The sequence below is a fragment of the Variovorax sp. CCNWLW235 genome (assembly GCF_037204085.1).
In the GTDB taxonomy this organism is placed as follows: Bacteria; Pseudomonadota; Gammaproteobacteria; order Burkholderiales; family Burkholderiaceae_C; genus Variovorax.
Genome location: NZ_JBBCBW010000011.1, coordinates 1 through 111,400 on the forward strand (window position 1 = coordinate 1; position 111,400 = coordinate 111,400).

108 protein-coding genes, 1 tRNA gene and 2 riboswitches (1 of these 111 cut by a window edge) are annotated in these 111,400 nt (G+C 66.3%); of the genes, 63 read left to right on the forward strand and 46 right to left on the reverse strand.

The annotated features are described in order from the left end of the window. Window positions 1-245 precede the first annotated feature (245 nt). The 4 genes from V9L21_RS14125 to V9L21_RS14140 all read right to left on the reverse strand — a co-directional run bounded on the left by V9L21_RS14125 (window position 246) and on the right by V9L21_RS14140 (window position 4,393). The gene (locus V9L21_RS14125) at window positions 246-1,016 is read right to left on the reverse strand and encodes an SDR family oxidoreductase (RefSeq protein WP_337312820.1); all 771 of its coding nucleotides are present in this window, start codon (window positions 1,014-1,016) and stop codon (window positions 246-248) included. Window positions 1,017-1,083: 67 nt separating this feature from the next. Further along, on the reverse strand, window positions 1,084-1,995 hold the full coding sequence (locus V9L21_RS14130) for a pseudouridine synthase (protein ID WP_337312822.1): 912 nt from the start codon (window positions 1,993-1,995) through the stop codon (window positions 1,084-1,086). Continuing rightward, window positions 1,992-3,305 (reverse strand): leucine-rich repeat-containing protein kinase family protein, encoded by a 1,314-nt coding sequence (locus tag V9L21_RS14135; protein WP_337312824.1) that lies wholly within the window; start codon window positions 3,303-3,305, stop codon window positions 1,992-1,994. Before V9L21_RS14135 ends, V9L21_RS14130 begins: the two co-directional genes overlap by 4 nt. A gap of 17 nt (window positions 3,306-3,322) precedes the next feature. Continuing rightward, entirely contained in the window at window positions 3,323-4,393 is a 1,071-nt protein-coding gene (locus V9L21_RS14140) for an MBL fold metallo-hydrolase (protein ID WP_337312826.1), read from the reverse strand. 122 nt (window positions 4,394-4,515) lie between these two features. Between V9L21_RS14140 and V9L21_RS14145 the strand changes: the two genes are divergently transcribed. The 8 genes from V9L21_RS14145 to iaaH all read left to right on the forward strand — a co-directional run bounded on the left by V9L21_RS14145 (window position 4,516) and on the right by iaaH (window position 13,738). Further along, window positions 4,516-4,914 carry a MerR family transcriptional regulator gene (locus tag V9L21_RS14145; RefSeq protein ID WP_157616072.1) on the forward strand — a complete coding sequence of 133 codons (399 nt, stop codon included), beginning with the start codon at window positions 4,516-4,518 and terminating at the stop codon, window positions 4,912-4,914. A gap of 53 nt (window positions 4,915-4,967) precedes the next feature. Then, entirely contained in the window at window positions 4,968-5,747 is a 780-nt protein-coding gene (gene can / locus V9L21_RS14150) for a carbonate dehydratase (RefSeq protein ID WP_337312828.1), read from the forward strand. 4 nt (window positions 5,748-5,751) lie between these two features. After that, window positions 5,752-7,572, forward strand: a complete 1,821-nt coding sequence (aceK, locus tag V9L21_RS14155; RefSeq protein ID WP_337312831.1) for a bifunctional isocitrate dehydrogenase kinase/phosphatase — start codon at window positions 5,752-5,754, stop codon at window positions 7,570-7,572. Between the two features lie 50 nt (window positions 7,573-7,622). Beyond that, window positions 7,623-8,807: an acetyl-CoA C-acyltransferase gene (locus V9L21_RS14160; protein ID WP_281146562.1), complete on the forward strand. Its 1,185-nt coding sequence runs from the start codon at window positions 7,623-7,625 to the stop codon at window positions 8,805-8,807. An 83-nt stretch (window positions 8,808-8,890) separates the two neighbouring features. Further along, entirely contained in the window at window positions 8,891-10,141 is a 1,251-nt protein-coding gene (locus V9L21_RS14165; protein WP_337312833.1) for a glutamate carboxypeptidase, read from the forward strand. A 33-nt stretch (window positions 10,142-10,174) separates the two neighbouring features. Then, window positions 10,175-11,305, forward strand: a complete 1,131-nt coding sequence (locus tag V9L21_RS14170) for an acyl-CoA dehydrogenase family protein (RefSeq protein ID WP_337312835.1) — start codon at window positions 10,175-10,177, stop codon at window positions 11,303-11,305. Then, entirely contained in the window at window positions 11,302-12,141 is an 840-nt protein-coding gene (locus tag V9L21_RS14175) for a metallophosphoesterase (protein WP_337312837.1), read from the forward strand. Before V9L21_RS14170 ends, V9L21_RS14175 begins: the two co-directional genes overlap by 4 nt. 88 nt (window positions 12,142-12,229) lie before the next feature. Continuing rightward, window positions 12,230-13,738, forward strand: a complete 1,509-nt coding sequence (gene iaaH / locus V9L21_RS14180; RefSeq protein ID WP_337312839.1) for an indoleacetamide hydrolase — start codon at window positions 12,230-12,232, stop codon at window positions 13,736-13,738. Between the two features lie 16 nt (window positions 13,739-13,754). Here the strand turns inward: iaaH and V9L21_RS14185 are convergent, their stop codons facing one another. Next, complete coding sequence (locus V9L21_RS14185) at window positions 13,755-14,489, reverse strand: helix-turn-helix transcriptional regulator (RefSeq protein WP_337312841.1); 735 nt, start codon at window positions 14,487-14,489, stop codon at window positions 13,755-13,757. A 134-nt stretch (window positions 14,490-14,623) separates the two neighbouring features. Here V9L21_RS14185 and V9L21_RS14190 point away from each other — a divergent pair, with 134 nt between their 5' ends. The 4 genes from V9L21_RS14190 (at window position 14,624) to V9L21_RS14205 (ending at window position 18,334) form a co-directional block, all read left to right on the forward strand. Continuing rightward, window positions 14,624-15,052, forward strand: coding sequence for a YchJ family protein (locus V9L21_RS14190; protein WP_281146568.1), 429 nt, complete (start codon window positions 14,624-14,626; stop codon window positions 15,050-15,052). A gap of 26 nt (window positions 15,053-15,078) precedes the next feature. Continuing rightward, window positions 15,079-15,184, forward strand: a riboswitch (TPP riboswitch). A 91-nt stretch (window positions 15,185-15,275) separates the two neighbouring features. Continuing rightward, window positions 15,276-17,162, forward strand: coding sequence for a phosphomethylpyrimidine synthase ThiC (thiC, locus tag V9L21_RS14195; protein WP_337312844.1), 1,887 nt, complete (start codon window positions 15,276-15,278; stop codon window positions 17,160-17,162). A gap of 56 nt (window positions 17,163-17,218) precedes the next feature. Continuing rightward, window positions 17,219-17,911: an HAD family hydrolase gene (locus V9L21_RS14200; RefSeq protein ID WP_337312846.1), complete on the forward strand. Its 693-nt coding sequence runs from the start codon at window positions 17,219-17,221 to the stop codon at window positions 17,909-17,911. A 96-nt stretch (window positions 17,912-18,007) separates the two neighbouring features. Next, a complete protein-coding gene (locus V9L21_RS14205; RefSeq protein WP_126748240.1) occupies window positions 18,008-18,334 on the forward strand; it encodes a thioredoxin family protein in 327 nt (108 codons plus the stop codon). A 342-nt stretch (window positions 18,335-18,676) separates the two neighbouring features. Here V9L21_RS14205 and V9L21_RS14210 read toward each other — a convergent pair whose 3' ends face one another. Further along, window positions 18,677-19,705 carry an AraC family transcriptional regulator gene (locus V9L21_RS14210; RefSeq protein ID WP_337312849.1) on the reverse strand — a complete coding sequence of 343 codons (1,029 nt, stop codon included), beginning with the start codon at window positions 19,703-19,705 and terminating at the stop codon, window positions 18,677-18,679. A 140-nt stretch (window positions 19,706-19,845) separates the two neighbouring features. Here V9L21_RS14210 and V9L21_RS14215 point away from each other — a divergent pair, with 140 nt between their 5' ends. The 6 genes from V9L21_RS14215 to V9L21_RS14240 all read left to right on the forward strand — a co-directional run bounded on the left by V9L21_RS14215 (window position 19,846) and on the right by V9L21_RS14240 (window position 28,281). Then, window positions 19,846-21,018 (forward strand): isovaleryl-CoA dehydrogenase, encoded by a 1,173-nt coding sequence (locus V9L21_RS14215; protein ID WP_157616060.1) that lies wholly within the window; start codon window positions 19,846-19,848, stop codon window positions 21,016-21,018. A 159-nt stretch (window positions 21,019-21,177) separates the two neighbouring features. Continuing rightward, window positions 21,178-22,848 (forward strand): AMP-binding protein, encoded by a 1,671-nt coding sequence (locus V9L21_RS14220; protein ID WP_337312852.1) that lies wholly within the window; start codon window positions 21,178-21,180, stop codon window positions 22,846-22,848. Next, entirely contained in the window at window positions 22,845-24,470 is a 1,626-nt protein-coding gene (locus V9L21_RS14225; protein WP_337312854.1) for a carboxyl transferase domain-containing protein, read from the forward strand. The genes V9L21_RS14220 and V9L21_RS14225 overlap by 4 nt, the downstream gene beginning before the upstream one ends. A gap of 345 nt (window positions 24,471-24,815) precedes the next feature. Then, the gene (locus V9L21_RS14230) at window positions 24,816-25,604 is read left to right on the forward strand and encodes an enoyl-CoA hydratase/isomerase family protein (RefSeq protein ID WP_337312856.1); all 789 of its coding nucleotides are present in this window, start codon (window positions 24,816-24,818) and stop codon (window positions 25,602-25,604) included. A 9-nt stretch (window positions 25,605-25,613) separates the two neighbouring features. Next, window positions 25,614-26,285 (forward strand): DUF4126 domain-containing protein, encoded by a 672-nt coding sequence (locus V9L21_RS14235; protein ID WP_337312858.1) that lies wholly within the window; start codon window positions 25,614-25,616, stop codon window positions 26,283-26,285. Next, window positions 26,278-28,281, forward strand: a complete 2,004-nt coding sequence (locus tag V9L21_RS14240) for an acetyl/propionyl/methylcrotonyl-CoA carboxylase subunit alpha (protein WP_337312860.1) — start codon at window positions 26,278-26,280, stop codon at window positions 28,279-28,281. The genes V9L21_RS14235 and V9L21_RS14240 overlap by 8 nt, the downstream gene beginning before the upstream one ends. Window position 28,282: 1 nt before the next feature. Here V9L21_RS14240 and V9L21_RS14245 read toward each other — a convergent pair whose 3' ends face one another. Next, entirely contained in the window at window positions 28,283-28,597 is a 315-nt protein-coding gene (locus V9L21_RS14245; RefSeq protein WP_126748232.1) for an EthD family reductase, read from the reverse strand. Between the two features lie 160 nt (window positions 28,598-28,757). On the opposite strand from V9L21_RS14245, the gene V9L21_RS14250 reads away from it, so the two are divergent. From V9L21_RS14250 to V9L21_RS14310, 13 genes are all read left to right on the forward strand, one after another. Next, a complete protein-coding gene (locus tag V9L21_RS14250; RefSeq protein ID WP_337312863.1) occupies window positions 28,758-29,678 on the forward strand; it encodes a 2-hydroxyacid dehydrogenase in 921 nt (306 codons plus the stop codon). 106 nt (window positions 29,679-29,784) lie between these two features. After that, the gene (locus V9L21_RS14255; RefSeq protein WP_337312865.1) at window positions 29,785-30,522 is read left to right on the forward strand and encodes an IclR family transcriptional regulator; all 738 of its coding nucleotides are present in this window, start codon (window positions 29,785-29,787) and stop codon (window positions 30,520-30,522) included. 7 nt (window positions 30,523-30,529) lie between these two features. Continuing rightward, window positions 30,530-30,913 (forward strand): cupin domain-containing protein, encoded by a 384-nt coding sequence (locus tag V9L21_RS14260; RefSeq protein WP_028259574.1) that lies wholly within the window; start codon window positions 30,530-30,532, stop codon window positions 30,911-30,913. 26 nt (window positions 30,914-30,939) lie between these two features. Next, window positions 30,940-31,953 (forward strand): Bug family tripartite tricarboxylate transporter substrate binding protein, encoded by a 1,014-nt coding sequence (locus V9L21_RS14265; RefSeq protein ID WP_337312867.1) that lies wholly within the window; start codon window positions 30,940-30,942, stop codon window positions 31,951-31,953. Continuing rightward, window positions 31,950-33,185 (forward strand): CaiB/BaiF CoA transferase family protein, encoded by a 1,236-nt coding sequence (locus tag V9L21_RS14270; RefSeq protein ID WP_337312869.1) that lies wholly within the window; start codon window positions 31,950-31,952, stop codon window positions 33,183-33,185. The genes V9L21_RS14265 and V9L21_RS14270 overlap by 4 nt, the downstream gene beginning before the upstream one ends. Then, the gene (locus tag V9L21_RS14275; protein WP_337312871.1) at window positions 33,182-34,351 is read left to right on the forward strand and encodes an acyl-CoA dehydrogenase family protein; all 1,170 of its coding nucleotides are present in this window, start codon (window positions 33,182-33,184) and stop codon (window positions 34,349-34,351) included. Before V9L21_RS14270 ends, V9L21_RS14275 begins: the two co-directional genes overlap by 4 nt. 13 nt (window positions 34,352-34,364) lie before the next feature. Beyond that, window positions 34,365-34,658, forward strand: coding sequence for an acylphosphatase (locus V9L21_RS14280; protein ID WP_337312873.1), 294 nt, complete (start codon window positions 34,365-34,367; stop codon window positions 34,656-34,658). A gap of 139 nt (window positions 34,659-34,797) precedes the next feature. Beyond that, the gene (locus V9L21_RS14285) at window positions 34,798-35,718 is read left to right on the forward strand and encodes a hydroxymethylglutaryl-CoA lyase (protein WP_337312875.1); all 921 of its coding nucleotides are present in this window, start codon (window positions 34,798-34,800) and stop codon (window positions 35,716-35,718) included. A 31-nt stretch (window positions 35,719-35,749) separates the two neighbouring features. Beyond that, window positions 35,750-36,238: a YbaK/EbsC family protein gene (locus tag V9L21_RS14290; protein ID WP_337312877.1), complete on the forward strand. Its 489-nt coding sequence runs from the start codon at window positions 35,750-35,752 to the stop codon at window positions 36,236-36,238. Further along, complete coding sequence (locus tag V9L21_RS14295; protein WP_337312879.1) at window positions 36,235-36,501, forward strand: DUF1289 domain-containing protein; 267 nt, start codon at window positions 36,235-36,237, stop codon at window positions 36,499-36,501. Before V9L21_RS14290 ends, V9L21_RS14295 begins: the two co-directional genes overlap by 4 nt. Next, window positions 36,498-37,142 (forward strand): 2-hydroxychromene-2-carboxylate isomerase, encoded by a 645-nt coding sequence (locus V9L21_RS14300; RefSeq protein ID WP_337312881.1) that lies wholly within the window; start codon window positions 36,498-36,500, stop codon window positions 37,140-37,142. The genes V9L21_RS14295 and V9L21_RS14300 overlap by 4 nt, the downstream gene beginning before the upstream one ends. Before the next feature lie 169 nt (window positions 37,143-37,311). Then, complete coding sequence (locus V9L21_RS14305; RefSeq protein WP_337312883.1) at window positions 37,312-39,006, forward strand: MFS transporter; 1,695 nt, start codon at window positions 37,312-37,314, stop codon at window positions 39,004-39,006. Between the two features lie 119 nt (window positions 39,007-39,125). Further along, on the forward strand, window positions 39,126-39,299 hold the full coding sequence (locus V9L21_RS14310; RefSeq protein ID WP_337312885.1) for a hypothetical protein: 174 nt from the start codon (window positions 39,126-39,128) through the stop codon (window positions 39,297-39,299). A 4-nt stretch (window positions 39,300-39,303) separates the two neighbouring features. Here V9L21_RS14310 and V9L21_RS14315 read toward each other — a convergent pair whose 3' ends face one another. Together V9L21_RS14315 and V9L21_RS14320 are read right to left on the reverse strand one after the other, a co-directional pair. Next, the gene (locus V9L21_RS14315; protein ID WP_443304884.1) at window positions 39,304-40,425 is read right to left on the reverse strand and encodes an ABC transporter substrate-binding protein; all 1,122 of its coding nucleotides are present in this window, start codon (window positions 40,423-40,425) and stop codon (window positions 39,304-39,306) included. A gap of 157 nt (window positions 40,426-40,582) precedes the next feature. Next, window positions 40,583-41,689 carry an ABC transporter substrate-binding protein gene (locus tag V9L21_RS14320; protein ID WP_337312887.1) on the reverse strand — a complete coding sequence of 369 codons (1,107 nt, stop codon included), beginning with the start codon at window positions 41,687-41,689 and terminating at the stop codon, window positions 40,583-40,585. A gap of 174 nt (window positions 41,690-41,863) precedes the next feature. Between V9L21_RS14320 and uvrA the strand changes: the two genes are divergently transcribed. The 4 genes from uvrA (at window position 41,864) to V9L21_RS14340 (ending at window position 51,031) form a co-directional block, all read left to right on the forward strand. Further along, window positions 41,864-47,680 (forward strand): excinuclease ABC subunit UvrA, encoded by a 5,817-nt coding sequence (gene uvrA / locus V9L21_RS14325; RefSeq protein WP_337312889.1) that lies wholly within the window; start codon window positions 41,864-41,866, stop codon window positions 47,678-47,680. Between the two features lie 169 nt (window positions 47,681-47,849). Then, window positions 47,850-48,899 (forward strand): ornithine cyclodeaminase, encoded by a 1,050-nt coding sequence (locus V9L21_RS14330; RefSeq protein WP_337312891.1) that lies wholly within the window; start codon window positions 47,850-47,852, stop codon window positions 48,897-48,899. A gap of 7 nt (window positions 48,900-48,906) precedes the next feature. Next, on the forward strand, window positions 48,907-49,953 hold the full coding sequence (locus tag V9L21_RS14335) for a histone deacetylase family protein (RefSeq protein ID WP_337312893.1): 1,047 nt from the start codon (window positions 48,907-48,909) through the stop codon (window positions 49,951-49,953). A gap of 97 nt (window positions 49,954-50,050) precedes the next feature. Then, complete coding sequence (locus V9L21_RS14340; RefSeq protein WP_337312895.1) at window positions 50,051-51,031, forward strand: Bug family tripartite tricarboxylate transporter substrate binding protein; 981 nt, start codon at window positions 50,051-50,053, stop codon at window positions 51,029-51,031. Here the strand turns inward: V9L21_RS14340 and V9L21_RS14345 are convergent. Next, window positions 50,985-51,587: a TetR/AcrR family transcriptional regulator gene (locus V9L21_RS14345; protein ID WP_337312897.1), complete on the reverse strand. Its 603-nt coding sequence runs from the start codon at window positions 51,585-51,587 to the stop codon at window positions 50,985-50,987. The genes V9L21_RS14340 and V9L21_RS14345 overlap by 47 nt on opposite strands. Window positions 51,588-51,675: 88 nt before the next feature. Here V9L21_RS14345 and V9L21_RS14350 point away from each other — a divergent pair, with 88 nt between their 5' ends. Next, complete coding sequence (locus tag V9L21_RS14350; protein WP_337312899.1) at window positions 51,676-52,944, forward strand: MFS transporter; 1,269 nt, start codon at window positions 51,676-51,678, stop codon at window positions 52,942-52,944. Here the strand turns inward: V9L21_RS14350 and V9L21_RS14355 are convergent. Next, the gene (locus V9L21_RS14355) at window positions 52,934-53,782 is read right to left on the reverse strand and encodes an HAD-IIB family hydrolase (RefSeq protein WP_337312901.1); all 849 of its coding nucleotides are present in this window, start codon (window positions 53,780-53,782) and stop codon (window positions 52,934-52,936) included. The genes V9L21_RS14350 and V9L21_RS14355 overlap by 11 nt on opposite strands. A gap of 93 nt (window positions 53,783-53,875) precedes the next feature. Between V9L21_RS14355 and V9L21_RS14360 the strand changes: the two genes are divergently transcribed. The 5 genes from V9L21_RS14360 (at window position 53,876) to V9L21_RS14380 (ending at window position 58,702) form a co-directional block, all read left to right on the forward strand. Beyond that, the gene (locus V9L21_RS14360) at window positions 53,876-54,871 is read left to right on the forward strand and encodes an ABC transporter ATP-binding protein (RefSeq protein ID WP_337312903.1); all 996 of its coding nucleotides are present in this window, start codon (window positions 53,876-53,878) and stop codon (window positions 54,869-54,871) included. Beyond that, a complete protein-coding gene (locus V9L21_RS14365; RefSeq protein WP_337312904.1) occupies window positions 54,868-55,710 on the forward strand; it encodes an ABC transporter permease in 843 nt (280 codons plus the stop codon). The genes V9L21_RS14360 and V9L21_RS14365 overlap by 4 nt, the downstream gene beginning before the upstream one ends. 94 nt (window positions 55,711-55,804) lie before the next feature. After that, window positions 55,805-56,860: a hypothetical protein gene (locus V9L21_RS14370; RefSeq protein WP_337312906.1), complete on the forward strand. Its 1,056-nt coding sequence runs from the start codon at window positions 55,805-55,807 to the stop codon at window positions 56,858-56,860. Continuing rightward, window positions 56,853-57,893, forward strand: a complete 1,041-nt coding sequence (locus tag V9L21_RS14375; RefSeq protein ID WP_337312907.1) for a DNA methyltransferase — start codon at window positions 56,853-56,855, stop codon at window positions 57,891-57,893. The genes V9L21_RS14370 and V9L21_RS14375 overlap by 8 nt, the downstream gene beginning before the upstream one ends. 5 nt (window positions 57,894-57,898) lie before the next feature. Continuing rightward, complete coding sequence (locus tag V9L21_RS14380) at window positions 57,899-58,702, forward strand: ABC transporter permease (RefSeq protein WP_337312909.1); 804 nt, start codon at window positions 57,899-57,901, stop codon at window positions 58,700-58,702. A 12-nt stretch (window positions 58,703-58,714) separates the two neighbouring features. Here V9L21_RS14380 and V9L21_RS14385 read toward each other — a convergent pair whose 3' ends face one another. The 4 genes from V9L21_RS14385 to V9L21_RS14400 form a co-directional block, all read right to left on the reverse strand. Further along, window positions 58,715-60,343 (reverse strand): peptide chain release factor 3, encoded by a 1,629-nt coding sequence (locus tag V9L21_RS14385; RefSeq protein WP_258502458.1) that lies wholly within the window; start codon window positions 60,341-60,343, stop codon window positions 58,715-58,717. Between the two features lie 87 nt (window positions 60,344-60,430). Continuing rightward, the gene (phaP, locus tag V9L21_RS14390; protein ID WP_157616035.1) at window positions 60,431-60,943 is read right to left on the reverse strand and encodes a TIGR01841 family phasin; all 513 of its coding nucleotides are present in this window, start codon (window positions 60,941-60,943) and stop codon (window positions 60,431-60,433) included. A gap of 142 nt (window positions 60,944-61,085) precedes the next feature. Beyond that, a complete protein-coding gene (locus V9L21_RS14395; protein WP_337312913.1) occupies window positions 61,086-61,724 on the reverse strand; it encodes a hypothetical protein in 639 nt (212 codons plus the stop codon). Window positions 61,725-61,869: 145 nt separating this feature from the next. Continuing rightward, window positions 61,870-63,942 (reverse strand): hypothetical protein, encoded by a 2,073-nt coding sequence (locus V9L21_RS14400; RefSeq protein ID WP_337312915.1) that lies wholly within the window; start codon window positions 63,940-63,942, stop codon window positions 61,870-61,872. A gap of 160 nt (window positions 63,943-64,102) precedes the next feature. Then, window positions 64,103-64,171: riboswitch (S-adenosyl-L-homocysteine riboswitch) on the forward strand. A gap of 66 nt (window positions 64,172-64,237) precedes the next feature. Between V9L21_RS14400 and ahcY the strand changes: the two genes are divergently transcribed. From ahcY to V9L21_RS14420, 4 genes are all read left to right on the forward strand, one after another. Continuing rightward, window positions 64,238-65,677, forward strand: coding sequence for an adenosylhomocysteinase (gene ahcY, locus V9L21_RS14405; protein WP_337312917.1), 1,440 nt, complete (start codon window positions 64,238-64,240; stop codon window positions 65,675-65,677). Then, complete coding sequence (locus V9L21_RS14410) at window positions 65,678-66,466, forward strand: TlyA family RNA methyltransferase (protein ID WP_337312919.1); 789 nt, start codon at window positions 65,678-65,680, stop codon at window positions 66,464-66,466. A gap of 10 nt (window positions 66,467-66,476) precedes the next feature. Then, window positions 66,477-67,301, forward strand: coding sequence for a methylenetetrahydrofolate reductase [NAD(P)H] (gene metF, locus V9L21_RS14415; RefSeq protein ID WP_157616032.1), 825 nt, complete (start codon window positions 66,477-66,479; stop codon window positions 67,299-67,301). Window positions 67,302-67,387: 86 nt separating this feature from the next. Beyond that, on the forward strand, window positions 67,388-67,984 hold the full coding sequence (locus V9L21_RS14420) for a septal ring lytic transglycosylase RlpA family protein (RefSeq protein ID WP_337313055.1): 597 nt from the start codon (window positions 67,388-67,390) through the stop codon (window positions 67,982-67,984). A gap of 30 nt (window positions 67,985-68,014) precedes the next feature. Here V9L21_RS14420 and V9L21_RS14425 read toward each other — a convergent pair whose 3' ends face one another. Next, window positions 68,015-68,965, reverse strand: a complete 951-nt coding sequence (locus V9L21_RS14425) for a 23S rRNA (adenine(2030)-N(6))-methyltransferase RlmJ (RefSeq protein WP_337312922.1) — start codon at window positions 68,963-68,965, stop codon at window positions 68,015-68,017. Between the two features lie 222 nt (window positions 68,966-69,187). Here V9L21_RS14425 and rplM point away from each other — a divergent pair, with 222 nt between their 5' ends. The 3 genes from rplM to erpA all read left to right on the forward strand — a co-directional run bounded on the left by rplM (window position 69,188) and on the right by erpA (window position 70,568). Then, window positions 69,188-69,619, forward strand: coding sequence for a 50S ribosomal protein L13 (rplM, locus tag V9L21_RS14430; RefSeq protein WP_028259766.1), 432 nt, complete (start codon window positions 69,188-69,190; stop codon window positions 69,617-69,619). A gap of 12 nt (window positions 69,620-69,631) precedes the next feature. Further along, a complete protein-coding gene (gene rpsI / locus V9L21_RS14435; RefSeq protein ID WP_126749434.1) occupies window positions 69,632-70,024 on the forward strand; it encodes a 30S ribosomal protein S9 in 393 nt (130 codons plus the stop codon). 178 nt (window positions 70,025-70,202) lie between these two features. Continuing rightward, window positions 70,203-70,568, forward strand: coding sequence for an iron-sulfur cluster insertion protein ErpA (gene erpA / locus V9L21_RS14440; protein ID WP_126749433.1), 366 nt, complete (start codon window positions 70,203-70,205; stop codon window positions 70,566-70,568). Window positions 70,569-70,668: 100 nt separating this feature from the next. Here the strand turns inward: erpA and V9L21_RS14445 are convergent, their stop codons facing one another. Both V9L21_RS14445 and V9L21_RS14450 read right to left on the reverse strand, forming a co-directional pair. After that, window positions 70,669-71,796: an anhydro-N-acetylmuramic acid kinase gene (locus V9L21_RS14445; RefSeq protein ID WP_337312924.1), complete on the reverse strand. Its 1,128-nt coding sequence runs from the start codon at window positions 71,794-71,796 to the stop codon at window positions 70,669-70,671. A gap of 56 nt (window positions 71,797-71,852) precedes the next feature. Further along, complete coding sequence (locus tag V9L21_RS14450) at window positions 71,853-73,193, reverse strand: peptidoglycan DD-metalloendopeptidase family protein (RefSeq protein WP_337312926.1); 1,341 nt, start codon at window positions 73,191-73,193, stop codon at window positions 71,853-71,855. A 157-nt stretch (window positions 73,194-73,350) separates the two neighbouring features. Between V9L21_RS14450 and tyrS the strand changes: the two genes are divergently transcribed. Next, window positions 73,351-74,583 carry a tyrosine--tRNA ligase gene (gene tyrS / locus V9L21_RS14455; RefSeq protein WP_337312928.1) on the forward strand — a complete coding sequence of 411 codons (1,233 nt, stop codon included), beginning with the start codon at window positions 73,351-73,353 and terminating at the stop codon, window positions 74,581-74,583. Window positions 74,584-74,622: 39 nt separating this feature from the next. Here tyrS and V9L21_RS14460 read toward each other — a convergent pair whose 3' ends face one another. Both V9L21_RS14460 and V9L21_RS14465 read right to left on the reverse strand, forming a co-directional pair. Next, on the reverse strand, window positions 74,623-75,234 hold the full coding sequence (locus tag V9L21_RS14460) for an OmpA family protein (RefSeq protein WP_443304920.1): 612 nt from the start codon (window positions 75,232-75,234) through the stop codon (window positions 74,623-74,625). A 2-nt stretch (window positions 75,235-75,236) separates the two neighbouring features. Further along, entirely contained in the window at window positions 75,237-75,731 is a 495-nt protein-coding gene (locus tag V9L21_RS14465) for a FecR family protein (RefSeq protein ID WP_337312932.1), read from the reverse strand. A 143-nt stretch (window positions 75,732-75,874) separates the two neighbouring features. On the opposite strand from V9L21_RS14465, the gene V9L21_RS14470 reads away from it, so the two are divergent. Both V9L21_RS14470 and dtd read left to right on the forward strand, forming a co-directional pair. Continuing rightward, window positions 75,875-76,786 carry a cation diffusion facilitator family transporter gene (locus tag V9L21_RS14470; RefSeq protein WP_337312934.1) on the forward strand — a complete coding sequence of 304 codons (912 nt, stop codon included), beginning with the start codon at window positions 75,875-75,877 and terminating at the stop codon, window positions 76,784-76,786. After that, complete coding sequence (gene dtd / locus V9L21_RS14475) at window positions 76,783-77,226, forward strand: D-aminoacyl-tRNA deacylase (RefSeq protein ID WP_337312936.1); 444 nt, start codon at window positions 76,783-76,785, stop codon at window positions 77,224-77,226. The genes V9L21_RS14470 and dtd overlap by 4 nt, the downstream gene beginning before the upstream one ends. A 10-nt stretch (window positions 77,227-77,236) precedes the next feature. Here dtd and V9L21_RS14480 read toward each other — a convergent pair whose 3' ends face one another. Genes V9L21_RS14480 through V9L21_RS14490 form a run of 3 tightly spaced genes read right to left on the reverse strand, consistent with a single transcriptional unit; the run spans window position 77,237 to window position 79,252 of the window. Continuing rightward, complete coding sequence (locus tag V9L21_RS14480) at window positions 77,237-77,836, reverse strand: class I SAM-dependent methyltransferase (RefSeq protein ID WP_337312938.1); 600 nt, start codon at window positions 77,834-77,836, stop codon at window positions 77,237-77,239. A 2-nt stretch (window positions 77,837-77,838) separates the two neighbouring features. Further along, complete coding sequence (gene ybeY / locus V9L21_RS14485; RefSeq protein WP_337312941.1) at window positions 77,839-78,300, reverse strand: rRNA maturation RNase YbeY; 462 nt, start codon at window positions 78,298-78,300, stop codon at window positions 77,839-77,841. A 1-nt stretch (window position 78,301) separates the two neighbouring features. Then, window positions 78,302-79,252: a PhoH family protein gene (locus V9L21_RS14490; RefSeq protein WP_337312943.1), complete on the reverse strand. Its 951-nt coding sequence runs from the start codon at window positions 79,250-79,252 to the stop codon at window positions 78,302-78,304. A gap of 20 nt (window positions 79,253-79,272) precedes the next feature. Between V9L21_RS14490 and ruvA the strand changes: the two genes are divergently transcribed. Continuing rightward, window positions 79,273-79,845: a Holliday junction branch migration protein RuvA gene (gene ruvA, locus V9L21_RS14495; RefSeq protein ID WP_126749423.1), complete on the forward strand. Its 573-nt coding sequence runs from the start codon at window positions 79,273-79,275 to the stop codon at window positions 79,843-79,845. A gap of 16 nt (window positions 79,846-79,861) precedes the next feature. Here ruvA and V9L21_RS14500 read toward each other — a convergent pair whose 3' ends face one another. From V9L21_RS14500 to V9L21_RS14530, 7 genes are read right to left on the reverse strand one after another with little or no spacing between them, the layout of a single operon-like run. Next, window positions 79,862-80,476, reverse strand: coding sequence for a YdeI/OmpD-associated family protein (locus V9L21_RS14500; RefSeq protein WP_443304896.1), 615 nt, complete (start codon window positions 80,474-80,476; stop codon window positions 79,862-79,864). Further along, window positions 80,473-81,426 carry a phosphatidate cytidylyltransferase gene (locus V9L21_RS14505; protein ID WP_337312946.1) on the reverse strand — a complete coding sequence of 318 codons (954 nt, stop codon included), beginning with the start codon at window positions 81,424-81,426 and terminating at the stop codon, window positions 80,473-80,475. The genes V9L21_RS14500 and V9L21_RS14505 overlap by 4 nt, the downstream gene beginning before the upstream one ends. Then, on the reverse strand, window positions 81,423-82,097 hold the full coding sequence (locus tag V9L21_RS14510) for a lysophospholipid acyltransferase family protein (protein ID WP_443304922.1): 675 nt from the start codon (window positions 82,095-82,097) through the stop codon (window positions 81,423-81,425). Before V9L21_RS14510 ends, V9L21_RS14505 begins: the two co-directional genes overlap by 4 nt. A gap of 47 nt (window positions 82,098-82,144) precedes the next feature. Beyond that, window positions 82,145-82,585: a hypothetical protein gene (locus V9L21_RS14515; protein WP_337312949.1), complete on the reverse strand. Its 441-nt coding sequence runs from the start codon at window positions 82,583-82,585 to the stop codon at window positions 82,145-82,147. After that, window positions 82,578-83,927: a phosphatase PAP2/dual specificity phosphatase family protein gene (locus tag V9L21_RS14520; RefSeq protein WP_337312951.1), complete on the reverse strand. Its 1,350-nt coding sequence runs from the start codon at window positions 83,925-83,927 to the stop codon at window positions 82,578-82,580. The genes V9L21_RS14515 and V9L21_RS14520 overlap by 8 nt, the downstream gene beginning before the upstream one ends. A 19-nt stretch (window positions 83,928-83,946) precedes the next feature. Then, a complete protein-coding gene (locus V9L21_RS14525) occupies window positions 83,947-85,722 on the reverse strand; it encodes a bifunctional alpha/beta hydrolase/class I SAM-dependent methyltransferase (protein WP_337312953.1) in 1,776 nt (591 codons plus the stop codon). A gap of 40 nt (window positions 85,723-85,762) precedes the next feature. Further along, the gene (locus tag V9L21_RS14530; protein ID WP_337312955.1) at window positions 85,763-86,365 is read right to left on the reverse strand and encodes a CDP-alcohol phosphatidyltransferase family protein; all 603 of its coding nucleotides are present in this window, start codon (window positions 86,363-86,365) and stop codon (window positions 85,763-85,765) included. A 178-nt stretch (window positions 86,366-86,543) separates the two neighbouring features. Here V9L21_RS14530 and ruvB point away from each other — a divergent pair, with 178 nt between their 5' ends. From ruvB to V9L21_RS14545, 3 genes are all read left to right on the forward strand, one after another. Continuing rightward, window positions 86,544-87,608 (forward strand): Holliday junction branch migration DNA helicase RuvB, encoded by a 1,065-nt coding sequence (gene ruvB, locus V9L21_RS14535; RefSeq protein WP_337312958.1) that lies wholly within the window; start codon window positions 86,544-86,546, stop codon window positions 87,606-87,608. A gap of 10 nt (window positions 87,609-87,618) precedes the next feature. Next, window positions 87,619-88,599 carry a CDF family Co(II)/Ni(II) efflux transporter DmeF gene (dmeF, locus tag V9L21_RS14540; protein ID WP_337312961.1) on the forward strand — a complete coding sequence of 327 codons (981 nt, stop codon included), beginning with the start codon at window positions 87,619-87,621 and terminating at the stop codon, window positions 88,597-88,599. Between the two features lie 97 nt (window positions 88,600-88,696). Then, window positions 88,697-89,569 (forward strand): UDP-2,3-diacylglucosamine diphosphatase, encoded by an 873-nt coding sequence (locus V9L21_RS14545; RefSeq protein WP_337312963.1) that lies wholly within the window; start codon window positions 88,697-88,699, stop codon window positions 89,567-89,569. Between the two features lie 11 nt (window positions 89,570-89,580). On the opposite strand, the gene V9L21_RS14550 is transcribed toward V9L21_RS14545, so the two are convergent. The 4 genes from V9L21_RS14550 to V9L21_RS14565 form a co-directional block, all read right to left on the reverse strand. After that, window positions 89,581-89,829, reverse strand: coding sequence for a hypothetical protein (locus V9L21_RS14550; protein ID WP_337312965.1), 249 nt, complete (start codon window positions 89,827-89,829; stop codon window positions 89,581-89,583). 178 nt (window positions 89,830-90,007) lie between these two features. Then, window positions 90,008-91,291 (reverse strand): cytochrome c, encoded by a 1,284-nt coding sequence (locus V9L21_RS14555; protein ID WP_337313059.1) that lies wholly within the window; start codon window positions 91,289-91,291, stop codon window positions 90,008-90,010. 16 nt (window positions 91,292-91,307) lie between these two features. Beyond that, window positions 91,308-92,015, reverse strand: coding sequence for a c-type cytochrome (locus V9L21_RS14560; RefSeq protein WP_443304901.1), 708 nt, complete (start codon window positions 92,013-92,015; stop codon window positions 91,308-91,310). Further along, window positions 92,015-92,203, reverse strand: coding sequence for a DUF2970 domain-containing protein (locus V9L21_RS14565; protein ID WP_258502426.1), 189 nt, complete (start codon window positions 92,201-92,203; stop codon window positions 92,015-92,017). The genes V9L21_RS14560 and V9L21_RS14565 overlap by 1 nt, the downstream gene beginning before the upstream one ends. Before the next feature lie 96 nt (window positions 92,204-92,299). Between V9L21_RS14565 and V9L21_RS14570 the strand changes: the two genes are divergently transcribed. After that, on the forward strand, window positions 92,300-93,751 hold the full coding sequence (locus V9L21_RS14570) for an aminotransferase-like domain-containing protein (RefSeq protein ID WP_337312967.1): 1,452 nt from the start codon (window positions 92,300-92,302) through the stop codon (window positions 93,749-93,751). Further along, window positions 93,748-94,407, forward strand: coding sequence for a DNA oxidative demethylase AlkB (gene alkB / locus V9L21_RS14575; RefSeq protein WP_337312969.1), 660 nt, complete (start codon window positions 93,748-93,750; stop codon window positions 94,405-94,407). The genes V9L21_RS14570 and alkB overlap by 4 nt, the downstream gene beginning before the upstream one ends. 249 nt (window positions 94,408-94,656) lie before the next feature. Here the strand turns inward: alkB and V9L21_RS14580 are convergent. Continuing rightward, window positions 94,657-94,733, reverse strand: a tRNA-Met gene (locus V9L21_RS14580). A 149-nt stretch (window positions 94,734-94,882) separates the two neighbouring features. Between V9L21_RS14580 and V9L21_RS14585 the strand changes: the two genes are divergently transcribed. Both V9L21_RS14585 and V9L21_RS14590 read left to right on the forward strand, forming a co-directional pair. Further along, window positions 94,883-95,548: a sigma-70 family RNA polymerase sigma factor gene (locus V9L21_RS14585; protein WP_337312971.1), complete on the forward strand. Its 666-nt coding sequence runs from the start codon at window positions 94,883-94,885 to the stop codon at window positions 95,546-95,548. Then, the gene (locus tag V9L21_RS14590; RefSeq protein ID WP_337312973.1) at window positions 95,545-96,873 is read left to right on the forward strand and encodes a hypothetical protein; all 1,329 of its coding nucleotides are present in this window, start codon (window positions 95,545-95,547) and stop codon (window positions 96,871-96,873) included. The genes V9L21_RS14585 and V9L21_RS14590 overlap by 4 nt, the downstream gene beginning before the upstream one ends. A gap of 25 nt (window positions 96,874-96,898) precedes the next feature. Here V9L21_RS14590 and V9L21_RS14595 read toward each other — a convergent pair whose 3' ends face one another. After that, on the reverse strand, window positions 96,899-97,678 hold the full coding sequence (locus V9L21_RS14595; protein WP_337312975.1) for an enoyl-CoA hydratase: 780 nt from the start codon (window positions 97,676-97,678) through the stop codon (window positions 96,899-96,901). Between the two features lie 132 nt (window positions 97,679-97,810). On the opposite strand from V9L21_RS14595, the gene V9L21_RS14600 reads away from it, so the two are divergent. Further along, window positions 97,811-98,437, forward strand: coding sequence for a DUF2325 domain-containing protein (locus tag V9L21_RS14600; RefSeq protein WP_337312976.1), 627 nt, complete (start codon window positions 97,811-97,813; stop codon window positions 98,435-98,437). Between the two features lie 18 nt (window positions 98,438-98,455). Here V9L21_RS14600 and V9L21_RS14605 read toward each other — a convergent pair whose 3' ends face one another. Genes V9L21_RS14605 through V9L21_RS14615 form a run of 3 tightly spaced genes read right to left on the reverse strand, consistent with a single transcriptional unit; the run spans window position 98,456 to window position 102,203 of the window. Next, complete coding sequence (locus V9L21_RS14605) at window positions 98,456-100,312, reverse strand: M61 family metallopeptidase (protein ID WP_337312978.1); 1,857 nt, start codon at window positions 100,310-100,312, stop codon at window positions 98,456-98,458. Then, on the reverse strand, window positions 100,312-101,034 hold the full coding sequence (locus tag V9L21_RS14610) for a DsbC family protein (RefSeq protein ID WP_337312980.1): 723 nt from the start codon (window positions 101,032-101,034) through the stop codon (window positions 100,312-100,314). Before V9L21_RS14610 ends, V9L21_RS14605 begins: the two co-directional genes overlap by 1 nt. 20 nt (window positions 101,035-101,054) lie before the next feature. After that, window positions 101,055-102,203: an FAD-dependent monooxygenase gene (locus V9L21_RS14615; protein WP_337312983.1), complete on the reverse strand. Its 1,149-nt coding sequence runs from the start codon at window positions 102,201-102,203 to the stop codon at window positions 101,055-101,057. An 89-nt stretch (window positions 102,204-102,292) separates the two neighbouring features. On the opposite strand from V9L21_RS14615, the gene V9L21_RS14620 reads away from it, so the two are divergent. Then, window positions 102,293-103,174, forward strand: coding sequence for an MOSC domain-containing protein (locus tag V9L21_RS14620; protein WP_337312985.1), 882 nt, complete (start codon window positions 102,293-102,295; stop codon window positions 103,172-103,174). Window positions 103,175-103,186: 12 nt separating this feature from the next. Here V9L21_RS14620 and rbsD read toward each other — a convergent pair whose 3' ends face one another. From rbsD to V9L21_RS14650, 6 genes are read right to left on the reverse strand one after another with little or no spacing between them, the layout of a single operon-like run. Further along, entirely contained in the window at window positions 103,187-103,579 is a 393-nt protein-coding gene (gene rbsD, locus V9L21_RS14625; RefSeq protein WP_337312987.1) for a D-ribose pyranase, read from the reverse strand. Next, the gene (gene rbsK, locus V9L21_RS14630; RefSeq protein ID WP_337312989.1) at window positions 103,576-104,544 is read right to left on the reverse strand and encodes a ribokinase; all 969 of its coding nucleotides are present in this window, start codon (window positions 104,542-104,544) and stop codon (window positions 103,576-103,578) included. The genes rbsD and rbsK overlap by 4 nt, the downstream gene beginning before the upstream one ends. Then, entirely contained in the window at window positions 104,541-105,632 is a 1,092-nt protein-coding gene (locus tag V9L21_RS14635; RefSeq protein WP_337312991.1) for a LacI family DNA-binding transcriptional regulator, read from the reverse strand. Before V9L21_RS14635 ends, rbsK begins: the two co-directional genes overlap by 4 nt. Before the next feature lie 28 nt (window positions 105,633-105,660). Then, entirely contained in the window at window positions 105,661-106,644 is a 984-nt protein-coding gene (locus tag V9L21_RS14640; protein WP_337312993.1) for an ABC transporter permease, read from the reverse strand. Beyond that, the gene (locus V9L21_RS14645; protein ID WP_337312995.1) at window positions 106,641-108,260 is read right to left on the reverse strand and encodes a sugar ABC transporter ATP-binding protein; all 1,620 of its coding nucleotides are present in this window, start codon (window positions 108,258-108,260) and stop codon (window positions 106,641-106,643) included. Before V9L21_RS14645 ends, V9L21_RS14640 begins: the two co-directional genes overlap by 4 nt. Before the next feature lie 43 nt (window positions 108,261-108,303). Next, window positions 108,304-109,260 (reverse strand): sugar ABC transporter substrate-binding protein, encoded by a 957-nt coding sequence (locus tag V9L21_RS14650; protein WP_337312997.1) that lies wholly within the window; start codon window positions 109,258-109,260, stop codon window positions 108,304-108,306. Window positions 109,261-109,453: 193 nt separating this feature from the next. Here V9L21_RS14650 and ychF point away from each other — a divergent pair, with 193 nt between their 5' ends. After that, window positions 109,454-110,545, forward strand: a complete 1,092-nt coding sequence (gene ychF, locus V9L21_RS14655) for a redox-regulated ATPase YchF (protein ID WP_157615968.1) — start codon at window positions 109,454-109,456, stop codon at window positions 110,543-110,545. A 10-nt stretch (window positions 110,546-110,555) separates the two neighbouring features. Beyond that, a complete protein-coding gene (locus V9L21_RS14660) occupies window positions 110,556-111,230 on the forward strand; it encodes a glutathione S-transferase (protein ID WP_337312998.1) in 675 nt (224 codons plus the stop codon). Between the two features lie 16 nt (window positions 111,231-111,246). Here V9L21_RS14660 and V9L21_RS14665 read toward each other — a convergent pair whose 3' ends face one another. Beyond that, window positions 111,247-111,400: the 3' portion of a YqaA family protein gene (locus V9L21_RS14665; RefSeq protein ID WP_157615964.1), read on the reverse strand. 317 nt of this gene lie beyond the right edge of the window; only the last 154 of its 471 coding nucleotides appear in the window; its start codon lies off the right edge, out of view — the gene reads right to left on this strand; the stop codon is at window positions 111,247-111,249.

Below are 111,400 nucleotides of genomic sequence, written 5' to 3' on the forward strand. Positions count from 1 at the left end.
CGAGGAGCGCAGATGGAGGCGGGATCAGGGCCGCAGCTGTTTGAGCGAAGCGAGTTCTGCGGACCCCCGCCGGAGTCGAGCACCGCAGGTTGCCCGCAGCGCAGCGAAGGGACGCAGACAGTAGGGGTCGCCTTTCTTTGCTTACTTTCTTTGGCGAAGCAAAGAAAGTGAGTCGCCCGCCGGGGCGACACCCGGCCTCGGAACCAAAACAAAGCCCCGCCTCGGAAGCAAACCAAGCAAACGATTCAACGCGCGTGCGTAACCCCCCCATCCACCACCAACGTAGACCCCATCACATAGTCCCCCGCCCGCGAAGCCAAATAAATAGCCGCCCCAGCCATATCCTCAGGCACTCCAATCCGCCCCGCAGGAATTCGCTCCTTCACCTCATCCCCATGATCACGCGCCAGCTTGTTCATGTCCGAAGCAAACGCCCCAGGCGCAATCGCACTCACCACAATCCGCTCTTGCGCCAGCCGCAGCGCCATGCGCCGGGTCAGCTGAATCAGCCCGGCCTTGCTCGCCGCATACGAATACGTTTCCTGCGGGTTCACCGAAATCCCGTCGATGGACGCAATGTTGATCACCTTGGCAAGGTGATCGGTCGCTGCCTTCTTGAGCATCGGCGTCAGTGCCTTGGTCAAGAAGAAGGGCGTCTTCAGGTTCAGGTCCACCACCTTGTCCCAGCCGCTCTCCGGAAACTCGTCATACGGCGCGCCCCACGCCGCGCCGGCGTTGTTCACCAGGATGTCGAGCGAGTCTTCGTGCCTGGCATAAGCATCGACCAGCGCCTGCGCGCCTTCCAGCGTCGACACGTCGGCCGGCAGAGATACGCAATGGCCGAAGGCCGAAAGCTCATTGGCGGTCTGGTCGCACGCGGCGGCCTTGCGGGCCGAGATGTACACGCGCGCGCCCTGGGCCAGAAAGCCCTCGGCGATCATGCGGCCGATGCCGCGCGAGCCGCCGGTGATCAAGGCGCTGCGGCCCTTCAGCGAGAAGAGTTGGGTGGTGTCCATGGTGCGGGTGTCTCCTGAATGAAAGATTTCAGGAAACGAGCTTAGTGCGCTGCGTGCGCGCAGCGCGTCACCTTGGCGGCAGCGCCAGGCTCCGGGGGCTCGTGAAGCTGCGCAGCTCGCCGCTCACGGGGTCCTGAAACGCCACCGACTTGGCCAGCAACTGCAAGGGCTTGTCGAAGTCGTCGCTGTCAGGGGGCAGCAGGGTGGGGTAGATCGGGTCGTTGACGATCGGCATGCCGAGCGCCATGCAGTGCACTCGCAACTGATGCTTGCGGCCGGTCACCGGCGAAAGCTTCAGTAGCGCGTAGCCGTCGGCCGCTTGCCCCACGGCGATGCGCGTTTCCGAATTGGGCTCGCCGGCTTCTTCCTTCACGCGCATGAAATGCTCGTCGTCGACCAGCCGGCTGCGGTAAGTGCCGGGCACCGACGACACGCCGGGTAGCCACGGCACCACGGCTTCGTAGTGCTTGGCGATGCGCCGCTCGGGGAACATGGCCTGGTACGCGCCGCGCGTTTCGGGGCGTACCGAAAACAGCACCAGCCCGGCCGTGCTGCGGTCGATGCGGTGCAGCGGCACCAAGTCGTCGAGCTTCAGCTTGCGCTTGAGCCTCACCAGCAGGCTTTCCTGCAGATACTTGCCGGTGGGCGTTACGGGCAGGAAGGGCGGTTTGTCGACCACCACGAGCTGGTCGTCCTGGAACAGCACCTGCTCGTCGAACGGAATGCGCACCTCGGCGTCGAGCGTGCGGTAGTAGTACACGCGCAGCGGTGCCTGGTATCGGCGCTGGGCAGTCACAGGCGCCCCGTGCTCGTCGATCACGTCACCGGCCTCGATGCGGGCCATCCACGCCTCGCGCGAGATCGCCGGAAAGCGTTCGATCAAGAACTCGACGATGGTGGGCCAGTGACCTTGCGGCAAGCCGACGCAGCTCGGGCCGACCCCGTCGCGCGTGGGCAGCGGCAAGCGTGCCCCTGTCATTGCGAGAGCTCGCCTTGGAGCAGCAGGGCCGATGCCTCGGCAAACGACGGTCGCGCGGCAATGTCGGGTTGCATGCAGCGGTCTTTCAACACGGCCATGGCGTCTGGCGGCGCATCGCTGCAGCGGTCGAGCAGCTCTTCCAGCAGGCAGCCGAAGGCGCGCGTCTCCATCCGTTGCAACGCCCCGATTTGCGTAGGAGCGAGCGCGCCGGTCATCCAGGCCGCGCCAAAGTCGCCGAGCAACCCGCCGCCCTGCGCGTTCCACAGGATGTTGTGCGCATAGAGGTCGCCGTGAAGAATGCCGCGCGCATGCAGATGCCGCATGGCGGACGCGATGTCGCGCGCAATGCGCAACGCCACGCCGGAAGTCCATTGCGCGTCGGCCGCGTAGACGTCGCGCGTGCACGACGCCAGGCTTGGCGGTCCCGCGAGCGTGCGAAAAGATGGGTCAACCAGCGCCATGACCAGGCCTTCGGTGCCTTCCGGATGCCCGTCGATCCGGCTTTGCGCGGCAATCAATGTCGGGTGCGCGCCGGCTGCGATGCTCGCGGCCATTTCGCTGTGCGGCCAGCCATCGCTCGTCACTGCGCCCTTGAACAGCTTGACGGCCACGGGCTGCGAGGCTGCGCCGAGAGTCGCCCGGTAGATCACCCCCGAGGCACCTTCGCCGAGCTTTTCACCGAGCGCCAGCTCGCGCCAGTCGACGTGCGGTACCGATTGCGCGGCAATGGCCGCGTCTTCGGCTTGCGCATCGAAAGGATTGCCCGCGCCGGCAAGCCACGAAAGTCGCGGCAGCGAGAGCAGCCACTGGGGCAGCGTCTCGAAGCGGTTGGCCGAGATGCGCAGCAGCTCGATCTGGTCGCAGGCCGCCAGCGATTCCGGCAGCGCGCGCAGCTGATTGCCGGCGAGCATGAGCTTCTGCATTCGCGTGCATTGGCCAATGGCCTCGGGCAATGTCTCGACCTGGTTGTCCGTCAGGATCAGCCAGCGCAAAGAAGGCAATTGCAGCGCGGCAGCGGGCACGGCGCGGATGCGGTTGGCCTTGAAGCCGACCATCTCCAGGCCTTGGCATTGCCCGATGGATTCGGGCAGCTGCGTGAAGCGGTTGTCGGAGCAGAACAGCACGCGAAGGCGGTGCAGCCGGTCCAGATCGTCGGGCAGCGCATCGAGCGCGTTGCCCGAAAGGTTCAAGACCTCGAGCGAATCCGCCAGGTCATAAATTTCGCGCGGAAACTCCGTGAGTCCGCACGAGAGATCGATTCGTTTGGCACCAGCCAGCCGGCCGGCGCGCAGCTCAGCCAGCGTGTCCATCCGGCGAGTCTAAATCCCTACGCGGCGGCGCTGCGGGCTCCGAAGCGGTAGATGCCGTCCGGCCCCAGTTCGCGCCTGAGCTGGCCCGAGAACCACAGCAGGTGCAGGTGCGCCACGGTCTCGCCCATGGCAAAGGTCATCTGGTGCAGGTCGAGTTCGCGCTTGAACAGGATGGGCAGGCCCTCGGCCGCGGTCAGCGGGCGCGCGGTGCAGGCTTCGAACAGTTCGGCCAGGCGGTCGCGGTGGTGCTCCTGCAGCTGGTCGACGCGGCGGTGAATGCCGGTGAACGGCTTGCCGTGCGATGGCAGGCCCAGCGTGTCGGCGGGCAGCGCCTTGAACTTGTCGATGCTGTCCAGGAAGAGCCGCAGCGAGTTGGCCTCGGGCTCGCCCGAGTGCACGCTCACGTTGGTCGAGATGCGCGGCAGCATCATGTCGCCGCCCAGCAGTAGCTTCAGTTCGTCGCAGTACAGCGCAATGTGCTCGGGCGCATGGCCGTAGCCGCTGATGCAGCGCCAGGCGTGGCCGTTGATGGTGACCGTGTCGCCGTCCATCATGCGCGTGAAGCGCTCGGGCACCGAAGGCACCATGTTGGCGTAGTAGTTGGTACGGGCGCGAATCTTGGCCACTGCCTCCGCGTCGGTCAGCCCGTGCGACGCAAAGAAGCTCGCGGCTTGGTCGCCGCCGGCCAGCGTGTCGCCGGCGGAGGTCAGCACGCGGGCCACGTGGTAGTCGGTCGAGCTGATCCACAGCGGCGCGTTCCAGCGCTTGCACAGCCAGTCGGCCAGGCCGATGTGGTCGGGATGCATGTGCGTGACGATCACGCGCAGGATCGGCAGGCCCTGCAGCTGCGTTTCGAACACCTGCTCCCATTGCTTGCGGGCTTCGTCGTGGGCAATGCAGCAGTCGACCACCGTCCAGCCCTCGACGCCGTCGAGGCTGTCGCGCAGCAGCCAGAGGTTGATGTGGTCGAGCGCAAACGGCAGCCGCATGCGGATCCATCGCACGCCCGGCGCGACTTCCAGTGCTTCGCCGGGCGCGGGCAGGGTGTCGCCCAGTGGGTAGTGGAGTTCGCGTTCGAGGAGGTTCATGTAAGATTGACGTTTACGTAAACGTCATGGGTTAAGGGCATCATTGTAGGGAGACCGGGACAAACCTGCTGTCGCCACCGCAACGTCCCTCCAGGCGGCTCTTCGACCGATTCCAGACATACATGTCCGCGCAAACCTTCACCATCAGCCAACTCGCGAAGGAGTTCGACCTGACGACGCGCGCCATTCGCTTCTATGAAGACATGGGGCTGCTGACGCCGGAGCGGGCCGGCATGCAGCGCGTCTACAGCGCGCGCGACCGGGCGCGCCTTACGCTCACGCTGCGCGCCAAGCGCCTGGGCCTGAGCCTGACGGAGGCGAAGGAAATCCTCGACATGTACGACAGCCCGCGCGACACCGTGGCGCAACTGCAGAAGTTTCTCGGCGTGCTGGGCGCGCACCGCGCCCAACTGGAAGAGCAGCTTGCCGAGCTGCAGGCCAACCTGGCCGAAGTGCGCGAGCACGAGAAAAAAGGCCGCGCGGCACTGGCCAAGGCCCAGCGGTCGGCCAAGGCGGCCTGACAGGGTACCCCAGACACACCGCATCCGAATCACGACTCATCGACAATCACACCATGTCCGACACTCTTGATGACCTCTTTGCCCACAACCGTGCCTGGTCCGCACAAATGGAACGCGACCGGCCTGGTTTCTTCACCAGCCTGGTAAAGCAGCAGACGCCGCGCTACATGTGGATCGGCTGTTCCGACAGCCGCGTGCCCGCCAACCAGATCACCGGGCTGGAGCCGGGCGAGGTGTTCGTGCACCGCAACGTTGCCAACATCGTGGTGCATTCCGACCTGAACGCGCTCTCGGCGATTCAATTCGCAGTCGAGCACCTGAAGGTCGAGCACATCATGGTGGTGGGCCACTACGGCTGCGCGGGCGTCAAGGCGGCGCTCAGCGGCAAGCGCATCGGCCTGGCCGACAACTGGATCCGCCACATCCAGGACGTGCGCGACCGCCACGCCGTGATGCTCGACAGCCTGCCTGAAGACGTGCGCGTCGATGCGCTGTGCGAGCTCAACGTGGCCGAGCAGGTGGTCAACGTGGCCGTCAGCACCGTCATGGTCGACGCCTGGGGACGCGGCCAGAAGGTCAAGATCCACGGCTGGACCTTCGGCGTGCACGACGGCCTGCTCCAGGACCTGGGCCTGAACGTCGACGGCGCCAAGCCGCTCGACGCGGTGTACAAGGCGGCGGTGCAACGCATTCGCTACAAGTGGAGCAAGCCGCTGGGCGCGTCGCCTTCCGGCCAGGCGGGCGCCGATGGAATCACTGCCGAAGCCGTTCCGGCCATCCCGACCGTAGACGCTGTACAGCCCGCTGCAGGCAACGAAACGAAAACCGGCTGAGCCCATGTTCCCGCAGCGCCTCGATTCGCCGCTGGCTTACGACATCGCCAAGGCGATGATCGATGGGTTCAACCGCCATTACAGCCTCTTCCGTGCCGAATCGGCGCGCGCCAAGCACCGCTTCGAAACGGCCGACTGGCATGGCCAGCAGCGCGCGCAGCGCGAGCGCATCGAGTTCTATGACCTGCGGGTGAACGAGGCCGTGGCCCGGCTCGAAAAGGAATTCAAGGCCGGCGACCAGCCGATGGAGGTGTGGCACCAGGTCAAGCTGCACTTCATCGGCCTGCTGGTGGACCACCACCAGCCCGAGCTGGCCGAAAGCTTCTTCAACTCGGTCACGACCAAGATCCTGCACCGCGCCTACTTCCAGAACGACTTCATTTTCGTTCGGCCGGCCATCAGCACCGAATACATCGAGCCACGCGGCGCGCCCACGTACAGGCCCTACTACCCCTCGCACGAGACGCTGGCCGACACCATCGAGCAGATGCTGGACGACTACGGCCTGCAGGGCAGCTTTGCCAACAAGCGCCGCGATTCCGAGCGCGTGGCGCACGCCATCATGGGGCGCTTTCACCAGGTAAAGCTGCGCGCCAATTTTCAGATCCAGGTGCTGTCGGGGCTGTTCTACCGCAACAAGGGCGCCTACGTGGTCGGCAAGATCATGAACGGTTTTGTCGAGCTGCCGTTCTCGCTGCCCATATTGCACGACAGGCATGGCAAGTTCTATGTGGATGCGGCGCTCTTCGGCGAAGACGACCTGCAGATGCTCTTCAGCTTTGCGCGCGCCTACTTCATGGTCGACATGGAAGTGCCCTCGGCCTGCGTGCAGTTCCTGCGCTCGCTCATGCCGCGCAAGCCGCGCGCCGAAATCTACAACGCGCTGGGCCTCGCAAAGCAGGGCAAGACGCTGTTCTACCGCGACTTTCTTTCGCACCTCAACTATTCGAGCGACCGCTTCCGCATCGCGCCGGGCATCAAGGGCATGGTCATGCTGGTGTTCGACCTGCCTTCGTTCCCGTTTGTCTTCAAGGTCATCAAGGACTTCTACCCGCCGCAGAAAGACACAACGCGGGAGCAGATCAAGGGCAAGTACCTGCTGGTGAAGCAGCACGACCGCGTCGGCCGCATGGCCGACACGCTGGAGTACAGCGACGTGGGTTTTCCGCTCGACCGCTTCGAGCCCGAACTGATCGAGGAGATCCAGAAGTTCGCGCCAAGCCAGCTCGAAATTGCCGACCGCGACGGCAACGGGGAGATGGAGCTGGTGCTCAAGCACGTCTACATCGAGCGCCGCATGATCCCGCTCAACATCTTTCTGCAGGAAGCCTTCGACACGCTGGCCAACCCCGAAAGCCCTGCGCATGCCAAGCGTGCACAGGAGCAGTTGGAGCACGCGGTCGTCGAATACGGCAACGCCATCAAGGACATGGTGGCCGCCAACATCTTCCCCGGCGACATGCTGTGGAAGAACTTCGGCGTCACGCGCGGAGGCAAGGTCGTGTTCTACGACTACGACGAAATCGAATACATCACCGACTGCCAGTTCCGCAAGGTGCCCGCCGCGCGCAACGAGGAAGACGAGATGAGCGGCGAGGTCTGGTACTCAGTGGGCCCGAAGGACGTGTTTCCCGAAACCTTCGGCCCCTTCCTGCTGGGCAACGACGCGGTGCGCGAAGCCTTCATGGCGCACCACGCCGACCTGCTCGACGCCGCCTTCTGGCAGCACCACAAGGAACGCATCCAGGCCGGGCAGATGCTCGATGTGTTCCCGTACGAAGAAGCGCAGCGCTTTCCGCACGACGGACACGCGACGCATTTTTGATTGAGACCCGGTCCACCGCGACACCTTTCAACTTTCCGAAGGAGATCACCATGTCCGAATCCATCGTCATCGTCGGCGCCGCCCGCACCCCCATGGGGAGCTTCCAGGGCGACTTTTCTTCCCTTTCCGCGCACGACCTCGGCGGCGCCGCCATCAAGGCCGCCGTGGAGCGCGCCGGCATTGCACCTGACAGCGTCGGCGAAGTGCTGTTCGGCAACTGCCTCATGGCGGGCCAGGGCCAGGCGCCGGCGCGCCAGGCGGCCTACAAGGGCGGCCTGCCCGACAGCGCGGGCGCGGTCACGCTCAGCAAGATGTGCGGCTCGGCCATGAAGGCCGCCATGCTCGCGCATGATTTGCTGCTGGCCGGCACGCACGAGGTAATGGTTGCTGGCGGCATGGAAAGCATGACCAACGCGCCTTACCTCATGCTCAAGGGCCGCGGCGGCTACCGCATGGGCCACGACAAGATCTATGACCACATGATGCTCGACGGCCTGGAAGACGCCTACCAGCCGGGCCGCTCGATGGGCACCTTCGGCGAAGACTGCGCCGCCAAGTACAAGTTCACGCGCGAGCAGCAAGACGCCTTTGCCATTGCCAGCGTGCAGCGCGCCAAGGCGGCCACGGAGTCCGGCGCGTTCAAGGATGAGATCACGCCCGTCACCGTGAAGGGCCGCGGCGGCGACACCGTTATTTCCATCGACGAAGGCCCGGGCAAGGTCAAGCTCGACAAGATCGCCACGCTCAAGCCCGCGTTCAAGAAAGAGAACGGCACCATCACCGCCGCATCGAGCTCGTCGATCAACGACGGCGCCGCGGCGTTGGTGATGATGACCGAATCGCATGCGAAGAAGATCGGCGCCAAGCCCATCGCGCGCATCGTCGGCCATGCCACGCATGCGCAGCAGCCCGAGTGGTTTTCCACCGCGCCGGTCGGCGCCGTCGCCAAGCTGTTCAAGAAGACCGGCTGGAGCGTGAAAGACGTCGACCTGTGGGAAGTGAACGAGGCGTTCGCCGTGGTGCCCATGGCGCTGATGCACGAGCTCGACGTGTCGCACGAGATCGTCAACGTGAACGGCGGCGCCTGCGCGCTGGGCCACCCCATCGGCGCCAGCGGCGCGCGCATCATGGTCACACTCATTCATGCGCTGAAGGCACGCGGCAAGAAGCGCGGCGTGGCCACGCTGTGCATCGGCGGTGGTGAAGGCACCGCCGTGGCACTCGAATTGCTCTGATAAAAACGACCGCCACAAGCGCTCCTTGCCGGGGCGCTTCGTGGTTTTTCTTCAAAAATATCGCAGACGCCAGGAGGTTCTTCATGCGCCCATCCATCCAACGTACCGTCATGACGGCCTTGCTCGCCGGCGCCTTTCTTGCGCCCGCCGCCGGCTGGGCGCAGAAACGCGACAACGTGCTCTTCCAGGCCGCGACCGATGCGCAGCCCGCCGTCCTCAAGACGCTGGAGCAGCTCGTCAACATCGAAACCGGCACGGGCGATGCCGAAGGCATTGCGGCCGCTGGCAACTACCTCGAGGCCGAACTCAAGAACCTCGGCTTCACCGTCACGCGCAGCAAATCGGCCGGGCTCGTGGTGGGCGACAACATCGTCGGCAAGATCAAGGGCCGTGGCGGCAAGAACCTGCTGCTGATGTCGCACATGGACACCGTGTACCTCAAGGGCACGCTTGCTAAGGCGCCTTTCCGCATCGAAGGCACCAAGGCCTACGGGCCCGGCATTGCCGACGACAAGGGCGGCAACGCCGTCATCCTGCACACGCTGAAGCTGCTCAAGGACTACGGCGTGCGCGACTACGGCACCATCACCGTGCTCTTCAACACCGACGAGGAAAAAGGCTCCTTCGGCTCGCGCGACCTGATCCAGGAAGAAGCCAAGCAGGCCGACTACGTGCTTTCCTTCGAACCCACGTCGGCCGGCGACGAAAAGCTTTCGCTCGGTACCTCGGGCATTGCCTACGTGCAGGTCAACATCACCGGCAAGGCCTCGCACGCCGGCGCCGCGCCCGACCTCGGCGTGAACGCGCTCGTGGAAGCATCCGACCTGGTGCTGCGCACCATGAGCATCGACGACAAGGCCAAGCACCTGCGCTTCAACTGGACCATTGCCAAGGCCGGCAGCGTGTCGAACATCATTCCCGCCAGCGCCACGCTGAATGCCGACGTGCGCTACGCGCAGAACGAAGACTTCGAAGCTGCCATGAAGACGCTGGAAGAAAAGGCGCAGCAGAAAAAGCTGCCGGAATCCGACGTCAAGGTGCTGATCACGCGCGGCCGCCCGGCCTTCAATGCAGGCGAAGGCGGCAAGAAGCTGGTCGAGAAGGCCGTCGCTTTCTACAAGGAAGCGGGCGGCACGCTGGGCGTTGAAGAACGCACTGGCGGCGGCACCGATGCAGCCTACGCAGCGCTCTCGGGCAAGCCGGTGATCGAAAGCCTGGGCCTGCCGGGCTTCGGCTATCACAGCGACAAGGCTGAATACGTGGACATCAGCGCGATTCCACGGCGCCTGTACATGGCGGCGCGGCTCATCATGGACTTGGGCGCCGGCAAGTAAGCACGCAAGAATAAAAAGGACAGGAGACACACCATGCTGCTCAGTGCCGACCAGGAAGCCATCCGCGATGCGGTACGCGATTTTTCACAAGCCGAACTCTGGCCCAACGCCCCGAAGTGGGACCGCGAGCACAGCTTCCCGAAGGAAGCGCACCAGGGCCTTGCGGCACTGGGCGCCTACGGCATCTGCGTGCCCGAGGAACACGGCGGCGCGGGGCTCGACTACCTGACGCTCGCGCTGGTGCTCGAAGAAATTGCGGCCGGCGACGGCGGCACCAGCACGGCCATCAGCGTGACCAACTGCCCGGTCAACGCCATCCTCATGCGCTACGGCAACGCGCAGCAGAAGAAGCAGTGGCTCGAACCGCTGGCGCAAGGGCAAATGCTCGGTGCCTTCTGCCTGACCGAGCCACAGGCCGGCAGCGATGCGTCGAGCCTGCGCACCACGGCGCGCAGAGACGCAGACGGCTACGTGATCGACGGCGTGAAGCAGTTCATCACCAGCGGCAAGAACGGGCAGGTCGCCATCGTCATCGCGGTGACCGACAAGGGCGCCGGCAAGCGCGGCATGAGCGCGTTCATCGTGCCCACCGATGCGCCCGGTTACAGCGTGGCGCGTCTCGAAGACAAGCTCGGCCAGCACAGTAGCGATACCGCGCAGATCAATTTCGACGGCTGCCGCATCCCGGCGGAAAACCTCATCGGTGCCGAGGGCGAGGGCTACAAGATCGCGCTGGGCGCGCTCGAAGGTGGTCGCATCGGCATTGCGGCGCAGAGCGTGGGCATGGCGCGCAGCGCGTTCGACGTGGCGCTGGCCTACGCCAAGGAGCGCCAAGCCTTCGGCGGTTCGATCTTCGAGCAGCAGGCCGTGGGTTTTCGCCTGGCCGAATGCGCCACGCAGCTCGAAGCCGCCCGCCAATTGATCTGGCACGCCGCGAGCCTGCGCGACGCCGGCCGACCGTGCCTGAAGGAAGCCGCCATGGCCAAGCTCTTCGCGAGCGAAATGGCCGAGCGTGTGTGCAGCGCCGCCATACAGACGCTGGGCGGCTACGGCTACGTGAACGACTTCCCGCTCGAGCGCATTTACCGCGACGTGCGGGTGTGCCAGATCTACGAAGGCACGTCCGACATCCAGAAGCTGCTGATTCAACGCGCGCTGGCGTGAGCTCCGGTACGCGCCGCCGGCTGCCGGTGCTCCGGATCGCGGCAGCGGTCCTGCTGCTGGCGCTGGCCGTATGGACAGTTGCCGTCGAGCCGCGCTGGGTCGCGGCACGCGTCGAGCCGTTGAGTTCGGCGCAATGGCGAGCGCCCGCCGGGCTCAAGGTGGCCGTGGCGGGCGATTGGCATCTCACCACGCGCTCGGCATGGCGCATTACCAGCGTGGAGCGCGCCGCGCGCATCGTCGAGCAGATCAACGCCGCGCAGCCCGACGTGATCCTGCTGCCCGGCGACTTTCTTGCGGGTTCGGGCGGCGACGAAGACCTGTCCATCGAAGAGATGGCTGCCGTGCTGGGACGCCTGAAAGCGCCGCAGGGCGTGTACGCGGTGCTCGGCAATCACGACTGGTGGCACGACGGAGAACGCACCGCGCGCGCCTTGTCCGCCGAGGGCATCCGCGTGCTCGAGAACGCCTCGGTGCGCCTGCCGGGCCATGACATCTGGGTGGTCGGCATCGGCGACGACTCGACCGGCCACTCGCAGCCGGACAAGGCGTTGGCCGGCGTGCCGAAGGGCGCCGCCACGTTGGTCATGATGCACGACCCCTTCAGCTTTGCGACGATGCCGCTCACCCGTGGGCTGGTGGTGGCGGCGCACACGCACGGCGGGCAGGTCAGCGTGCCGGGCTACGGCGCACTGGTGGTGCCGGGGCGTGCGCCGCGCGAATGGGCCTATGGCTGGATCGCGCACAAGGACAAGCGCATGTACGTGACCAGCGGGCTGGGCGTGAGCATTCTCCCGGTGCGTTTCAACATGCGGCCCGAGTGGGTGATGTTCCAGTAGGGCCTGGATGCGGTGTCATCGGTTTTGATGACAGACAGGACGGCGCCCTTGGCGCAGCATGGCGGTCTCTTCGTCGAAGGTTCTTGCCATGTCCAATTCCAAATCCTTCTTCTTCGCCGCGGCCCTGCTGTGCCTCGGTGCATCCGCCCAGGCGCAGCCCGCCGCCGCTGACATCGGCACGCTGACCGCGAGCGATGCCGTGCAGCAGCTCTGCGCCGGTACCGTCACCAGCGAGCAGCTCGTGACGGCCTACGTTGCGCAGGCCAGGCAAAAGGCAAACCTCAACGCCTTCATCACGCTCGACGAGGCCGGCGCACTGAAGGCCGCGCGCGCCGCCGATGCCGCGCGCAAGCGCGGTGGCGCCTGCAAGCCGCTGGCCGGCCTGCCGGTGGTCATCAAAGACAACATCCAGGTGCAGGGGCTGCCCGCCACGGCGGGCTCGCCGGCGCTCAAGGGCTTTGTGTCCGCGGCCGATGCCCCGGTGGTCGCGAAGCTGCGCGCGGCCGGCGCCGTCATTCTTGGCAAGACGAACATGCACGAACTGGCCTTCGGCGTGACGGGCTACAACCCCGCATTCCAGACCGGCGCCGAGGTGGGCGTGCGCAATGCCTACGACGCCAGCCGCGTGGCGGGCGGTTCGTCGTCGGGCAACGGGTCGGCGCTCGGCGCGCGCATGGCGCCGGCGGCACTGGGCACCGACACGGGCGGTTCGGTGCGCATTCCATGCGCGTTCAATGGCTGCGCTTCGCTGCGTCCCAGCATGGGCCGCTATTCGCAGAGGGGCATCGCGCCGATCTCGCACACCCGCGACACCGCCGGGCCGATGGCGCAGTCGATAGCCGACGTTGCGCTGCTCGACCGCGTGATTGCAGGCGGCGCCCCGCTGAAGCCCGCCGACCTGAAGCGCGTGCGGCTCGGCGTGGTGCCGGCTTTCTACGCCAACCTCGACGCGGACACGCGCGCCGCGACCGATGCAGCGCTGGCCAAGCTGCGCGCGGCGGGCGTCACGCTGGTCGACGTGGAGATGCCCAAGCTCATGGAACTCAATGGCGCCATCGGCTTTCCGGTCGCGCTCTACGAGGCGCACGACGACATGGTCGCGTACCTCGCGAAATACCGCACCGGCATCGACATCGCGCAACTGACGGCCGGCGTTGTGAGTCCGGACGTCAAGGGCACCTTCGAAGTCTTCGTGGTCCCACGCAAGCTGCCCGCGCCGAATGGCACGGTCGACGCCAAGCCGGCCTACGACAACGCAATGCACGTCGCGCGGCCCGCATTGCAGAAGCTCTACCGCGACACCTTCGCGCAGCACCGCCTCGACGCGTTGGTGTTCGCTACCGTGCCGCGCGTGGCTCCGCTGGCTGCACCCGAAGCCAGCAGCCCCGAGAACTTCGGCGTGCTGATCCAGAACACCGACCCCGGCAGCAACGCCGGGATTCCGGGCGTGCAGCTGCCCTCGGGTCTTGGCACGACCAGCGGCCTGCCCGTTGGGTTGGAACTCGACGGGCCCGCCGGCAGTGATCGAAAGTTGCTCGCCGTGGGCCTTGCGGTGGAAAACGTGCTGGGCCGCCTGCCGGCCCCGAAGCCGAAGTAAAACGCTTTCCGCCGTATCAGCGCTGGGCCCAACCGGCCAGTGCCGAGCGGCGCTCGATGCCGAGCTTGTCGAAGATGCGCCGCAGGTAGGTGCGCACCGTCGGCACGCTCACCGCCATCCGGCGCGCGATCTCCTTGTCGGTCAGGCCTTCGCAGACAGCCTGCGCGACCTCCTGCTCTCGCGCGCTCAGGGCACTCCAAGGCGGTTCGGCGGGTATTTGCACGGCAGCCGCTTTACGCTGAGCACGCTGCAGCGCACCGATGAAAGCCGGCTCGATCAGGTCGAGCAGCGCCTTTTCATGATCGCCGAAGTCACCGCGGCCCTTGCACCGCCAGATGCGCAGGTCGCCCAAGGCCCGGTTGCCCTCGAACGCATGCAGGTTCATGCCCCAGTGCAGACCGTCGCGCGAAAGAAAGTCGGTGAAGAATTCTGTGCGCATCAGTTCACGCTGGGGCATCACGTCGGTCACGCGCGTGGCGCGGCGATGCGACTGCAGCACGAAGGTGATCGGGTCGTGGTGCTGGTGCCATTCGCCGTAGCGGTCGAGGTTGGCAGGGTCCATGTTCAGGGCCACGCGGCCGTCGAATCGGCCGCTCTCGGCATTCCAGACGAAGGAGGCGAACTGGTCCGCATGCAGCAGGTCGAGCAGCGCCCGGCCGAGTCGCTCGCGAATGTCGCCTTCGCCTCGGTCTTCCGCCAGCAGCGTGAAAACGCCGCGCAGCGCCTGCTGTTCGGAGCCTGTCAGGTACATCGCCGCCTCGCTCTTTTCGTGTGCAGAAACAAGGCTAACGTCTAGCAAGCACTGAGCCAAGGGTGGATCTCCGGAGACGCTCCGGGGTTGCCCCATCGGGGGCAGGGCCGCGAGGTGTTCCAATAGAGGCCTTCATGAGCGCCACTGTTCCCACCACCGGACCCTGCCCCTGCGGCCGCACGGACCGTCGAGACAAGCCCATCGGCTATGCCCTGTGCTGCGGCCGCTACCTCGAGGATTTCGAGGGCACGCCCGCGCCGGACGCCGAATCGCTGATGCGTTCGCGCTATACAGCCTTTGTGCTGGAGCGCGGGCCTTACCTGCTTGCCACCTGGCATGCGTCGAAGCGGCCGGCCTCGATCGAGTTCGAGCCGGGCGTGAAATGGCTGGGCCTGGACATCCGCTCGCGATCGGTGCTCGACGCCGACCATGCCGAGGTCGAATTCGTCGCCCGGCAGCGCAGCAGCACCGGCACTGCCACGCGGCTGCACGAGCGCAGCCGCTTCGTGCGCGAGGGCGATCGCTGGTTCTACCTCGAAGGCGATCTGCAGACTCCTGGTTGACTCGGCGGGCCGAGGCTCGCACAATCGGCCTCGCTCCGGGGTGCACGCATGTGGCGTGCTGAGATGGCAAAGCTGCCGACCCGCGAACTTGATCCGGGTCATACCGGCGTAAGAAGAGCTGCACTCCCTGACTCCGGTCCCGCCACCCACCCAACCACGGTGGCGGCCCAAAGTCCACCGAGCGATTGCGGAGCACCCTTTCCCTCAACAAGGAGTGCCCCGCATGAATGCCCCCGACAAGTTCACCTCCCTGCTTTCGCTCACGCGCGAGCCCTTTCCCGCTTCGCACAAGTGCCTGATTCCGGGCAGCCGGCCCGACCTGAACGTGCCGGTGCGCGACGTGCTGCTGACCAACGGCGAGACCGTGTCGCTCTACGACACCTCGGGGCCCTACACCGACGCCAAGGTAGAGATCGACGTGCGCCGGGGCCTGCCCGATGTGCGCGGCGCCTGGATCGTCGAGCGCAACGACACCGAAAGCTACGAAGGCCGCTCGCACCAGGCGCTCGACGAGGGCCTCAAGCACGCGCACGACCACGATGCCCAGCGCCTGGCCGAACTGCGCGCCGGCGCCTCGGCATTGCAGCGCACGCCGCGCCGCGCCAAGTCGGGTGCCAATGTCACGCAGATGCACTATGCCCGCCGCGGCATCGTCACGCCCGAGATGGAGTACGTGGCCCTGCGCGAGAACGGCAAGCGCGAGTGGATGGCCGAATACCTGGCCAACGAGGAGCGCGCCAAGCGCGTGGCCGGCAACCCGATGGGCGCCAGCATTCCGCGCATCATCACGCCGGAGTTCGTGCGCGACGAGGTGGCACGTGGCCGCGCGATCATTCCGGCCAACATCAACCATCCCGAAGTGGAGCCGATGGCCATCGGCCGCAACTTCAAGGTGAAGATCAACGCCAACATCGGCAATTCGGCAGTCACCTCGAGCATCGAGGAAGAAGTGGAAAAGCTCGTGTGGGCAATCCGCTGGGGCGCCGACAACGTGATGGATCTTTCCACCGGCAAGAACATCCACACCACGCGCGACTGGATCGTGCGCAACTCGCCGGTGCCCATTGGCACGGTGCCGATCTACCAGGCGCTTGAGAAGGTGGGCGGCGTGGCCGAAGACCTGACCTGGGAGATCTTCCGCGACACGCTGATCGAGCAGGCCGAGCAGGGCATCGACTACTTCACCATCCACGCCGGCGTGCGCCTGCCATTCATCCACCTGACGGCCGACCGCATGACGGGCATCGTCTCGCGCGGCGGCTCGATCATGGCCAAGTGGTGCATCGCGCACCACAAGGAGAGCTTTCTCTACGAGCGCTTCGAGGACATCTGCGACATCATGAAGGCCTACGACGTGAGCTTTTCGCTTGGCGACGGACTGCGCCCGGGCTCGGGTGCGGATGCGAACGACGAGGCGCAGTTTGCCGAGCTGCGCACACTGGGCGAGTTGACGCAGATCGCATGGAAGCACGACGTGCAGACCATGATCGAAGGGCCGGGCCACGTGCCGATGCACATGATCCAGGCCAACATGGACGAGCAGCTCAAGCACTGCCACGAGGCGCCGTTCTACACGCTCGGCCCGTTGACGATCGACATCGCGCCGGGCTACGACCACATCTCCAGCGCCATCGGCGCCGCGATGATCGGCTGGGCCGGCACCGCGATGCTGTGCTACGTGACGCCGAAGGAGCACCTGGGCCTGCCCGACCGCGACGACGTGAAGCAGGGGATCATTGCGTACAAGATCGCCGCGCATGCGGCGGACGTGGCCAAGGGGCACCCTGGGGCGCGTTCGCGCGACGATGCGCTCAGCAAGGCGCGCTTCGAATTCCGTTGGCAGGACCAGTTCAACCTGGGGCTCGACCCCGACACGGCACGTGAATTCCACGACGAGACGCTGCCCAAGGATTCGAGCAAGGTGGCGCATTTCTGTTCGATGTGCGGGCCGAAGTTCTGCTCGATGAAGATCACGCAGGAAGTGCGCGAATACGCCGCCAAAAAGGGCGTGGCCGAGGCCGAAGCCATGGCCGAGGGCATGGAGGAAAAGTCGAAGGAGTTCATGGCGGGCGGCGGGGAGATCTACATCCCGATACGGCCCGTGGCCTGAGCGCGCCCGGGGTCGTTGCTACCATGAGGGGCTCTCCCCGAAACCCCTCCAGTGCAATGACCCCATTTCCCTTCGCCGCAGTCCTCTTCGACTGCGACGGCGTTCTTGTCGACTCCGAACCCATCACCAACCGCGTGCTTGCCGAAATGCTCGGCGAACTCGGTTGGCATCTCACCACCGAAGAGTCGATGAACACCTTCACCGGCAAGGCCGTGAAGGACGAGACGGACCTCATCGAATCCAAGACCGGCGTCAGGATTACCGAGGAGTGGCTCAGGGCGTTCAGGGCGCGCCGCAACGAAGCCCTCGAGCGCGACCTGGTAGCCATTCCCCACGCCCCCGTGGCCATCCGCGATATTCATGCAAGGCTCAAGGGCCGCATCGCCTGCGCCTCGGGTGCCGACCGCCACAAGGTCGAGCTTCAACTGGCGAAGGTGGGCCTGCTCGATTGCTTTCAAGGCCGTATCTTCAGCGGCCACGAAATGCCGCGCTCCAAGCCGCACCCCGACGTGTACCTTGCCGCCGCCGAGGCGCTAGGCGTCGATCCGAAGCGCTGCGCCGTAGTCGAAGACACCGTCACGGGCGCCATGGCCGGCGTGGCCGCGGGCGCCACGGTGTTCGGCTACAGCACCGGCGAATCAGGCCACAGCGGACCCGAGGCGCTGCGCAGCGTCGGCGCGCTGCAGGTGTTCAGCGACATGCGGGAACTGCCCGCGCTGCTTGCCTCGCATGGCATGCAGCCCGCCTGAAAAAAACAGGTCAAAAAAACCAAGCCCCTGCCACGAACAAGCCCGCAAAATTTTGGTGCAATGGGCCAAGCAACCCAAGAAAGGAGCCAGATCGTCATGACTTCCGAATACAAGACCGAGCAACCGGCCCGCGCTGAAATCGACGCCCTGAAGGGCCCCGCGGTGGTCGAGTTTGGTACCAACTGGTGCGGCATCTGCAAGGCCGCGCAACCCAATATCGCAGAGGCTTTTGCCAAGTATCCGGACATCCCGCGCATCAAGGTCGAAGACGGCAGCGGCCGTCCCTTGGGGCGCTCGTTCAACGTGCGCCTATGGCCCACGCTGGTGTTCATGCGCGACGGCAAGGAAGTCGCGAAGCTGGTGCGGCCGGAAGACAGCCAGTCGATTTCGGATGCGCTGGCTTTGATTGCTCAGCCGGGGTGATTGCTCGGTTTTAGCGCTGCTTCTTTCAGGGCGGCGCGCCCGCCGACGGGGTACCTTTCTCCGCGAATGTCCCCCGGCCTGCGGCCTCCTCCTTTATTTCGCTGCGTAAGGCACCCCGCCAGCGGGTGCGATGTACAGAGCAGTCGTTGATCAGCGGTACACCAGCAGCGTGCCCAAGTGCACAGGGCATCGGGTGCTCCGCGCAGCGAAATAAAGGAGGAGGGGCGCAGCCCCGGGGGACATTCGCGGAGGGGAGTACCCGGTGGCCTGTGCACACGCCCTGAACAGCAGCCCCCGCACAACCCCCCCCGCACAACTCCCCCGAACAGCAGCAAAAACAAACTACAACCCCAGCGCCCGAAAGTCACGCGGCGCATGCCCGGTCCACTGCAGGAACGCACGCGAAAAACTCTTCTCGTTGCGAAACCCCACCGCCAGTGCCACCTGCTTGATCGGCCGACTGGTCCGGCGCAGCTGCTCCACCGCCATCTCGTGGCGCACTTCGTTCTTCAGCACCTGCAGCGATGTCCCTTCTTCGTGCAGTTGCCGGTGCAGCGTGCGGCCTGATACGTTGAGCAGCGTGGCCAGCGCCTCCGCCGTCGTGGCCTCGCCGGCGCGCGAGCGCAACAGCTCTCGCACCCTCTGCCCCAGCAGGCGGTCGCGGCGGTACTGCAGGATGGTGAGCGGCAACGCACGCTTGAGCATTGCGCGTAGCGCCCGCTCGTCACGCTGCAAGGGCAGGGCGAGATAGCGCTCGTCAAAGCTGATGGTGGCCTGCGGCGCGTCGAAGCGCACCTCCGGCGTGAACATTGGCGCGTAGGCATCGCGGTGCGGCGGGGCCGCGAACGGAAAGGTCGCGTTGCGCAGCGAAATGCGCGAGTCGATGGCCCAGCACATGTAGCCGTGCATGAAGCGCAGGCTCGTCACCAGGCAAAACTCGCGAAAGGCCTCGTCCAGCGGGCGGTTCTCGGCAATGCGAAGCGTGGCCACGCCGCCCGCCACCTCGAGCGCAAGACCTATGTCTTCGGTAAGCAGCCGGTGGTGCCGGCACCAGCGCTTGATGGCCACGCCCAGGTCGGGCGAACTCAGCGACGCGCGGCACAGCATGCCGTAGCTGCCCCAGGGCAGGCGCCGCGAGAACCAGCCCAGCGCTTCGTCGTCCAGCTCCTGCATGGCATGTTCCGACAATGCCTCGAACTGCGCCGCCGTGACCCGCGCGCCCGGCCGCGCCAGCTCGCGCGGCGTGATCTGTGCCGCTTTCAGGGCTTCGGCAGGGTCCATGCCGTAGCGCTCATAGCCCTTCACAATGGCTCTCACAAAGGCCATGGGCGTGACGGCTCGGGCGGGTTTCAGGAAGGCGGGCGAGGTCATGGTCGGGCGAGGAGTGCGTGGCGCAATTTGCAACCATTGTGGCGCCAATTGCGGCGCGGCGAGGCGTAAGCTGCGTTCTTCCAAGCGCCAATCCGCGTGGGTAGCTCTGCGCGCCGACCCCCTCAGAGGAGACAAGACACATGCACGATCCCGGCCTGAACTTTGACCTGGGCGAGGACATCGACTCGCTGCGCAGCGCCATCCAGGACTTTGCCGCGAACGAAATCGCGCCCCGCGCCGCCGACATCGACCGCGACAACCTGTTTCCGCACGACCTGTGGCAAAAGCTCGGCGAACTCGGCCTGCACGGCATGACCGTGAAAGAAGAGTTCGGCGGCACCGAACTGGGCTACCTGGCGCACATCGTGGCCATGGAAGAAGTCTCGCGCGCCTCCGCCTCGGTGGGCCTTTCTTACGGCGCGCATTCCAACCTGTGCGTGAACCAGATCCACCGCAACGGCAGCGACGCGCAAAAGAAAAAGTACCTGCCCAAGCTGGTGAGCGGCGAGCATGTGGGCGCGCTGGCCATGAGCGAGCCCAACGCCGGCTCCGACGTCGTGAGCATGAAGCTCAAGGCCGAGAAGAAGAACGGCTACTACGTGCTGAACGGCGGCAAGATGTGGATCACCAACGGTGGCGACGCCGACACGCTGGTGATCTACGCCAAGACCGAACCCGAGATGGGTGCGCGCGGCATGACGGCCTTCATCGTCGAAAAAAGCTTCAAGGGCTTTTCGGCCGGCAGCAAGCTCGACAAGCTCGGCATGCGCGGCTCCAACACCTACCCGCTGTTCTTCGACAACTGCGAAGTGCCGGAAGAAAACGTGCTCGGCGGCGAAGGCATGGGCGCCAAGGTGCTGATGAGCGGGCTCGACTACGAGCGCGCGGTGCTGTCGGGCGGCCCGCTGGGCATCATGGCGGCCTGCATGGACGCGGTGCTGCCCTTCATTCACGAGCGCAAGCAGTTCGGCCAGAGCATCGGCGAGTTCCAGCTGATGCAGGGCAAGTTGGCGGACATGTATTCGACCTGGCAGGCCACGCGTGCCTATGTGTACGCGGTGGGCAAGGCCTGCGACCGCAACGACCATGCGCGCACCTTCCGCAAGGACGCGGCCGGCGCCATTCTTTACTCGGCCGAGAAGGCGACGTGGATGGCCGGCGAGGCGATCCAGGCGCTGGGCGGCGTGGGCTACACCAAGGAGTTTCCGGTCGAGCGGCTGTGGCGCGATGCCAAGCTGTATGAGATTGGCGCGGGGACGAGCGAGATTCGAAGGATGTTGATCGGGCGCGAGTTGTTTGCGGAAACTGCGTAGGATGAATCGCGCCGCCTCCTCTTGCTCCCTCTCCCTTTGGGAGAGGGCAGGGGTGAGGGCAGCAGCGATCATGTCGCGCGCTGTGCTTCTTCCGAGGCCGGGCGCCCTCACCCCAACCCTCTCCCAAAGGGAGAGGGAGCAAGACAAGGAGACAAGACGATGCCACTGACGCAGAGCCTGGCCCAAGGCGCCACCGAAGTCCCCCTCATCGAACAAACCATCGGCGACTTCTTCGACGACATGGTCGCCAGGCAGCCCGACCGCGAAGCCCTCATCAGCCGCCACGAAGGCAAGCGCTTCACCTACCGCGAGCTGCAGGCTGAATCCAACAAGCTGGCGAGCGCGCTGCTGAAACTGGGCCTCGCCGCAGGCGACCGCGTCGGCATCTGGTCGCACAACAACGCGCCCTGGGTGCTGATGCAGATCGCCACCGCCAAGGTCGGCCTGATTCTCGTCAACATCAACCCGGCCTACCGCACTTCAGAGCTCGAATACGCGCTCAACAAAGTCGGCTGCAAGGTGCTGGTGACGATGGCGCGGTTCAAGACCAGCGACTACCTCGGCATGCTGCACGAGCTGGGCCCAAAGCGCCTGCCGCAGCTGCAGCACACCTTCTGGATTGACGGCAACGCGGCAGCCGATGTGGAAGAGCCTGGCATGCGGCGCTTCAGTCAGCTGCTGGCAAGTGGCGATGCAGCCGACCCGCGCGTGGCGCAGGTGCAGAAGACGCTCAAGGCCACCGACCCCATCAACATCCAGTTCACCAGCGGCACCACGGGCTTTCCGAAGGGTGCAACGCTCACGCACCGCAACATCCTGAACAACGGCTTCTTCATCGGCGAGTGCATGAAGCTCTCGCCCGCCGACAGGCTGTGCATTCCGGTACCGCTGTATCACTGCTTTGGCATGGTTCTCGGCAACCTGGCCTGCCTCACGCATGGCTCGGCCATCGTGTACCCGAACGACGGTTTCGATCCGCTCACGGTGCTGGAGACCGTGCAGGCCGAGAAGTGCACCGGGCTGCACGGCGTGCCCACGATGTTCATTGCCGAGCTTGACCATCCACGCTTCAAGGAGTTCGACCTTTCCACGCTGCGCACCGGCATCATGGCCGGCTCGCCGTGCCCCATCGAGGTGATGAAGCGCGTGGTGAACGAAATGCACCTGAGCGAAATCACCATTGCCTACGGCATGACCGAGACCAGCCCGGTGAGCTGCCAGAGCAGTACCGACACGCCGCTGGACAAGCGCGTGTCCACTGTCGGCACCGTGCAGCCGCACATCGAGGTGAAGATCGTCGACCCAGAGACCGGCGCCATCGTGCCGGCTGGCCAGTCGGGCGAGCTGTGCACGCGCGGCTACTCGGTGATGCACGGCTACTGGGAAGACGAGCCGAAGACGCGCGAGGCCATCGACGCCGAGCACTGGATGCACACCGGCGACCTGGCCACCATGGACGCCGAGGGTTACGTCAACATCGTCGGCCGCATCAAGGACCTGGTGATCCGCGGCGGCGAGAACATCTACCCGCGCGAGATCGAGGAGTTTCTGTACCGCCACCCGAAGGTGCAGGACGTGCAGGTGGTCGGCCTGCCCGACAAGAAGTACGGCGAAGAGCTCTGCGCCTGGATCATCGTCAAGCCCGGCCAGAGTGCAACCGACACCGAGATCCGCGACTTCTGCAAAGGCCAGATCGCGCACTACAAGGTGCCGAAGTACATCCAGTTCGTCACCGAGTTTCCGATGACGGTGACCGGCAAGATTCAGAAATTCAAGATCCGCGAAGCCATGACCGAGCAGCTCGGTCTTACGCAAGAAAAGACAGCATGAGCAAACTCGAAACCAAACTGAATGCGCGTTCCGCCGACTTCCAGGCCAACGCCGCGGCGATGCGCGCGCTGGTCGACGACCTGCACAAGCAGTTCGCAAAAGTGGAGCAGGGCGGCGGCGAGGCCGCGCGCGCCAAGCACACCGCCCGCGGCAAGCTGCTGCCGCGCGACCGCGTGGCCGAGCTTCTGGACCCGGGGACGCCCTTCCTCGAGATTGCGCCGCTCGCCGCGCATGCGATGTACCTCGACGCCAAGGGGGCCGAATCGGCACCCGGCGCCGGTCTGATCGCGGGCATCGGCCGCGTGAACGGCGTCGACTGCATGATCGTTTGCAACGACGCGACGGTGAAGGGCGGCACCTACTACCCGATGACGGTGAAGAAGCATCTGCGGGCGCAGGAGATCGCCGAGCAGAACCGGCTGCCCTGCATCTACCTGGTCGATTCGGGCGGCGCCAACCTGCCGAACCAGGACGAGGTGTTTCCGGACCGCGACCATTTCGGCCGCATCTTCTACAACCAGGCCAACATGAGCGCCCAGGGCATTCCGCAGATCGCGGTGGTCATGGGGTCGTGCACGGCCGGCGGGGCCTACGTGCCGGCGATGAGCGACGAATCGATCATCGTGAAGAACCAGGGCACCATTTTCCTGGGCGGCCCGCCGCTCGTGAAGGCAGCAACGGGCGAGGTCGTTACGGCCGAAGACCTGGGCGGCGGCGATGTGCACACGCGGTTGTCGGGCGTGGTCGACCACTTGGCGCAGAACGACCTGCACGCGCTGGCGCTTGCGCGCTCGGCGGTGGCCAACCTCAACGCGAAGACGGCCGCTGAAGGCGCCGACAAGGCCGCCGTACGCGAACCCGCGTTCCCGCGCGAAGAGCTCTACGGCGTGATTCCGACCGACACGCGCAAGCCGTTCGATGTGCGCGAGATCATCGCGCGCATCGTCGACGGCAGCGAGTTCCACGAGTTCAAGCAGCGCTTCGGCGCCACGCTGGTCTGCGGCTTCGCCGAGATCGAGGGCATGCCGGTCGGCATCGTCGCCAACAACGGCATCCTGTTCTCCGAATCGGCCCAGAAGGGCGCGCACTTCATCGAGCTGTGCTGCCAGCGCAAGATCCCGCTGGTGTTCCTGCAGAACATCACCGGCTTCATGGTGGGCCGCAAGTACGAGAACGAAGGCATCGCGCGCCATGGCGCCAAGATGGTGACCGCGGTGGCCACCGCCAACGTACCGAAGTTCACCATCATCATCGGCGGCAGCTTCGGCGCCGGAAACTACGGCATGTGCGGCCGCGCATACAGCCCTCGCTTCCTCTGGATGTGGCCCAACGCGCGCATCAGCGTGATGGGCGGCGAGCAGGCCGCGAGCGTGCTGGCCACGGTGAAGCGCGACGGCATCGAGTTGAAGGGCGGCAGCTGGAGCAAGGAAGAGGAAGAAGCCTTCAAGGCGCCGATTCGCCAGCAGTACGAAGACCAGGGCCACCCGTACTACGCAACAGCGCGGCTGTGGGACGACGGCATCATCGATCCGGCGGATACGCGGCGGGTGCTGGCTTTGGGTCTTGCTGCTGCACGCAACGCGCCCATTCCAGAGCCGAAGTTCGGCATCTTCCGGATGTAGTCATGGCACAGCTTTCTTGCGCTTCGGGTCGATGTGGGCGTTGCCTTTCAGGGCGCGCCCCCGCCGACGGGGTACCTTTCTCCGCGAATGTCCCCCGGCCTGCGGCCTCCTCCTTTATTTCGCTGCGCAAGGCACCCCATCAGCGGGTGCGTTGGGCAGAGCCGTGGTTGATCAGCGGAGCACCAGCAGCGTGCCCTGGTGCACAGGGCATCGGGTGCTCCGCGCAGCGAAATAAAGGAGGAGGGGCGCAGCCCCGGGGGACATTCGCGGAGGGGAGTACCCGGTGGCCTTTGCACACGCCCCGAAAGCACCGCGAACCACGCATCAGCACCACGGACGACTGACATGACCTTCACCAAACTGAAACTGGAAGTCCAGGACACAGTAGCGCGCATCTGGCTGGACCAGCCCGACGCACGCAACGCCTTCGATGACATCGTCATCGCCGAACTGACCCAGGCCTTCAACGAAGCCGGCGCCCAGCCGCAGGTCAAGGCCATCGTGCTCGGCGCGAACGGCCCTGCCTTCTGCGCCGGAGCGAATCTCAACTGGATGCGCCGCATGGCCGACTACACCCGGGACGAGAACATCGCCGACGCGGGCAAGCTGGCCACCATGCTGCGCACCATTGCCGAATGCCCCAAGCCCACCATCGCCCGCGTGCAGGGCGATGTGTATGCGGGCGGCATGGGGCTGGTCGCGGCCTGCGACATGGCCGTGAGTGTCGACACGGCTTGGTACTGCCTGAGCGAAGTGAAGATCGGCCTCGTGCCCGCGACCATCAGCCCGTATGTGCTGCGCGCCATGGGCACGCGTGCATCGCAGCGCTACTTTCTTACTGCGGAGCGCTTCACCGCCGCCGAGGCGCATCGCATCGGCTTCGTGCATGAGGTGGTCGCGGCCGATGTACTCGATGCCAAGGTTGATGAGCTCGTGAAGGCGCTCACCAGCGCCAGCCCTGCCGCGGTTCGCGCCTGCAAGCAGCTGATCGCCGACGTCGACGGCCGCGAGATCGACGATGCGCTCATCGCCAAGACGGTGGAGGGCATTGCCGACATCCGCGCGAGCGATGAAGGCCGCGAGGGCGTGCAGGCCTTCCTGCAGAAACGCAAGCCGTCCTGGCTCGGCCGCTGAGCGCACGCTATGAACGCGCTCGACATGCCCCAACTGCTTGCCCTGGCCGCGGCAGTCGGCTGGGCCAGCGGCGTGCGGCTGTACCTGGTCGTGCTGCTCACGGGGATGGCTGGCTACTTCGGCTGGGTGCCTCTGCCCGGCGGGCTGCAGATGCTCGCGCATCCGGTCGTCATTGCGGCGAGCGGCTTCATGGTGTTCATCGAGTTCTTCGCCGACAAGATTCCCGGCCTTGATTCGCTCTGGGACGTGGTGCACACCGCCATTCGTATTCCGGCCGGCGCTGCACTCGCGGCCAGCGTATTCGGCGCCGACCATGGGGCCATGGCCGTTGTTGCGGCGCTGCTCGGCGGCGGCTTTGCGGCCACCGCACATGCAGCCAAGGCCACCACGCGCGCGGCAATCAACACTTCGCCTGAGCCGTTTTCCAATGTGGGTGCTTCGCTGGTCGAAGACAGCATGGTGCCCGCGGGCCTGTGGTTGGCGGTCGCGCATCCGCTGGTCTTTCTGGTGCTTTTCGTGCTGGTGCTCGTGCTCAGCGTGTGGCTCATCCGCAAGAGCTGGCGCTTTCTGAAGGCATTGTTCAGCCGCGTGGCGCGCATCTTCAGCGGCCGACCCGATCCGGGCGTCGTGCCTGCATTTCAACTGAAAAAGAATCCTCCGGGAGACACTCCGAATGTTTAAAAAGATCCTGATCGCCAATCGCGGTGAAATTGCATGCCGAGTGGCAGCGACCGCCCGCCGCATGGCCATTCGCACCGTGGCCGTGTACTCCGATGCCGACGCGCATGCCAACCATGTGCGCGCCTGCGATGAGTCGGTGCACCTCGGCGGCAGCGCACCGAAAGACAGCTACCTGCGTTGGCAGAAGATCCTCGAAGCCGCCAAGGCCACCGGCGCTGAAGCGGTGCACCCCGGCTACGGCTTCCTGAGCGAGAACGAAGAGTTCGCACAAGCTTGCGCCGACGCCGGGCTTGTCTTCATCGGCCCGCCGCCCTCGGCCATCAAGGCGATGGGCCTGAAGGCCGAGTCGAAACAGCTGATGGAAAAGGCCGGCGTGCCGCTCGTGCCCGGCTATCACGGGCACGACCAGGACCCGGCACTGCTGCAGCGCGAGGCCGACCGCATCGGCTACCCGGTGCTCATCAAGGCGAGCGCAGGCGGCGGTGGCAAGGGCATGCGCGCAGTCGACAAGGCCGAAGACTTTGCGGCGGCGCTTGCTTCATGCCAGCGCGAGGCGATCAACAGCTTCGGCGACGACGCGGTGCTGATCGAAAAATACGTGCAGCGCCCGCGGCACATCGAAATCCAGGTGTTTGGCGACACGCATCGCAACTACGTCTACCTGTTCGAGCGCGATTGCTCGGTGCAGCGGCGGCACCAGAAGGTGCTCGAAGAAGCGCCCGCACCCGGCATGACCGAAGCCATGCGCAAGCAGATGGGAGAGGCGGCCGTGGCTGCGGCGCGTGCCGTCGATTACGTGGGCGCCGGCACCGTCGAGTTCATCGTCGAGCAGCGAGAAGGCGGCGAAATGAACTTCTTCTTCATGGAGATGAACACGCGCCTGCAAGTCGAGCACCCGGTGACCGAAGCCATCACCGGCCTCGATCTGGTGGAGTGGCAGCTGCGCGTGGCCTCGGGCGAGCCGCTGCCGGCCAAGCAGCAGGAGCTGCAGATCCATGGCCATGCCATCGAAGCGCGCATTTGCGCGGAGAACCCCGACAACAACTTTCTGCCTGCCACCGGCACATTGCGCGTGTACCGCAAGCCGCAGGCCACGGCTTTCCAGCGCAGCCGCGTGCGCATCGACGACGGCGTGCGCGAGGGTGGCGAGATCTCGCCCTTCTACGACTCGATGATCGCCAAGCTCATCGTGCACGGCAGCACGCGCGACGAGGCGCTGGCGCGGCTCGATGCGGCGCTGGCGCAGGTGCAGATCGTGGGCGTGTCGACCAACGTGCAGTTCCTGCGCGGCATTCTCGCGACCGACTCGTTCTCGAAGGCCAACCTCGACACGGCGCTGATCGAGCGCGAGCGCGCCGTGCTGTTCGACCGCGAGGCACTGGGCCTGCCGCTCGCCGCCGCCGCCGCCATCACCCGCACGCTGATCGTTGAGCGTCCGGTTGGCGCACCCGACCCGTTCGAGCGGCGCGACGGCTGGCGCGCGATGGGCGAGTACCGGCGCCACTTCGACTTCGAGTTTCGCGGAGCCGAGCAGACCGCCCTGCTGACCTACAAGCGCGACGGCACCCTGTGGCTCGAAGCCGGCGGTGCGCAAGGCCCGCTGGTCGTGGGCCAGTTCCCGACGGGCGAGTTCGAAGTCGAGTTCGCGGGCACGCGGCAGACGCTCGATGTGCATCTGGACGGTGCCACGGCGCATGTGTTCGCGTCGAAGGGTGCGACGAAGATCACGGCCATCGACCGGCTGGGCCATGCCGGCGACACCCATGCCGAAGGCGGCCGGCTCACGGCGCCGATGCCCGGCAAGGTCGTGTCGTTCGCGGTCAAGGCCGGCGACAAGGTCAGCCGCGGCCAGCCGCTCGCGGTGATGGAAGCCATGAAGATGGAGCACACCATCGCCGCGCCGGCCGACGGCACCGTGGAAGAGCTGATGTTCGCGCCCGGCGAGCAGGTGGCCGAAGGCGACGAATTGCTGCGGATGGCCGCGGCAGCGGCTTGAGTCAGCCCACCACCACTTCGCTGATCTGCATCACAGGCGCGATGTCGGTGTAGTTCCTGATGTCGCCGAGGATCTCCTTTGCATGCGGGCCGAAGGCCGCCTGAAAAGCTTCGGTCGATTCGCAGAACACATGGCACATGCCGACATAGGTCGGCGGCGTGCCGGGTGCGCCGCCGGCGAGGCCCTTGTCGATGGTGTACGACTTGCAGGCGTCTCCCATGCGGGCCTTCAGAAGCGGCATGTGCGTGTCGCGGTAGTAGGCGTGGTCGAATCGGGCGCCCTCGGTGTAGGGGTACATCACGCTGACTTTGATCATTGCTTCGGTCTCCTGGTGTTTCGATGTCTTTGGTGGTCGCGCACCAGCATAGAAGAAGGCCTGGGGCGCTACAAGCGGCCATTGGTCATGGGCCCGGGCAGGCCGCGGCGTGGCCGGGCCCTCCAGCAGCCCGTCTAACGGCCCCCTCTAAGATTGGGCCATGAAAATCATCGTCTCTCTCACCGACAACCGCCCCGAACCGTGGATCGAAGGCCTCAAGGCCGAGTTGCCTGAAGCGCAGATCGAGACCTGGCAGCCGGGTGCCGCCCAGGCCGACCATGCCGTGGTGTGGGCGCCGCCGCAGCAGCTGCTCGACGAGCAGCCGCAGCTGCGCGGCTTGTTCAACATCGGCGCGGGCGTGGATGCGCTGCTCAAGCTGAAGGTTCCGCCGCAGACGCGCATCGTGCGGCTCGACGATGCCGGCATGTCGGTGCAGATGGCCGAGTACGTGTGCCACACGCTGATCCGGCACTTCCGCGAATTCGACGTCTACGAGGCCGATGCGCGCGAAGGGCGCTGGAGCTACCGCAAGCCGCGGATGCGGCGCGACTTTCCGGTTGGCATCATGGGCCTGGGCGTGCTGGGTGAAAGGGTTGCCAAGGCCGTGGCGCAGTTCGAGTTTCCGGTGCTGGGCTGGAGCCGTTCGCCCAAAGCCATCGATGGCGTGAAGGTGTTCAGCGGCGAGGCGCAGTTCGACGAGTTCCTGTCGTCCACGCGCGTGCTGGTCAACCTGCTGCCGCTGACCGATGCCACGCGCGGCATTCTCAACCGCAACACGCTCGGCAAGCTGCGGCCGGGCGGCTATCTCATCAGCATTGCGCGCGGCGCGCACCTGGTCGAAGACGACCTGATCCCGATGCTCGACGCGGGCCAGCTGGCGGGCGCCACGCTCGACGTGTTCCAGGTCGAGCCACTGCCCGCCGAGCATGCCTTCTGGCGCCATCCGAAGATCACGGTCACGCCGCACGGCTCGGCGCGCACGCTGCGCGAGGAATCCATTGCCCAGATCGCCGGAAAGATCCGCGCCATGGAGCAGGGCCTGCCGGTCAGCGGCGTGGTCGATTCCGTTCGGGGCTACTGACCGACTGCGTTCGCTGCCCGCCAGAAGTGGCGGCGATCGGCAAAAGGAGGGGTAGGCAGGGCAAACCCCGACGCGATTCGTTTTTCACATACACGAAAATTACTTCATGGTTGTGAAAACTGCTTTTCGCGTGATCGAGATCGTCGAGCTCTTCGCCCGGGAGAAGCAGCCGCTGGCGCTGTCCGAAATGGCGCGCCTGCTCGAAATGCCCGTGTCCAGCTGCCTCGGGCTGATTCGTACGCTCGAAGAGCAGGGCTACATGTACGAAACCGGCCGCCGTCAGGGCTACTACCCGACCGGCCGGCTGCTCGCCATGGCGCAGATCATCGCGGCGCACGACCCGGTGCTCGACCGCGTGCGGCCTGCGCTAGAAGAGCTGCGCGACGGCGCACGCGAAACCGTGTTGTTCGGCAAGTTCCGCGACCCGAACACTGTCGTCTACCTGGAAGTGCTGAGCGCGCCGCAGAGCATTCGCTACTCCGCCGAGTCGGGCGAAACCCGCCCGGCCTATGCCAACTCGATGGGCCGCGCGCTGCTTTCCACGCTCGCGCCCGAGGCGCGCCGCAAGCTGCTCGAAGCGACCCGGCTGCTGCCGCTGACCGACGCCACGCTGACCACCGCCGAGGCCATCGAAAAAGAACTCGAGCGCTCACCGGCACGCGGCTGGTACGGCAACCTGGGCGAAAGCATTCCGGACCTGGTCGGCCTTGCGTGGCCGCTGCGCATCGGAGGCGAGGCCTACGCCATCTCGGTGGCGGGCCCGCGCTATCGGCTGGAGCCCCGCATCGACGACGTGGCCGCCATGCTGCGCTCGGCCTGCCTGGCCATCGAACACAAAGGCTGAAAAAACAATGACATCTCCACGCTACTTCGTCCGCGAAAGCGAGATTGCCGGCTATCACCCGGCCAACCACACCGGCACGCTGAACAAGCGGCTCATCGGCCCTGAAACCGTGGGCGCGAAGCAGCTCGAGGTGCTGGTCGGGCACATCCAGAAGGGCAAGGGCGCGTTGCCCCATGCGCATCCCGGCATCGAGCAGGTCTGCTACATGCTCGAAGGTCGGGCCGTGGCCGAAGTCGGCGGCCAGCGGCAAGAGCTGCACCCCGGCGACAGCTGCTTTTTTCCGGCCGACGCAATGCACACCTTCACGGTGGTGAGCGACGAGCCGGTGCGCGTGCTGGTCATCTACAGCCCGCCGTACGAGGAACTGCCGGAGCGCGTGATCCGGCCCTGACCGACAACAACCCGGAGACAGACAACATGCAGACGACGAAGAACGCGACAGAAACAGTCGCGGTGGCAAGCCGCCGCCGTTTCATTTCCATCGGAGCCGCGGCAGGCCTTGCCGGCGCGGCGCCGTGGGCCTTTGCGCAAGAGGGCTATCCGAAGCAGCCGATCAAACTCATCGTGCCCTTCGCAGCCGGCAGCGGCACTGATGCGGTGGCGCGCATCACCGCGCAGATGCTGGGCGAGGCACTGAAGACCTCGGTCATCGTCGACAACCGCGCCGGTGCCAACGGCGTGATTGCCGCCGAGTTCGTGGCCAAGGCGCCGCCCGACGGCTACACGCTCTTCATGACGACCAACACCACGCACTCGGCGAACCCGAGCCTGATGAAGTCGCTGCCCTACGACCCGGTGAAGGACTTCGCGCCCGTGAGCCGCATGGGCAACCTGCCGTTCATGCTGGTGGTGAACAACGACCTGCCGGTGAAGAGCGTGGCCGAGCTGCTGGCCTGGGGCCGTGCCCATCCGGGCAAGCTCACTTATGCAAGCGGCAACAGCACCGGCATCGTGAGTGGCGCCACGCTGTCGCGCATGAGCGGCGTGCCGATGCTGCACGTGCCTTACAAGAGCACGCCGCCGGCCATTGCCGACCTGATCGGCGGGCAGGTGTCGATGATGGTGGTCGACCTGGCTGCGGGGCTCGCGACGGTGAAGGCCGGCAAGATGCGCGCGATTGCCGTCACCACGCAAGAGCGCACCAAGCTCTTTCCCGAACTGCCGCCATTGGCCGATACGCCCGAACTCAAGGGCTTCGACATCACGTCTTGGAACGGCGTGTTCGCGCCTGCAGGTACGCCTCGCGACATCGTGCTGAAGCTGAACAAGGTGCTGTCGGAAATGGCGAACGGCGCGGTGTTCCGCGAGCGGGTGGCGAAGCTGGGGTTCGATGCGTTCGGCAGCACGCCTGAAGAGTTGGGTGCGTTCACTGTGGCGGAACTGGCCAAGTGGAAGAAGCTGATTCAGGCCGCCGGCATTCAACCGGAATGAGTTCGCCCGACACTTCCGCCGGACCTCTCGACGGCATCCGCATCCTCGACCTCACGGCGGTAGTGATGGGACCCTACGCCACGCAGACGCTCGGCGACCTGGGCGCGGACATCATCAAGGTCGAGCCGCCTTCAGGCGACAACCTGCGCGCGGTCGGTCCGATGCGCAATGCCGGCATGGGCGCGATGGCGCTGCACCTCAACCGCAACAAGCGCTCGATCGTGCTCGACCTGAAGCAGCCCGAAGGCCGCGAGGCGTGCCTGCGGCTCGCGGCCGGCTGCGATGCGCTCATCTACAACACGCGGCCGCAGGCAATGGCGCGGCTCGGGCTTGGCTACGAAGCGGTGGCCGCGGTCAACCCGAAGATCGTCTACCTCGGCGCGTTCGGCTACGGCGAAAAAGGCCCGTATGCCGGCAAGCCCGCGTACGACGACCTGATCCAGGGCGCGGCCGGCGTCGCCTCGCTCTTTGCGCAGCAAAGTGGCGGCGCACCACGCTACGCCCCGGTCACGCTGGCTGACCGCGCCGTGGGTTTGCAGGCAGCCATCGCCCTGCTGGCTGCTGTGCTGCATGCTCAGCGCACCGGCCAGGGCCAGGCGGTGGAAGTGCCGATGTTCGAGGCGCTTTCGCAGTTCGTCATGGGCGACCATCTCGGTGGCCACAGCTTCGAGCCGCCGCTCGGTCCGACCGGTTATGCGCGCCTGCTCGCGCCGCACCGCAAGCCCTACGCCACGGCCGATGGCTACCTGAGCGTTCTGATCTACAACGACAAGCACTGGCAGGCCTTCTTCGACGTGATCGGCCGGCCCGAGCTGCGCGACTCGCCGATGTTCGGCACGCACACCGCGCGCGCCGCGAACATTGGTGCGGTCTACGCGTTCGTGGCCGAGGTGATGGCCACGCGTGGCAGCGACGAATGGATAGCGGTGCTCGAAGCAGCCGACATCCCGGTCGCGCGCCTGCACAGCACCGAGAGCCTGCTGGACGACCCGCATCTGCGCGCGGTCGATTTCTTTCCCGAACTCGACCACCCGAGCGAGGGCCGCATCCGCACGCTCGCGCCGGTCGGCCGCTACAGCGCCACGCCCGCGGCCATTCGCCGGCCCGCGCCGCGCATCGGCGAACAGAGTGTCGAGTTGCTGCGCGAAGCCGGCTATGCAAGCGAAGAGATCGAACGGATGCTCGCGCGCGGCGTGACGCTGCAGCCGGAACCCACGAAGGACAGCGAATGAACTTTTCCCTGAACGAAGACCAGCGCTCGCTGGTCGCCGCCATCGAGCGCCTCTGCGAAGACTTTCCCGCCGACTACTGGCGCGACCACGACGACCGCGCCGCGTTCCCGCACGAGTTCCACCGCGCCGTGGCGGACAGCGGCTGGCTCGGCATCGCGATGCCCGAGGCGCAAGGCGGCGCGGGGCTCGGCATCACCGAAGCGGCGCTGATGATGCGCGCCATCAGCGCCTCGGGGGCTGGCATGTCGGGTGCGTCTTCGGTGCACATGAACATCTTCGGACTCAACCCCGTGGTGGTGTTCGGCAGCGAGGCGCAGCGCCAGCGCTTCTTGCCGCCGCTGATCGCCGGCACCGAGAAGGCCTGCTTCGCCGTGACCGAGCCCGACGCGGGGCTCGACACCACGAGCCTCAAGACGCAGGCGGTGCGCCAGCCCAACGGCAGCTACCTGCTGCACGGCCGAAAGATCTGGATATCGACCGCGCAGGTGGCCGACCGCATGCTGATCCTCACGCGCACCACGCCGATTGACCAGGTGAAGAAGCCCACGCAGGGCCTCACGCTGTTCTACACGCCGCTGGACCGCAGCAAGGTCGAGGTGCGTGAGATCCACAAGCTGGGGCGCGCGGCGGTGGACTCGAACATGCTCTTCATCGATGGGCTCCAGGTGCCCGAGGAAGATCGCATCGGCGAAGAAGGCCGCGGTTTCGAGTACATCCTGCATGGGCTCAACCCCGAGCGCATCCTGATTGCAGCCGAGGCCATCGGCATGGGCCGCGCCGCGCTGCGCATTGCCTCGCAGTACGCACAGGAGCGCATCGTGTTCGGCCGGCCCATCGGCCAGAACCAGGGCGTTGCGCATCCGCTTGCGCGCGCCTGGGCCAACCTCGAGGCCGCCGACCTGATGGTGTTCAAGGCCGCTACGCTGTACGACGCGGGCGAGCCGTGCGGCATCGAGGCCAATGCCGCCAAGTACCTAGCGGCCGAAGCGGCGCACGACGCCTGCCAGAACGCGGTTCTCACGCTGGGCGGCATGGGCTATGCGAAGGAATACCATGTGGAGCGGCTGCTGCGCGAGAGCTACATTCCGCGCATTGCGCCGGTCAGCCCGCAGATGATCCTGAACTTCATCGCGGAAAAAGCGCTCGGCTTGCCCAAGTCGTACTGATGTTGTCCATGCCATGAATCCACCTGCCGTCACTCGTCATCTCGTCATCCGTGGCCTGGTGCAGGGCGTGGGCTATCGCTGGTCGATGGTGCAGGCCGCGCGGCGCCTGGGCGTGTGCGGCTGGGTGCGCAACCGCCGCGACGGCAGCGTGGAGGCGATGGCCTTCGGGCCGGCTGCGGCGGTCGATGCGCTCGTCGCCTGGGCCCGCAGCGGTCCGGACGGCGCACACGTGGATGCACTGGAAGCGGAAGAAGCCCCTGCGCCCGCCGAGCCGCCGTCGGATTTCGTGCAGCGCGAAACGGCGTGAACCGCCGCGCTGGCGCGATCTGCAACGCCGCTGGCAGGCATTGCAACCCTTGGCGCAGGCGCGGCCGAGCACGGCGGACGCAGACGGCCGACAATTGGCGCACGCTTTTTCCTTCCCCCAGCGAACCCAGAGAAACGCCATGAAACTCCCCGCCAAGGTCAAGATCGTCGACGTCGGTCCGCGCGACGGACTGCAGAACGAGAAGCAGCCGGTCTCGGCTGAAGTCAAGATCGGGCTGGTGCATCGCCTGCAGGACGCCGGCCTGAAGGAGATCGAGGTCACCAGCTTCGTGAGCCGCAAGTGGGTGCCGCAGATGGCAGACAACGCCGAGGTGATGCACGGCATAAGCCGCAAGCCCGGCGTGCGCTACTCGGTGCTCACGCCCAACATGAAGGGCTTCGAAGCCGCCATTGCCGCGCCGCGCGAAGAGTGGCCCGACGAGATCGTGGTGTTCGGCGCTGCGAGCGAGGCCTTCAGCCAGAAGAACATCAACTGCTCGATTGCCGAGAGCATCGAGCGTTTTGCGCCGGTGGTGGCCGCGGCTCGCGAGAAGGGCATCGACGTGCGCGGCGCCATGTCGTGCACGGTGGGCTGCCCGTACGAAGGCGAGGTTGCACCCGAGCGTGTGGGCATGCTGGCGAAGCTGATGAAGGACATCGGCGTGCAGCGCGTGGATGTGGCCGACACCATCGGCGTGGGCACGCCGGGTAAGGTGCGGGCTGCCATCGAGGCCACGCTGGCGCACTTCGGCGTGGACCACATCTCGGGCCACTTCCACGACACCTACGGCCAGGCGCTGGTCAACACGCTGGCCTCGCTGGAGCTGGGGGTCTGGAATTTCCAGTCGTCCTCCGCCGGGCTGGGCGGCTGCCCCTACGCCAAGGGCGCCACGGGCAATGTGGCGACCGAAGACGTGGTGTACATGCTGCACGGCATGGGCATCGCCACCGGCATCGACCTGGACAAGCTGATCGACGCGGGCGTGTACATCAGCGATGCGCTGGGCCGCGAGCCGAATTCGCGGGCGTCGAAGGCGATCCGCACGAAAAGGGCGGGATGATGAGCAACGACGAAAAGCGTGGAGGCAACTGATGTGCGGCGCTGAACTTCATTCGCTGCCCGAGGGCGTGCAGCGCGTTTCGCGTGCGCTGCAGGACGCGGGCCACCCCCATTCGCCGCGCATGCTCGACGATGCCTGCCGCACCGCGCAGCAGGCGGCCGATGCGCTCGGCATCCTGGTCGGGCAGATCGCCAAGAGCATCATCTTCCGTCGCAAGAGCGACGACGCGGCGGTGCTGGTCATCACCTCGGGCGACAAGCGTGTCGACGAGAAGAAGGTCGACGCACTCATCGGCAAGACCGGCCGCGCCGACGCAGAGTTCGTGAAGGCGCGCACCGGCTTCACCATCGGCGGCGTCTCACCGGTAGGGCATGCGACGGAGCCGGTGGTTCTGATCGACCGCGAGCTGTTCCGCTTCGAGGAGATCTGGGCCGCGGCCGGGCATCCGCATGCGGTGTTCCAGCTGCGCCCGCAAGACCTCGAGAAGCTCACCGGCGCGCCGGTGGCCGACGTGGTGTGAACTTCGACGCCGCGGAACTGCTGGCCGAGCGCGCCACCGCCGTACAGCGCTCGGCCGGCGATGCGCCTTCGCCCTGCACCTCCGTCTGCCGCATGGACCGCCAGAGCGGCTTTTGCGAAGGGTGCCTGCGCACCATTCCCGAGATTGCGGCCTGGAGCAAGATGGACGACGCAGCGCGGCGCGGCGTGTGGCGTGCAATAGAGTTGCGGGCACGCGCCGGCATCTGGCGGCTCCCCGAGGCATCTGGAGACAACCACGCATGAAGCACATCGACTTTTACCTGGACTTCATCTCGCCCTACGCGCACCTTGCGTTCGAGCACCTGCCAGAGGCGCTCGAAGGCCTGAGCTACAGCGTGGCCTACAAGCCCGTGCTGCTCGGCGCACTGCTCAAGCACCACGGCCAGCTCGGCCCCGCGGAGATTCCAGCCAAGCGCGCCTGGACCTACCGCCATGTGCTCTGGCTCGGCCATGCGAACGGCATTCACATCGAGATGCCCGCATCGCATCCGTACAGCCCGCTGCCGCACCTGCGGCTTGCGGTCTCGACTTCGGAGGACGGCAGCATCAGCCGCCTTACGGGAGAGACGATTTTTCGCAACGTGTGGCGCGGTGGAGAAGAGGCCGGCGATGCCGCGCGCCTGGCCGCGCTGGCTGCGCAACTCAAGCCCAAGCGTGACATGAACAGCGACGAGAGCAAGGCCCTGCTCAAGCGCAATACCGACGAAGCGCTGCAGGCGGGCGTGTTCGGCACGCCCGCCTATGCGGTGGACGGCCGCCTGTTCTGGGGCTTCGACGGGCTTGCGATGCTGCGCGCCTACCTGGCCGGCGACACGTGGTTCGACGGACCGCAATGGGCCGGTGCCGACCAGCGGCCTTCGATGCTGCGCAGCAGCAAAAACTGATTGGTGGTTTCCCGATTTCTTACAACCTGAAACGAGCCCTGCGGGTTTCACCTTAATCCGTAAGCGTCGGTTCAGTTTCGCGAAAGGCTCGGGTCAGTCGCGCCTCCAAGAATGCCTCACGGTCCCGAATGCCGGGGCTGAACGAACGCATACACAGGAGACGACGCAAATGGCAGCAACACTGGATTCGAGGGGGATGCCGCATCCGGCCCCCCGGCCCATGTCCGCGGAGGAAAAGAAGGTCATCTTCGCTTCCTCGCTTGGCACGGTGTTCGAGTGGTACGACTTCTACCTTTACGGTTCGCTGGCCGCGATCATCGCGAAGCAGTTCTTCAGCGGCCTCGATGCGGGCGCCGCCTTCATCTTTGCGCTGCTGGCATTTGCCGCGGGCTTCCTGGTACGGCCGTTCGGCGCCATCGTGTTCGGCCGCCTGGGCGACATGATCGGACGCAAGTACACCTTCCTGGTCACCATCCTGATCATGGGCCTGTCGACCTTCATCGTCGGCCTGCTGCCCAGCTACGCGACCATCGGCGTTGCCGCACCGGTGATCCTGATTGCACTGCGCATGCTGCAGGGCCTTGCGCTCGGCGGTGAGTACGGCGGTGCCGCCACCTACGTGGCCGAGCACTCGCCGCACGGCAAGCGCGGCGCCTACACCTCGTGGATCCAGACCACCGCAACGCTCGGCCTGTTCCTGAGCCTGCTGGTCATCCTGGGTGTGCGCACCTGGCTCGGCGAACAGGCGTTCGGCGACTGGGGCTGGCGCATTCCCTTCCTGGTGTCGATCGCACTGCTCGGCATCTCGGTGTGGATTCGCCTGTCGCTTAGCGAGTCGCCCGCCTTCCAGAAGATGAAGGCCGAGGGCAAGACCTCGAAGGCGCCGCTGTCCGAATCGTTCGGCCAGTGGAAGAACCTCAAGATCGTGATCCTGGCGCTCATCGGCCTGACCGCCGGCCAGGCCGTGGTCTGGTACACGGGCCAGTTCTATGCGCTGTTCTTCCTGACGCAGCAGCTCAAGGTCGATCCCACCACCGCCAACCTGATGATCGCCGCCTCGCTGCTGCTGGGCACGCCGTTCTTCGTGGTGTTCGGCACGCTGTCCGACAAGATCGGCCGCAAGCCGATCATCATGGCGGGCTGCCTGCTGGCCGTGGTGACCTACTTCCCGGTCTTCAAGATGATCACGGAATATGCCAACCCCGACCTGGCCCGCGCGCAAGCGACCGCCGGCGTCACGGTGACAGCCGATCCGAAGTCGTGCTCGTTCCAGGGCAACCCGGTGGCACGCGAGATCGACTTCAGGAGCTCTTGCGACATTGCCAAGCGCTACCTGGTGCAGAACTCGGTGAGCTACGACAACGTCGAAGGCGCCCCCGGCTCCAAGGCCATCGTCAAGATCGGCAGCAAGACCATCGAAGCACCGGTCGGCAACGTGGTCAACCTGAAGTTCGACGAATCGTCCGCCAAGGAAATCGCAGCCTTCAAGAAGGCCGTGGCCGACGACCTGAAGGTGGCGGGCTATCCGGCCAAGGCCGACCCCGCCAAGATGAACAAGCTGATGGTCGTGGCGCTGCTGTTCTGGCTGGTGCTGCTAGTCACCATGGTGTACGGCCCCATTGCCGCCATGCTGGTCGAGTTGTTCCCCACGCGCATCCGCTACACCTCGATGAGCCTGCCGTATCACATCGGCAACGGCTGGTTCGGCGGCCTGCTGCCGACCACCGCCTTCGCTATCGTGGCGACCACCGGCAACATGTACAACGGCCTCTGGTACCCGATCATCATCGCCGCGGTGACGCTGGTCGTGGGCACGCTCTTCATCCGCGAGACGAAGGACGTGGACATCTACGCCAACGACTGACGCGAGGCATGTTCGACAGGAGGGCGCAAGCCGGCCCTCCGTTCAACAAAGGGGCTTCATGCCGTCGGCATGAGGCCTTTTTCTTGAACCCATTGAACCCCCATCAGGAGATTGAACCCATGTGGAAACTCGTTTTCGGCTTCGTCATCTTTGCCGCTGTTGCCCTTTACGTGATTTCGAAGGGCGGTGACAAGATCGACATGTCCGGCGAGAAGCACGGCGGCGATGTGACGCACGAGCCCGCGCCCGCTACCCCGGCGGCCCCCGCAGCGCCTGCTGCGCCCGCCAAATAAGCCGCTATCGCTTGAAGCGGCCTTCGCTGACGATCGACAGGTCGACGTAGTCGATGCCTGTGTGGTCCTGCGGCGAATAATTCACGTCGAGCTTGCCGCCCACGTCGTAGCGAAAACGGTTGAGCGTGGCGATCAGCCTGGCGCGGGTCGGCCTGGGGCCGGTGCGGCGCAGGGCCTCCACCAGCACCTTGGTAGCCACAAAGCCCTCGAGGAATGCCGGCGACAGCTCGGTCTGGCCCCGGGCCTGCGCGAGCGCCATCGCTTCCTTGACCAGCGGATGGCCGAGCGCGCGCTCGTAGGGCAGCACCTGCGTCACGATCACGCCGGTGCTGGCGGAGCCGAGCTCCTTGATGAAGCCTGACGCCGCGTTGTTCGACAGCGTGATGATCTGCGCCGCCGAGCCCGCGGCGCGCAGCGCCTTCACGCCGTCGGTTACCGCGGTGCCGGAGCCTATCCACAGCACCGCCTGCGCGTTGGCCTTGATGAGCTGCGGCACGATCGCCGCGTAGTCGGGCTTGCTGCGGTCGGCAAGCGCAAGCACGGCCGGCGCCAGCCCGGCCCGCTCGAAGCCCCGGCTCGCGCCTTCCATCGCGTCCCTGCCGAAAGCATCGTCGGCCTGCACCACCGCAATGCGCTGGATGCCGGTGGTGTACAGGTGCTGCACCGCCGTTTCAGCCTCGCGCTGGTAGGTCGAGCGCACGTTGAATACGTTTTTCTGCAGCGGCTTGTGCAGCGCCATGGCGCCGGTCGAAGGGCCGACCAGCGCCACGCCGTGTTGGTCGAGCAGGGGAATGACGGCAAGGGTGTTGGGCGTGCCCCGGTTGAGCAGCAGCGCCAGCACCTTCTTGTCCTCGATGAGGATTCGGGTGTTCTCGAGCGAGCGCCTGGGGTCCAGGCCGTCGTCCAGCCGGATCACCTCGATCTGCTGGCCGTGGACACCGCCTTGGGCATTCACATGGTCGATGACCAGTTGCGAGCCCATGATCGTTTCCTTCACGCCCACCGCCGCCGGGCCCGACAGGTCGGCCGACTGCCCGATGACGATCTGCGCCGATGCGCCGGAGACCGCCGCGGCCAAGCCCACGGCCAAGAAAAGCGCGGCGGCGCGGAACCTGTACATCTTCATCGAACGAGCCTTTACGCGAAGCGGATGCTTCCGTCGGAAGATGCGCAAATGTGTTGCAGCGAGTGGCGTTCACTCGCTCGTGGAAACCCTGTCAAACCATAGTTTCCTATGGAATGGACAGGGAGCCCCGCAACAACGCGGCCCGCGCGGGCGCGGTTTACCGCTTGAAGCGGCCGTCGCTGATGATGGCCAGGTCGGCGAAGTCGATGCCCGAATGGTCCTGCGGCGAATAGCTCACTTCCAGGCCGCCGAGGTCATAGGCGCGCAGCGTTTCAAGCGCCGCAAGCACCTTGGCGCGCGTGGGCTTGGGCCCGGCGCGGCGCAGCGCCTCCACCAGCACCTTGGCCGAGGCAAAGCCCTCGAGCGCCGCGGGCGAGAGTTCGGTCTGGCCCTTGGCCTGCGCAAGCGCCATGGCTTCCTTCACCATCGGGTAGCTGATGGAGCGCTCGCTCGGGAACACCTGCGTCACGATCACGCCCTTGCTCGCGTCGCCCAATTGCTTGATGAAGCCCGACGAGGCGTTGTTCGACAAGGTGACCACCTGCGCGAAGGAGCCACCCGCGCGCAGCGCCTTGATGCCTTCGACCACTGCCACGCCCGAGCCGATCCAGAGCACCGCCTGCGCATTGGCGTCCTTGATGGCCGGCACGATGGACTTGTAGTCCGGCTTCTCGCGGTCGGCCGGCACAGTGACGATGGGCTTGGCCTGGGCCTTGGAAAAGCCGGTCATTGCGCCTTCGAGCGCGTCCTGGCCGAAGGAGTCGGTCACGTAGACCACCGCAATGCGGGCGATGCCGGTGGTGAGCAGGTGCTGGATCGCCTTTTCCGCTTCGCGCTGGTAGGTGGCGCGCACGTTGAACACGTGCTTGAGAACCGGCTTGTGCAGTGCCATGGCGCCGGTGGAAGGCGCGATGAGCGGCACGCCGTGCTTGTCGAGCCAGGGCACGATGGCCTGGGAATGCGGGGTGCCGCGGCTCAGGAACAGCGCCAGCACCTTCTTGTCTTCGATCAGCACGCGGGCGTTCTCGCTGGCGCGCTTCACGTCGAAGGCGTCGTCCATGCGGAGGATCTCGATCTTCTCGCCGTGAATGCCGCCCTGGGCGTTGGCGGCATCGATCACCAGCTGGGCACCGCCCAGGGCTTCGTTCACGCTGGCGGCCACCGATCCGGTCACGCCGGTCGTCTGGCCAATCAGGATCTGGGCCGAAGCGGCCGTAGCGGCCATCGTCAGGAGGGCGGCGCAAAGCGCGTGCAGCGTCTTCATGGGTGGTCGTCCGGAGGTGTTCGGGTAAACGTAAATAAAATCGTCTATTTGTTACTCAAAGTGTCTTTGACTGAATCCGTATAAACCCCTGCACGGGCACAGTCCATGTGACGGAGTGCACAAATTCGTCACCAGCCACTCCCTAGAATGTTTGCCCCACCCCCCAAGGCACTCATGACACAGGGCTCCATCCGGATTCGCGGCGCGCGCCAGCACAACCTCCAGAACCTCGACCTCGACATCCGCACAGGCGAGATGACCGTGGTTACCGGGCCCAGCGGCTCGGGCAAGTCGAGCCTCGTGTTCGACACCCTCTATGCCGAAGGCCAGCGGCGCTATGTGGAGACCTTCTCCGCCTATGCGCGCCAGTTCCTGGACCGCATGGACAAGCCGGCCGTCGACAAGGTGGAGGGCGTGCCGCCCGCCATTGCCATCGACCAGACCAACCCGGTGCGCTCGTCGCGCTCCACGGTCGGCACGATGACCGAGTTGAACGACCACCTGAAGCTGCTGTATGCGCGCGCGGCCCAGCTGTTCGACCGCGAAACCGCGTTGCCGGTGCGCCACGATTCGCCGGACAGCATCTATGCGCAGATTGCCGAGCGCGCGGCTGCGGCGGGCGATCCACGGCTTGTGGTCACCTTTCCGGTCGAACTGCCCGCGGGCACTTCGGCGGACGAAGTCACGCAGTGGCTGTCGGCCAGCGGCTTCACGCGCGTGCAGGCGGAGCGCGAGGTGGCCACGCCCACCGGGCCGCGCAAGATGCTCGACGTGGTGGCTGACCGCTTCCGCATTTCGAGCGCCGAGCGGTCGCGCGTGGTCGAAGCCATCGAGGTGGCTTTGAAACGGGGCAGTGGCCGCGTCACCGTGCACGCCACGGGCGCGGAGGAAAACGCGCCCACCGAAGTGTGGAAGTTCTCGACCGGCCTGCACTGCCCCGAGAGCGACATCCGCTACACCGACCCGATCCCGTCGATGTTCTCGTTCAACTCGGCGGTGGGCGCCTGCGACACCTGCCGCGGCTTCGGCCGGGTGATTGGCGTCGACCTGGGCCTGGTGATTCCGAACGACAAGCTCACGCTGCGCGCCGGCGCGATCAAGACCATCCAGACGCCCGCGTGGAAAGAAGCGCAGGACGACCTGATGCGCCACGCCGAGGCGGCCGGCATTCCGCGCGACACCCCCTGGAACAAGCTCACCGACGAGCAGAAGCACTGGGTGATCGAGGGCACGCCCAATTACAAGGAAGGCAACTGGAACAAGCAGTGGTACGGCGTGCGCCGCTTCTTCGGCTACCTGGAGAGCAAGGCCTACAAGATGCACATTCGCGTGCTCTTGTCGAAGTACCGCAGCTACACGCCGTGCCCGGTGTGCAGCGGCGCGCGGCTCAAGCTCGACAGCCTGCTGTGGCGCATCGGCAGCAAGGAAGACGCCGATGCCGTGCTGGAGCCGGCCAAGCGCTTCATGCCGACCGGCGCCAAGTGGACCCGCGCGCAACTCGAGGCGCTGCCGGGGCTGTGCCTGCATGACCTGATGCTGTTGCCGATTGAGCGGTTGCGGCGCTTCTTCGACCAGCAGCAGCCCTCACCCCAACCCTCTCCCGCAGGCGGGAGAGGGGGCAAGACGGGGCCCGATCCACTCCCTCTCCCGCTTGCGGGAGAGGGCCGGGGTGAGGGCGAAATCCAGGCCCTCAAGCTCCTCTTCGAGGAAATCACTACCCGCCTGCGCTACCTGCACGACGTGGGCATCGGGTACCTCACGCTCGACCGCCAGAGCCGCACGCTTTCGGGCGGCGAGGTGCAGCGCATCAATCTCACCACCGCGCTCGGCACCTCGCTGGTCAACACGCTCTTCGTGCTCGACGAGCCCAGCATCGGCCTGCATCCGCGCGACATGAACCGCATTACCGAGGCCATGCTTCGCCTGCGCGATGCCGGCAACACGCTGGTGGTGGTCGAGCACGACCCGGCCGTGATGCTCGCTGCCGACCGCGTGATCGACATGGGCCCCGGCCCCGGTGTGCGCGGCGGGCAGATCGTGTTCGACGGCAGCACCGACCAGCTGCGCGATGCCGACACGCTCACCGGCCAATACCTGGGCGGGCGCAAGAAGATCGGCATGGGCTTCAAGCGGCTCGTGAGCGAGAACACGCACCGCCTCATTCTTGAAGGTGCGCGCGAGCACAACCTGCAGAACGTGACGGTCGAGTTTCCGCTCGCGCGCCTGGTGTGCGTGACCGGCGTCAGCGGCTCGGGCAAGTCGACGCTGATCCAGGACGTGCTGGCGCCCGCGCTCATGCGCCACTTTGGCAAGGCCACCGAAACGCCCGGCGCGCACGACCGCCTGCTGGGCGCCGATCACCTGGGCGACGTGGTCTTTGTCGACCAGTCGCCCATCGGCAAGACGGCGCGCTCCAACCCGGCGAGCTATGTGGGCGCATGGGACGCGATTCGCGAGATCTTCGCCACCGCCGCGCTCTCGCGCCAGCGCGGCTACACCGCGAGCAAGTTCAGCTTCAACTCGGGCGACGGGCGCTGCCCGACCTGCGGCGGCTCGGGTTTCGAGCACGTCGAGATGCAGTTCTTGTCGGACGTGTATCTGCGCTGCCCCGATTGCGACGGCAAGCGCTACCGCCCTGAAATCCTGGAAGTGAAGGTGGAGCGCAAGGGCAAGAGCTACAACGTGGCTGACGTGCTCGAACTCACCGTGGCCGAAGCGGCTGCCGTGTTCGAGGCCGACCGCGACGTGCTGCGCGTGCTGCAGCCCATTTCCGACGTGGGGCTCGACTACGTGAAGCTCGGCCAGCCGGTGCCCACGCTAAGCGGCGGCGAGGCGCAGCGCCTGAAGCTCGCGGGCTTTCTTGCGGAAGCGGCGAAGAACGGCACCGCCAGCAAGCAATCGGTCGCACGCAAGGGCACGCTGTTTCTCTTCGACGAGCCGACCACAGGCCTGCACTTCGACGACATTGCGCGCCTGATGCGCGCGCTGCGCAAGCTGCTCGACGCAGGGCATTCGCTGATCGTGATCGAGCACAACCTTGACGTGATCCGCGCGAGCGACTGGTGCATCGACCTTGGCCCCGAAGGCGGCGAGGGCGGCGGCCAGGTGGTGGCCGAGGGCACGCCCGAGCAGTTGCGTGAGAACCGCGCCTCGCTGACCGGTGCGGCGCTGGCCGACTACGAGTTGGCCATCGGCCCCGAGGCCTACAAGGTGGCCGAGCGCGCCGCGCGGCGCTATGTGGCCAATGCGAAGACGGCACCGGGCGGCAAGGCGATCGAGATCGTCAACGCGCGCGAGCACAACCTGAAGAACCTCAGCGTCAATATTCCGCGCGGCAAGTTCAGCGTGGTGACGGGCGTCAGTGGGTCGGGCAAGTCGACGCTGGCCTTCGACATCCTGTTCAACGAAGGACAGCGGCGGTATCTCGAATCGCTCAATGCCTATGCGCGCAGCATCGTGCAGCCCGCGGGCCGGCCCGAAGTGGATGCGGTGTACGGTATTCCGCCCACGGTGGCCATCGAGCAGCGCCTGTCGCGCGGCGGCCGCAAGAGCACGGTGGGCACCACCACCGAGGTGTGGCACTTCTTGCGATTGCTGTACGTCAAGCTGGGTATCCAGCACTGCACGCACGACGGCGCGGCCGTGCAGCCGCAGACGCCCGACAGCATTGCGGCGCAGCTGATGCGCAACTTCAAGGGCCAGCACATCGGCCTGCTGGCACCGCTGGTGAGCAACCGCAAGGGCGTGTACACCGAGCTGGCCGACTGGGCGAGGCCGCGTGGCTTTACGCACCTGCGCGTGGACGGGGAGTTTCTTCCGACCACGGGCTTTCCGCGCATCGACCGCTTCAAGGAACACAGCATCGAGCTGCCGGTGGCCAGCCTCGACGTGCTGCCCTCGAAGGAAACCGAACTGCGCGAGGCGCTGACCAAGGCGCTGGAGCACGGCAAGGGCGTGGTGCATGTGCTGAGCGAGCTCGACGGCCTGAAGGCCGCGATGATGGCCGGCGTATCGGCGCACGGCATCGGCCGCGTGAATGTGTTCTCCACATTGCGCGCCTGCCCGGTCTGCAGCACCAGCTATGCCGAGCTCGACCCGCGCCTGTTCAGCTACAACAGCAAGCACGGCTGGTGCCCCGATTGCGTGGGCACCGGCGTCAAGCTCAGCAAGGACCAGCGCAAGGTCTTCGACGACTCGGTTCGCGACGATGACAACAAGGGCCGCGAGCAGACCTTTGCCGAGCCCGAGGTGGAAGACCTGGTCGACGTGGCGTGCCCCACCTGCGAAGGCACCCGGCTCAATGCCACGGCGCGCGCGGTGAGCTTCGGCGCATCGCTGGCGGACGGCATGGGCGGCATCGGCATTACCGAACTCGCGCGCATGAGCGTGACCGAAGTGCGGCAATGGTTCGAAGGGCTCGCATTGACCGGCCGCGAAGCCGAGATCGCGCGCGACCTGGTGCCCGAAATCAAGAGCCGGCTCGAGTTTCTCGAAGAGGTGGGCCTGGGATACCTCACGCTCGACCGCGGCGCGCCCACGCTGAGCGGCGGCGAGGCGCAGCGCATTCGGCTTGCGGCGCAGCTCGGCAGTAACCTGCAGGGCGTATGCTATGTGCTCGACGAGCCGACCATCGGCCTGCATGCGCGCGACAACCAGATATTGCTCGACGCGCTGCACAAGCTCGGCGACAAGGGCAACACGCTGGTGGTGGTGGAGCATGACGAAGACACCATCCGCCGCGCGGACCACATCATCGACATCGGCCCCAGCGCGGGCAAGCGGGGCGGCCGCCTCGTTGCGGAAGGCTCGGTGGCCGACATCCAGTCGGCAGGCGATTCGCAAACCGGCCGCTACCTGCGCGACGCCATCAAGCATCCGCTGCAGGCGCGCCGGCTGATTCCCTCGCCCGACCCGAAGGCGGAAGACAGCGGCAACTGGCTCACGGTGCACGGCGCCGACCTGCACAACCTGCAGGACGTGACCGCCACGCTGCCGCTGCACCGCCTGGTGGTGGTCACCGGCGTGAGCGGCTCGGGCAAATCCACACTTGCGCGCGACGTGCTGCTGGCCAGCGTGCAGGCCGTGGTGGTGCAGCGCATGACCAAGGCCGGCCGCGACGCGGATGCCGCGGGCAAGCGCCCCGCATGGTCCGGCTGCGATCGCGTGGAGGGCTACGAAACCATCGACCGCGTGCTCGAGGTCGACCAGACCCCCATCGGCAAGACGCCGCGCAGCTGCCCGGCCACCTACATCGGCTTCTGGGACACCATCCGCAAGCTGTTTGCCGACACGCTCGAAGCCAAGGCGCGTGGCTACGGCCCGGCGCGCTTCAGCTTCAACACCGGCGAAGGTCGCTGTCCCGGCTGCGAAGGGGCGGGTGTGCGCACCATCGAGATGAGCTTCCTGCCCGACGTGAAGGTGCCCTGCGAGGTGTGCCACGGCGCGCGCTTCAACCCAGAGACGCTGGCGGTGAGCTGGCGCGGAAAGAGCATTGGCGACGTGCTGCAGATGGAAGTGGACGAGGCGGTGGAGTTCTTTGCCGCCATGCCCAACATCAGCCATCCGCTGCAGCTGTTGAAAGACGTCGGCCTCGGCTACCTCACGCTGGGGCAGCCCTCGCCCACGCTCTCGGGCGGCGAGGCGCAGCGCATCAAGCTGGTGACCGAGCTCAGCAAGGTGCGCGACGACGTCACGCGCCGTGGACAGAAGGCGCCGCACACGCTGTACGTGCTCGACGAGCCGACCGTGGGCCTGCACATGGCCGACGTCGAGAAGCTGATCCGCGTGCTGCACCGGCTGGTGAATGGCGGCCACAGCGTGGTGGTGATCGAGCATGACCTTGACCTGATCGCCGAGGCCGACTGGATCATCGATCTGGGCCCCGAGGGCGGCAACGCCGGCGGGCGCATCGTTGCCGCGGCACCGCCGGAAGAGGTGGTTCGGCTGGGTACCCATACGGGCGTGGCGCTGGCGCCGGTGCTGACCAGATAGCGCAACACCGCGGGCCGGCCAACGCCTGTCCGCGGGGGCTCGCAAAGCGCCGGAAGCGGGCGCACAATGGCTTCAATCCTTGGCGCAGGCGCATCCTGAATCAGCCATGGGGGATCGAGTCGGGTGACAGGATGAAGCGCCGTGCCGGGGCTACGCAAGGAGCCATGTCATGACCCGCTTCATCGATGTTCACAGCCTGGTTCGCCTGGTGGATGAAACCGGCGTTCCGCAATTTCTCACGGCGTTGGCCGACGCGCTGCGCGACGACTTCCTGCGCTGGCGTGAGTTCGATAAAAAAGCGCGCGTGGCGAGCCATTCGCACCTTGGCGTGATCGAGCTGATGCCGGTGGCCGACGACGGCGCCTACGCCTTCAAATACGTCAACGGGCATCCGCACAACACCCAGGTCGGCCTGCCCACGGTCATGGCTTTTGGCGTGCTGGCCGAGGTTGACACCGGCTACCCCGTGCTGTTGTCCGAACTCACGCTCACCACCGCGCTGCGCACTGCCGCCACTTCGGCCATGGCGGCGCAGGCGTTGGCGCGGCCCGCATCGTGCAGCATGGCGCTCATCGGCAACGGCTCGCAAAGCGAGTTCCAGGCGCTGGCTTTTCATGCGTTGCTGGGCATCGAGGAAGTGCGCGTGTTCGACATCGACGCGCGGGCAACCGACAAGCTGGTGCGCCACTTGTCCGCCTGCACGCCGATGGACGTGGTGCGTGCCCGCTCCGTTGCCGAGGCTGTGCGCGGGGCGGACATCGTCACCACCATCACGGCTTTCCAGGGGCAGGCCACCGTTCTCACGCCCGACATGATCGAGCCCGGCATGCACATCAATGCCGTGGGTGGTGATTCGCCCGGCAAGACCGAGCTGCACCCCGATGTGCTGCGTCTGGCGCGCGTGTTCGTCGAATACGAGGCCCAGACCCGCGTCGAGGGCGAGATCCAGCAGTTGCCGGCCGACTTTCCGGTGCACGAACTCTGGAAGGTGCTGGTTGGCGACGTGCCGGGCCGCGAAAGCGCCGACCAGGTCACGGTGTTCGATTCGGTCGGCTTCGCGCTCGAGGACTACACCGCGCTGCGCTACATCCACCAACTGGCCATCGAACGGGGTGTGGGCCAGCAGATTGCGCTGGTGCCCGAGCTGGACGACCCGAAGGATCTGTTCGGCCTGACTGCATCGGGCCGGCGCCGCGCGGTGCTGCGGCGTGCGGCATGATCCAGGCATGCTCACCATCTACAACGACCAGCACGCGCTTCACCAAGGCAAAGTCGAGATGTTCCGCGGCGAGCTGGTGCCGTGCTTCGAGGTGCCCGACCGCGTCGACCATGTGAAGCATGAACTGGAGCGCCGGGGCCTGGGTCCGCTGCAGGTGCCCGATGATTTCGACGAAGCCCTGCTGGCCAAGGTGCATGCGCCGCGCTACCTGGATTTCATCGCGCATGCCTGGGAGGAGTGGGTGGCGCTGGATGCGGCCAACGCATCGCGCGATGCGCTACCCTCGTACTGGCCCACGCGCGGCATGCGCACCGATGTGCTGCCGCAGAGCTTTCCGGCCCGCCTGGGCCTGTTCTCGTTCGACGCGGGCACGCCGCTCACGGCCGGCAGCTGGGCTGCCGCGCGCCACGGCGCTGCCTGCGCATGGACGGCGGCGCAGCGCGTTGTTGGCGGCCGCCGCGCCGCCTTTGCACTCACGCGGCCGCCGGGCCACCATGCGGGGGCCGATTTTTTTGGCGGCTACTGCTTCGTCAACAACGCCGCCGTCGCCGCGGAGGCACTGCGCAACGCCGGTGTGGAACGCGTTGCGGTGCTCGACGTGGACTACCACCACGGCAACGGCACGCAGGCCATCTTCTATGAGCGAAGCGATGTTCACTTTGCGAGCCTGCACGGCGACCCGCTCACCGACTATCCGTATTACCTCGGCCATGCCGACGAGCGCGGCGCGGGCGAAGGAGAGGGCTTCAACCACAACCTGCCGCTCGCGCGCGGCACCGGTTTTGCCGCATGGCGCGCGGCGCTCAAGTCGGCGCTCGACGGCATCGCGAAAGTGAAGGCCGGTGCCCTGGTTGTGTCGCTCGGCGTCGACACCTTCGAGGGCGATCCGATCTCCGGGTTCAAGCTGAAAAACGAGGACTACCTGCGCATGGGAGAAGCCCTGGCGGACGCGGGGCTGCCCACGGTGTTCGTGTTCGAAGGTGGCTACGCGGTCGCGGAAGTGGGCATCAACACCGTGAATGTGCTCGAAGGTTTCGGCCAGCGGGCCGGCTGAGGAACCTGGGCGACAGCAGTCGGGTGAGCCCCGATTGCCGGGGGCGGCGGGGCAAGGCCCAATGCGCGGTTCATTTCAGTTTCAGGAGTCTTCCGCCATGTCCCGCCGTTCCCTTCTCTGTGCCGCCACGCTTGCCGCGTGCGGCCTTGCTTTTCCCTTGGCGGCGCTTGCCCAGGCCTTTCCCGGCAAGCCGATCAAGCTGGTCATCGCCTTCCCGGCGGGCGGCCCGACCGACATCACCATGCGCCAGCTGGCCGACAACGCGAGCAAGATCCTCGGCCAGCCCGTCATCGTCGACAACAAGCCCGGCGCCGGCGGCACGTTGCCCGCACAGGCGCTGCAAACCTCGCAGCCCGACGGCTACACGGTCGCGCAGATTCCGCTTGGCGTTTTCCGCCTGGGCTACACCACCAAGATCAACTGGGATCCGCTCAAGGACATCAGCTATGTGCTCAACGTGACGGGTTACGCCTTCGGAATCGTGGTGCCGGCCAGCAGCCCCTTCAAAACCTGGGCCGACTTTGTCGCCTACGCCAAGGCCAACCCCGGCAAGCTCACCTACGGCTCCACCGGCAACCTGACGAGTCCGCACCTCACCACCGAAATCATTGCGCAGAAGGCCGGCATCGAGCTGCAGCACGTGCCCTACAAGGGCAGCGCCGACCTGATGCTCGCGGTGGTCAGCGGCCAGCTCATGGCCGCCGCCGACAGCACCGGCTTTGCGCCGCAAGTCGAGGCCGGCAAGCTGCGCGTGCTGAACACCTGGGGCGAAAAGCGCCTGGCCAAGTTCCCCGACGCGCCGACGCTGAAGGAACTGGGTTACGACCTGGTGCAGAACTCGCCGTTCGGCATCGGCGCCCCCAAGGGCACGCCGCCCGAGGTGGTGAAGAAGCTGCACGACGCGTTCAAGCAGGCGATGGAAGAGCCGAGCTACGTGGCGTCGCTTGGCCGCTACGACATGCTGCCGAACTACATGAGCTCGGAAACCTACACCAAGTTTGCGCAGGAGACCGTGGTGAAGGAGAAGGCCGTTATCGAGAAGCTGGGCCTGGCAAAGGAACAGCCGAAGACGAACTGATTGCGAACAGCTCGCCCACCAGCCGCTGGGCGAGTTCGGGCTTTACCGGCTCGGCGCCGAACACCAGCCGGAAGACGATGGGCGCGATCAGGTGATCGATCACCTGCTGCGTCTCGGGCGCATGCTCGCCCCGGGTGCGCGCCTGCTCGACCAGCGTGGCCGCCTCCTTGCGGCGGTTGCGCAGGCAGTCGGTATCTGCGCCGTCGTTGGCCAACGCGGCCGCGGCTTTCAACAAAGACTTGCTGCAGGGCTGCGCCAGATGGGTGATGAGTTCCTGCGCCCAGGCCACCAGGTCCTGCCGCAGCGAACCCGTATCTGGCAAGGGCCGGTTCGGGTCGAGCCGGTGGGTTGCGGTTTCGGCCAGCAGGCCTGACAGGTCTCCCCACCGCCGATAGATGCTCGAGGCGCTGACGCCCGCACGTTCGGCCACGGCGGGCACGGTTACGCGCTCACGGCCCTGCTCGGCCACCAATTCCTCAAGGGCGGTGCGCACCAGTGCCTGCACTTGCGCGCTGCGGCCGCCGGGCCGCTTGCTGGGAAGGACGACATCATTCATGGCAACACTTTAACGCAAAGATATTTGCGTTAGGGAATATGCAGGTCTAGAATCGCAAAAGCTAAAAAAGTTGCGTTAAGGATTTGCCATGCCGTCCTCCTGCCCTGAACTCGCGGTTGCTACAGCCGCCACCGCCACTCGGCCCAAGCCCTGGCGCCTTCCGGCGTCGCTCAGCTTTGGCTTGCTGGGTGCCATGCTTTTTGCATTCTTCTTTGCGGCGGCTGCGCCGTCGCCTCTTTTCGTGGTGTTTCAGCACGCCTGGGGCTTCTCGGCATCGATGCTCACGGTGGCCTTCGCGGTCTATGCAATTGCGCTCCTGATCTCGCTGCTGGTGGCGGGGTCGCTGTCCGACCACATCGGGCGCCGGCCGGTGGTGCTGGCGGCGCTGGTGCTGCAGGCAGTGGCGATGGGACTCTTCTTGTGGGCGCATGACATCGCCGGGCTGATTGCCGCGCGCATCGTGCAGGGCGTGGCCACGGGCGTGGCAAGCGGTGCGCTGAGCGCGGCGGTGGTCGAGGCGGCGCCAGCATCGCGCAAGCGGCTGGGGGCGTTGATCACGAGCGTGTCGCCGCTCTCAGGGCTTGCCGTCGGGGCGCTGCTGACGGGCATGGCGGTGAAGTTCACCGGCGTGCCGGTGGCGCTGGTCTTCGGCGTGCTGGCCGCGGTGTTCGCGCTGGGCGCCGTCGCGGTGTTGTGGCTGCCGGAAACCGTGACGCCGCGTGCCGGTGCACTGGCCTCACTGGTGCCGCGCGTTTCGATTCCCGTGCGGGCGCGGCGCGAGTTTGCGCGCGGCCTGCCGGTGTTTGTCGTGGTGTGGGCGCTCGGCGGGCTGCAACTGTCGCTTGCGCCCTCGCTGATGCATCACGTGTTCGGCATCGACAACGGTGTGGTCAACGGCCTCACGATTGCGGTGCTGTCGGGCTTCGGTGCGGTCGCGCCCACGCTGCTGGGCCGCCTGGGTGCGCCTCGTTCGGTCATCTTCGGCACAGTCAGCATCGCGATCGGGTTGGTGCTGCTGCTCGCTTCGCTGGCCACGCAGTCGCTCGCGCTCTTCTTCGTTGGTACGGCGGTCGCGGGAATCGGCTTCGGCGGCGCGTTCTCGGCGTTGATTCAAATACTGGCCCCGCTTGCCGATGCGCATGAGCGCGGCGAGCTGTTCGCGGCCATCTTCGTGGTCTCCTACCTTGCGTTCAGCCTGCCCGCAATGCTCGCGGGCTTTCTGGTGGCGCCGCTGGGGCTGCTGCGCGTGGCTGAAGGCTACGCGGCGGTGCTGCTGCTTATCGCGGCTTTCGGCGCCTGGCGCCAATGGGCGGCGCTGCGGGGCGCTTCTGGGCGCAGCCTGCCGGTCAGTGAGTAGCGCGCGCCGAGAGCACGGCCCGCGCCGCCTCGGCAAAGCCGGTGCCGCGCTCGCCTTGCGTCACGTAGCGCGGCAAATGCTCCAGCTGCGGCACAAAGCGCGCAACGTTCGCCACGCCGATGCTGCTTGCAAAGGTGCGGAACATCAGCTGGTCGTTGGTGGAGTCGCCCACGTAGGCCCAGCGGTCGAGCTCGTCCTCGAGCGTGCGGCCCCAGAGCTCGCGCACGATCCAGCGCGCGCCTTCCAGCTTGTCGTTGTCGCCGTACCAGCCGTTGATGTGGATGCTGCTCACGGTGGCGTGCATGCCTTCGCTGCGCATCAGCGCCACCACATGTGCAATGGTTTCGTCGCTCAACTGCACGAACTCGCTGTGGTCGATGGCGATGTCGGTCTCGCGGCCCGGTGAATCGGTGGCGCGCCGCGCGCCTGGGATCTCGCGCTCGATGCGTGCCAGCACGGCCTGCATGCGTTCGAAGTTGGCGGCGCGTGTGTGGGTGTCTTGCTGGTAGCGCTTTTCGATCTTGCCCCCGGCCACGGGCAGCAACGCCACTGCGCCGTTCTCGGCCACGATCGCGTCGACCGGCCAGGCGTTGACGAACGGCATGCTCCAGCCCACCGGCCGGCCGGTGATCGCCACGATGGAGAGCCCCGCCGCCTTGAGGTCGCCGAGCGCCTGCAATGCATCGGCCGTGATCGCGCCTTCGCTGGTGAGCGTGTCGTCGATGTCCGTGAACACGCCGACGAGCCCACTGCGCGTAGGCGCGGCCCAATGATCCAGCGGCAGCAGGTGGGTAGGCGAGGGCGGCAGCGGCAGGGATGACGACGAAGATGGAGGCATGGCGGACTATCGCTTGGAGAGCCCATGATCGTACCGGCGCTTTCGTGTAGCATCCCGCCCCCGCTGCGCTTTCCGTGCCGCTGCGACGCCGCCATGCCCCACATCCTTGTCGAGAAACTTCTCAAGACCTACCGTATCTCCGAGAGAGACCCCGGTGTGATGGGCGCTTTGCGCGGACTGGTGCAGCGGCGGTACCGCACGGTCGAAGCACTGGCTGGCGTGTCGTTCGCGCTCGAACGCGGTGAACTGCTCGGCTTCATCGGGCCGAACGGCGCGGGCAAGTCGACCACCATCAAGATTCTTGCCGGCATCCTGCGGCCCGACGGCGGGTGTGTGGAAGTCGACGGACGCGACCCCTTCGCGGACCGCGAGCGGCACGTGGCGCGCATCGGCGTGGTCTTCGGCCAGCGCACACAGCTGTGGTGGGACCTGCCGGTGGGCGACGGTTTCGATCTGCTGCGCGACATCTATCGCGTCGACCCGCAACGCTACAGGCGCACGCGCGACGAATTGGTTGCGCTGCTCAACCTGGAGCGGGTGCTCGGGCAGCCGGTGCGCCAGCTCTCACTGGGCCAGCGCATGCGCGCGGAGATTGCGGCCGCGCTGCTGCACGAGCCCGACATTCTGTTTCTCGACGAGCCGACCATCGGACTCGATGCGCCCTCGAAGCTGGCGGTGCGCGATTTTGTGCGGCGCGCCAACCGCGAACGCGGCACCACGGTGCTGCTGACCACACACGACATGCACGACATAGAGGCGCTGGCCGAGCGCGTGATCGTGATAGGCCATGGCCGCGTGCTGGCCGACAGCCCGGTCGAGGCGCTGCGCGCGCAGGTGATGGCCGAGCGCCGGCTCGTGGTGGACTTTGTGCAGGATGCGGAATTGCCCGCGCAGGTGCCCGGCGCCAGGGTGCATTCGCGCGACGGCCAGACGCTGGTGCTCGACTTCGATCCGGCGACGACCTCGGCGCCGGCACTCATCTCGCGCATCGCTGCCGCCCATGCGGTGGAAGACATCCGGCTGGAGGGCATGGCCATCGAGGCCGTGATTGCGCGTTTCTACGCAATGCACGGAGCGGCGGAAGCATGAGCCCGCGCGATCTGCTGCGCCCCTATACCGCGGCCTTTGCGTCGCGCTTCATGCAGATGCTGCAGTACCGCACCGCTGCGCTTGCCGGCTTTGCAACGCAGTGCTGGTGGGGTGGAATCAAGGTGATGGTGTTCGCGGCGTTCTACGGCGGCAGCACCATGGCGGGCGCTACGGTTTCGATGTCGCTGGCCCAGGCCATTACCTACACCTGGCTTGCACAAGGCCTGCTGGTGCTGCTGCCTGGGCTCGGAGACCCCGAGGTGGCGCAGGCCGTGCGCACCGGTGCGGTGGCTTACGACCGGCTGCGACCGGTGGATGCGTATGCGCTGTGGTTCGCGCGCAGTGCCGGATGGATTGCCGCGCGTTTGCTGCCGCGCTTGGCGCTGATGGCAACCTTTGCGGGCGGTGTGTTGCCGCTGGTCGGGCTGGACGAGTGGGCCTGGCAACTGCCCCCCAATCCGGTGGCCTGCACGGCGTTCATGCTGTCGGTGGGGCTCGCGCTGCTGCTGTCGACCGCCATGGTGATGCTGCTCAACGTGGCTGCCACTGCCGCGCTCAACGAGCGCGGCATCAGCGCGGTCGCAACACCCGTGGTCATCGTGTTCTCAGGCAACCTGCTGCCGCTGGCGCTGTTGCCCGATGCCTGGCAAGTCGCGCTGCTGGTGCAGCCGCTCGCGGGGTTGTTCGACATACCGGCGCGGCTGTACTTCGGGCAACTGAGCGGCTGGCAGGCGCTGGGAGGCTTGGCGCTGCAGTGCTTCTGGATCGTTGCGCTGGTGGCGTTCGGTCGCCTGACGATGGGCCGCACGATGCGCAGCTTGCAGGTGCAGGGTGGCTAGGGTGGCGTGCTGTTCCTTCAAAGCGGGGGCAGTCGCCGTTGCCGACTTGCCGCGCAGCGCAAGTTCCCCACTCTTCGAGCGCCTTCGCCGATCGGTGAGCGGCGTTACCCTTCGTTCGCCGCCCTCGAACGAAGCCGCGCGATGGCACACGCACGCCATCGGCGGCGTTGAGCGGCGTATTGCGCAGCCCATTACCTTTACGCCATATGCGTCCGTGAAGCCTTGTTCGGCGCGCTGCAGTTTCTGCTCTGAAAACCTGCGCAAGACCGATGGCGGAGCATCCGCATCCCGGCTGCGTCCGCCCCCCGACTACTTCGATGGGCTGTCGCACGCACTGAGCGCATTGCGGGGTGTGCCGCTTTCGTGGTCGCTGTCGGGCCTTGAAACGAGCGACGACGCCAACTGGATGCTTCGGCTGCTCCGCACGCTGGCCGCAAGCGAAAGCGATGGTCCAGTGGTCGAAAACCGTGTGCTCTACACCAATGGCGCCGGCTTTGCCGGGTCGCAAGGCGAGGTGCTGCGGCGCGCGCTGCAAAGCTTCGGAATGAGTTGGCTGGAGCTGTCGCGCCATCACCACGAAGGTGCGGTCAACCAAGCCATCATGCGATTCAGGCCGGAGATAGCTGTTGCCGACCAGGCTGTGTTCGAGCATACGGCGCGCCAGTTGGCCGATGCCGTCGCGCTGCGGCTCGTGTGCATCCTTCAGCGCGGTGGCATCGCGCAGCCGCAGGAAGTGGCGGCTTACCTCTCGTGGGCGCGGCAATGCGGCGCCGGCACAGTCGTCTTTCGGGAGTTCTCGCGGCTGGACGAAAGCTATCGCGACAACGCGACCGCGCGCTACCTGCGTGCACAGAGGGTGTCGATGGATGCGCTGCTGGCTGCCTGCCTCGATGACCCGGAAGTCTCCCGTGGATGGAGCCTCGAAAGCCTTACTGAGGGCTACTATTTCTGGAACCTGCGCCTGCGCACCGAAAACGGCCTGACGGTGGTCTTCGAAAGTGCCGACTATGGCGCGATGCACGAGCGCCACGCAACGGGCGACGTCTACAAGCTCGTCTACTTTGCCGATGGCCAGCTTTGTGCCGGCTGGGAGCCGGGGCATGACGTGCTGCTCGATACGCGAACTATGGAGTCTGGCGGCCATGACTAGCCACAGCTGGCTGATGCTCGACCATGAAGCGCCGCGCTACCGGTTGCCCGACGAGTTGCGCGCGCGAGACCCGATGGGCGGGCGCGATTGCGGCTGGGTCGAGCAGATGTTGCCCTTCGTGCGGCGGTTTTCGCGACCGGGCGACACGGTGTTCGACCCGTTTGCCGGCTTTGGCACGACGCTGCTCGCGGCGCGCCTCGAAGACCGATTGGCCTCAGGCTGCGAGATCGATGCAAGCCGTATCGACCTGATCCGTGAACGACTGGCACGCCATGGGCTCGCACATGGCACGACGCTGTTGCACGCGTCGTGCGATGCGCTCGAAGACTCGGCGCTGCCGCCCTTCGACCTTTGCCTGACGAGCGTTCCCTATTTCGGGTGCCGCTGGACAGGCGCGCAGGCCGCCTCGCAGCTTTACCAAAGCCAGAACTACGCCCAGCACCTCGACGGCTTGCGCAACGTCTTTCACCGCGTTCGTACCGGATTGCGCGATGGCGGCGCCTGCATCGCGATGGTGGAGAACATCCGGCTCGGTGAGCGCGTGCTGCCGCTCGCCTTCGATCTCGCACGCATCCTGGGCTCGCTCTTCGCAATGGAAGAAGAGCGCGTGCTGGTGTATCCGCACGAAGGCCACGACAGCGAGTCGGATGCGCACACCGACCGGCGCCACGAATATGCGCTTGTCTTCCGCAAGCGACGCGAGCGCATCGACCTGCAAACCACTGCCGCGCTGCTCGACGCACTGCGCGCAGACGGGCACGCCTTCACATTGTTCGGCAGCTTTTCCCGCTGGCAGCAAGACCCGCAAGGCACGGTGCCCGCAGACGCCGACATCCGTGTGGATGGCGACCCGGAGCGCCTTGACGCCCTGTTGCGATGGCTGCGCGAGCACGGCTTTTCGGTGACGAACTGGGGCGATCCCGTGGCCGCGCCGCTTCATCTCGACACCTATCGCGGCCGCCACTACTTTCGAGCCGATCGCGTCGACGCCAATGGCGCATTAATCAGGCTGGACATCTGCTACGAGCAATGAATGCCATGAGCGCACTCTCGCTTTTCTTTCGCCTCATGGCCGCTTCGATCAGCGGGCAGGCACGATACCCTGCCTCCGCGCTGTTGCTGACCGTGGGCCAGTTTCTCGGCACGGGCATCGAGGTAATCGCGGTCTGGGCGCTGTTCCATCGCTTCGGCGAGGTGCAGGGCTGGCGCATCGGCGAGGTGGCGCTGTTCTACGGCTTGGTCAACTGCATGTTCGCAATCGCCGACGCGCTGGGTCGCGGCTTCGATGTGCTCGGCACCGAGTTCCTGCGGACCGGCACCTTCGACCGGCTGCTGCTGCGTCCGCGTCCGCTTGCGCTGCAGCTCATGGGGCACGACGTGCGCATCAGCCGCCTGGGCCGGCTGCTGCAGGGCCTGATGGTGCTGGTCTTCGCGACTGTTCAGGCCGGCATTGCGTGGACGCCGGGCACCGCGGCGATCGCCCTTTTTGCGTTGGCCGGCGGCATCGCGCTCTTTCTGGGCATTCTGGTGCTGCAGGGCACGCTGTCATTCTGGACCGTCGAAAGCCTGGAGATCGCAAACGTGCTCACCTACGGCGGCGTGCAAGCCGCCCAGTACCCGCTCGCGCTTTATGCGCAGTGGTTCCGCCGTGTGCTGACCTTCATCGTGCCGCTGGCCTGCGTGGCGTACTACCCGGCGCTCGCGATCCTCGGCAAGCCAGATCCGCTGGGCGCGCCGGCCTGGGTGGGCATGGTGTCGCCGCTCGCGGGATTCGCGTTTCTTGCGGCGGCTTTCGGCGCGTGGCGCGTCGGGCTGCGCCATTACGCCTCTACCGGCAGCTAGCCAGCGCGGGCTTCAGCCCGCACTCTGCAGTGCCAGCCCTGCGTGCTCGCGCAGCGGATGGAAATGAATCTTGGGAAATCGCTCCTGCGCCAGCCGCACGTCGTAAGGCGAAGTGCACAGGAAGGCCAGCGTATCGGCCGCGTCCTTTGCCATGCGCTGCGGATAGGCGTTGACAAACTCGCGCAGCTCGGCGGGCGAATCGGCCGTGATCCAGCGTGCGCCGGTGTACTGGCAGCCTTCGAGCCGCACGTCGGCGTCGTACTCGGCCTTCAGCCGGTGCTGCACCACTTCGAACTGCAGCTGCCCAACGGCGCCCAGCAGCATCGGCCCGCCGATCTCGGGGCGGAACACCTGGATGGCACCTTCCTCGCCGAGTTGGGCCAGGCCCTGCTGCAATTGCTTGGTGCGCAGCGGGTTCTTCAGGATCACGGTCATGAAGAGTTCGGGCGCGAAGAAGGGCAGGCCCGTGAACTGCAGGCTCGCACCATCGGTGATGGTGTCGCCCAACTGCACGCCGCCGTGCGTGGTAAAGCCCACGATGTCGCCGGCGTAGGCCTCTTCGACCGCCTCGCGGCGCTGGCTCATGAAGGTGACGACGCTGGTGGGGCGCAGTTCCTTGGCGGTGCGCTGCACCTTGAGCTTCATGCCCGGCGTGTACTTGCCCGAGGCCATGCGCACGAAGGCGATGCGGTCGCGGTGGTTGGCGTCCATGTTGGCCTGCACCTTGAAGACCACGCCCGCGAAGTCCTTGTCCTCGGGCTGGATCTCTTTCACCACGGGTTGCCGGTTGACCATGGTGGTGCTGGTGCGCGACTGCGGCGGCGGTGCCAGGTCGACAAGTGCGTCGAGCACTTCCATCACGCCGAAGTTGTTCACGCCGGAGCCGAAGAATACGGGCGTCTGCTTGCCGGCCAGGAAGGCCTCGCGATCCCAGGTGGGCGAGGCGCCGGTGGCCAGCTCCATGCTGTCCATGGCGGATTCGAAATCTGCGCCGAAGCGCTTGGTGAGCGTGTCGCGCTCCGAGAGCGGAATGGTCTCGAAGTCTTGCGGCAGCCGTTCGCTGCCCGATTCGAACACCGTCATGGTCTGCGTGCGCAGGTTCATGATCCCGCGGAAGCTCTTGCCCTGGCCCACAGGCCAGGTCATCGGCACGCAGGGCATGCCGAGTTCGCGCTCCACCTCATCGAGGATGTCGAGCGGCTCGCGCACTTCGCGGTCCATCTTGTTGACGAAGGTGATGATGGGCGTGTCGCGCTGGCGGCAAACCTCGATCAGCCGCCGCGTCTGGGCTTCCACGCCGTTGGCCGCGTCGATCACCATCAGGGCCGAGTCGACCGCCGTGAGCACGCGGTAGGTGTCTTCGGAGAAGTCCTTGTGGCCTGGCGTGTCGAGCAGGTTGATCACGTGGTCGCGGTACAGCATCTGCATGACCGACGAGGCCACCGAGATGCCGCGCTGCTTTTCGATCTCCATCCAGTCGGACGTGGCATGGCGCGAGGCCTTGCGCGCCTTCACCGAGCCGGCAATCTGGATCGCGCCGGAGAAAAGCAGCAGCTTCTCGGTCAGCGTGGTCTTGCCGGCGTCAGGATGGGAAATGATCGCAAAGGTGCGACGGCGGCGGGTTTCGGCAACAAAAGACAAGGTGGGCAATCTGCAGGGGGATTGCCCGATTTTAGAAGGCGGCCCGGGAACCCTCCGGCCAAGGCCGGAACGCCCCCCGTGGGCGCCTTACTTTCGCTTCAGCATCTTTGTCACTTCGTCCACATTGGCCTGGATGCGCTGGCGCACCAGCTCGAAGGCATCGGCCTGCGACTTGGCGGCCAGGTTGGCCAGTTCCTTGATGTCGTCGATGGCGCGCTGGAACGACTGGCGGCCGAGTTCGTCGAGCTTGGCGAAGTTGGCCTTCGGGTCCTTGCCGGGCATTTCCTTGGCGGCCGTCTGCCATTCGGTAATGGCGTTCTTGATCATTTCGGTCTGGCGCTGCACCACGGTCTGCAGGCCCTGGTAGGACTTTTCGTTGGCCTGCATCAGCGCCTGGAGGTCCTTCTGGCCGCTCTCGAGCAGCTTGCTCGCCCCGCCGGTCAGGTTGAGTTCCTGCAGCCGATCGGTCATGGCCTTGAGATTCTTCAGCGGATTGAGCATGTCGGCGGCGTCAGGGGCGGATGCCCTGGTGCTGCCATTGCTGTTGTCGCTGCTGCTGGCCGTGGTTTTCTTCGCGGCGGCTTTCTTGGCTGTGGCCATGGTGCGGTATCTCCTGTGTCGGGGTGAACGGGTGAATGGCAAGGACCGGCCGGACGGCGAAGTCCCTCGCCACGATACGCCGCACTGGAACGGCCGCAATGCCCGCGGCAACAAATTCGCCTGCGGGATTTCCCTTGGGCTGCTACATCGGCGGCGCGAAGCCGTTGCGCCCGGCGGTGACGCGCAGCGCCGTGGGCGTGCCGTTCTTTTCCTGCGCATTGACCAGCACCTTGGCGCCCGGTACCAGCAAAGCCTCGGTGCCGGGGCGGAAGGTGACGACCGGCACATCGGGCGTGACGACCACGATCTTTTCTCCGCCCTTGTATGTCAGCCGAAGCTGCTGCCCGCCGCGCACCGACTTGGGCGCCGCGGCCAGGTCGGCCACGGTGGCGTTGGTCATGGTGCTCTGCGGCAGCAGGTCCCACGGACGGTGCCCTTCGCCCGTGCCGCGCGCGGCCTCGGGAAACACCACCACCTCGAGCGCCTTTTGCGAGCCGTCGGCCTGCGGCATGGCGGCGGTGCCGATGAAGCTGCCCCGCTTGATGTCGGACAGCTTGATCGGATAGACCTCCGACACCGTCATGTCGGCCGGCCGGGCAAGGCTGACGACTTCGCCGCCGCGGTCTTGCACCACGAGGGTCTTCGCGTCGACGCGGACGATGGTGCCGCGGATGCGCACCGTATCGGAAGCTTGGGCCGATGCGATGCCTGGCAACAGGGGCGCAGTCAGGCAAAGGGCAGTGGCAGTGGCGATCAGAGCCCTGGAAGGAAGAGGCGGCATGGAGGCTTTCAAAAGCTGAGGGAGGGGTGCGGGCCAATGTACGCCGCATCGACGAATCCTGCCGCCGCGAGACTTATACGGGAATGAGCAAAGGCCGCACGCCGCTTGGATGCGGCGTGCGGCCTTTGCCTGGAAGCCCGGAGCGTCAGTCGATCAGGCCGATCTCAAGCGCACCGGCCGTGGCCGGGTTGCGCGAGCCGACCATCGCGAAGAGCTTGGCGCTTTGGCTCGCAAAGTGGAGCGAGGAGCCGCCGAACGAGGCGGTGCGCATGTTGAGTGGTCCGATCGTTCCCGTGGAGCTCAGGCTCGCATTGAGCGTTGCCGAAGTGCCGTCGGGGAGCACTTGCGTGCGCGCGTAGCTGGATGCGTCGATGAAAGTGCCGCCCCAGCTGCCGTTGTTCGCACCGCCGAGCGCCGTAGCGGCAGGCCAAGTCGCGCGCTCCGGCAGGCCGATGCGGAATACCGACGTTGTAGGCGTCGCCGCCAAGACACCGGCCGAGAGGTAGACGTTCTCGCCTCCGACTCGTGCGATTCCGAAGTTGCCGCTGTCGGATGGGTTGGACACGTTCACGATGTGCCAGGTGTCCACGGTCGGGCCAGCCGACACGGTGTAGGTGCGCACCGAGGCCGCGGGGCAGTTGTCGATGCGGTAGATCCCGCTGTCATTGCACAGGTAGAGCGTGGTACCGCCGTTGGCGACCTGGATCTGCGTGATCGACGAATCGCGGGTGGTGGCAGTCAGATTGATGCCGAACCGGTTGTAGACGCCGTCCAGGCCGGCCTGTGCCTTCACCAGCGCGCGCGACGCCACGAACGGCCTGACGCCGTAGCTCGCCGGCGTGACTTGTGCGAGCGCGAACGGGAAGGAGCCGACCACGGTGTCGGTGGCCAGGCGAAAGCGCGCCGTGTTGACCGGGCTGTTGATGCGGGGGCTGTTGAAGACGAAGGTGCCGGCTTCGGCCGCGTCCTCGGCGAAGCTGCCCGATGCAACGGTGCCGGCCTCGTCGGTCATCTCATAACGCTTGCTGTCGAGGTTGAGCGCCAGCGTCTGGCGCGAACCGTTGGCGGCGTACACCTTGTAGCGGCCGTTGCGCGCATCCGGTGCGGCGCCTGTGTCGATCAGGTTGAGCTGGATATAGCCTTGTGTATTGGGATTGCGCGAGCCGACGATCACCGAGAGCAGGCCGTTCTGCATAGCGAAGTACTTGCTCGTGCCGCTGCTGTTGACGCCCCGGATGCCTTCGGGCTGCAGCGGGAATGTGCCGCCTACCGGCATCGTCAAGCTGCCATAGGTGCCGTCCGTGCTGGTGGCCGTGCGAACCGAGCTCGCGGTGTCGATCAGGTTGCTGCCCCAGCTGCCCGTGGTGGATGCACCGAGGCCCCGGGTGGAGGGCCAGTTCGCCGACTCGGGCAGGCCGACGCGCAAGAACTGAACAGCCGGAGTGGCGTTGACGCCAGCGGCCAGGTAGACGTTCTGCCCGCCGATGCGCGCCATGCGGAAGCTCGCGACATCGCTGCCATTGGACACGTTCGTTGCAACCCACGTGCTGTCTGCACCGGCCGTAACCGTGTAGGTGCGTTTGGACGTCGCGGGGCAAAGGTCTATTTTGTAGATGATGCTGTCGTTGCAGATTTCGAGCACCGTGCCGCTGCCCGACAGACGCGCGGCAAGCATCGAAGAGTCCTGCACCCCACCGGGGCTGCGCGTGATGCTGAAGCGGTTGTAGGTGCCGTCCAGTTGCGCCGCGGTGCTCACGAAATCGCGGGCCGCGACGAAGGGCTGCGCCGCATACGAGGCCGGATTCGAATACGCCACCTGAAAGGGGAATGCACCGACGACGGTGTCGATCGTCACCCGGAAGCGCGACGTGTTGGCCGGAGTGGTGATGCGGCTGCTCGCGAACACGTAGGTACCGGGTTCGGTGAAATCTTCGGAGAAGCTGCCGGACTCCGCCTGTCCAAGGTGGTCCGTCATGGTGTAGCTGGCGGCGTCGAAGTCGAGGGCCAATTGCTGCTGCGTACCGTTGGCGGCGTAGACGCGATAGATGCCGTTGCGCACGTCCGCATCGGCCGCCGCCTTGGTTGCCGCAGTGTCGGACTTTGCACTGCCTGCCGTAGCCGACAGTCCGCTCCCGCCTGAGCCCGAACCGCCTCCTCCTCCGCAAGCTGCCAGCAACAAGGCCAGCCCCCAGCCTGCAAGATGTCCTGTCATCCTCATGTTTTGTCCTTTTGTTTTCAGTTGGCTTCGGCAGCAAACCGAGTGGCTCCTGAACCGAACCCGCGAGAATCGTAACGGGATGTTTTGTCAATTGCGAGGATGACAAACGCCAGCCAAAACCCGCGGTTTGGCGCCGTCTTTCGCCCCGTCTACAATCCCCCGTTCCGAGGAGCGTTGCAGCGCCATCAGGCGTGAGGCTCGGACTACATCGCAACCACGCTCACCCGCTGTTCTCGCGGTGAGTCTTTTCCCCGAACGCAGTGGCACCTTTCAAACTAGCTTTGTTGGAGTTCTCATGAGCGCTGTTCTCAAGCCCACCCCCGTTTCCACCGCCGACCAGGCGATTGCCGACCTGTCGCTGGCCGCCTGGGGCCGCAAGGAAATCCGCATCGCGGAAACCGAAATGCCCGGCCTGATGGCCATCCGCGAGGAATTCTCGAAGGCGCAGCCGCTCAAGGGCGCGCGCATCACGGGCTCGCTGCACATGACGATCCAGACCGCCGTGCTGATCGAGACGCTGCAAGCGCTCGGCGCCACCGTGCGCTGGGCTTCGTGCAACATCTTCTCGACGCAGGACCACGCCGCTGCCGCCATTGCCGCCGCCGGCACGCCGGTGTTCGCGATCAAGGGCGAGTCGCTGACGGACTACTGGGACTACACCCACGCCATCTTCGACTTCGGCCCCAAGGGCTCGAAGGGCGAAGGCCCGAACATGATCCTGGACGACGGCGGCGACGCCACGTTGCTGATGCACCTGGGCCAGCGCGCCGAAAAAGACCTGGGCGTGCTCGCCAACCCGACCAGCGAGGAAGAACGCATCCTCTACGCGGCCATCAAGGCCAAGCTGGCTGTCGATTCGACCTGGTACACCCGCAAGTCGGCCGAGATCATCGGCGTGACCGAAGAGACGACGACCGGCGTGCACCGCCTGAACGAGATGAGCGCCAAGGGCACGCTGCTGTTCCGCGCCATCAACGTGAACGACTCGGTCACCAAGAGCAAGTTCGACAACCTGTACGGCTGCCGCGAATCGCTGGTGGATGGCATCAAGCGCGCCACCGACGTGATGATTGCCGGCAAGGTTGCCTGCGTGGCCGGCTACGGCGATGTGGGCAAGGGCTCGGCCCAGGCCCTGCGCGCACTGAGCGCCCAGGTGTGGGTGACCGAGATCGACCCCATCAACGCACTGCAGGCCGCAATGGAAGGCTACAAGGTCGTTACGATGGAATATGCCGCCGACAAGGCCGACATCTTCGTGACCACCACGGGCAACAAGGACGTGATCCGCCACGAACACATGGCTGCCATGAAGGACCAGGCCATCGTCTGCAACATCGGCCACTTCGACAACGAGATCGACGTGGCGTCGATCGAGAAGTACGAGTGGGAAGAGATCAAGCCGCAGGTCGACCACATCACCTTCCCGGACGGCAAGAAGATCATCCTGCTGGCCAAGGGCCGCCTCGTGAACCTGGGCTGCGGCACGGGCCACCCGAGCTTCGTGATGTCGTCGTCGTTCGCGAACCAGACCATCGCCCAGATCGAGCTCTTCACCAAGCCCGACGCGTACCAGGCCGGCAAGGTCTACGTGCTGCCCAAGCACCTGGACGAAAAGGTCGCGCGCCTGCACCTGAAGAAGGTCGGCGCCATGCTCACCGAGCTGACCGACGAACAGGCCGCCTACATAGGCGTGAACAAGGCGGGTCCGTACAAGGCGGACACGTACCGGTACTGAATGCGCGCTGATCAATTGCTGGTCGAACGCGGCTTTGCCGCGTCGCGCTCGCAGGCCGTGCGGCTGATTGCCGGCGGCATGCGCTGGCGCGACGCCGGCACGGGCGACGCGTGGCGCTCCGTCGTGAAGAACCGCGACGAAGTGCCCGAATCGGCCGAAGTCGAACTCGACGACGCGGCGGAGGCCCGCTATGTGTCGCGCGGTGGGCTCAAGCTCGAAGGCGCCCTGGCCGCGAGCGGCCTGGACCCATCGGGCAAGCTGTGCCTCGACGTGGGCCAGTCGACCGGCGGCTTCACCGATTGCCTGCTGCAGCGCGGCGCCGCGAAGGTGGTCGGTGTCGACGTGGGCCATGGGCAGCTGCATGCGCGGTTGCGCGAGGACGAGCGGGTTGTCGCCATCGAGGGCGTCAATGCGCGTGCGTTGTCGGCGGACGATCTGCAAGAAGAGGGTGAGGAGCCTTCCGAGTTGCGCTTCGACCTCATCGTCGGCGACCTGTCGTTCATTTCGCAGACGCTGGTGCTGCCGGCGCTGATGCCTTTCCTGGCCGACGATGGCCATCTGCTGATGCTGGTCAAACCGCAGTTCGAACTGCAGCCGGGGCAGGTCGGCAAGGGCGGCATCGTGCGCGACGAGTCAATGTACGCCGTGGTCGAGAAGCGCCTTCGCGATGCCTGCGAAGCCCTCGAGCTGCGCGTGCTGCAGTGGTTCGACAGCCCCATCGCGGGAGGCGACGGCAACCGCGAGTTTTTCATTCACGCCGTGCGCGCTGTTCAAGCGGACGGCTCTTAAGGAGACGCAGGTGCGCCTTCCGCTGAGCTTCGAATTCTTTCCGACCAAGACGCCTGAAGGCGCGGTCAAGCTGCGCGCCGTGCGCCAGCAGCTGTATGCGCGCAAGCCCGAGTTCTGCTCGGTCACCTACGGCGCGGGCGGCTCCACGCACCAGGGCACCTTTGGCGCGGTTCAAGAGATCCTGTCCGAGGGCGTGGACGCCGCGAGCCACTTCTCGTGCATCGGCGCCACGCGTGCCACCGTGCGCGAACAGCTGGCCGAACTCAAGGCCATGGGCGTGAAGCGCCTCGTCGCCCTGCGTGGCGACCTGCCGAGCGGCTACGGCATCGGCGGCGAATTTCTGTACGCGAGCGATCTCGTGGCCTTCATCCGCGAAGAAACCGGCCGCGACTTCCACATCGAGGTGGCTTGCTACCCCGAGGTGCATCCGCAGGCGCGTTCGCCGGAAGCCGACATGCAGGCCTTTGCCGCCAAGGTGAAGGCCGGTGCCGATTCGGCGATCACGCAATACTTCTTCAGCCCCGAGGCGTACTTTCGATTTGTCGACGACGCCCGCAAGCTGGGGCTCGACACGCCGATCGTCCCGGGCGTCATGCCGATCATCAGCTCGACGCAGCTCATGCGCTTCTCGGACGCCTGCGGGGCCGAGATTCCGCGCTGGATCCGCCTGCGGCTGCAGGGCTTCGGCGACGACACGGCATCCATCAAGGCCTTTGGTCTCGACGTGGTGGCCGACCTCTGCGCGCGCCTGCGCGATGGCGGCGCGCCGGCGCTGCACTTCTACACAATGAACCAGTCGGCGCCGACGCTGGCTGTGCTGGAGCGCCTCGATTGAGGGGGCGCGCGGAAGCAGGACGCTCGCTGCGCGGGGCCTTGCGCGTGGCCCTTGTCGCAGCAACCTGCGCGGTGGCCGGCTGTGCGATGCCTCCGGCCACCGAAGGCCCGGCGGACGCGAAAGACGCAAAGCTTTCGCCCTTGCAGCGCCAGCTGGCGGTGCCTGCGGGCGCACCGGCCCGTTCGAGCGTACCTTCAGTCCGCTACGACCTTGCGGCGCCCAGCTCTGGCGACCTGGGGCCTGACGACGGGGTGCCCGGCGACGGCGGCCCTCGCGAGATCTACGAGCGTGGTGGAGCGTCCTGGTATGGCATCCAGTTTCATCAGCGCAAGACTGCGAGCGGTGAGCGCTTCGACATGACGGCCATGACGGCGGCCCACAAGACCTTGCCGTTCAATACGCGCGTCTGCGTGCGCAGCCTGGTCACCGGCAGCGAAGTGCTGGTGCGCATCACCGACCGTGGCCCCTATGCGCAGGGCCGCATCATCGACCTGAGCCGTGCCGCGGCGGAGCGCATCGGCATGATCGGTCTCGGCATCAAGCAGGTGGCGCTGACGATCATCGACCGCGACGGTATGCGCTGCGGTGGTGCCGACGTGGAGGCGGCCGACACTCCGGCGCCGGCTGCAGCGCCGGCAGCCCCGCGCCGCAAGGTGAACGTGCCGGCGCGTCGCCGACGCTGAAAACTTCGGGCGAAGAAGAACCAGAAAGGGCTAGCCGCCCGAATCGAGCGAAAACGCGGCGTGCTTGTCCTGGGCCAGCCGCTCCACCAGTTGCGGCAGGGCGGCTGCCAGCAAGGGCTTCAGCGTATAGGGCGGGTTGATCAGGAACATGCCACTGGCGGGCAGCCCCGGGCGCTGGGTTTCGCCGGTGGTCGTGGTGATCAGCTTGCTCGACTTGACCGTGAGCGTGGCATGCAGCCACGGCTTGCCGGCCTTGGTCGCCAGCGTCTTCAGCCGCCTCGGGAGGTCGTGCGCCTCGGGCCGCGGAATGATCGGGTACCAGACCGCATAGGTGCCGGTCGCAAAGCGCTTGAGCGCCTCGGCCGCGAAGTCGAGCACGCGGCCGTAGTCGCTCTTGATTTCGTAGCTGGGGTCCATGAGCACCAGCGCGCGGCGCGAGGGCGGCGGCAGGAACTTGGTGGCGCTGCCAAAGCCGTCTTCGCGCAGCACGGCAATCTGGCGGCCGGCCTCGAGCTGCGCGATGTTGGCGTCCAGCGTGCGGGCGTCGGTGGGGTGCAGTTCGAACAGCTTGAGCTTGTCGTGGTCGCGCAGCAGGTGCTGCACGATGAACGGCGAACCCGGGTAGATGCGCGCACCGCCCTTGGGGTTGAAGTCGTGGATCACGCTGAGGTAGCGTGCAATCGCGTCGGCCAGGGGTGCTTCGGCTTCGGGTGCTACCTTTTTGGTAGCAGGCTTTGCGTTGGGAGCGGCTGGGGCGGCTGCTTTCTTGTCTGAAAGCAGCCGCAATATGCCTTCGGCCGCTTCGCCGCTGGTGCCGGCGTAGTCCCCGTCGAGCCTATAGAGGCCGGCGCCGGCGTGGGTGTCGACGACGGTCAGGGCTGCTTCTTTTTCAAGCAGGTGGTCGAGCGTGGCAATCAGCACCGTGTGCTTGAGCACGTCGGCGTGGTTGCCGGCATGGAAGGCGTGGCGGTAACTGAACATAGGGTGAGGATGGTAACGTCTCGGGCCCTCCGGCAGGCTTCAATTTGCTTCGATGGCCCGATTCTTCGTATAATCGCGGGCTTCGCAGCGTTTTTGTAGCCCCGCGGCGAAGGCATGCAACCTGTTCTCCAGGGTGCGTGAGACCCACCTAAGAGATTCCCGTCAGAGGAACGCCGACCGTGGAAAAGGGCTCGCCAAACCCTCTTTTCAAGAGAAAAACTCATGACCAAAACGTTCAGCGCCAAGCCCGCTGACGTGACGCACGAGTGGTTTGTGATTGACGCGACCGACAAGGTCCTCGGACGAGTAGCCAGCGAAGTTGCTCTCCGTTTGCGCGGCAAACACAAGGCCATTTACACGCCTCACGTCGATACCGGTGACTTCATTGTCATCATCAACGCAGCCCAGCTGCGCGTCACCGGCGCCAAGTCGATCGACAAGGTGTACTACCGTCACTCGGGCTACCCGGGCGGTATCACGGCGACCAACTTCCGCGACATGCAATCCAAGCACCCGGGCCGCGCCCTGGAAAAGGCTGTCAAGGGCATGCTGCCCAAGGGCCCGCTCGGCTACGCGATGATCAAGAAACTCAAGGTGTACGGTGGCGCTGAGCACCCGCATACCGCCCAACAGCCCAAAGTGCTGGAACTGTAAGGAGCCTTGAGAATGATTGGTGAATGGAACAATGGCACCGGCCGTCGCAAATCGAGCGTCGCCCGCGTGTTTCTGAAAAAGGGCTCGGGCAAGATCACGGTCAACGGCAAGGACATTCAAGAGTTCTTCGGCCGCGAAACCTCGATCATGATCGCGAAGCAACCCCTCGTGCTGACCAACAACCTCGAAGCTTTCGATGTGATGGTCAACGTGAACGGCGGCGGTGAATCCGGCCAAGCCGGTGCAACGCGCCACGGCATCACCCGCGCGCTGATCGACTACGACGCAAGCCTGAAGCCGGTGCTTAGCCAAGCTGGCTTTGTTACCCGCGACGCGCGTGAAGTCGAGCGTAAGAAGGTCGGTTTGCACTCTGCTCGCCGCCGCAAGCAGTTCAGCAAGCGCTGATACTGTCCGCTGCAAGCAAGAGCCGCCTTCGGGCGGCTTTTTCATTGCGGCTCTTGGCGGGGGCGGTTTTCGACCCCACTTGTGTTGGGTGCTCGCCAATGCCGCCCTGCCGAGAATGCCGCATTGCAGTAGCATTGGTTCATTGGCCGCCTGTTCGGCCCACAAGGAGTTATCCCACATGAGCGTTGTTGCCGAAAACATCCAGACCCAAATGCCCGAACCGATCGTCTTCACGGACAGTGCGGCCGCCAAGGTGGCCGACCTGATCGCCGAGGAAGGCAATCCCGACCTCAAGCTGCGCGTGTTTGTGCAAGGCGGCGGTTGCTCGGGCTTTCAGTACGGCTTCACTTTCGATGAAATCACGAATGAAGACGACACGACCATGACCAAGAACGGCGTGTCGCTGCTGATCGATGCCATGAGCTACCAGTATCTGGTCGGCGCTGAAATCGACTACAAGGAAGATCTGCAGGGCGCGCAGTTCGTGATCAAGAATCCGAACGCCACCAGCACCTGTGGCTGCGGATCCAGCTTCTCGGCTTGATTTGGCTCTGCTGCTGATAAAAGCCGCCTTCGGGCGGCTTTTTGCTGTCAGGCACCTCTATTCTCACCCGGAAGGGGCGCGTGCTCCGCTTGCGGGAGTTTCAGGCCGGATAAACCGCACCCAGCACGCGTGGCCCGCGCGCTCCCGTCACACTGGCAAGGTTGCCCGCCTCGCGCCGCACGGTACTGCGCGCCAGCCAAGCAAAGGCCGCGGCTTCGACCTGCAGCGGCGGCAGGCCGTGCTTCGTCGATGCATCCACCGTCACGCCCGGCAGCAGCGCGCGCAAGCGCGCGAGCAGGTGGTCGTTCAAGGCGCCGCCGCCGCAAACGATCAGCAGTCTGCTACCGTTTCCATAGCGCTGCACATCGGTCGCACAAACGCTGGCGGTGAATTCGGTCAGGGTCGCCTGCACGTCGGCAGGCGCGGCGCCCGCAACCGCGCCTAGGCGTGCTGAAAGCCAGGGCGGGTTGAACAGATCGCGACCCGTGCTCTTGGGCGGCGCCTTTGCGAAATAGGGCTCGGCCTGCAGCGTTGCAAGCAGCTCGGGCAGAACCTGCCCACTTGCGGCCCATTGCCCCCCGCGATCGAAGGGCTGGCCGGTGTGAAGCTGGCACCAGTAATCCATCAAGGCATTGCCTGGCCCGCAGTCGAAACCCAGCACGGCGGGCTCTTCCGGCGCATCAGCGGCGGGTAGCAGGCTCAAATTGGAAATGCCGCCGATGTTCAGCACCGCCACAGGTTCGTCGGCGCGCGCGAAGAGCGCACGGTGGAATGCCGGCACCAGCGGGGCGCCCTGGCCGCCCGCGGCGAGGTCTCGGCTGCGGAAGTCCGCAACCACGTCGATGCCGGTCAGTTCGGCCAGTAGCGAGGGGTTGTTGATCTGCAGCGTGTAGCCGACGGCATCGAACTCGGTGGGGCGGTGGCGAACCGTCTGGCCATGGGCGCCAAGCGCCGTGACGGCGCCTGCAGGAGTCCCGCTGTCTGCGAGGAGCTGGCCGACCACTCCCGCATAGACGCGGGCCAAGCCATTACCGGCCAGCGCGGCGCGGTGCAGTTCGTTGTCGCCGGGCGTGTTCAGCGCCATCAGCTCTGCCCGCAGTTCGGAGGGGAAAGGGGCGGTGGCGTAGGCCCGTACCGCAATACGCCCTTCGGAAAAGTCAGCCAGAACGCCATCGACGCCGTCGAGCGACGTGCCGGACATCAAGCCGATGAAAAGTTCGGCGGCCATTGCTGAACGGGACGAGCGGGGCGCTTGTTGTGCCGCCGCTATTGCCCCGCGGCTGTTCAGTCCGCGCTGGCCTGGATGACCGAGAACGCTGCAGCCAGTTCGGTGCGCGCACCGACGGCAATGCGTTCGAAGGCCGGGCGCATGGCGGCGGTGATCGGGGCGCCGCCTTCCTGGGCGATCGAGGCCGGGTCCTGGTATTCGCCGTTCACGCGGAACTCGAAGTGCAGGTGAGGGCCAGTGGCCCAGCCGGTGGCGCCCACGGCGCCGATCGTCTGGCCCTGGCTGATGCTTTCGCCGGCCTTTACGTCGACGCGGCTCAGGTGGGCGTAGGCCGTCTGCTGGTTGTTGCGGTGCTTGATGATGACGATGTTGCCGTAGCCGCTTTGCGTGCCGGCGAAATCGACTGTGCCGTCGCCGACGCTGCGCACCGCCGTGCCCGTGGGCGCGGCAAAGTCGATGCCGTTGTGCTGGCGCCAGCTGTTCAGGATCGGGTGCATGCGCATCGCAAAGCCGCTCGACACGCGCGAAAACTCCACGGGCGAGCTCAGGTACGCCTTGCGCAGGCTGTCGCCGTTCGGGCGGTAGTAGCTGCCCTTCTGGCCCGGAGGCTGGAACCACACGGCCTGGTGCACCTTGCCGCCGCTCTCGAACTCTGCCGAGAGCACGCGGCCGCTGCGTAGCGCCTGACCGTCGGCTTCGAAGGTTTCGTACACCACGGCAAAGCGGTCGCCCTTGCGCAGTGCGCGCACATCGACGTCGCCCGCGAAGATGTCGGCCAACTGGCTCGCGACCGAATCGGGAACGCGGGAGTCGTCGGTGGCAGCGAACAGCGAAGTGCGGATGGTGCCGCTGGCCAGGCGGGTGCCCGGCGTGAGCGTGTCGCGTTCGGTGAGCGCGACGAAGCCGACCGCCGTGCGCTCGATCACGAAGCGCTTGAAGCCGCCGTCGCCGTCGGGAATCCAGCGGGCGCTCAGCTTCTTGAGCTGATTTTCCTGGGTGGCTTCGGCCGTGATGGTGCGGCCTGCGCGCGCGAACAGCGCATTGCGGGCTTCGCCGCTCGCGCGCACGAAGGCGGTGGCGGCGGGGTCGGAAATACCCAGGCGCTTCAGCAGGGCCTCGGCCGTGTCGCTGGAGCGGGTGATGTCGGTGCGAAACAGCGTGAAGCTGAAGTTCTCGAGCGATTCGCTCTGTTCTGCAAAAGACAGGGGCGCAGTCGCTTCAAGCACCTGCTGGACCGGGAGGTCGGAAGCGTCGGGGCCCAGGGAGGCTACCGCCAGTGTTCCGGCGCTCAACAAGGCAGCCGCGATGGCCGCGGTAATCTGCTTGGGATAGGTCCGGAATGTATAGGCCACGCGAGAAGCCAGGAGCTCCTCGGCGGCGAGAATGCCGTTGATCAAACTTTGAATTCCAGCTCAGGTTCTGCAAATCCGCGCTGCAAAGCCCAGAACGGACAGGGCGGCAGGACGGTGCGGAAAAAAGCGCCGCTTAGAATCCGGCGCTTGAAAAGTCGGGCTGAGTATAGCTTCGGCAACCTGAAAATCAGCCAAAAAGCCTATGAATGCCGAATCTGTTACATCCAATGGCCTGTCCGATGGTGTAAGACGAGCGCTTGAGATATCCCTCCGGGGGACCGACGAACTGCTGCCCCGGGACGAGTGGGTGCGCAAGCTGCAGCGCTCGGAGGCCAGCGGAACGCCGCTGCGCATCAAATTGGGGCTCGATCCAACCGCGCCCGATATCCACATCGGCCATACGGTTGTCCTCAACAAGATGCGTCAGCTCCAGGACCTGGGGCATCGGGTAATTTTCCTGATTGGCGACTTCACGACCACCATTGGCGATCCTTCGGGCCGCAACAGTACCCGGCCGCCGCTCACGCGAGAGCAGATCGAGGCCAACGCCCAGACCTACTACCGGCAGGCCAGCCTGGTGCTGGACCCTGAAAAGACAGAGATTCGCTACAACTCCGAATGGAGCGACCCGCTGGGCGCGCGCGGCATGATCCAGCTGGCCGCCAAGTACACCGTCGCCCGCATGATGGAGCGCGACGACTTCAACAAGCGCTTCAAGGCCGGCCAGTCGATTTCCGTGCACGAGTTCCTCTATCCGCTGATGCAGGGCTACGACTCGGTGGCGCTCAAGAGCGACCTCGAACTGGGCGGCACCGACCAGAAGTTCAATCTGCTGGTTGGCCGCCACCTCCAGCAAGAATACGGCCAAGAGCCGCAGTGCATACTCACTATGCCTCTGCTGGAGGGTCTCGATGGCGTCGAGAAGATGTCCAAGAGCAAGAACAACTACATCGGCATCAGCGAAGACGCCAACACCATGTTCGCCAAGGTGCTGTCGATCTCCGACGAGTTGATGTGGCGCTGGTACACCTTGCTGAGCTTCCAGTCGCTGGAGCAGATCGAGGCGCTCAAGTCCGAAATCGCGGCCGGCCGCAATCCGAAGGATGCGAAGGTGGCGCTGGCCAAGGAAATCACCGCGCGCTTCCACAGCACGGCGGCGGCCGAGACGGCGGAGCAGGATTTCATCAACCGCAGCAAAGGCGGCGTGCCGGACGAGATTCCCGAGGTGTCGCTTGGCGGTGCGCCGCTGGGTATTGCGCAACTGCTCAAACAGGCCGGCCTGGCACCTTCGACCTCCGAGGGCAACCGGCTGGTCGATGGCGGCGGTGTGCGCGTCGATTCGGTCGTGATCAGCGACAAGGCGCTGAAACTGCCGGCGGGCAGCTACGTGGTGCAGGTCGGCAAGCGCAAGTTTGCGCGCGTGATCGTCAGCTGATCGGATCAAAGGGGCGGCTGCGCTGGCCGCCAGCCGCCTTTACCGGACTTCGATGGTGACGCGCCGGTTGCGCGGCTCGTCCACTTCGTCAGCCGTGGACACGGCGAGCTCGCGTTCGCCGCGGCCTACGGCTTCGATGCGCTTGGCCGGAAACTGCCGGTCGATGAAGAGTTGCACCACTTCCTGTGCCCGGCGCTGCGAAAGCATGTCGTTCTGCTCCAGTGCGCCCTTGGTGTCAGTGTGCCCAGTCACCACGATGTCGCTGCCGCTGCGGGTTTGAGCCGCAACCAGCGCCTCGTTCATGACCTGCTGCGACGCGGGCGTGAGCGTGGTGCCCCCGGCGTCGAAAAACACCGTGTACCGCTGCGGCGGAGGCGGGCGCATGTCGAACAGTACCTTGTTCTCGGCGCGCACCTTGGCCGGGTCGGCCTGGTCGACCACGGGTGCGCCCGAAGCGCCGACGGCCGCGGTTGCACGCTGATAGGGCCTGGAAAGAACTTCTTCGCCGTCCTTCGCGCGCACCACCACCGCAGAGGGCTTGTCGTCCGCCTGGGGCAGCAGCACCACGCGGGTGCCCGGTGTGCTGCAGGCGGCAAGCAGCGCTGTGATCAGGGCGGCAAGAAGGGTGGAGGCATGGGGCCGCAACTTCATCGTCATGGCTGGCCATCGGTCTGCACGATGAAGTCGGTTCCGCGGATTCCGATCGTGGCCGTTTGCGTTTCCACGCGGATCGCGTCGGGGTTGGTCTTGCCGATCAGGCCCGTGATCATGCGCATGGAGCCGCGCAGCAGCGATACGAGCACGCCGCCTTCATGCGTGGTGGCGTTGAAGTGGAATTCCTTCAGGTCCAGCCGCGACGAAGGCCCGACGACGAGCGTCGTGTCGTCGCGCAAGACCACGGCCGCGGAAGAGTCCGGGCCGGTCACGATACGGTCCACCGCGGTGAGCGCATCGCCTGCAGCAGCCACGCGCGGCGTACCGGCCGAGCTGAGCAGCTGCACGTTGCCGCGCACCGACTTCACGAAGCCCGCCTGGGGCTCGGCAACCGGTGCGGCCATGGGTGCGGTGGGCGTTGCTTGCGCGTGGGCCAACGCCACTGCGCCCCAAAGGGCGAAGCCTCCCAGGGCGATCAGGAATTTTTTCATCATCACTCTCTGCGAATGTCTCGCGGTGACACAAATATTAAATTGAACCTGTTACAAGCGGAGGCCGCATTTGATAACTCGGCTACAAAGATGCGGCCTTTTGCCGCACTTCTGTCGTTTTTCTTGTTCAACGTCTCTCGCCGCGCATGATTTTTACGCCCAAGACGCTGCTTCGCGTTTCCGTTGCCGTTGCCCTCGTCACCATCTTGCTCAAGGGCCTGGCAGGCTACGTCACGAATTCGATGGGCCTGATTTCCGACGCCATGGAGTCGTTCGTCAATCTTGCCAGCGCTATGTTCGCCCTGGCCATGGTGACCGTGGCGGCGCGGCCGGCCGACGAGGACCATCCCTACGGCCACCACAAGGCCGAGTACTTTTCATCGGGCTTCGAAGGCATTTTGATCGTTGGCGCGGCGGCCGCCATTCTCTGGGTTTCCGTGCAGCGGCTGCTTTCTCCCCAGCCGCTCGAGCAACTGGGCTGGGGGCTCGCGCTTTCGGTGCTCAGCTCCGCCTTCAACGCGGGCTTGGCCTATGCGTTGTTTCGGGCGGCGCATGTCCACCGGTCCATCGCGCTGGAAGCCGATGCGCGGCACCTCATGACCGACGTCTGGACTTCGGCTGCGGTCGTCATCGGCATCGTGGCCGTGCACTTCAGCGGATGGCTCTGGCTCGATCCGCTGCTGGCCATCGGCGTGGCGCTCAACATCGTGCGGGAGGGCGTGAAGCTCGTGTGGCGATCGTCACAGGGCCTGATGGACGAGGCGCTCGAGCCCGAAACCATTGCCACGCTGCGCACCACGCTCGACGAGTTTGCAGCGCGCTTGCCCGAAGGCGCACGGCTGCGCTTCGACGACATGGTCACCCGGCGCGCGGGCCAGCGTCGGTTTGCCGACCTGCACATGCACGTGCCGGGCGACTGGACGCTGCAGCACGCGGCCGCCATGCGCGACGAACTGGAGCAGGCACTCATGGACGCCGTGCCCGGCCTGCGCGTGACCATCCAGTTGCTGCCGCTGGGCATGGAAGCGCGCGCCACGCAGATGGAGGAAGAGGCATGAAGGCCGTGATTCAGCGCGTGGCAAGCGCGCGTGTCGATATTGGCGGGCAGACCGCGGGCGCCATCGAGGCCGGCCTGCTCGTGCTGCTCTGCGCGGAGCGCGGCGATGCGGATGCCGTGGCCGATCGCATGCTCGCAAAGATACTGAAGCTGCGCATCTTTTCAGATGAAGCGGGCAAGATGAACCGCAGCCTGCAGGACATCGGCGGCGGCCTGCTCGTGGTGAGCCAGTTCACGCTCGCGGCCGACGTGAGCGGCGGCAATCGCCCGAGCTTCACGCAAGCGGCGGCGCCGGACGAAGGGCGGCGGCTCTACGACTATTTCGTGGCGCAGGCGCGCGCCGCGCATCCGGTGGTTGCCACGGGCGAGTTCGGCGCCGACATGCAGGTGCACCTGGTCAACGACGGGCCAGTCACCATTCCCATGCAAATGACGGCCTAGCGCGCTGTGTTCACTTGCGTTCGAGCACGGCTTCCCAAAGCACCTTCGGCTGTTCGTAGCGCTCGACCGTGAGTTCTTCCAGGCGCAGCATGCGCCAGCCCTCGGCGAAGAGCCGCTCCACCGCTTCGCGGTCGAAAAAGCGCTTGGGCACGCCGTCCACCAGGTAGAAGGAGTCTTCGCCTTTCGGTGGCGGGCCGCTCGCGCCGTGGTGAAAGTCGTTCACGGAGTTCAACCGGCACAGCAGCACGCCGCCCGGTCGAAGCACGCAGTGCATGCGCCGTGCGAGCGCCAGCGTTTCATCCCAGGCAAAGTAGTGCAGCGAAAGACTCGCGAGCACCACACCGACGCTTCCGTCGGCCACTGGAAAGGGCGCACGGAAATCGGTGCGGTGAAACTCCGCGCCGTGCGGCACGCGCGCCCGCGCCGCCGCGACCGATTCGGTCGAGAGCTCGATGCCCACCACGCGCTGTCCTGCGTTCACCAACACCGCACTGTCCCGGCCCGTTCCGCAGCCCAGCTCGAGCACCGGGGCAGCGCCTGCGCGCTCGGCGACCAGATCCAGCCAGCGGTCCAGCCACGGATCGGTGGTATTCGCTCCGGGCGATGTCATCGCTACCTGCCGTACGGATTTCGAATGCCGAGGCCCGCAAGGATCTCGATCTCGCGCGCTTCCATTTCCTCGGCATCGGCCTCACCGGTCTCGTGGTCCCAGCCCTGCGCGTGCAGCGTGCCGTGAACCAGCAGGTGCGCGTAGTGCGCGGCCAGTGTCTTGCGCTGTTCCTTGGCCTCGGCCGCGACCACCGGCGCGCACAGCACCAGGTCGGCCATCACCATCGGGCTTTGCGCATAGTCGAACGTCAGCACGTTGGTTGCATAGTCCTTGCCGCGAAATTCGCGGTTCAGGCGCTGCCCTTCCTCGGCATCGACGATGCGCACCGTGATCTCGCCGTCCGCGTTGAGCGCATGGCGGATCCAGCGGGCCACGCTGTGCCGCGGCAATGCGGCGCGATGCCGCTCGATGCCCTTGAAGCGCGGTGCGAACTGGAGCGAAAGCGAAAGCTGAGCCAGCGCCATGTCAGTGCGACCCCGCACGCTTGCGCTGGCCGTCGTAGGCATCGACGATTTTGGCGACCAGTGGATGCCGCACCACGTCGGCACTGGTGAAGTGCGTGATCGCGATGCCGCTCACGCGCCGCAGCACGCGCTCGGCGTCGATCAGCCCGCTCAACTGCTGCTTGGGCAAATCGATCTGGCTCACGTCGCCCGTCACCACCGCCTTGGCACCGAAGCCGATGCGCGTGAGGAACATCTTCATCTGCTCGACCGTCGTGTTCTGCGCCTCGTCGAGAATGACGAAGGCATTGTTCAGCGTGCGCCCGCGCATGAAGGCCAGCGGCGCGATTTCTAGCGCGTTGCGCTCGAACGCCTTCTGCACTTTTTCGTAGCCCATGAGGTCGTAGAGCGCGTCGTACAGCGGGCGCAGGTACGGGTCGACCTTCTGCGTCAGGTCGCCCGGCAGAAAGCCGAGCCGCTCGCCGGCTTCCACCGCCGGTCGCGTGAGCACGATGCGTTGCACCGCCGCGCGCTCCAGCGCGTCGACTGCGCAGGCCACCGCCAGGTACGTCTTGCCGGTGCCGGCCGGGCCGATGCCGAAGGTGATGTCGTGCTTGGCGATGTTGTCGAGGTACAGCGCCTGCGTGGGCGTACGCGCGCGCAGGTCGGCGCGGCGCGTGACGAGCATGGCCGAGTCCTCATCGCTCATCGAGCCGTCGCCTGCGAGCGTGAGCTGCACCACGGCCGGGTCGATAGGGCGCTGGGCAATTTCGTACAGCGCCTGCAGCACGTCCATCGCCCGCTGCGCGGAGGCCTTGGGGCCGTCGACCTTGAACTGCTCGTGGCGATGCGCGATCTTCACGCCCAGGGCCTCTTCGATGCGGCGCAGGTGCGCGTCCAGCGGTCCGCACAGGTGGCCGAGGCGCGAGTTGTTGGGGGGAGCAAAGGTGTGTCGCAGAATCACGCCGGACATTTCAAGGAAAAAGGGCACCCATGATAGGCAAACTCACCGGCATCCTGGCCGAGCGCAACCCACCGCAGGTGGTGGTGGACTGCAATGGCGTCGGTTACGAGGTCGATGTGCCGATGAGCACGTTCTACAACCTGCCGGGCACCGGAGAGCGCGTTTCGCTGCTCACGCACTTCGTGGTGCGCGAGGACGCGCAGATTCTCTACGGTTTCGGCACCGCCGAGGAGCGTGCGGCTTTTCGGCAACTCATCAAGATCACCGGCGTGGGCCCGCGCACGGCGCTCGGCCTGCTGTCGGGCATGAGCGTGGGCGAACTGTCGCAGGCCATCACCACGCAAGAGCTCGGCCGGCTCGTCAAGATTCCGGGCATCGGCAAGAAGACCGCCGAGCGGCTGCTGCTGGAACTCAAGGGCAAGCTGGGCGCCGACATCGGCCTGCCCGCGCATGCGGCCTCCGACGCGCAGGCCGACATCCTGCAGGCGCTCATCGCGCTGGGCTACAGCGACAAGGAAGCTGCACTGGCGCTGAAGGCATTGCCCAAGGATGCGACCGTGAGCGAAGGCATCAAGCTGGCGCTGAAGGCGTTGGCGAAGTAGGGCGCCGAACCCGCGCTCAGGGGTGGATCTTCTCGCCCTTGGCGAGCATTTCAATGAATTGCGCAATACGCCGCGCCCGGGTCTCGGGCTTCTTCGCACCCTGCGTGCGGAACAGTACCGCGTAGCGGTTGCGCGAATCGAGCTTGGCAAAGAAGGCGGCCGCCTTGGGGTTCGCGTCCAGCGCGGCCTGCAGGTCGGGCGGCACGGTGGCGACGCTCTGGGCGTCGTAGGCCGCATCCCAGCGGCCGTCGGCGCGGGCGCGGTCGACCTCGGCCAGGCCGGCAGGTTGCATGCGGCCTTCCTCGATCAGCTTCAGTGCCTTGTCGCGGTTGATCTTCGACCAGGTGCTGCGCGGCGTGCGCGGGGTGAAGCGCTGCAGAAAGTACTTGTCGTCTTCCGCCTTGCGCTGCCCGTCGATCCAGCCGTAGCACAGCGCCACTTCGAGCGCCTCGGCATGATTGACAGACGTAATGCCGCTGTCTTTCTTGGCCATTCGCAGCCACACGCCGGCCGCGGCGGCATGGTGTCGCTTGAGCCAACGCTCCCATGAGGCAGCGGTGGTGCATTCGACGGGCGTGTCGTGCGGAACGCGCTCGGCAATTGCCGCTTTCTTTGTGCTTGCCGTACTCACGGCACCCACCAGTAGCGCAGCGCGTGAAAGTAGATCGGCGCCGCGAAGATCACCGAGTCGAGCCGGTCGAGCATGCCGCCATGGCCTTCGATCATCGAGCCCCAGTCTTTCACGCCGCGGTCTCGCTTGATGGCGGACATCACGAGTCCGCCGAAAAAGCCCATGAGGCAGATGGTGAGCGCCATCAGCGCCGCCTGCCAGGGGTTGAACGGCGTCGCCCAATAGAGCGCCGCGCCCAGTGCGGTGGCGCTGGCGACGCCGCCGACCAGGCCTTCCCACGTCTTCGATGGCGAGAGTTCGGGCGCCACCTTGCGCTTGCCGAAGAGCTTGCCCCAGACGTACTGCAGCACGTCGCTGCCCTGCACCACGATCACCAGAAAAGCGATCAGCAACAGGTTGCGGCCTTCGAAGCCGGGAATCTGCAGCGTAAGCAGCGCAGGCACGTGGCTGATGCAGAACACGCAGATCATCAGGCCCCACTGGATCTTGGAGGTGCGCTCCAGAAAGCGCTGCGTGTCGCCGCCCACGGCCGCAAGAATCGGCAGCACAAGAAAGGCGTAGACCGGAATGAAGATCGAATAGAGCCCGTACCACTCGATCCACACCAGGAAATACTGCACCGGCAGCCCGATGTAGAACGCGGCTGCAATTGCATGATGGTCGCCGCGCCGCGTGTAGGCCAGGCTGATGAACTCGCGCAGCGCATAGAACGAGATCAGATAGAACAGCACGATCACGCCGCCCTTGCCGAATGCAAAAGCAAGGCCGATCACCGCCACCATCACCCACCACGCATTGACGCGCGCGTTGAGGTTGTCGATGACCGAATGGGGCTGGCCTTGCGCCACGCGCCACTTGAGCGTTGCGCCGATGGCCGATGCGAGGATCAGCACGCCGGCCACGCCTCCGAACAATTGCAGCGTGGTCTGGGTAAAAGGCGAGATATTCATGGCGTGGTTGCGGCTGCTTTTTCTTGTTCGGGCACGCGGTCGTATTCGGGGCGCAGGTCGAGCATGGCGGCACGCGCGCGGGCGAGAAAGCCGGTCTTGTCTTCGCCTTCGGCCAGCTGGATGGGCGCGCCGAAGCGAACCGTGCAGGCGAGCGGAATCGGCACCAGCGTGCCCTTGGGCAGCACGCGCTTCAGGTTCTCGATCCACACAGGCACCAGTCGCACGGTGGGGCAGGCACGCGCCAGGTGATAGAGGCCGCTCTTGAGCGGCAGCAGGATCTCGTCGCCGGTGTTGCGCGTGCCCTCGGGAAACATGATGAGCGAGTCGCCGCCTTCGAGCGCTTCTTTCATCTGGTCGACAGGGTTGCCGCCTTGGCCCGAGCCGTCGCGCCGGATCATCAGCGCGTTGAACACATCCGCGCCGATGAACTGGCGCACTTTCGACGCCATCCAGTAGTCCTGCCCCGCCACCGGCCGAGTCAGCGCGCGCAGGTCGGGCGGCAGCGTGGCCCACAGCAGCACGAAATCGCCGTGGCTCGTGTGGTTGGCGAAGTACAGCGTCTGCTCGGCCTTGGGCGTGGTGCCGCTCCAGATGGCGCGTACGCCCGTCAGCAACCCGGCCGCGCCGATGATCAGCTTGCCTGCAACGATGGCCAGCGCGCGGCGCAGCACCGTGCTTTCTGGTCGGCGGTCTTCTTCTTTGTTGTTGTCTTGTTCGGTCACGACAGGTCCTGTGTCATCAAGGCAAGGAGAAACATGGCGCTCTGGCATGCGACCACGATGGCGTGGCGCTGCATGAGCTGCCGGGTGCCCTGCACGCGGTCATCGAGCGGCCGCAGGGCCGCGGGCGGTTGCGCATTGCGCAGGCCGAGCCGGTCGAGCGCGCCGTCGAGCGCACCGAGCGATGCGATGTCGCCGCGCGCGAGATCGGCGAACAGCGCCTGGTCGAGCCGCAGCCTGAATGCGAAATATCGCTCGAGCGTGCCCAGCACCACCACTGCTCCAAAGCCCATGGCAGCCGTGGTCGAGAGCGAGCGCATGGTGAGCGCGAGCACCAGCGCCGCAATGCACATGAGTGCGAAGCCCCAGGCCGCCAGCACCGTCGCGGCGCGCAGCAACCCGGCCAAGGCCGCGCAGGTGGCGCGTTCGTTCTCAGTCATGAGGCGGCGCTCCGGGTGCAGCGGCACCCAGTGGTTCGAGCGAGGTCCGCCACGCAGCGCGCAGAACGATCTGCGGGCGCGCGAGGCGCACAGCGTCTTCCGCCTGCGCCAGGCCGCCCGATGCGCCATAGCGCCCCAGCCATGCGATGGCAGCCGCGGCGCTGCGCGAGAAGCCCAACGCACAGCAGACCCACACGGGAGCGCCTTCGGCATGGAGGCGCTGCCCTTCGATTACCGCGGCGGCGCGCTGCAGCCGCACGGTCGGCGGCACGGTCAAATCGAGTACCGGTACGCAACGCGCATGCGGAACGCCGGCCGGCGCCTGCAGCTCGGCGCACAGGCTCACGATCCGCGGTCGTCCGGCGTCAATCCATTCGGCCTTCGTCGGCAGGCGCCCGAGGCGCAGGCCCGGCACCACCTCGACCGAAGCCGGCAGCTTGCGCGTCCAGAGCCATGCGTTGACTGCCGCGCCAAGGCGATAGGGCGCGAACAGCCATCGCGCGGCCCAACCCATGCGGCCCATGCCGTTCATCTGGAAGCCGCGGGCGCCAAAGCCGATGTAGTTGAGCGCCACCAGCGCCAGCGAAACCGCGGGCCAGGCGAGCCACAGCCACGTGCCGCCGCCATACAACGCGGCTGCAAGAAACAGGGCTGCGCCCACTGCGTAGAAGCCCCCGAGCTTCCAGCGTTGCGCATCGCGCGCGCATTGCCAGGCGCGCGGCATCGACACCGTGCGCTCCAGCGGCCACAGCCAGACGCAGAAGATTCCGAGCAGTGCACCCGTGGGAATGTCGATGAAGTGGTGTTGCCAGGTGGTGAGCACCGACGCGCAGATCGCGAACGCCCACACATGCAGCACCAGCCTTGCCCACATTGCACGCAGGAACTGCCGGTACCAGTCCCACAGGATCACCGCCAGCGCGATGTGCAGCGAAGGCGCCTGGTTGTAGGGCTGGTCGAAGCCGCGCAGCGCATTGAACAGGAAGGCCGGCGCGCCTTCGACGGCCGGCTGCCCAAAGCTGAAATGCAGCGGCCAGACGACAAAGCAGGTGCAGGCGATGAGCGTTGCGGTTACGAGCCGCAGCGCATGCCTGTCGAGCGTGTGCTTGCTGCGCGCGAGAAAGAGCGAGAGCGCGTAGAAGACGTTGATCGTCCAGTACGGAAAAATCGTCCAGGCCCAGAACGGCACCTGCCGCTCCCACTCGAAGGCCATCGAAGGCACCTGCGCGCGCGTGGTGGCCCACCAGTTGGCAAGTCCGTAGGTCGTGTAGAACAGCGGCCCCAAGAACACCAGCCATGCGGCGGCCCGCTTCCACGGTCGCTGTGCCAGCCAGTGCTTCATTTCGCGTCAAGCCCGGAGGTCACGCCACCCTCACCGCGAGCGAGACGGTGAAGATGCCCCACTCGTCGATGCGCTGGTCGATCTTGCGGAAGCCCGCTTCTTCCACCAACTGGTCCATCTCGGCCTGGGTGCGGCGGCGCATCACCCACGCCTCGCCCTGGCGGTGACTGGTGAGCGCGCGCGCAATCATCTCGAGCTGCGGGTGCCAGGGCTGGCCGGTGTAGACCAGGTAGCCGCGGTCTTCCACCGCATCGCCCACGCCCGCGAGAGAGCGGCGCACCATTTCGTTGTCGGGAAAGAGTTCGTACAGGCCCGACACCACGGCCAGCGTGGGGCGCGGCGTTACGGTGGCCAGGCTGATGCGGTCGAAGGCATCGGCCTGAACGAACTGCGCAACGTCTTCCAGGCCCTTTTCGGCAATGAGCGCGCGGCCGTCGCGCACGTTGATGTCGCTGTAGTCGCGCAGCAGGATCGAGCTGGCCTTGACCGGGCTCGCAGTCACGGCGTCGAGCACGTAGCGGCCATGGCCGGCCGCAATGTCCATCACGCGCACCTCGCGGTGCATTTCGGCCAGGCGTTCCATCGCGATGCGGATCAGCTCCTCGACATGGATCTTGCGCTGCCGGATGCCGCGCCAGCCGATCGAGTTCAGGTAGGTCTTGTCGATGGAGCGGCCGAGCGGCCCCTTGCCTTCCGGATGGTTGCGGTAGACGTAGTCGAGCGTGCTGCCCGAATCGAAGCCGGTGTCGTGGCCCAGCTTCACGCCGCGCGAAAGAGTGCCGCCAAAGCGCAGCCCGGCGCGCGTCAGTCCCCAGTAGGCGCCGCGCGGAGACAGCGGCGCCAGTGGCTCGGCCAGCGCGCGCGACTCGTCGGCGGTGTTGCCGCTCAGGTGCGCCGCGCGCAGGTCGACCGGTGCCGGCGGCTCCTCGAACAGCTGAAGGACGAACTCGCGGATGGCCTGCACCGCCGGTGCGCGGTCCTTCTCGCCCAGCGTGTCGTGGAAGAAGCCCGGCAATTCCAGCTTGGTCTTGATCGCACTGCCCAGCCGCTCGAAGAACTGGTGCTGCGGCTTGTGGTGCACCACCCAGTCGGCGCCGGAGATCAGCAGCTGAACCGGCTGCGTGATGGCATTGGCGTCGGCCACCACGCGGTCGGCGGCTTCGTAGAGCCCCAGCAGGATGTTCACCGCAATGGGCCGCGAGATCAGCGGATCGCTCTCGTAGCTCGCAATGCGCTCGGGGTCGTGCGTGAGGAACTTCGCCTTCACGTAGCTGTTGACGAAGAACAGGCCGCGCAGCTTGTGCATCAGGCCCAGCCCGGCGCGCGCAAAAGGCACGTACAGCTTGACCTTGAAGGCCGGCGACGCCAGCGTGAGCCCGCGCACCTTGGGGGCGTAGTCGTGCGCCCAGGTGGAAACCAGCACGGCGCCCACGCTCTGCGCAATCACGTGGATGTCCTGCTCGGCCACGCCGTGCGCGCTGCCGATGTGCTGTACGAAGGTCTGCACGTCGCGCACCGACGTGGCAAAGCTCGGGCTGTAGCCGCGCTGGCCCGGCGAGCGGCCGTGGCCGCGCGCGTCCCAGGCAAAAAAGTCGAAATCGGGCAGATTGAGCTCGTCGACCAGGTGCGCCATGCGCGCGCCGTGCTCATGCCCGCGATGAAACAGCACGATGGCGCCGCGGCGCGCCGCACCCGTGGCCGGCCAGTGCCGATAGAACAGCGATTCGCCGTCGTGCGTGCGGAACTGGCGCTCTTGCGCCATGCGTTGGTGGGTGTTGGTATCGGTATCGGTCATTGAATCCAGATCGCTGTTCTTTTGTTTGTTGTGCATGGGTTCATGCGGCTTCGGCCAGCGCACGCCGCACGCGGTTGGCCACCGTCCAGGCGACCAAGGCGGCGACAAGCGGCATCAGCCAGGCTGTCCAGCCCGGCAGCGGCCAGCCCAGCGCCACATAAAGGCCGAGCGCGCCGAACACGAAGGCGCGGTCGCTCTTGCCCAGCGGCCCGTCGTAGCGGCGCGATGCGCCTACCGTGGGGCCGAGTGCGCCGGCAAACTCGCTCAGGCCCGCGAGCATGATCACCGTGCCGACCCAGAACGGGCTGAACGGCTGCACCAGCGCAAACGGCAGGTACAGCGCAGCATCGGAGACCACGTCGGTCAGTTCGTTGAGAAAAGCGCCGAGCTTGCTCTGCTGCCCGTGCTCGCGCGCCAGCATGCCGTCGATGGCGTTGAACGCCATGCGCACGAACATCCATGCCGGAATGAGCGCAAAGGCCGCAAGCGACGGCGCCGCAAAGAAAAGCCACAGCCCGAGAGCCACCGAAACCACGCATGCCGCCAGCGTGACCTGGTTGGCGGTGACGCCCATGGCGTGCAGGCGTGCCGCCAGCGGCCGCAACAGCGCCTGGAACCGCGGCTTCAGTTCGTAGATGGACACGTGCTGGCTTCCCCTCGTTTGTTATATGGCCTGAGACGGCCGGAGCATTCTGCCAGTGTGGGGATTGGCCCCACGCTCGGCACTTCATGTCCTCGCTGCCCCCCGAGGGGGCCACTCGCTTGCTTGGGGCGGCCCGGCGCGCGCTCGGACTAAACTTGCCGCCGAAGCCCCTCATTTCATGACCATCCAGACCGACGATTTCGCCCCCGCACCGCCCCGCGTGGTGTCCGCCGCCCCGGCTTCGCCCCAGGAAGAGGCGATCGAGCGGGCGCTGCGCCCCAAGCTGCTCGACGAATACGTCGGCCAGGCCAAGGTGCGCGAGCAGCTCGAAATCTTCATTGGCGCGGCGCGCAAGCGCAAGGAAGCGCTCGACCACGTGCTGCTGTTCGGCCCGCCCGGCCTCGGCAAGACCACGCTGTCGCACATCATTGCGGCCGAACTGGGCGTGAACCTGCGCCAGACCTCCGGCCCCGTACTCGAAAAGCCCAAGGACCTGGCGGCGCTGCTGACCAACCTGGAGCCCAACGATGTGCTCTTCATCGACGAGATCCACCGCCTGAGCCCGGTGGTCGAGGAAATCCTCTACCCCGCGCTGGAGGACTACCAGATCGACATCATGATCGGCGAAGGCCCCGCGGCGCGCAGCATCAAGCTCGACCTGCAGCCCTTCACGCTGGTGGGCGCCACCACGCGTGCCGGCATGCTCACCAACCCGCTGCGCGACCGCTTCGGCATCGTGGCGCGGCTGGAGTTCTACACGCCCGAGGAACTGGCGCTCATCGTGCGGCGCAGCGCCGGGCTGCTCAAGGTCGAAACGGACGAAGCCGGCGGCTTCGAGATTGCGCGCCGTTCGCGCGGCACGCCCCGCATTGCCAACCGCCTGCTGCGGCGCGTTCGCGACTACGCCGAGGTGAAGGGCACCGGCCGCATCACCGAAGAGATTGCGCACAAGGCCCTCGCCATGCTGGACGTCGATCCGCAGGGCTTCGACCTGATGGACCGCAAGCTGCTCGAGGCGGTGATCCACCGGTTCGACGGCGGGCCCGTGGGCCTGGACAACGTGGCGGCCAGCATCGGCGAGGAGCGCGACACCATCGAGGACGTGATCGAGCCGTATCTCATTCAACAGGGCTACCTGCAGCGCACTCCGCGCGGGCGCATTGCCACGCTGGCGGCCTACCGCCACCTGGGCGTGACGCCGCCTTCGAGCCGCTCCGACGGACAGGACCTTTTCGGAATCTGAGTTTTACCCAATGCATACCCATGACCTGAGTGCCTGGCAGCACGACCACCACTTCGGCGCAGGCAACGAATCGGCCGAGCGCAGCACCCGCCTCGTGATGTGGATCACCGTCGCAGCCATGGTGGTCGAGATTGGCGCCGGCTGGTGGTTCAACTCCATGGCGCTCTTGGCCGACGGCTGGCACATGAGTTCTCATGCGCTGGCCATCGGCCTGAGCGCCTTTGCCTATGCGGCGGCGCGGCGCTACGCGCACGATCCGCGCTTTGCGTTCGGTACCTGGAAAATCGAAGTGCTGGGCGGCTTTGCGAGCGCGCTGATGCTGCTCGGCGTTGCGGTGCTGATGGTGGTGGGCTCCATCGAACGGCTGCTCTCACCTTCGGCCATCCATTACCGCGAAGCCGTGGCGGTGGCCGTGCTGGGGCTGGTGGTCAACCTAGTCTGCGCGCGGCTGCTCGGGTCGGCGCACCACCACGGGCATGGGCAAGACCATGGCCATGCGCGTCATCACGACGGCGATCACGGCCAGGCACACGGCTCCCACGGCCCTCACGGCCACGACCTGAACCTGCGCTCCGCCTACCTGCATGTGGTGGCCGACGCCGCCACCTCGGTGCTCGCCATTGCGGCGCTGCTGGGCGGCTGGTTCTTCGGCTGGTCATGGCTCGACCCGATGATGGGCATCGTCGGCGCAGTGCTGGTGTCGGTGTGGGCCAAGGGGCTGCTGAAGGAAACCGGCAAGGTGCTGCTCGACCGCGAGATGGACCATCCCGTAGCCGCCGAAATCCGCGAAGGCATCGAGACCGGCTTGGCCGCTTCGGAAACGCGCGTGGTCGACCTGCACGTGTGGCGCGTGGGCCGCGAGGCTTATGCCTGTGCGCTCACGGTGGTGACGCATTCACCCACGCTTTCAGCCGACGAGGTGCGTGCCTGCTTCTCGATGCACGACGAAATCCGCCACTCGACGGTGGAAATCCAGCGCTGCGCATCCTGAGCTGACTGATGCAGGGCGTGGCCTCCTGGCCACGCGTCACCGGAGTGTCACGGGAACGCCATCGCGGCGTCATGCCGGGGTGGGAGCCTACCCGTCCATGCAACGCGACGATGCTTTCCTCCGCGCATGGCGCGACACCGCGACCCGGGCCCCTGAGCCGGAGGACGACGATCTCGCGCGCCCGCCGCTGCGCTATCGCACCCTCTGGATCTCCGATTTGCACCTGGGCACGCCCGGCTGCCAGGCCCGCGCGCTGCTCGACTTCCTGAAGCACACGGAGTGCGAAACCCTGTTCCTGGTCGGCGACATCATCGACGGCTGGCAGCTCAAGCGCCACTGGTACTGGCCGCAGGCCCACAACGACGTGATCCAGAAGCTGCTGCGCAAGGCGCGCAAGGGCACCCGCGTGATCTTCATCCCGGGCAACCACGACGAGTTTGCGCGCAAGTACCTGCACCACAACTTCGGCGGCATCGACGTGGCCGAGGAATGGATCCATGAGACGGCCGATGGCCGCAAGCTCTGGATCATTCACGGCGACCTGTTCGACGGCGTGATCCAGTGCGCCAAGTGGCTGGCGCACGTGGGCGATTCGCTCTACGAGTTCACGCTCAAGCTCAATCGGCACCTCAACTCGCTGCGCGCGCGCATGGGGCTGCCGTACTGGTCGCTTTCCAAGTACCTCAAGGGCAAGGTCAAGCGTGCGGTGAGCTACGTGGGCGACTTCGAAAACGCGGTAGCGCGCGAAGCCCGCAAGCGCGGCGTGCAGGGCGTGGTCTGCGGCCACATCCACCACGCCGAAATGCGCGACATCGACGGCATCCTCTACTGCAACGACGGCGACTGGGTCGAAAGCCTCACGGCGCTGGCCGAGCATGCCGACGGCACGCTGGAGATCATCGACTGGGCGCAGCACATGCCGGTGCCCGCAAAGGCCGGCGCACAGCGCGGCGAGGCCGTCGCAGCCTGAACAGGGGCGGCTCAGTGGTCTCGCGGCGGGCTCTTGGCCGATTGGCCGAGGTGTTGTTGCCGCCAGGTGTCGTAGTGCCGCAGCATGGTCTTGCCCACTTCGTCCATCCACAGCCACCAGGCCAGCGCAACGTTTTCTGCGCCGGTGGGTTCGGCAAGCGGGTCGGCCAGCGGTGCGGCATGTGCCAGCGGATCCGGCAATTCGTAGTCGCACAGCCGCTCGACGCTGGCGTGCGAGAAATTCGTAGCGACGAGGCTCAAGGTTGCTCTCCTTCGAGTGGCGCGTTCTGGGGCGCCTAAGAACAACTCCCGTAACGAATTGGAACAGTTAATGAGCGATGTGGCGCCTCGGGCAATCCCGAACGAAAACAAAAGAACTCAAAAATGGGAGATGCGCGACCGCGACGCCGACCGTCTCCAAGGCGCCTATGCTGCCAACTCAGCGCCGCATCGTGTCAAGCTGTGTCACAGGCGGACTGTCGTTGCCCCATGACCCGCGGATGAAGGTGAGCACCGCCGCCACGTCGGCCGCATCGAGCAGGTGCCCGAACGGCGGCATGCCGTAAGGCCGCGGATTGCCTTCGGTGGAGGGCAGGTAGCCGCCGTGCGCGATCACCTGGATCAGGTTTGCCGTCTGCGCCATGTTCACTGCGCGGTTGCCTGCCAGCGGCGGAAACGCCCCCGGCACTCCCTGGCCCTGGTCGCCATGGCAATAGGCGCAGCGCTGGTCGTAGATCTTCGCGCCGCGCACCATGGTGCCGGCGTCCCTGCGCACGGAGGTGGCGGGGCGCACGGACGCGCTGGGCGCCGGAGCCGGCGCGCCGGGCAGGTCCTTCAAATAGCTCGCCATCGCGGCCAGATCGGCTTCGCTCAGGTACTGCGTGCTGCGAAACACCACGTCGGCCATCGGCCCCATGACGGAGCCGCGCGGTGCGATGCCGCTCTTGAGCAGCGCGACCACTTCGGCCGTGGGCCAGTCGGCCACGCCCGCCTCGTGCGGATCGGCAAGCGAAGGCGCATACCAGTTCTCCACCGCGATCAACCCGCCCGAAAGGCCGAGTTGGGTCTGCGTTGCGCCCAACGAATCGCGCGGACCATGGCAGGCAATGCAGTGGCCCAACCCGCCGACCAGGTACGCACCGCGGTTCCATTCAGCAGGCTTGCCGGCGTTCGCGACGAAGCTCTCGGGCTTGAAGGAAAGGGCCCGCCACACCGCCAACGCGGCCTGCGTGTCGTACGGAAAGCGCAGCCGGTGCGCCAGATTGGGCACCGGCGCGGGCGGCACGCTGCGCAGGTAGGCGTAGATGGCGTCCGAATCTTCACGCGTGACCTGCGTGAAGTTGGGATACGGGAACGCGGGATACAGCAGCCGGCCGTCCTTGCTGCGGCCGTTGTGCATGGCGCGCCAGAAGTGCGCGCTGCTCCAGCTGCCGATGCCGGATTTTTCATCGGGCGTCAGGTTGCTCGAGTACACGGTGCCGAATGGTGTCTCGATCGGCAGGCCGCCCGCATAGGGCTGGCCGCCTCGCGTGGTGTGGCAGCCGGCGCAGTTGCCGGCCAGCGCAAGATAGCGCCCGCGCTCGACCTGCTGGGGCGTGGCGTTGAAGGCCTCGGCGTGTTCGGGCAGCGGGTCTTCGCCGCGCAGGTTCAGCGCCACGATGCCGCCGGCCGCGCCGCCGAGCAGCAGCACCACAACGAGCAATGTCCAACCGAGATATCGCATCTTCTTCATGGCCGCCTCACTTCGGCATGCCGCCGCACGCGATCGGCAGCGGTGCGGGCAAAGATGACACGGGCTTCGGATCGGCCGGCATGGGCTGCACCGCAAGCCAGCTGGCCACGGCGTTGATGTCGGCGGTGGTCATGCGGCGGCCGATCTCGGCCATGCAGTCGGGCGCAAGAGCATGCCGCTCGCTGGTCAGCCAGGCGCCTAGCTGCGAAGACACGTAGAGGCGCGGCAGCCCGAGCAGCCCCGGAATGGCCGGCTGCACGCCGGTGAGCGCAGCACCGTGGCATTGCACGCAGGCCGGAATGCGGCGGGCCGCATCGCCTTCGAGCGCCAGTTGCCGGCCGCGCGCCATCTGCGCGGGCGTCGCGTCGCTCGCGGGCGAGACGGGCGGGTAGGGCAGGTCCAGGCCCGCAAAGTACTCGGCCATTTCCATCAGGTACGCATCGGAGAGGTGCTGCACCATGTAGGTCATGTCGGCATTGAAGCGCCGGCCGTCGCGAAAGCTCCGCAGCTGGTTGAACAGGTATCCGGCGGGTTTGCCCGAAAGGCGCGGAAAGTAGCCGGCATTTGTCGTGGCGCCTTCGCGTCCGTGGCAGGCAATGCAGGCCGCCACGCGCTGCTCGATGCCGCTGGCCGCCATGGCAGCCCCGTGGCCGCCGAGCAGCAACAGCAATGCGACTCCTGCAAGGCCTCCGAAGAAGTGGCGCACGGTCTTCATCACGTGCCGGCCGCAAAGTGCGCAAGCGCCAGCAGCCCCGCAATGAGCAGCAGCACCGTGACCAGCGCCACGCCGATCAGCGGCAGCACCCCGACCTGCTCGGTGCGGCGGTCGGCATCCGCGCGGCGGCCACCCAGCCCGATGAAACTCCAGAGAACGGCGCGTACCGCGCGCATAAGGTTGACCATGCACCGACTGTGCCGCAACCGCACGCAAAAAAACAGATGCAGTTCCGGATCAAATCACCGGTGCAGATAAAGTCCCCCGATGAAAGCAGCCCCGCGATGAAGCGCTACGAAGCCCTTGCCGCCGACATCGAGGCGTCGATTCGCCAGGGCACCCTGAAGACCGGCGACCGCTTGCCTTCGGTGCGGCAGACCGGCGAGAGCCGGGGCGTGAGCGCGTCCACCGTGTTCCAGGCGTACTACCTGCTCGAGGCGCGCGGGCTGGTGCGCGCGCGCGACCGCTCGGGCTACTACGTCACGGCCGGTGGACTGCGCGATGCCCCGCCCGAGGCCAACCTCACCTCGCGCCCGGCCGAGGGGCCGAAGTCGCTCGACGTGAGCGGCCATGTGTTCGACATTCTCGAAGCCAGCATGTCGCGCAAGGTGGTTCCTTTCGGCTCGGCGTTTCCGAGCCCGCTGCTGTTCCCGCTCGCGCGGCTGGGCCAGTTCATGGCCGCCAGCGCCAAGTCGCTCGACCCGTGGAGCACGGTGGACGACCTCACGCCCGGCAGCGCGGCATTGCGCCGGCAGATTGCGCTGCGCTACCTGGGCGACGGCATGCAGGTGCCGGCCGATGAAATCGTCATCACCAACGGCGCGCTCGAGGCGCTCAACCTGTGCCTTGCGGCGGTGACGCGGCCCGGCGATTCAGTGATCGTCGAATCGCCCACCTTCTATGCGGCCCTGCAGGCGCTGGAGCGTATGGGGCTGCGCGCCATCGAGGTGCCGACGCATCCCGGCGAAGGCATCGACCTCGACGCGCTGGAACTCGCCATTGCGGCCCACCGGCCCAAGGCCTGCTGGCTGATGACCACCTTCCAGAACCCGCTCGGCAGCCTCATGCCCGATGCCAAGAAGAAGGCGCTGGTAGAACTGCTCGCGCGGCACGTGCTGCCGCTGATCGAAGACGACGTGTACGCAGAGCTTTATTTCGGCGACCGGCGCCCGCCTCCGGCCAAGGCCTTCGACACGCAGGGCCTCGTGCTGCATTGCTCTTCGTTCTCGAAGTGCCTGGCGCCGGGCTACCGCATCGGATGGGCGTCGGCAGGGCGCTTTGCGCGCTCGGTGGCACGGCTGAAGCTCACCACCACGCTCAGCACCTCGGTGCCTGCGCAACTCGCGCTGGCAAGCTATCTGGAGAAGGGCGGCCTCGACAAGCACCTGCGCAAGCTGCGCCAGACTTTGGCTCTTCAGCAAGCGAGCTTTGCGCAAGCCGTGGGCCACTACTTTCCAGCGGGCACGCGCGCCACGCGGCCGCTTGGCGGGTATTTCATGTGGGTCGAGTTGCCGGCGCATGTGAATGCGCTCGACATTCATCGCCAGGCGCTGGAGCTTGGCATCAGCGTGGCCCCGGGGCCCATTTTTTCGGCGACGCGCGGCTTCGCGCATTGCCTGCGCCTGAACTACGGCCATGCCTGGGACGCGCAAGCCGAAAAGGCGATGCAGACGCTGGGGCATTTGGTGGCCGAGGCGGCGGCCGGCAGCCCGGTGCGCGAGAAAATCGCGCCGTGACGCTCGATCTTTTTTCCGATGCTCCAGATGCCGATCTGCCGCGCGGCAAAGAGGCCATCGGCCCCGGCGCATTCGTGCTGCGTGGTTTCGCGCTTCCATTTGTTGACGAACTTCTGCCCGCATTGAACGAGGTCGAACAGCGCGCCGCATTCCGGCACCTCGTTACGCCGGGCGGCCTCACCATGTCCGTGGCAATGACCAACTGCGGCCGCCTCGGCTGGATCTCGGACCGGCGCGGCTACCGCTATGGCGAACTCGATCCTGAAACCGGCCGGCCGTGGCCACCGATGCCCGCCGTGTTCGAGCGCCTGGCGCAAGCAGCCGCCGCCGAAGCGGGGTACGAAGGCTTCGCGCCGGACGCCTGCCTGGTCAACCGCTACGAGCCCGGCACGCGCCTGTCGCTGCACCAGGACAAGGACGAGCGCGATTACGGCGCGCCCATCGTCTCGGTTTCACTCGGCATGCCCGCCATGTTTCTTTTCGGCGGGCTTGCGCGCGGCGACAGGGCTGTGCGCATTCCGCTCGGGCACGGCGATGTCGTCGTCTGGGGTGGGCCGGACCGGCTGCGCTACCACGGCGTGCTGCCGCTCGAAGACCGGCCGCATGCACTGCTCGGCAGCCGGCGCATCAATCTCACTTTCCGCAAGGCGGGCTGAGCCAGGCGGCGCTACATTTCGACCAAGTCAAACGGATGACTTGTCCCGCTTTTCTGTGCACAACTCTGTGGGTTGTCTGAGGAACCGGGTCGCCGGAGCAAGCACTGGCGCGGGTTTGCACCACATTGCCCGCTGAACGGGCACCGGGCGCGGTAGTGGAAAAAACAGGGCCGAAAAGAGCGGAACCGGCACGCCGCGGAAAACAAAAAAGCCTTGCAAGTCGTTGACTTGCAAGGCTTTTAATGATCTTGGTGGCTCTTCACGGATTCGAACCGCGGACCTGTGGATTATGATTCCATCGCTCTAACCGACTGAGCTAAAGAGCCGTTCGGCACAGTTTTGTGCCGAGCCCAAGATTATAGCGCAGGCTGCGGGCCTTCGATCAAGCTCCGGCAAGCCGAATGCGGTGTCTTTTTTGCGACGCCCAACCCCGAAGCCGGCTGCCGCTCGTACAAGCCCGGGTGAGAATCCTCCGATGTCCGCGCTCCCCCGCGCCCCTTCCGCCAAAGCCGCCACCGAGCGCGACGCTATGCCCGACGACCAGTTGATGCTGGCCTACGTGCGCGGCGACGGCGCCGCGTTCGACGTGCTCTACGCGCGCCACGAGGGCGGGCTGTTCCGCTTCGTCAAGCGGCTGCTGGGCGCGCGGCTGGCGGCGCAGGCCGACGAGGTGTTCCAGGACACCTGGGTGCGTATCATTTCCGCGCGGGACAGTTTCTCGCCGCAAGGCGCCGCCTGGCGAACCTGGGCTTTCACCATCGCGCACAACCTGGCCATGGACCGGCTGCGCGTGAGCGGCCGAGAAGTGGCACTCGACCCCCATCCGGACGACGGCGACGAGGCCGTGCCCACGCTCGACCGTGGCGTGCGCGGCGCGGTCGATGCCGCAGCGCATCCTTCGGCCGAGGAGCTCGCGTTCTGGCGCGCCGCCGGCCGCCGGCTGCTGGCCTGCCTCGACGAACTGCCGCTCGAGCAGCGCGCCGCATTCCTGCTGCACCATGAAGACGGGTTGACGGTCGAGGCACTCGCGGCCAGCCTGGAAATCGGTTTCGAAACCGTGCGCAGCCGCCTGCGCTACGGGCTGCAGAAACTGCGTGGCTGCATGGAGCGCTATCTGTCCGTGCTGGAGCAGCGCGCATGAGCAGCGGCGGCAACAACAGCAGCGGTTTCGAGGACGGCGACGGCGACGGCGCGCTGCACGACCCGGTGTTGCGCCGCGCCCTGGACCATGCGCCCGACAGCGGCGCCATGCCCGATCCGCGCACCCGCGATGCAATAACGAAGATGGCGCACAACCTGGCGCCTGTTTCCAATACGGCGCTGGCATCCGACAGCGACGGCGCTGCACCGTGGTGGCGCCGTTTGTTCGGCGCAGGAGAAGCGCATTCCCGCATGCCGTGGAATGCGGCCTTTGCAACCGTGCTCGTGGCCACCTTCGTGACCGTGCTCTGGTACCGCGAGCCAATTCCCGATGCGCGGCTCGACGGAGAGGCGCAGGTTGGTGGCGCCGCGGCGCCGGCGCCTGTGCAACCTTCGGCACCCAGTCCCGCGGTCGTCCCTCCGGCGCCGCAAGCACCGGCGACACGGGAGGCTGCGCCCGTCCAGCCGGCTCCGCAAGCCACCGGACCTGCGCGCCATGCCGCGAATGAGGAGTCGGTCAGGAGCAGGGCCGATGCGTTGCGCCGGCCTGCTCCGGCGCCTGCCGGCAAGCAGGCCGCGACCACGCCGGAGATGGACAGGAAGACGTTGGAGGTGCCGCCGCCCGTAGCCGCGGCGCCGCCTCCCGCAGCACCAGCACCAGCACCAGCACCAGCACCAGCACCAGCACTACCGCCTTCCGTTGCGGAGCAATTCGCGGCCGAGCCCCGGGCGTTCCCGCGCACGGAAGACCGCCGTTCAACCGAACCGGAAAGTGACCGCGCCAGCGGGGCCATCGGTGGCGCGCCCGCGATTGCGTCTGCTCCACCCGCCGCGCCCATGGTCCTGCCAGGCCCGCCGTCAGTGCAGCGCGAGTCTGCGGACAGCAGCGCGCCGGCGTTGTCCGCACAACGCAACGCCAATGCCGAGTCTTCCCCCGCCATGCGCCAGGCACCCGCTCCGCGCGCGGCAGCTGCCGCCAAGGGTGCAAGCCCGCAGGGCGATACGTCGCAGTTCTCGGCGCTGGACGGCTGGACGTCCTTCAACTACGTGCGTGCGGGGCAAGCCGTGCGCCATGCGCGCGGCGACGTCGAAGGACTGGCGGCATCGGTGAATTCGGTGGCGCGCTCTGCCACCGTTCCCGGCGGCGACTTGGCCGCGCCCGTCGAGGCGCGCCTGGAGCTCTATCGCGGTACGGCCCTGCTCGCCGTGCTCGAGATCGCGGGCGACCAGGTGCGATGGACGCCGCAAGCGGGCGGCCATCCATCGGTCGGCACGCCGCCCGCATCGGCGCTTGCCGCGCTGCGGGCGCTGCTCACGCGGCAATAGCAGGCAAGCTGGCGCTGCGGCGCCGTCAGGCGTTCTTGAAGTCGGGCTGGCGCTTGTTGAGGAAGGCGTCCATGCCTTCCTTCTGGTCGGCCGTGGCAAACAGCGCGTGGAACAGCCGGCGTTCGAACATCACGCCGTCGGAGAGGCCGCTTTCGAACGCGCGGTTGACCGATTCCTTGGCCGCGAGCACGGCGATCTGCGAGTAGCCGGCAATGATCAGCGCGGCGCCCAACGCTTCGTCGGCCAGCTTTTCATACGGCACCACGCGGCTTACGAGGCCTGCGCGCTCGGCTTCGGCCGCGTCCATCATGCGGGCGGTGAGCGCCATGTCCATGGCCTTGCTCTTGCCCACTGCGCGCGGCAGGCGCTGCGTGCCGCCGGCGCCGGGGATCACGCCGATCTTGATTTCGGGCTGGCCGAACTTGGCGTTGTCGGCCGCGATGATGAAGTCGCACATCATCGCGAGCTCGCAGCCGCCGCCCAGCGCAAAGCCGCTCACCGCCGCAATCACCGGCTTGCGGATCGAGCGAATCGTTTCCCAGTTGCGCGTGATGTAGTCGCCCTTGTAGGTGTCGATGAAGCTGTACTTCGCCATAGCGGCGATGTCGGCGCCGGCGGCAAAGGCGCGTTCGCTGCCCGTCAGGATGATGCAGCCGATGGCGTCATCGGCATCGAAGGCCTTGAGCGCGGCGCCCAGTTCGGTCATGAGCGCGTCGTTCAGTGCGTTGAGCGCCTTGGGACGGTTGAGGGTGATGATGCCGACCTTGCCTGCTTCGGTCCGCACTTCGATGTTTTCGTAGCTCATGGTGTCTCCGGGGGAAAGAAAAAACGCCTCGCTTCACTATACCCAGCATCCGGCGCAAGCCTTCGCGGCCATGCCGGGCAAGACTTTAGTTGAGAATTATTCTCATCTAGAATCGCCGCCATGGAGTTCCCGATGCAAGAGCAAGAACGAGCGCGAGAGCAAGAACACGCGGTGTTGCTGCGTGCCTACGCGCGCGTACAGGAGCGCTGCTCGCGCGTCCTGGCCGAGCAGGCCGCAATGATCGAGCGGCTCGAGGCGCAGGTCGTGCGGCTGCGCGGTGCGCTCGTGGCGCGCGACTCGGCCATCGCCATCGTGCGCGAAGAGCTGGCCGCGCGCGCAGCCGTGGGCAACGCGCTGCCGAAGCGGCTCAACGCACTGCTGGCGCCGGCGAACCGTCGCCGGGCAGTCCTGTCGCGTCAAGGCGGGCCTGCCGACCTTCGCGAAAAAGCGGTGCTGTGCGTAGGCCGCGGAGAAGAGGCGCCGTCGCTCGCGCGGCAGCTGGTGGAGATTGCCGGTGGCCGCTATCTGCACCATGACGGCGGCGACGATGCCGATGACCCCGCACTCGAGGCCGGCCTGCGCGCCGCCGACCTGGTGATTTGCCAGACCGGCTGCGTGAGCCATGGTGCTTACTGGCGTGTGCAAGACCATTGCCGGCGCACCGGCAAGCCCTGCGTGCTCGTGGGCGAGCCCCAGCCGATCCAGTTCGTGCGGCAGCAGCCGGCCGCCGAGCCCGCCGCGCAAGGCGAGCTTCGGTAGTTCAGCGAGCGCCTCGGCTCAGCGCCGCGGGTCGGGCGCGAGCCAGGCTGCCACCTTTGCCGCGTCGTGCAGGAACAGCCGCCAGGTGGTGGCACCTTCCGGCCGCACCAGCGGCAGCCTCAGCAGCTTGCGGTCGCGCGCCACCAGCGCGGTAAAACGCGTGGCATCGCCCAGATACAGCGCCAGGTCGTCGAGCTTGGTGATGCGCCAGGCCTGCGCGGGACGTTGCTGTGCCTTCTTGCCGACGGCCGGCATCTCGATGCCGATCCATTCGTCGTTGGCCGAGAAGCCCGCCTTTTCAGCCGCGCCGCCGCGCAGCACCACCTTGACCTGCACGCTGCCGTTGGCTTCGGCCACGCGCAGTCCCAGCGCCTGCGCCGGTTGCGACGGGTCGTCGAGCGCCGCAACGCCGTGCGCGCGCAGCAAGTCCGAAAGCGGCAGCTCGTCGGTGGAATGCACCCACTGCGCAATTTCCGCCGCGTAAGAGCGGCCGCCCACGGCTTCGAGTGCAGCGGCCAAGTCGGCTTCGCTGATCGGGCCGCCGCCGCTTTGCACCCACAGGTGGCGCATCACGTCGTCGAGCGTGCCCTTGCCTTCGCGCCGCAGCGTGAGGTCGAAGCACAGCGCCACCAGCGCGCCCTTGGTGTAGTAGCTGACGGTGCTGTTGGGCGTTTGCTCGTCCTGCCGGTAGTACTTGATCCAGGCGTCGAAGCTCGCATCGGCCACCGGCTGTACCAGCCGGCCCGGCGTCTGCAGCACCTGGTTGATGGTTTTGTTGAGAAGGCGCAGGTAGCCCGCGTCGTCGATGCGGCCGGCGCGGCGCAGCAGCAGGTCGTCGTAGTAGCTGGTAAAGCCCTCAAAGAACCAGAGCAGCTGCGTGTAGTTCTCCCGGCTGTAGTCGTAATGCGCGAATTCCGCCGGGCGCATGCGCTTGACGTTCCAGGTGTGGAAGTACTCGTGGCTGATCAGCCCCATCAGCGTGGTGTAGCCCTCGGGCTGCTTCTTGGCGCCGCGCTGCGGCAGGTCGCGCCGGTTGCAGATCAGCGCGGTGGAATGCCGGTGCTCGAGGCCGCCGTAGCCGTCGTCCACCGCATTGAGCATGAACACGTAGCGGTCGATGGGCAGCTTGGGCCCGCCGCGCTTGCCCGCCTTGTCGCCATGCCAGAAACGGATTTCGGCCTCGCAGATGGCCTGCGTGTCGGCAATCAGGCGCTCGCCGTCGAACGAGGCCGCGGCACCCGCAATGACGAAGCGGTGCGGCACGCCGCAGGCCTCGAACTCCGCGCTCCAGAATGCGCCCATCTCGACCGGGCTGTCGGCCAGCTCGTCGTAGCCGGGGGCCAGGTAGCTGCCGAAGCCGTGCTTGTCTGTCTTCGACGGAACAAGAGCGGTGGCGCACGACCAGCGTGCATCGTCGGGCGAAGCTGCGGGCGCAACGATGTCCAGCGCATGCGGCGCATCGGTCTGGCCCTCGACCCGCAGGCACAGGCTCGTGCCGTTGAAGAAGCCGCGCTCGGCGTCGAGCCACGCGGTGCGCACCGAGTTGTCGTAGGCGCACACCTGGTAATGCAGCACCAGCGGTTGGCCCGGCACGCAATCGATCTGCCAGCTGCATTTGTCGAGCTGCGTCAGCACCGGCTTGCGGCGCCCCTGCACGGCTCGCAGGCCCTGCAGGTTCTTGGCGAACTCGCGCACCAGGTAGCTGCCCGGAATCCACACCGGCAGCGTCACGCGCTGCTGCGCGGAGGGCGCCTCGATGGTCAGCGTCACGCCGAAGAGGTGCGCATGCAAGTCCGCGCATTCGATGCGATAGCGCACCGCGGCGGCCGGCGCAGCCGCTCGCGCGCGCCGAGAAGCGGTCGTCGGCGCGGTCATCAGTTAGTGGAAGCGGTGAGTTGCTTTTCGACCTGCTCAGCCGGAATGGCGCCCGGCGTGCGGGTGCCGTCGGTGAAGATCAGCGTGGGCGTGCCGGTGATGTTGTACTTGCGGCCGAATTCCACGTTGCGCTGCAGCGCCGCCACGTCGCAGTTGCTTGCCGCGGCGGTGGGCTTGACGTTGGCTTCCATCCACTCGGCCCAGGCCTTGCCCTTGTCCTTGCTGCACCAGATGTCGCGCGACTTGGTGGCCGAATCGGGGCCGAGCACCGGGTAGAGGAACAGGTAGACGGTGACGTTGTCGACCGTCTTCATGTCTTTCTCGAAGCGCTTACAGTAGCCGCAGTTCGGGTCTTCGAACACCGCGAGCTTGCGCTTGCCGGTGCCGCGCACGATCTTGATCGCGTCCTTCACGGGCAGCTTGTCGAACGACACCTGGCTGAGCTTCTCGATGCGCTCCTCGGTCAGGTTCTTGCGCGCATTCACATCAATGAGGTTGCCTTGCAGCAGGTAGTTGCCCTGCTCGTCGGTGTAGTAGATCTGGAAGCCGTTCACGCGCACTTCATAAAGGCCCGGCAGCGGCGACTTGGTGACTTCGTCGATGGCCGGAAACTGCGGAATGCGCGCCGGAAGGTTCTTGCGGATCTCGGCTTCGCCGGCGAAGGATGTGACAACTGCACCCAGCGTGCAGGCGGCGAGAAGAAGGTGGCGTGCGAGTTTCATTGAAAGTCCGGTCGATGGATTCATGCCCTCAAGCCCATCGCCTGGTTGGCGATCCAGTGCTTGAGGAGGCGCGTGCGGTCGAAGCCGCGCATGCCCCAGTTGCGCAGCGCGGGCAGGGGCCCCATGCTGTGCGAAAAAAGTTGCTGCAGGCCGTCGGTGGCCAGGCTCATCTGGAGCACGTCGGCGCGGCGGGCGCGCTCGTAGCGGCGCAGCAGGCGCGCATCGCCCACGCTGCGCCAGTACTCGCGCTGCTTGATCACCTCGGCCAGCATGGCCGCATCGGCCAGGCCCAGGTTGAGGCCCTGGCCCGCGAGCGGATGCACCGTGTGGGCGGCGTCGCCGGCCAATGCCCACGATTGAGGCGAAGAGGCAGAAGCAACCTGCGCCTGGTTGGGCATGGCGCCGGTCCAGCGGTCGGCAATCGCGCGCGCGAGCGGCCAGGCGGCGCGTTCGCTCGTGAGTTGCAGCGCGCCCAGGGCGCCGTGGCTGGCCTCGGTCACGGCGGCGTTGAATTCTTCGGTGCTTTGCGCCAGCAGCGCGGGCGCGCGAAGCTGGTCGACCGACCACACCAGTGCGACCGAGCGGCCGTGCACGCCGCCCATCGGCAGCAGCGCCAGCACCTCGCCCTTGTCGTTGAACCACTGGCGTGCCACGCCGTCGTGCGACTGCGCCGCTTCGAGCCGCGCGGCAATCGCATGCTGCGGATAGCGCGTGACCGCGTAGCTCACGCCGAGCGCCTCGCGCGTGGTGCTGGCCTTGCCCTCGCACACCACCGTGAGCGGGGCCGGCACCGGGTCGGCCACCACTTCGACCTGGGGCTGGAAGCGGACCGCGTCCGCCAGCTGCTTTTCGAGCGCGGGCACATCGACGATCCAGGCCAGCGCCTCGACCTTCTGGCGCACGGCGTTGAACTGCACGCGGCCGCCCTCGTCGCCGTTCACCAGCATTTCGCGCACCGGCGTGGCATGCGCGGCATCCGGCCAGGCGCGCAGCGATTCGAGCAGCTTCTTCGATGCGGTGTTGAGCGCGTAGGCGCGGATGTCGTCCTTGCCCGCCGTGGCGGGCGGCGCCACCAGCGCAACGCGCACGCGCTCGCGCGCAAGCAGCAGGGCCAACGTCCGGCCGACGATGCCGGCACCGCGTATGCAAACTTCAGGGGGGAGGGCCATCGGCTCATTGTAAGAACTATGCCCACGCCCGGGGCTCGCCCCGGAATGGCCGATGCGGGAGAATCTCGGCCGAATTCCAAGGAACCCACGTGCCACAGCCCGCTTTCGATCTTCAGGCCACCATTGCGCGCCTGTTCGTCTATCCCGTCAAATCATGCGCGGGGGTCGAGCTCCCCGAGGCGCTGCTGACCGAAACCGGGCTCGAGTTCGACCGCGCCTGGATGGTGGTCGATGCACAGGGCGAGTTCGTCACCCAGCGCCAGCTGCCGCGCATGGCGCTGATCAAGCCTCAGATGAAGCAGATGGAAGTGGTGCTGCGGGCGCCCGGCATGCTGGCGCTGCACCTCGCGTTCGACAAGGTTGAAAAGCCGGTTCGCGCGAAAGTCTGGAAAGACGAAGTCGCCGCCTACGACATGGGCGATATCGCCGCGCAATGGTTCAGCGACTTTCTCTCCGAGCCGGGCAAGCCGCAGACCCTGCGCCTGGTACGCTTCGATCCTGAGCACAAGCGCCTGTCAAGCCTGGATTGGACGGACGGCGTCGAGGCGACCAACCAGTTTGCCGACGGCTACCCGCTGCTGGTGGCCAGCGAGGGCTCGCTGGCCGAACTCAACGAGCGTCTGGCCGCCGCGGGGCACGACGCGGTCGGCATCGAACGCTTTCGGCCCAACATCGTGCTGGCCGGCATCGAGTCGCACGACGAAGACCGCGTCGACGCGCTGCACATCGAAACAGCCGAGGGCGAGGCCGAGCTCAAGCCGGTGAAGCCCTGCACGCGCTGCCCGATTCCGGACATCGACCCGGCCACCGGCGTCAGCAGCCCCGAGGTCGGCGACATGCTGCGCACCTACCGTGCCGATGCGCGCGTCGACGGGCGGATCACCTTCGGCATGAACTGCATCGTGCTGCAGGGCGTGGAGCACATGCTCAAGGTCGGGCAGGCCGTGGGCGCGAACTACCGGTTCGAATAAGAGAGGCGGGCCTCAGAAGCTCACGCCGGCAATGAGCATGATGTTGGCGTAGGGCGTGCATTCGCCCGTGCGCACGATGGCGCGGGCCTTTGCACTGCGGCGCTTGAACTCTTCGTGCGACACGGTTTGCGGCGCAATGCCGAGCGATTGCGGATACCAGTCGGGCAGGGCCTTGGCGCCGTTCAGGGCCTCGTCCGCCACCACGATGCTCTCGACCTGCATCTCCGAAAGAACGGCTTGAAGCACCTCGGTGAGCAGCGGCACGCCGCGCGTCACCGCAAGGTCGATGCGCCGCGGGCCGTCCGGAATCGGCAGGCCCGCATCGCCGATCACCAGCATGTCGCCGTGGCCGAGAGAGGCGATGACCTGGGAGAGTTCGGAGTTGAGCAGGGCGGTACGTTTCACAGCGCGGTCCAGTCGGGGGGCATGGGGCTTTGCAGCACGGCACTGCGCTGCGGAATGGAAGGTTGGGCGCCGGGCTGCTGAATGCACAGCGCGGCGGCCCGGATGCCCAGGCGCACGGCTTCGTCGAACGACTGGCCTTCACCCAGCGCAACCGCCAGCGCGCCGAGGAAGGTGTCTCCCGCCGCGGTGGTGTCGACCGCCTGCACTTTGGGTGCGGGATGGTGGCGCGCGCCATTGGCATCGACGGCCACCGCGCCGCGCGCGCCGAGCGTGACGACCACGCGCTGGATGCCCTTTGCACGCAAGGCCTGGCCGGCGAGTGCGGCTTCCTGCGGGCTATCGGCGACCTGCCCGCACAGCGCCTCGGCTTCAATCTCGTTGACGACCAGCGTGTCAATGCGCGGCCACAGCGGCTCGGCGATGGGCTGCACCGGCGACGGGTTGAGCAGCACCTTGCAGCCTGCCTCGTGGGCCGCCGTGATGGCGCGGGCAACCTCGTGCATCGGTGTCTCGAACTGCGCCACCAGAAAGGCCGCGCCTTGCAGCTGTTGGCGCAGCGCCGCCTCGTCGATCTCTACCTTCGCGTTGGCGCCGGGGATCATCACGATGCGGTTCTGGCCGCTGTCCTCCACCAGGATCAGCGCCGTGCCGGTGGGCTCGCTGCCATCCGTGCGCAGTGCGGCGGTGTCGATGCCGTCTTGCGTGAGCGCGGCGCGCAATGCCTGGCCATGCGCGTCGTTGCCGACGCAGCCGATCATGCTGACCTTGCCGCCTTCGCGCGCGCAGCTCACGGCCTGGTTGGCGCCCTTGCCGCCGGGAATGTGGGCGATCGAGCGGCCCAGCAGGGTTTCGCCGGCGGACGGCGCCTGCGGCACGCGCAGCACGATGTCCATGTTCAGGCTGCCGAGCACCACGATGCGGGGCGGCTGCTGCGCAGCGCTGGAAGAAGAAGGCTGGGAACTCACGGGGCGCGGGACTTTCGGTTTTCCGTTGGAGAAGAAACAGGCGCGGAGGCGGGAGCGGGCGCGGCCGCCTCGCGGAAGCTGGCGTGCCGCGCCGTCGAGGCGCGCACGCGCAGCTCGGGCTGCAGCACCACCTTGCGCGCATCGCGCCGCTTGCCGCCGACGCGCTCCAGCAGCATGTCGACCGCCAGTGCGCCGATGCGCTCCTTGGGTTGCGCCACGGTGGTGAGCGGCGGGCTGGTGTAGGCCGAGAGTTCGATGTCGTCGAAGCCGACGATCGAAAGATCATCCGGCACATGCACGCCGCTTTCATGCGCCGCGCGCAGGGCGCCGATGGCCATCAGGTCGTTGCACACGAACACGGCCGAAGGCGCGTGCTCGGTGCGCAAGATGGCGTGCATCGCCTCGTAGCCGCCCTGGCTCGTGAAGCCGCCGCGCCACAGCAGCGCGTCCGCATTGGGGGCGGCGCCGGCTTCGGCCAGCGCCATGCGCCAGCCTTCGATGCGCTGCTCGCTCGGCATCACGCCCACTGGCCCGCCAATGCAGGCAATGCGCTTGTGGCCGAGCGACAGCAGGTGCCGCACCGCGAGCAGGCCGCCCTGCATATGGGCCGTTTCCACCAGGTCGCAGGCCGGGTCGGCAATCTCGCGGTCGACCAGCACCGTGGGAATGCGCAGGCCGTGCAGTTGCGTGACCAGCGAGTCGTCGTCGCCCGCGCCCGTGGACACCACGATCAGCCCGTCGATGCGGCGCTCGGCCAGCACCTGCAGGTACACGCTCTGGCGGCGGGGCTCGTCGTCGGTGTTGCACAGCACCAGCGTGTAGCCGGCGCCAAAGCAGCGGTCTTCCACGATGCGCACGATCTCTGCAAAGTACGGGTTCGAGCTGTTCGGAATCAGCATACCCAGCGTCGAGGTGGTGTTGCTCTTCAGGCTGCGCGCCATCGCGTTGGGCACGTAGCCCAGTTCGCGGATGGCCTGCTCCACCCGTTCGCGGCCCTTGGCGCTCACATGGCGCGTGTCGTTGACCACATGCGAGACGGTGGTAACCGAAACCCCCGCACGCAGCGCGACGTCCTTGATGGTGGCCATGGCGTGTTCCCCTTTTTTCTTGACGGCGTCAGGCCAGGCGGCGATCGGCCCGGCGCTGGCGCAAGGTGTCGATGATCACCGCAACCACGATCACCGCGCCGGTGATGATGCGCTTGCTTGGCTCGCTCGCGCCCACCTGCGCGAGCCCGGCTTCGAGCACCGCGATGATGAGCACGCCGAAGAAGGTGTTGACCACCGAGCCGCGTCCGCCCATGAGGCTGGTGCCGCCGATGACGACGGCCGCGATCACCTGCAGCTCGATGCCGACGCCCGCATTCGGGTCGGCCGCTTCGAGCCGTGCCGACTGCATCAGGCCTGCCAGCCCGGCCAGGAGGCCGGTGGCCGCAAATACGATGATGCGGATCGGCCGCGGGTCGATGCCCGCAAGCCGCATGGCTTCTTCATTGGTGCCGATGCCCACCACGTGCCGGCCGAACACCGTGCGCGTGAGAAGCAGCTGGCCCGCGACCACCAGCACCACCGCCAGCACGAAAGCCGCCGAAATGCCGCCGACCCAGGGCGCGGCAAGGCCGGAGATCGCATCGCCCACATACTGCGTGCGCGAATCGGTCACCAGGTAGGCACCGCCGCGCACTGCTTCGAGCATGCCTAGCGAGACGATGAAGCTCGGAAGGCGCCATGCCACCGACACCGCGCCCGTGACCGTGCCGCACACCAGCCCGGTCGCAAGGCCCAACGCGGCAGCCACGGGCACCGGGAGCTGCCACTGCAGGATGGCAGCGGCCGTGACCGCGGCGCTGAGGGCGAGCACCGAGCCGACAGAAAGATCGATGCCCGCGATGATCAGCACGAAGGTCATGCCGACGGCCATCACCGCCAGCGCGGGAATTTCGTTGGCAATCGAGATGAAGGTTTCGCGGGTAAAGAAGTACTCGCTCAGCGAACCGAAAAGCACGACCATGCCCACGAGCACGACCGTGAGGCCAAGATAGGTGCCCAGCTGGCCCTTGAGAGCGGAGGGCTGGGCGGATGTAGCGGCGGCTGCGTTCATGGTGTCTCGGCGGAGGCCGGTTGGGCCGTATTCGAATCGGAAATGGCGGATCCCGCCGTCGGCGGCATTGGCGCGGGGGCGCGTCCCGCCGCGTCGCTGAAAGCGGCGGCGAGCAGCGATTGTTCGCTCCACTGGCCGCGCTCGAACACCGCCACCAGGCGGCCGGCGCTCATCACGCCGATGCGGTCGCACATGGCCATCAGCTCGCGCAGGTCGCTCGACACCATCAAGAGCGCCTTGCCAGCGTCGGTCATGCGGTCGAGTTCGGCATACAGGTCGGCACGCGCACCCACGTCCACGCCGCGCGTGGGCTCGTCGAGCAGCAGAACCTTGCATTCGCGATGCAGCCAGCGCGCAAACACCACCTTCTGCTGGTTGCCGCCGCTCAGCGTGGCAACGGGCTGCTCGATGCTGCGCGAGCGAATGCGCAGCAGCTCGACCAGCCGCCTGGCAATGCCGCGTTCCTTGGCACGCTGCAGCCAGCCGGCGTGCGAGATGGCGCCCAGGTCGCTCAAGGTGGCGTTGACGCGAATCGGCTGCGTGAGCAGCAGGCCTTGCGACTTGCGGTCTTCAGTCACCAGGCCGATGCCCGCGCGAATGGCCTGCATCGGCGACCGCCAGCCCTTGGGCGCGCGCTGCACCGGCTGCGTGCTGGAGATGCCGTCATAGAGAAGAATTTCACCGCTGTCGGCACGGTCCGCGCCGAACAGCAGCCGCACGAGTTCGGTCCGGCCCGAACCGACCAGGCCCGCCAGGCCCATGACTTCGCCCGCGTGCAGGTCGATGTCCACGTTCTTCACGACTTCGGCGCGGCCGATGCCGCGTGCGCTCAGCAAGACGGGTCCGGCTGCCCGGCGGTCGCGCCCTTCATGTTCGTGCACCGCACGGCCGACCATGCGCTGCACAAGTTCGGATTCGCGCACGCCGGCCATCGCGCGCACGTCGACCAGCCGGCCGTCGCGCAGCACCGCCACGCGGTCGGCAATGCGCTGCAATTCCTCGAGCCGGTGCGACACATAGACGATGGCCACGCCGCGGGCCTTGAGCAGTTCGATCTGCTCGAAGAGGTGCGAGGTTTCGCGGGGCGTGAGCATGGCGGTGGGCTCGTCGAGCACCAGCACGCGCGTGTCGTCCTGCAGGTTGCGCGCAATCTCGACCATCTGCTGCTGGCCGATGCCGAGCCGCGCCACGGGCGTAGCCGGGTCGATGTTCTGCATGCCGATTTTTGCGAGCTGGCGCGCGGCCAACTCGTGCAGCTTGCCGCGGCGAATCCAGCCGGTCTGGTTGGGCAGCCGGTCGAGCAGCAGGTTCTCGGCCACCGACAGCGTGTTGACCAGCCCCAGCTCCTGCATGACCATGCGCACGCCCAGCCGCTCGGCGTCGAGGCGCGATGCGGGCTGGAACGGCGCGCCGCCCAGCAGCATCTGGCCGCGCGTCGGCTGGACCAGGCCGCAAACGATTTTCGAGAGGGTGCTCTTGCCCGCGCCGTTCTCGCCCGTGAGCGCAAGCACCTCGCCGGCATTCAACACAAGAGAAACGTCGTCGAGCACCGGCGCCGCATAGTCCTTGCCGAGCGCGCTCAGCGAGAGCACGGGCGGGGCAAGACCTGTATTCATGGCGGCGGCGGATGCGTTCAACGGCGACTCTTTTTGTTGTTGCTTACTTGGACGACGTCTTGGTGACCAGCACCACGTCGGTCTTCACTTCGGCGGGCATGCTCGACTGCGGCTTTTTCTCGGCCAGCGCCTTGAGCGCGGTCTCGATGCCGAACACCGCCTGCTTGGCCGCGAACTGGTCGGCGGTGGCAAGCACGCGGCCGTCCTTCAGCATCGGCTTGATGGCGCCGATGTTGTCGTAGCCCACCACCAGCACCTTGCCGGTCTTGCCCGCAGCCTTGACCGCGGCCACGGCACCAAGCGCCATGCTGTCGTTGCCCGCCAGCAGCGCCTTCAGGTCGGGGTGCTCGCGCATCATGCCGGCGGCCACCGTGTTGCCCTTGTCGATTTCCCACTGGCCCGACTGCACGCCCACCACGGTCACGCCGGCGGCCTTCATTGCGTCCTGGTAGCCGAGGGTGCGCTGCTGCGCATTGAAGGTGGTCGAAACGCCTTCGATGATGCCGACCTTGTCGCCGGCCTTCAGGCTCTTGGCCAGTTCGTCGCCCACCAGTTTGGCGCCGGCGCGGTTGTCCGGGCCGACGAAGGGCACCTGAATGCCCTTTTCCTTGAGTGCGGCGGCGTCGAACTGGTTGTCGATGTTGACGACCAGGATGCCCCGGTCGATGGCCGCCTTGACCACCGGCACCAGCGCCTTCGAATCGGCCGGTGCAATGACCAGCGCATTGATCTTTTGCGCCATCATCTGCTCGACCATCTTGATCTGGGCGGCCGTGTCGGTCTCGTCCTTGATGCCGTTGGCCGCCAGCGTGTATTGCGAGGCGTTGGCTTTCTGGTGCGCCTTGGCACCGTCTTCCATGGTGCGGAAGAATTCGTTGGCCAGCGACTTCATGACCAGCGCCACCTTGGGCTTTTCCTGGGCGAGGGCAGGCGTGGCGGCAAAGGCGCCCAGCAAGGTCAGAGCGGCTGCGCTTTGCAGCGTACGGCGGGTGAACTTCATGGTGATGTGTCTCCTGAGGTGATTGAGCGGGGCGCCGGTCTTGGCCGGGGGCTCCGATGTTAACCAACGAAAACGTTTGCGCAAACGTTTGCTTCTTGGGTTTAACCCTGAGCAATTTGAGCTGTCTCGCACACTCCGCAAACGGGGGCTGAGCCGGCTCGCCTAAAATCCTGGGTTACCCAGAGGACCCCCCATGAGTTTGCAATGCGGCATCGTCGGCCTGCCCAACGTCGGTAAATCCACCCTTTTCAATGCGTTGACCAAGGCCGGTATCGCAGCGGAAAACTATCCGTTCTGCACCATCGAGCCCAACGTGGGCGTGGTGGAAGTGCCTGACCCGCGGCTCGCGCAGCTCAGCGAGATCGTCAAGCCCGAGCGCGTGGTGCCCGCCATCGTCGAGTTCGTCGACATTGCCGGCCTGGTGGCCGGTGCCAGCACGGGCGAAGGCCTGGGCAACAAGTTTCTTGCGCACATCCGCGAAACCGACGCCACGGTGAATGTGGTGCGCTGCTTCGACGACGAGAACGTGATCCACGTGGCCGGCAAGGTCGACCCGATCTCCGACATCGAAGTGATCCAGACCGAACTCTGCCTGGCCGACCTGGCCACGGTCGAGAAGGCGCTGCACCGCCACACCAAGGTGGCGCGTTCGGGCGACAAGGACGCGCAAAAGCTCGTCGGCCTGCTCGAGCGCTGCCAGGCCGCGCTGAACGAGAACACGCCGGTGCGCGCGCTCGAGTTCACCAAGGAAGAGCAGCCGCTGGTGAAGTCGTTCACGCTCATCACCGCCAAGCCCGCGATGTTCGTCGGCAACGTGGCCGAAGACGGCTTCGAGAACAACCCGTACCTCGACCGCCTGCGCGAGTACGCGGCCAAGCAGGGCGCGCCGGTGGTCGCCATCTGCGCCAAGATCGAAGCCGACCTGGCCGAGATGGACGATGAAGACAAGAAGATGTTCCTTGCCGAAATCGGCCAGGAAGAGCCGGGCCTCAACCGCCTGATTCGTGCGGCCTTCAAGCTGCTGGGCCTGCAGACCTACTTCACCGCGGGCGTGAAGGAAGTGCGCGCCTGGACCATCCACATCGGCGACACCGGCCCGCAGGCGGCCGGCGTGATTCACGGCGACTTCGAAAAGGGCTACATCCGTGCCCAGACCATCGCGTTCGAGGACTACATCGCCTACAAGGGCGAGCAGGGCGCGAAGGACGCGGGCAAGATGCGTTCGGAAGGCAAGGAATACGTCGTGAAAGATGGCGACGTGATGAATTTCCTCTTCAGTTCGTGAAGCTCGCCACGTGCTCACCGTCCATCACCTGAACAACTCGCGCTCGCAGCGCGTGCTGTGGCTTCTCGAAGAACTCGGGCTGCCTTACGAGATCGTTCACTACCAGCGCGATCCGAAGACCATGTTGGCGCCCGCTTCGCTGCGGGCCTTCCACCCGCTGGGCAAGTCGCCGGTGGTCACAACGGACGACGGGCTCACGCTCGCGGAATCGGGCGCGATCATCGAGACGGTGATCGAGCGCTACGGCAACGGCCAACTGGCACCGGCGCCGGGTACGCCCGAGGCGCTGCGCTACCGCTATTGGATGCATTTCGCGGAGGGCACGGCCATGTCGCCGCTGCTGCTGAAGCTGGTGTTCGACAAGATCGAGCGCAGCAAGATGCCTTTCTTCGTGAAGCCGGTCGCGAAGATGATTTCGGGCAAGGCCAAGGCGGCCATCATCATGCCCAACATCGAGAGCCACCTGAATTTCATGGAAGCCGAGCTCGGCAAGAGCGAATGGTTTGCCGGCAATGAATTCACAGGCGCCGACATCCAGATGAGCTTTCCCGTCGAAGCCTCGCAGGCGCGCGGCGGCCTGAATGCAACGCGCCCCCGTCTCATGGCCTACCTGGAGCGCATCTATGCGCGGCCGGCCTACCGGCGTGCGCTGGAACGCGGCGGCCCCTACGATCTGTTGAGCTGAAGCGGGTGCGCCGGGGCTACCCCGGAAAGATGTAGAGCAGCGCCACCGTCATGCACACGTAGCGCAAGAATTTGCCGATGACCATGTATCCAAGACATGGCCAGAACGGCAGCTTGAGCCAACCCGCCACCGCGCAGAGCGGATCGCCGACGATCGGCAGCCAGCTCAAG

Bases quoted from the DNA above. Each gene is read 5' to 3' on its own strand.
- V9L21_RS14125 (WP_337312820.1), bottom strand. From the start codon at position 1,016: ATGGACACCACCCAACTCTTCTCGCTGAAGGGCCGCAGCGCCTTGATC.
- V9L21_RS14130 (WP_337312822.1), bottom strand. From the start codon at position 1,995: ATGACAGGGGCACGCTTGCCGCTGCCCACGCGCGACGGGGTCGGCCCG.
- V9L21_RS14135 (WP_337312824.1), bottom strand. From the start codon at position 3,305: ATGGACACGCTGGCTGAGCTGCGCGCCGGCCGGCTGGCTGGTGCCAAA.
- V9L21_RS14140 (WP_337312826.1), bottom strand. From the start codon at position 4,393: ATGAACCTCCTCGAACGCGAACTCCACTACCCACTGGGCGACACCCTG.
- V9L21_RS14145 (WP_157616072.1), top strand. From the start codon at position 4,516: ATGTCCGCGCAAACCTTCACCATCAGCCAACTCGCGAAGGAGTTCGAC.
- can (WP_337312828.1), top strand. From the start codon at position 4,968: ATGTCCGACACTCTTGATGACCTCTTTGCCCACAACCGTGCCTGGTCC.
- aceK (WP_337312831.1), top strand. From the start codon at position 5,752: ATGTTCCCGCAGCGCCTCGATTCGCCGCTGGCTTACGACATCGCCAAG.
- V9L21_RS14160 (WP_281146562.1), top strand. From the start codon at position 7,623: ATGTCCGAATCCATCGTCATCGTCGGCGCCGCCCGCACCCCCATGGGG.
- V9L21_RS14165 (WP_337312833.1), top strand. From the start codon at position 8,891: ATGCGCCCATCCATCCAACGTACCGTCATGACGGCCTTGCTCGCCGGC.
- V9L21_RS14170 (WP_337312835.1), top strand. From the start codon at position 10,175: ATGCTGCTCAGTGCCGACCAGGAAGCCATCCGCGATGCGGTACGCGAT.
- iaaH (WP_337312839.1), top strand. From the start codon at position 12,230: ATGTCCAATTCCAAATCCTTCTTCTTCGCCGCGGCCCTGCTGTGCCTC.
- V9L21_RS14185 (WP_337312841.1), bottom strand. From the start codon at position 14,489: ATGTACCTGACAGGCTCCGAACAGCAGGCGCTGCGCGGCGTTTTCACG.
- V9L21_RS14190 (WP_281146568.1), top strand. From the start codon at position 14,624: ATGAGCGCCACTGTTCCCACCACCGGACCCTGCCCCTGCGGCCGCACG.
- thiC (WP_337312844.1), top strand. From the start codon at position 15,276: ATGAATGCCCCCGACAAGTTCACCTCCCTGCTTTCGCTCACGCGCGAG.
- V9L21_RS14200 (WP_337312846.1), top strand. From the start codon at position 17,219: ATGACCCCATTTCCCTTCGCCGCAGTCCTCTTCGACTGCGACGGCGTT.
- V9L21_RS14205 (WP_126748240.1), top strand. From the start codon at position 18,008: ATGACTTCCGAATACAAGACCGAGCAACCGGCCCGCGCTGAAATCGAC.
- V9L21_RS14210 (WP_337312849.1), bottom strand. From the start codon at position 19,705: ATGACCTCGCCCGCCTTCCTGAAACCCGCCCGAGCCGTCACGCCCATG.
- V9L21_RS14215 (WP_157616060.1), top strand. From the start codon at position 19,846: ATGCACGATCCCGGCCTGAACTTTGACCTGGGCGAGGACATCGACTCG.
- V9L21_RS14220 (WP_337312852.1), top strand. From the start codon at position 21,178: ATGCCACTGACGCAGAGCCTGGCCCAAGGCGCCACCGAAGTCCCCCTC.
- V9L21_RS14225 (WP_337312854.1), top strand. From the start codon at position 22,845: ATGAGCAAACTCGAAACCAAACTGAATGCGCGTTCCGCCGACTTCCAG.
- V9L21_RS14230 (WP_337312856.1), top strand. From the start codon at position 24,816: ATGACCTTCACCAAACTGAAACTGGAAGTCCAGGACACAGTAGCGCGC.
- V9L21_RS14235 (WP_337312858.1), top strand. From the start codon at position 25,614: ATGAACGCGCTCGACATGCCCCAACTGCTTGCCCTGGCCGCGGCAGTC.
- V9L21_RS14240 (WP_337312860.1), top strand. From the start codon at position 26,278: ATGTTTAAAAAGATCCTGATCGCCAATCGCGGTGAAATTGCATGCCGA.
- V9L21_RS14245 (WP_126748232.1), bottom strand. From the start codon at position 28,597: ATGATCAAAGTCAGCGTGATGTACCCCTACACCGAGGGCGCCCGATTC.
- V9L21_RS14250 (WP_337312863.1), top strand. From the start codon at position 28,758: ATGAAAATCATCGTCTCTCTCACCGACAACCGCCCCGAACCGTGGATC.
- V9L21_RS14255 (WP_337312865.1), top strand. From the start codon at position 29,785: ATGGTTGTGAAAACTGCTTTTCGCGTGATCGAGATCGTCGAGCTCTTC.
- V9L21_RS14260 (WP_028259574.1), top strand. From the start codon at position 30,530: ATGACATCTCCACGCTACTTCGTCCGCGAAAGCGAGATTGCCGGCTAT.
- V9L21_RS14265 (WP_337312867.1), top strand. From the start codon at position 30,940: ATGCAGACGACGAAGAACGCGACAGAAACAGTCGCGGTGGCAAGCCGC.
- V9L21_RS14270 (WP_337312869.1), top strand. From the start codon at position 31,950: ATGAGTTCGCCCGACACTTCCGCCGGACCTCTCGACGGCATCCGCATC.
- V9L21_RS14275 (WP_337312871.1), top strand. From the start codon at position 33,182: ATGAACTTTTCCCTGAACGAAGACCAGCGCTCGCTGGTCGCCGCCATC.
- V9L21_RS14280 (WP_337312873.1), top strand. From the start codon at position 34,365: ATGAATCCACCTGCCGTCACTCGTCATCTCGTCATCCGTGGCCTGGTG.
- V9L21_RS14285 (WP_337312875.1), top strand. From the start codon at position 34,798: ATGAAACTCCCCGCCAAGGTCAAGATCGTCGACGTCGGTCCGCGCGAC.
- V9L21_RS14290 (WP_337312877.1), top strand. From the start codon at position 35,750: ATGTGCGGCGCTGAACTTCATTCGCTGCCCGAGGGCGTGCAGCGCGTT.
- V9L21_RS14300 (WP_337312881.1), top strand. From the start codon at position 36,498: ATGAAGCACATCGACTTTTACCTGGACTTCATCTCGCCCTACGCGCAC.
- V9L21_RS14305 (WP_337312883.1), top strand. From the start codon at position 37,312: ATGGCAGCAACACTGGATTCGAGGGGGATGCCGCATCCGGCCCCCCGG.
- V9L21_RS14310 (WP_337312885.1), top strand. From the start codon at position 39,126: ATGTGGAAACTCGTTTTCGGCTTCGTCATCTTTGCCGCTGTTGCCCTT.
- V9L21_RS14315 (WP_443304884.1), bottom strand. From the start codon at position 40,425: ATGAAGATGTACAGGTTCCGCGCCGCCGCGCTTTTCTTGGCCGTGGGC.
- V9L21_RS14320 (WP_337312887.1), bottom strand. From the start codon at position 41,689: ATGAAGACGCTGCACGCGCTTTGCGCCGCCCTCCTGACGATGGCCGCT.
- uvrA (WP_337312889.1), top strand. From the start codon at position 41,864: ATGACACAGGGCTCCATCCGGATTCGCGGCGCGCGCCAGCACAACCTC.
- V9L21_RS14330 (WP_337312891.1), top strand. From the start codon at position 47,850: ATGACCCGCTTCATCGATGTTCACAGCCTGGTTCGCCTGGTGGATGAA.
- V9L21_RS14335 (WP_337312893.1), top strand. From the start codon at position 48,907: ATGCTCACCATCTACAACGACCAGCACGCGCTTCACCAAGGCAAAGTC.
- V9L21_RS14340 (WP_337312895.1), top strand. From the start codon at position 50,051: ATGTCCCGCCGTTCCCTTCTCTGTGCCGCCACGCTTGCCGCGTGCGGC.
- V9L21_RS14345 (WP_337312897.1), bottom strand. From the start codon at position 51,587: ATGAATGATGTCGTCCTTCCCAGCAAGCGGCCCGGCGGCCGCAGCGCG.
- V9L21_RS14350 (WP_337312899.1), top strand. From the start codon at position 51,676: ATGCCGTCCTCCTGCCCTGAACTCGCGGTTGCTACAGCCGCCACCGCC.
- V9L21_RS14355 (WP_337312901.1), bottom strand. From the start codon at position 53,782: ATGCCTCCATCTTCGTCGTCATCCCTGCCGCTGCCGCCCTCGCCTACC.
- V9L21_RS14360 (WP_337312903.1), top strand. From the start codon at position 53,876: ATGCCCCACATCCTTGTCGAGAAACTTCTCAAGACCTACCGTATCTCC.
- V9L21_RS14365 (WP_337312904.1), top strand. From the start codon at position 54,868: ATGAGCCCGCGCGATCTGCTGCGCCCCTATACCGCGGCCTTTGCGTCG.
- V9L21_RS14375 (WP_337312907.1), top strand. From the start codon at position 56,853: ATGACTAGCCACAGCTGGCTGATGCTCGACCATGAAGCGCCGCGCTAC.
- V9L21_RS14380 (WP_337312909.1), top strand. From the start codon at position 57,899: ATGAGCGCACTCTCGCTTTTCTTTCGCCTCATGGCCGCTTCGATCAGC.
- phaP (WP_157616035.1), bottom strand. From the start codon at position 60,943: ATGGCCACAGCCAAGAAAGCCGCCGCGAAGAAAACCACGGCCAGCAGC.
- V9L21_RS14395 (WP_337312913.1), bottom strand. From the start codon at position 61,724: ATGCCGCCTCTTCCTTCCAGGGCTCTGATCGCCACTGCCACTGCCCTT.
- V9L21_RS14400 (WP_337312915.1), bottom strand. From the start codon at position 63,942: ATGAGGATGACAGGACATCTTGCAGGCTGGGGGCTGGCCTTGTTGCTG.
- ahcY (WP_337312917.1), top strand. From the start codon at position 64,238: ATGAGCGCTGTTCTCAAGCCCACCCCCGTTTCCACCGCCGACCAGGCG.
- V9L21_RS14410 (WP_337312919.1), top strand. From the start codon at position 65,678: ATGCGCGCTGATCAATTGCTGGTCGAACGCGGCTTTGCCGCGTCGCGC.
- V9L21_RS14420 (WP_337313055.1), top strand. From the start codon at position 67,388: ATGCCTCCGGCCACCGAAGGCCCGGCGGACGCGAAAGACGCAAAGCTT.
- V9L21_RS14425 (WP_337312922.1), bottom strand. From the start codon at position 68,965: ATGTTCAGTTACCGCCACGCCTTCCATGCCGGCAACCACGCCGACGTG.
- rplM (WP_028259766.1), top strand. From the start codon at position 69,188: ATGACCAAAACGTTCAGCGCCAAGCCCGCTGACGTGACGCACGAGTGG.
- rpsI (WP_126749434.1), top strand. From the start codon at position 69,632: ATGATTGGTGAATGGAACAATGGCACCGGCCGTCGCAAATCGAGCGTC.
- erpA (WP_126749433.1), top strand. From the start codon at position 70,203: ATGAGCGTTGTTGCCGAAAACATCCAGACCCAAATGCCCGAACCGATC.
- V9L21_RS14445 (WP_337312924.1), bottom strand. From the start codon at position 71,796: ATGGCCGCCGAACTTTTCATCGGCTTGATGTCCGGCACGTCGCTCGAC.
- tyrS (WP_337312928.1), top strand. From the start codon at position 73,351: ATGAATGCCGAATCTGTTACATCCAATGGCCTGTCCGATGGTGTAAGA.
- V9L21_RS14460 (WP_443304920.1), bottom strand. From the start codon at position 75,234: ATGAAGTTGCGGCCCCATGCCTCCACCCTTCTTGCCGCCCTGATCACA.
- V9L21_RS14465 (WP_337312932.1), bottom strand. From the start codon at position 75,731: ATGATGAAAAAATTCCTGATCGCCCTGGGAGGCTTCGCCCTTTGGGGC.
- V9L21_RS14470 (WP_337312934.1), top strand. From the start codon at position 75,875: ATGATTTTTACGCCCAAGACGCTGCTTCGCGTTTCCGTTGCCGTTGCC.
- dtd (WP_337312936.1), top strand. From the start codon at position 76,783: ATGAAGGCCGTGATTCAGCGCGTGGCAAGCGCGCGTGTCGATATTGGC.
- V9L21_RS14480 (WP_337312938.1), bottom strand. From the start codon at position 77,836: ATGACATCGCCCGGAGCGAATACCACCGATCCGTGGCTGGACCGCTGG.
- ybeY (WP_337312941.1), bottom strand. From the start codon at position 78,300: ATGGCGCTGGCTCAGCTTTCGCTTTCGCTCCAGTTCGCACCGCGCTTC.
- V9L21_RS14490 (WP_337312943.1), bottom strand. From the start codon at position 79,252: ATGTCCGGCGTGATTCTGCGACACACCTTTGCTCCCCCCAACAACTCG.
- ruvA (WP_126749423.1), top strand. From the start codon at position 79,273: ATGATAGGCAAACTCACCGGCATCCTGGCCGAGCGCAACCCACCGCAG.
- V9L21_RS14505 (WP_337312946.1), bottom strand. From the start codon at position 81,426: ATGAATATCTCGCCTTTTACCCAGACCACGCTGCAATTGTTCGGAGGC.
- V9L21_RS14515 (WP_337312949.1), bottom strand. From the start codon at position 82,585: ATGACTGAGAACGAACGCGCCACCTGCGCGGCCTTGGCCGGGTTGCTG.
- V9L21_RS14520 (WP_337312951.1), bottom strand. From the start codon at position 83,927: ATGAAGCACTGGCTGGCACAGCGACCGTGGAAGCGGGCCGCCGCATGG.
- V9L21_RS14525 (WP_337312953.1), bottom strand. From the start codon at position 85,722: ATGACCGATACCGATACCAACACCCACCAACGCATGGCGCAAGAGCGC.
- ruvB (WP_337312958.1), top strand. From the start codon at position 86,544: ATGACCATCCAGACCGACGATTTCGCCCCCGCACCGCCCCGCGTGGTG.
- dmeF (WP_337312961.1), top strand. From the start codon at position 87,619: ATGCATACCCATGACCTGAGTGCCTGGCAGCACGACCACCACTTCGGC.
- V9L21_RS14545 (WP_337312963.1), top strand. From the start codon at position 88,697: ATGCAACGCGACGATGCTTTCCTCCGCGCATGGCGCGACACCGCGACC.
- V9L21_RS14555 (WP_337313059.1), bottom strand. From the start codon at position 91,291: ATGCGATATCTCGGTTGGACATTGCTCGTTGTGGTGCTGCTGCTCGGC.
- V9L21_RS14560 (WP_443304901.1), bottom strand. From the start codon at position 92,015: ATGAAGACCGTGCGCCACTTCTTCGGAGGCCTTGCAGGAGTCGCATTG.
- V9L21_RS14565 (WP_258502426.1), bottom strand. From the start codon at position 92,203: ATGGTCAACCTTATGCGCGCGGTACGCGCCGTTCTCTGGAGTTTCATC.
- V9L21_RS14570 (WP_337312967.1), top strand. From the start codon at position 92,300: ATGAAGCGCTACGAAGCCCTTGCCGCCGACATCGAGGCGTCGATTCGC.
- V9L21_RS14585 (WP_337312971.1), top strand. From the start codon at position 94,883: ATGTCCGCGCTCCCCCGCGCCCCTTCCGCCAAAGCCGCCACCGAGCGC.
- V9L21_RS14590 (WP_337312973.1), top strand. From the start codon at position 95,545: ATGAGCAGCGGCGGCAACAACAGCAGCGGTTTCGAGGACGGCGACGGC.
- V9L21_RS14595 (WP_337312975.1), bottom strand. From the start codon at position 97,678: ATGAGCTACGAAAACATCGAAGTGCGGACCGAAGCAGGCAAGGTCGGC.
- V9L21_RS14600 (WP_337312976.1), top strand. From the start codon at position 97,811: ATGCAAGAGCAAGAACGAGCGCGAGAGCAAGAACACGCGGTGTTGCTG.
- V9L21_RS14605 (WP_337312978.1), bottom strand. From the start codon at position 100,312: ATGACCGCGCCGACGACCGCTTCTCGGCGCGCGCGAGCGGCTGCGCCG.
- V9L21_RS14610 (WP_337312980.1), bottom strand. From the start codon at position 101,034: ATGAAACTCGCACGCCACCTTCTTCTCGCCGCCTGCACGCTGGGTGCA.
- V9L21_RS14615 (WP_337312983.1), bottom strand. From the start codon at position 102,203: ATGGCCCTCCCCCCTGAAGTTTGCATACGCGGTGCCGGCATCGTCGGC.
- V9L21_RS14635 (WP_337312991.1), bottom strand. From the start codon at position 105,632: ATGGCCACCATCAAGGACGTCGCGCTGCGTGCGGGGGTTTCGGTTACC.
- V9L21_RS14640 (WP_337312993.1), bottom strand. From the start codon at position 106,644: ATGAACGCAGCCGCCGCTACATCCGCCCAGCCCTCCGCTCTCAAGGGC.
- V9L21_RS14645 (WP_337312995.1), bottom strand. From the start codon at position 108,260: ATGAATACAGGTCTTGCCCCGCCCGTGCTCTCGCTGAGCGCGCTCGGC.
- V9L21_RS14650 (WP_337312997.1), bottom strand. From the start codon at position 109,260: ATGAAGTTCACCCGCCGTACGCTGCAAAGCGCAGCCGCTCTGACCTTG.
- ychF (WP_157615968.1), top strand. From the start codon at position 109,454: ATGAGTTTGCAATGCGGCATCGTCGGCCTGCCCAACGTCGGTAAATCC.